This is a genomic window from Paraburkholderia ginsengisoli NBRC 100965, from assembly GCF_000739735.1.
In the GTDB taxonomy this organism is placed as follows: Bacteria; Pseudomonadota; Gammaproteobacteria; order Burkholderiales; family Burkholderiaceae; genus Paraburkholderia; species Paraburkholderia ginsengisoli.
The window spans coordinates 169,410-284,752 of sequence record NZ_BBJF01000011.1; the positions used below are offsets into that span (position 1 = coordinate 169,410).

Here is a 115,343-nt window from a genome sequence, read left to right on the forward strand (position 1 = left end):
AGCAGGCGGGCAAGCTGGTCCAGCAATGCGGCGTGGGACTCGTCGAACTCGAAGCACTGAGTGATGCGGCCGACACGGCCCACGGCGCGTGGGCATTCGCCGCGCCGCCCGCAAAGGTCACGCCGCTCGCCGCGGATCGTTACGCGGCGCTGTCTACGGCTTTACGTAGCGACGCGATCGATTTCAGCGCGACGCCCTGTGCGGTCGACAACGGCGCGCCGTGGCTCGTGGTGCGTCTGAATTCGGCGCACGACTGCCTCGCGCTCGATCCCGACGCAGCAGCACTCGCCGAACTCGTACATTCGGTCGACACGCACGGGCTCGCGGCCTACGGCCCGCACCACACCGACGGCCCCGCGACATTCGAGGTGCGCTGCCTGATGGCGGGCGGCGGCTTCGGCATTGGCGAAGACCCGGTGACCGGCAGCGCCAACGCCGCGCTCGCGGGCCTGCTGAGTGCGCAGCAGCGACGTCCCGGCACGCACTACACGGCGCGCCAGGGCACTGCGCTGGGCCGCGCCGGTCAGGTGTCCGTGCACTATGACGACGTACGCGGCAAAACGTGGATCGGCGGCCCGTCGGTGACCATCGTCGACGGCACGTTCCGGCTGCCGTGAGCGTTTCATGCCGAAACGGTTCGAACAGCGCGCCGCATCTCTCGGTGCCCGTTCACAAAAAACCGCATCGTTTTAACAATCGATGCGGCTTGCATTGCGAGCGGCCTGTCAGAGACCTGGCACACCTGAACACCGGCCCCGATGACATCTTCAGAACAACCAAAACAATCGCGAGCTACGGCGTCCGAAGCGCCGCGCCGATGGCTCATGCAGATGAACCGGACCCTTCGACGCGCCAGCGTATACCCGATGCGCGGACCCTTCCTTAATCCAGTGGCATTAAGTAATATCGAAACGTACCCTCTGACCTGTGATCGGTCAGGTCAGGCACGGCTCCACGCCTCCTCCTGCGCAGCAGTTCCGGCACCTTGGTCACCATGCAGCCATCCATGAAATCAGCGCAGTCGATGCTCGCGTGTTTGCAGTCGGACGGCACTCAGGCACGGGCCGCCCAATGAGCCAATCCCGCTTTTCAGAGCAACGCGACGCCAGGCCTCGCCGCGACCCCGCCGTGTCGCGCCGCAGAGCCTTGCTCGTCATTCCCGCGCTCGGCGTGCTGGTCCTGATCCTGCTTTGGACCGTGATTTTCGCGCGGCTGTCGGTCGAGAAGGAAGCGACGTACCGCGAAGCGATGGCCTCTGCTGCAATTCTCTCCGCGGCGCTGGAGCAGCATACGATCAAGGCGATTCACCAGGTCGATCAGATCACCCGCTTCGTCAAATACGAGTTCGAGAAAACGCCGAGTCATTTCGATCTCGCCAGCACCGTCGAAAAAGGCGTCGTGCAAAGCGAGACGCTCGTGCAGGTATCGTTGATCGATGAACACGGCAAGCTGATCGCCAATACGGCCGAACTCAATCCGAAGCACATCGATCTGTCGGACCGCGAGCACTTCAAGGTCCACGAGCATGAGAACGACGACCAGCTGTTTATCAGCAAGCCGGTGCTCGGCCGCATCTCCGGCCATTGGACCTTGCAGATGACGCGGCGCCTGAATCATCCGGACGGCTCGTTCGCGGGCGTCGTGGTGGTCTCCGAGGACCCCAGCTATTTCACCAGCGATTTCTACAACAACGCGGCGATCGGCCATGAAGGCGTGATCGCGGTGATCTCGGACAGCGGCACCGTGCTCGCGCGGCGCACCGGCAGCGTCGACAGCGCGAACGGCGCGTTCTCCGCGAGCGGCTCGTATCCGACCTCGGAACACGTGTCGGGCACCTACGTCGATTCGATCGACAACGTCACGCGCATCGTCTCGTACCGGCACATCGACGGTTATCCGCTCGGCGTGCTGGTGGGTCTTTCGCAAGCCGAAGAATTCGCCGACTACAACCACACGCGCAACGTCTATCTGCTGATGGCGGGCTTCATCTCGCTCGCGATGCTGAGCTTCTTCGCGGTCGCGACCGGACTGATCGGCAAACTGCTCGGCCGCGAACGCGAGATGACGCATCTGGTCGAATACGATCTGCTCACCGGCTTGCGCAACCGCTACGCGACGCTGCAGACGTTGCGGCACGACGTGGCGCAGCCGGCCAATCTCGGCCGCCTCGCGATCCTGTTCATCGACCTCGACAACTTCAAGACCGTCAACGACACGCTCGGCCACAACGCCGGCGACATCGTGCTGCAGATGACGGCCTCGCGCCTCGCCACCGCGGTCGGCGAGGACGGTGCGTTGAGCCGCATCGGCGGCGACGAGTTCGTCGTCGTGATCAAGGGCGAGGACGTCGAGAAGCGCGCGGTCGCCCTGGCCGAAGCCGCCGCCGACGCGTTCGCGAAGCCCTTCGAAGTGCGCGGCAGTTCGTTCGTACTGCATGCGAGCATCGGCATTGCGCTGTACTCCGTGGCCAACGAAAGCGAGATCGATCTGCTGAAGAAGGCCGACCTCGCGATGTACAGCGCGAAGGACGCGGGCAAGAACTGCTACCAGTTCTATTCGCCGCACCTGTCGCATCGCGCGGATCATTTGATGAAGTGGGAACAGCAATTGCGCGTGGCGCTCGCCGAAGGGCAACTATTTCTCGCCTATCAACCAAAGATCGATCTCACGCGCCGCTGCATTACCGGCTTCGAAGCGCTGGTGCGTTGGAATCATCCGCAGCACGGTTTGATTCCGGCCAACGAGTTCATTCCGGTCGCCGAATCGACCGGCCTGATCGTGCCGATCGGCGATTTCGTGATCGAGACCGCGTGCCGGCAACTCGCGCTCTGGCAGCAACAGGGCTACGACACGCTGTCGCTCGCGGTGAACATCTCGGCGGTGCAGTTCTGGCGCGGCGATCTGTACGAAACCATCTCGCACGCGATCGAGGAATCCGGCATTTCCGCGCGCCGCCTCGAACTCGAAATCACCGAGACCGCGATGATGGAATATCCGGAGCTGGTGTCGGAGAAAATCTTCGCGTTGAAGCGCCTCGGCGTGCGCATCGCACTCGACGATTTCGGCACCGGCTACTCGTCGCTGTCCTATCTGAACCGCTTCTCGGTGGACACGCTGAAAGTGGACCGTTCGTTCATCCAGGCGATTCCCGGCGACCGCAGCGTCTGCGTGATGGTCACCGCAATCGTCAACCTGGCGCGCTCGCTCGGGCTCACGGTGGTGGTCGAAGGCACCGAGACCGAAGAGCAGATTGCGTGGCTCGCCGCGCTCGGCCATATCGAGGCGCAAGGTTTCCTGTTCTCGCGCCCGGTACCGGTGGAGGCGATCCCCGCGCTGCTCGAACGCTTCGGCGTATGCGGTATGGGCGGACGCCACGCCGCGCGGGAAACCGACAGCGCGAGCAGCGTGTCGAGTACCAACCACTGAGCGTGGCTGGCGCGTGGGCATCACGCATCGCGGCGTCGGGAAACTGGCCATATTCACCTTGAGCCGCACGGCCCTGCCGCGTCGCCTCATACAACGATGCTCCACACGACGGGCGCCCGCATGGAAGGGCCCGTGGCGCCATGCAGACGATCATGAGCCAGGATGCTGCCAAACCAGAGGAACGCGAACCGCTGTGGACGCTGTTCAGGGTCGTGTTCGGCCTGTCGGCGTTGTCGTGGGGCGGCCTCGCGTTGATGGCGCAACTCGAGCACCACTACGTCGAACGCGAGGGGCGGCTTTCGCGCGTGGCCTTCTCCGATCTGATCGCGCTCGCGTGGATGGTGCCCGGGCCGGTGGGCTGCAACGTCGCCGTGCAACTCGGCCATGCGCTGCGCGGACGCGCCGGCGCATGGGTCGCGGGCATCGCCAGCGTGCTGCCCTTCTCCCTGCTGATGACGCTGTTCGCGATCTTCTACCGCACGCCGCTCGTGCGCGCCGCCGCGTCGCAAATGCTGCTCAATCACTTCAGCGTCGTGCTCGCCACGCTGATCGCGCTCACCTGGTACAAGCAGACGCGCGCGCTGGTGCGCGGCAAGCTCGAATGGATCGCGGCGCTGGTCGGTTGCGTGGCGCTTTTCTATGCGCGCAGTCCCGCCGCCTATGTCGTGATGCTCGCGGCAGCGTTCGGCGCGGGCTGGCTCGTGAGCCCGGTGCGCAGTGCGCGCCTCGTCGTGTCGCTCAGGCGTGGCGACTGGCAGATGCTGGCCGCTCTGTGCGTGTTGCTGATGGTGTTCGCGCTGCCGTTGCCGCATCGCTATGAACTGGCGCTGCTGTGGCCGCGGCTCGCCGGCGCCGGCATGACGCTATTCGGCGGCGGCTTTTCCGCGTTGCCGGTACTCAGGACGCTGTTCGTCACGCCGGCAATCGGCGTATCGGATAACGACTTCACGCTGGCGTTTTCGCTGTCGCCGTTATCGCCGGGGCCGCTGCTGAATGTCGTGCCGTTCTTCGGCTATCTGGTGGACGGTTGGGTCGGCGCGCTGATCGCGACGCTCGCGCTGTTCGTGCCGTCGGGCTGCCTCGTCGTGCTGGCGCAGCGGCATCTGCATCAGTTGAAGACGAACCCGCGCTTCGAACATGGGATGCGGATTCTGCGCGCGCTCACGACGGCGTTTCTCGCGGTGGCTGTGTTGCGCATTGCCGCGCATGTGCCGCTCAAACCGGCTTATCTGCTGACCGCACTTTTTTCCGGGATGTGCTTCGCGAAGCTGAAGGTGCCGGTGTACGCGGTGTATGCGACGGTGGCGGCGGTGTGCGGGTTGTGGCTGGCGTATGGCGCGCTGCCTTGATGAGGCGGGGCGCGGGCAGCGTCAGCGGTCGGCATGAAGGCAATGGCGGTCGGGGCGAATGCCCAGACCGTCCTTGCCCTGCATCGTCCAATCCCGTTATCAGAACCCGCGCGACAGCACCGCGACGCCGATCGTCACGACGCCCAGCACGATATTGATCAGCACCAGACGTCGGATCGTGCCCACGGCTCGCGCGCCGTCCGGCCATTTCTGCGCCTGCACCGCGCGGCGAATGCGCGGGAACACGGCAAAGCGGATGTGGCCGAAGATCAGCATCATCACGATGCCGAGGCCCGCCATTGCATGCAGCGGCCACGTGGCGTGACCGCCGCCGAATTGCATCAGCAGAAAACCGCCGGTGAGGAGAATCACCAGCACGGCGGCGGCGACCCAATTGAAGAAGCGGCCGAACACCGACTCCCACAGCGGCAGGCGCAGTTGCGGCGACAGATCGGCAATCGCCGGACGCAGACAGAAATGCGCGAAGATCATCCCGCCCACCCACACCGCGACCGCGAGCAGATGCAGAAAGAGTGCGAGTTCGATAGCCTTGTTCATGTTGTTTTCCTCTCCCGACGACGACGCCGCTCTGCTTGGACGATTGATATTGGCAGCGGCTACTGAGCGCGTTCGACCGCGTTCAGTGCACGCAGTTCCGGGCGCCCGCAGCTTTCCCGTCGATGTGTAGTTGTCATTGCAGCGCGCCTGATGCCGCGACGCCGCCATTCCCCGACTTATTGCTTCGCACGCGCGTTACTGCTCGCGGCGGGCGTCTGCATGCTAGCAGACGCCCGCCGCATTCAAACGTCAAACCTGGTTAAGCCAGCACCGGGCGCATACCGTCGAGCTTCATCTTGCTCTCCGGCGTCCGCCCCTTGCGCGCGCGCTTGCCGACATGCGGCGCGAGCGCGGCGGGCCCGAGCTTCTCTTCGTCCGTGCGGCCACCACGGCGCGTACCGATCAGCACCACACCCGCATGATTGATCGACAGCGCCTGCAGCAACGTCTCGTTGTCGTCGAGTGCCATCAGCGTGACGCCGCGGCCGCCGCCCGAGAGCGTCTTCATCTCGTCGAGAGCGAACACCAGCAGACGCCCGCCCGACGACAGACACGCGATATGCGTCGCGTCCGGCAGCATCGGCATCGGCGCGAGCGGCGCGGCGCCCGCGTCGATCGTCATGAACGACTTGCCCGCCTTCACTCGGCTCACCATGTCGCCGACCTTCGCGACAAAGCCGAAGCCGTTGCTCGATGCGAGCAGCAACGCCTGATCGGCGGAGGCCGCGTAGTAGTGCATCAGGTGGCTGCCCGACTCCAGTTCGATCAGCGACGTGACCGGCACACCATCGCCACGGCCGCCCGGCAGCAGGGCCACCGCGACCGAATAGACGCGCCCGTTGCTGCCCCACGCGATCAGCGTGTCCGGCGTGCGGCACTGGAACGCCGCGTACAGACCGTCGCCGGCCTTGAACGTGAAGCCGGCCACATCCAGCCCGTGGCCCTTCAACGCCCGCACCCAGCCCTTCTGCGAGACCACCACCGTGACCGGCTCATCGACCACGCGCGCTTCGAACGTCGCGCGCTTTTCCTGCTGGATCAGCGTGCGGCGCTCGTCGCCATACTGCTTCGCGTCGCCTTCGATTTCCTTGATGAGCAGGCGCTTCATCGCCGATTCGCTGCCGAGCAGTTCTTCGAGCTTGGCCTTCTCGTCGCGCAGTTCGGACAGTTCCTTCTCGATCTTGATCTTTTCGAGCCGCGCCAACTGACGCAAACGGATTTCGAGAATGTCCTCGGCTTGGCGGTCGGACAGGCCGAACGCGGCCATCAACGCGACCTTCGGTTCGTCCGACTCGCGAATGATGCGAATGACTTCGTCGATATTCAAGAAGACGATCATCCGGCCTTCGAGGATGTGGATCCGATCATCCACCTTCGACAGACGGTGACGCGTGCGGCGCGTGACCGTCGCGAAGCGGAACGCGATCCACTCGTGCAGGATTTCGCTCAAGCCCTTCTGACGCGGACGGCCATCGCCGCCGACCATCACCATGTTCAGCGACGCGTTCGATTCGAGGCTCGTATGCGCGAGCAGCGAATTGACGAACTCGGTCTGGTCGATACGGCTCGACTTCGGCTCGAACACGAGACGCACCGGCGCGTCCTTGCCTGACTCGTCGCGCACCGCGTCGAGCAGGCCGAGCATGGTCTGTTTGGTCTGAAGCTGTTCGGGCGTGAGCGTCTTCTTGCCGAGCTTGATCTTCGGGTTGGTCTGCTCTTCGATTTCTTCGAGCACCTTCTGCGCGGCCGTGTTCGGCGGCAGTTCGGTAATCACGAGTTGCCACTGACCCCGCGCGAGGTCTTCGATCTTCCAGCGGGCGCGCACTTTCAGACTGCCGCGCCCTGCTTCGTACGCGGCCGAGATTTCCGCTTCGCTCGAAATGATCTGGCCGCCGCCCGGGAAGTCCGGACCCGGAATGTGCTGCATCAACTCCGCGTGCGACAGCTTCGGATTGCGGATCAACGCCACCGCCGCGCCCGCGACTTCGCGCAGATTGTGCGACGGGATTTCCGTCGCGAGACCCACCGCGATGCCCGACGCGCCGTTCAGCAACACGAACGGCAAACGCGCCGGCAACGTCTTCGGCTCCTGGAACGAGCCGTCGTAGTTCGCCATGAAATCGACCGTGCCCTGGTCGATTTCGTTGAGCAGCAGTTTCGCGATCGGCGTGAGACGCGCTTCCGTGTATCGCATCGCCGCCGCGCCGTCGCCGTCGCGCGAGCCGAAGTTGCCCTGACCGTCGATCAGCGGATAGCGCATCGAAAAGTCCTGCGCGAGACGCACCAGCGCGTCGTACGCCGACTGGTCGCCGTGCGGGTGATACTTGCCCAGCACGTCGCCGACCACGCGCGCCGACTTGACCGGCTTCGCGTTGTCGGCGAGGCCCATCTCGTTCATCGCGAACAGGATGCGGCGCTGCACCGGCTTCTGGCCGTCGCACACGTCCGGCAGCGCGCGGCCCTTGACCACGCTCACCGCATACTCGAGGTACGCGCGCTCCGCATAGTTGCCGAGCGTGAGGAAGTCGCCTTCGGGGGGCGCCGGCTCGTTGAAAAGGTCGAGAGTGTTATCGTCGTCCATCTAGATTCCGTATCCGTGTTTGGCGTGAAGTTTTCGTTCGAATGCTGAGCGCTGTGCAGCTTAAAACCGCGCGCTCAGATGTCCGCTTCCACTTCGTTGCCCTTTTCTTCGAGCCAGCTGCGCCGCGACGCCGCTTCGCCCTTGCCCATCAGCATCGTCATTCGCGCGACCGTGGCGTCGTAGTCGAGGTCCCCGAGCGCGACCGGTTGCAGACGCCGCGTGTCGGGATTCATCGTCGTGTCCCACAGTTGTTCCGCGCTCATTTCGCCAAGGCCCTTGAAGCGGCTGATCGACCACTGCGATTCGCGCACGCCGTCCTTGGTCAGCTTGTCGAGGATCGCTTCGAGTTCGCCTTCGTCGAGCGCGTACAGCTTCTGCGCGGGCTTCTTGCCGCGTGCCGGAGCGTCCACGCGGAACAGCGGCGGACGCGCGACGCACACGTGCCCGCGCTCGATCAGCTGCGGGAAATGCTTGAAGAACAGCGTGAGCAGCAGCACCTGGATGTGCGAGCCGTCCACGTCCGCGTCCGACAGGATGCAGATCTTGCCGTAGCGCAGATTCGACAGATCGACCTTGTCGTCCGGGCTGTGCGGATCGACGCCGATCGCCACCGAGATGTCGTGCACCTCGTTGTTGGCAAACAGGCGGTCACGCTCGGTTTCCCACGTATTCAGCACCTTGCCGCGCAGCGGCAGGATCGCCTGGTACTCCTTGTCGCGGCCCATCTTCGCGGAGCCGCCCGCCGAGTCGCCCTCGACGAGGAACAGTTCGTTGCGGCCGATTTCCGTCGACTCGCAATCGGTCAGCTTGCCCGGCAACACGGCGACACCCGAGCTCTTGCGCTTCTCGACTTTCTGTCCCGCGCGCGTGCGCGCCTGCGCCTGTTTAATGACGAGGTCCGCGAGTTTCTTGCCGTGCTCGACGTGCTGATTGAGCCACAACTCCAGCGCCGGCCGCGCGAACGACGACACCAGCTTGACCGCGTCGCGGCTGTTCAGTCGCTCCTTGATCTGCCCTTGGAATTGCGGATCGAGCACCTTCGCCGAGAGCACGAACGACACGCGCGCGAACACGTCTTCCGCGAGCAGCTTCACGCCCTTCGGCTGCAGGTTGTGCAACTCGACGAAGCTCTTGACCGCCTGGTACAGACCGTCGCGCAAACCGGATTCGTGCGTGCCGCCCGCGGGCGTCGGAATCAGGTTGACGTAAGACTCGCGCATCAGCGTGCCTTCCTCGCTCCACGCGACGACCCATGCGGCGCCCTCGCCTTCGGCAAATGTCTCTTCGCTCGCACGCGAGTTCTCGACGTAACGCTCGCCTTCGAACAGCGGGATCAGCAGATCGCTGCCGTTCATCCCTTCGAGCAGATAGCCGCGCAGACCGTCTTCGTATTTCCAGCTTTGCTGTTCGCCGGTTTTCTCGTTGACGAGCGTGACTTCGACGCCCGGCAGCAGCACCGCCTTCGAGCGCAGCAGGCGTTGCAACTCACCAAGCGGCAGGTTCGGCGAGTCGAAGTATTTCGGATCGGCCCATGCGGTGACGCGCGTGCCGGATTTCTTGTCGCCCTTCGCGGCGGCCCGTACTTCGAGCTGCTTCGCGACGTCGCCGTGAGCGAAGCTCAGGTCGGCGACCTTGCCGTCGCGCCAAACGGTGACGTCGAGGCGCGTGGACAGCGCGTTCGTGACCGACACGCCGACGCCGTGCAGACCGCCCGAGAACGTGTACGCGCCGCCGGCGGCTTTGTCGAACTTGCCGCCCGCATGCAGGCGCGTGAAAACGATTTCGACGACCGGCACGCCTTCTTCCGGATGCAGGCCGAACGGAATGCCGCGGCCGTCGTCTTCGACCGACACCGAATGGTCCGCGTGCAGCGTGACCGTGATTTGCCGGCCGTGGCCGCCGAGGGCTTCGTCCGACGCGTTGTCGATGACTTCCTGAATGATGTGCAGCGGATTCTCGGTGCGGGTGTACATCCCGGGCCGTTGCTTGACCGGCTCGAGGCCCTTCAACACCTTGATCGACGCTTCGCTATACGCGGCGTTTGGCTTTTTCGTAGACATGGTTGACTCGGGTGCGTCGGTTCATCGTTGTCCACAGGTCCTGTGGACAGATCCGTGGACAATGCGTTGAGTTTTCAAAAAAAGCAAAACGAAACAACGGGGTTAGGTGGGGTGCCCGCAGTGCGGGCAAGCTGTTTTGTCGTGCTGCTTCCCGTTGGCGCTCGACTGCGCTCACTGGCACGACCAGGCCGAAGCGAACATGGGGGAAGCCTGTTCGCGGGGTATTTTACTGATTTCGATAACGGCGGCAATTGACCATTCGCGGGATTAGCCGTCTGGATAAGGCGTGGCGGGCCCGAGGGGCATGTGCGCGGCGCACCGTGCGGCAACTTCGCGGCCAGCGCGCGGCGTTGGTCGGCGTGTCGCGCATGCTGCGTTTCCTGCCGCGTTTTCCGCTGCGCCTCTGTCTCGCCTCTGTGTCACTGCCGCCGCGCTTGCTGTTTCGCTTTCTGTCGCGTGGCGTCACGCGTTGCACTGCCTCGCGTCGCTATCCGTCTCGCTCTCGCACTCGCTCTGCCGCATTCCGCCGCGCAGCCCCCCGGCCCGCGCGGCGTCCCTTTACTTGCGCCGGTTTTCCAGCTCGTCCCAGCGTTCGAGCGAGAGCAGCAGTTCTTCGTCGATCGCCGCATAACGCGCGGTCAGACGCGTGCCTTCCTGCGCGTCTTTCGCGAAGATCGAACCGTCTTCGAGTTGCGCGCCGATGGTCTTCTGCTCGGCTTCGAGCGCGGCGATCTTCTCGGGCAACGCCTCCAGTTCGCGCTGCTCCTTGAACGACAGCTTCGCCGCGCGCTGCGCATTGCGGCCCGACGCAGCGTCTTTAGCAGGCGTCGCGTCTTTGGCTGCATCCTTACCGGCCTCTTTCTGCGCGTCCAACGCCATCTGCTGCGAACGGTCGCGCTGGATCTGCCAGTCCGTGAAGCCGCCGACGTACTCGCGCCACTTGCCCCCGCCTTCCGCTGCGATCACCGAAGTCGCGACGTTGTCGAGAAACGCGCGATCGTGGCTGACCAGCAGCACGGTACCGTCGTATTCGGTGAGCAGTTCTTCGAGCAGTTCGAGCGTGGGGATGTCGAGGTCGTTGGTCGGTTCGTCGAGCACCAGCACGTTGGCCGGCCGCGCGAACAGACGCGCGAGCAGCAGCCGGTTGCGTTCGCCGCCCGACAGCGACTTGACCGGCGAACGCGCGCGCTCCGGCGCGAACAGGAAGTCGCCGAGATAGCTCATCACGTGCTTCTTCTGGCCGTTGACTTCGACCCACTCGCTGCCCGGGCTGATGGTGTCGGCAAGGCTCTTGTCCAGATCGAGTTGCGCGCGCATCTGGTCGAAATACGCGACCTGCAGATTGGTGCCGACGCGCACCGTGCCTTCGTCCGGCTGCAGTTCGCCGAGGATCATCTTCAGCAGCGTGGTCTTGCCTGCGCCGTTCGGACCGACGAAGCCGATCTTGTCGCCGCGCATGACGGTCGCCGTGAAGTTGTCGACCACGGTGCGCGAACCGTAGCGCTTGGTCACGTCGGTCAGTTCCGCGACAATCTTGCCGGACTTCTCGCCCTGGCCGACGTCGAGCTTCACGTTGCCCTGCACGTTGCGGCGCTCGGCGCGCTGCTCACGCATTTCCACCAGACGCGCGATCCGGCCGACGCTGCGCGTGCGGCGCGCTTCGACGCCCTTGCGAATCCACACTTCTTCCTGCGCGAGCAGCTTGTCGGCCTTGTCGTTTTCGACGCGCTCGATTTCCAGCTGCTGCGCCTTGCGCGTCTGGTACGCGGAGAAATTGCCCGGATACGACAGCAGACGCCCGCGATCCAGTTCGACGATGCGCGTGGCGACGCGGTCAAGAAACGCGCGGTCGTGGGTGATGAACAGCAGCCCCGCGCGCAGCGAAACCAGCAGATCTTCGAGCCAGCGGATGCCGTCGAAGTCGAGGTGATTGGTCGGCTCGTCGAGCAGCAGCACGTCCGGCTGCACGACCAGTGCGCGCGCCAGCGCGACGCGCTTCTGCATCCCGCCCGACAGCGAGCCGACCCGCGCCTCGCCGTTCAGGCCGATCTGCTGCAGCGTGGTGGCCACGCGGGTGCTCCAGTTCCATGCGTCCGCCGCGTCCAGCGACGATTGCAGCGTGTTCATGCGCGACATTAGCGCGTCATGCTCGGCGCCTTCCGGCTCGTCGGCGAGCTGGTTGGCGACCACGTCGTATTCGTCCAGCAGCGCGCGCGCGTGCGTGAGACCGGCGGCGACCGCGTCGAACACCGTGTCGTCAGTGTCGAACTCGGGCTCTTGCGGCACGTAGACGGTGGACAGATTCTGTTGACGCGAGACGAGGCCGTCGTCGGGCTTCGCGAGATCGGCGACGATCTTCAGCAGCGACGACTTGCCCGCGCCGTTGCGTCCGATCAGCCCAACGCGTTCGCCCGCTTCGAGAGAGAAATCCGCGTGATCGAGCAACGCGACGTGACCGAACGCCAATTGGGCGCCGGTAATGGAGTAAAGCGACATGGAGAATTGGAGAAGACAGCGATGAGTCGGAACTGCCCATTGTACCGGTCGCGCGGCCGGGTGCCTGTATGCCGGACCAGATAGGCCGAATGGGCGGCTTGCGGGGGACCGGCGAGCCTGCGCGCGCTCGTGGGGAATCGGCCGGAATGACGTTGCCGGTTTCGACTGGCTGACGTCGCCCTTGCGCAGATCGAAGCCGTCGGAATGCGGATTGGCGACGTCGGATGCGAGTCTCGGCGAAACGGCAGCCAACCTCGGGACGACGCGGTGCAAGCTGTGCGGGTGGCCGCTGGAGCGGCCGGCGGGGGTGGCCGGCCGGTTAGCTGACCGGCTACCGCGTCGCGCCGTCCGAAGCGGCAGCGCGGCTTACTTCACGTGCACCGTGATGGTCTTGCTCATTTCCGGCCCATACGAGCGATGCGCGCCGTCGCCGAATTGCAGCGTCAGCGTGTGATCGCCCGGCGGCAGCGTCAGATCCGTTTCCGTCTGGCCTTTGCCGAAGTGCAGCGACTTGTCGTTGGCGGGAATGACCTCACCCTTGGGCAGCGACTTGCCGTCAATCAGCAGATGATGATGGCCCGTGCCTTCCGTCGGTGTGCCGGCCGGCGCGATCTTCATGCCGGTCACACCGAACACGACGTGCACCGGATTGCTGACGGTCGCGCCGTCCGTCGGCTGTACGAACGAGACGCCCGCGGCCTGCGCGGCGCCCGATGCGGCGAGCAACCCGGCCAGCGCGGCGCCGGCCAACCACTTGTTTCTGAACATCGTTGTTCTCCTGTTGAGGAACGAAAGTCATGCGTCGGACCTGGCGCGCCCAGAGCGACGCGCGGTCGCCTGGGACGGATCGTCGCAATGTCTGCGAGACACGTCGCGCGCCTGTCCAACTGAGTAGCTGCGGATCAGAGCATACACGCTGTAGCTGGCGAGATCCGTTCAGTGGGGTCGGAGATGTCTCTGGCGCGTTGCGGCGCTGCCGCATCGGTAGTTCGCGGTCGGATTGACAAATTCCGGTAATATTGCTGGTCGCCGCGTTGCCCAAAAAAGGGGCAGACTAAGCGCGCCATTGCATTGAACTAGAGTGAACTAGAGAAGAGTACGTCGTGAGCGAAGTAATTGAGGTGATTGAATACAAGAGCTGGGTCTGCCTGATATGCGGCTGGATCTACAACGAGGAAGAAGGCTTGCCTGAAGAAGGCATCGCGCCGGGCACGCGCTTCGCCGCGATTCCGGAAGACTGGCGCTGCCCGCTGTGCGATGTCAGCAAGGCGGAATTCGCGGTGGTGGAGTTCTGAATCGGCTCGACTGAATCGGTGGGGCGGGTGGATCAAGCCCCTCTATTCAGGCCGCCTTTGGCGGTTCGTTCGGCCCAGCAGGCAATGCAATGCCGCTGGGCCGTTTCCTTTTCAGGCCAAGGCTTGCGGCCCTCCTCGCGTGCGAACGGGTTTGATATACTCTGCGCTCGCTGGCGAATTTGGACTCGCCCGGTCCTCGCGGACTTTGTCCACTGCGGGACTGCAGCGAGTATTCCGGTTCGGTCCTCTCCCTGTAGTTCAATGGATAGAACAAGTGCCTCCTAAGCGCTAGATACAGGTTCGATTCCTGTCAGGGGGACCAACTAGCATTCCAGCGTCTCCCAGGTTTGCCCAGAAAAGCCCCGCATGCCTTGCGCTGCGGGGCTTTTTGCTGTCAGCCGCATCAACACATGCCGACTACGCCGGCCGCTTCGGAATATTCAAACCCCGCTCCACCGCCGGCCGCGCGACGAACGCCGCCAGCACGCGCGTCACGTTCGTGAAGTCCTGAATGCCGACCAGTTCGCCCGCTTCGTAGAACCCAGCGAGATTGCGCACCCACGGAAACGTCGCGATATCCGCGATCGAGTACTGCTCGCCCAGAATCCAGTCGCGTCCTTCGAGCCGCTGGTTCAACACACCGAGCAGGCGTCGCGATTCGGCGACGTAACGGTCGCGCGGACGCTTGTCCTCGTATTCCTTGCCGGCGAATTTGTGGAAGAAACCGACCTGGCCGAACATCGGTCCGATACCGCCCATCTGGAACATCACCCACTGGATCGCTTCATAACGGCCGGCAGCGTCCTGCGGAATCAGTTGACCGCTCTTGTCCGCGAGATAGATCAGAATCGCGCCGGACTCGAACAGCGGCAGCGGCTTGCCGCCCGGTCCGTTCGGATCGAGGATCGCCGGGATCTTGTTGTTCGGATTGAGCGACAGAAACTCCGGCGTCATCTGATCGTCCGTATCGAAGCGCACAAGGTGCGGTTCGTACGGCAAGCCGATCTCTTCGAGCATGATCGAAATCTTCACGCCGTTCGGCGTCGGCAGCGAATAGAGCTGAATTCGCTCAGGATGCTCGGCGGGCCATTTCTTCGTGATCGGGAAAGCGGATAAATCGGTCATGAGACGGTATCAACCTTGTGCGAAAGTCGTGCGATGGGAAAGCCGAATCGGGCGCCGCGCAGCCGGTCACGTTCAACCTCCGGCTTCGCTGCCGCGGGCGCCGCGAACGCGGGACCGCCAAATATAAACCGACTCGGCGCAACGCGTGCGAGTGCGCTGCGGACCGATCGCGCGCCGCCGTCCCGTCACCACAAATCTTTGGTCGCCGTTCCCGCGCGCAGATTGAAGCCCTCCCGCCACAACGTCGCGCCGACCGTCAGCAGCAGCGTCTTCTGCTCGCCGTCGAGCAGCTCCCACGCCGTCGCCAGCCAGGTGGCGAAGCTCGCGCAGGTCGGTTCGAGATCGATGGGTGCTTTGCCTTCCAGGTACTGCCGCTCGAACATCGAAAGTATTTTTTCGGGTGTCATTGGCGCTATCTCCGGGTGGGTTGCGCCAAGTCTAAAGGCGTCGCCGCCCGCGCGGAATGCTCGCGACGCCGAACACGGGTTACTCCCAGGCGGCAGCACCGCGCCGATCCCGCAAGCGACCTTCAAGCTCTGACGCCAGCAGGTCAGGACGCCCGGCGAAAAAAACAACGCGAATACGACTCGTACAAACGCAAAAACGCAGGCAAGCGAAAAGAGGCGCCGAAGCGCCTCTTTCCACCGCCGGCGATCAGCCGGCGGCATTCAAAAGCCCCCGCAAGCCCGCCTTACGGCGCGTTGCGCTTTGCATTGTCCTTGGCGTCTTCCTTCGCGTCGCCATAGGCCTTCTGCACCTTGCCCGCGCCTTGCTGCAAGTCGCCCTTCAATTCCTTGCCGGGGTTGTCTGTGACCTTGCCAACGGCTTCGTTGACCTTGCCCTTGATCTGTTCACCCACGCCCTTCACCTGGTCCTTGTTCATGTTCGGCTCCACTATCTGGAATGCCGGCGCGACATTACGCCAGTATCCCTATCGAGCAACGGGTGTGCCCAGGCCGCTTATCGAGCCGATTCACCCGTGACCGCGCGCCAAAAAATATTTGCGGAAATCGCTAAAGTCCCGCCGCGGCGTGCCGTAAAGGTGCCATGGAGGAGCCATGGACCGCACACTCAATACGCTTTCGGGATCATCCCAGGCCGCGCTGGTCGATCGGGACATCGCGCATATTGCACGCGTGATGCGGACGTCTTTACACGGCGACCTGGCCGGTCCGATTCTGCCCGCCGCCTATTGGCGCAAGCGTCTGCACCAGTTGCTCGACACCGGCCATCTGTCCCATGCGCAACTGTGCACGGTCGACAGCCTCCTGCTGCAACTCGACCAGTTCGAAGCCGAACCGCAACCGGCATGGGACACGCTGGCCCCGGCCTCCGCGGCGCTGTTCCCACCGCCGTATCCGATGAGCGCCGGCGGCCAGGTTTGAACTAAAGCGAAGCGGCAACGCGGGCCGTTGCGCATCTGCCCGTCTGGCAAAAAGCCGCCCCGCCGCGGATAAAACAGGCCGCAAAAAAAGAAGGCCGCGAATCTCCTCGCGGCCCGAACACACGTCGCAACGCGGGGAATTCGCGTCACGTCGCAAGCCTACCCATCCAACTGTGACAACCTGATTTAGTCGGCGACGCGCGACGCATCGTCCGGAAAATTCCGCCTGTTCGTCGCAGAAATAGCGAAAACGGGACGACCTTAGGTCATAATGTCCGCAAAAATTCCCAGCAAGGACGCCTGTGACCCTCGCCGCACCGCTCAACCTGCTCCGGCAGGCGCGCGCCCGCTTTACTCAACGTGAAATCGCCACACATGTCGGCAAGGACATCAAGACGGTGCGTCGCTGGGAAAAAGGCGAGACGCCGTGCCCCTCGATGCTGGAGCCGGCTCTGCGCGATCTGCTGCAACAAGGTGCGCGGGCCACGAGCGGCGCGGCTGGCGACGCGCAGTTTCGCTTCATCGATCTGTTCGCCGGCATCGGCGGGATTCGCATGGGCTTTGAGGCGCACGGCGGCGATTGCGTGTTCACGAGCGAGTGGAACGATTTTTCGACCAAGACCTATCGCGAGAATTATCCCGGCGGCGGTGAGCCCGCATTGATCGGCGACATCGTCGCCTTCCCTGCAGAAGAGGTGCCGAGCCACGACGTGCTGTTGGGCGGCTTCCCCTGCCAGCCGTTTTCGATTGCCGGCGTCAGCAAGAAAAACGCACTGGGCCGTCCGCACGGTTTCGAGTGCACGACGCAAGGCACGCTCTTTTTCGACGTCGCTCGGATCATCGCGGCCAAGCGCCCCGCCGCGTTTCTGCTGGAAAACGTGAAGAATCTGCTGTCGCACGACAAGGGCCGCACCTTCGACGTGATCCTGCAAACCCTGCGCGACGAACTCGGCTACGAGGTGCACTACCGCGTGATCGACGGCCAGCATTTCACGCCGCAGCATCGCGAGCGCATCATCATCGTCGGCTTTCGCGGCGAAACCGGGTTCTCGTGGGACGATCTGCGACTGCCTGAACAGGGACCGCGGCTCGGCTCGATCCTGCATCGCACGGACGGCAGCGAGCCGGTGCTGCCGTGGGACCACGACCGCTTCTTCGATCACACCGCGCAACGCGTGCAGCCGAAGTACACGCTCACACCGAACCTCTGGACCTATCTGCAAAACTACGCGGCCAAGCACCGCGCGGCAGGCAATGGCTTCGGCTTCGGGATGGCCTACCCGGACAGCGTCACGCGCACGCTGTCGGCGCGTTATCACAAGGACGGCTCCGAGATTCTCGTCTATCAAGGCGAAGCGCTGCGCCCGCGCCGCCTGACGCCGCGCGAATGCGCGCGGCTGATGGGCTTTCCCGACACCTTCAGGATTCCGGTCAGCGATACGCAGGCCTACCGGCAATTCGGCAACAGCGTCGTCATGCCGGTGATGCGCGAAGTGGCGCGCATCATGCTGCCGCATGTACAAACCCTGCTCGCCGAGGAAACCCGCTATGGTTCGAAGCAAGCGCTTTCGCTGTACGCCTGAGCGACGCCACCGACGCGACCCGCGCGATCCACGCAACCGCGACGTGAACATCGCCCGGCGCCCGGTCGACGACCGCTCGTCCAGGCGCTGACACCATGGTCGATATCGTCGACAGCGCGACGCGCAGCCGGATGATGTCCGGCATTCGCGGACGCAATACCAAACCCGAAATCCTGATCCGCAGCCTGCTGCATCGTGAGGGCTTCCGCTTCCGTCTGGACGCGCGCGATCTGCCCGGTCGGCCCGACATCGTGTTGCCGCGTTATCGCGCGGTGGTGCTGGTGCACGGCTGTTTCTGGCACGGCCACGACTGCCATCTGTTCAAATGGCCGCAAACGCGGCCGGAGTTCTGGCGTGACAAGATCGGCCGCAATCGCAGCAACGACGACAAGGTTTGCAACGCTTTGCTCGCCGACGGCTGGCGCGTGGCCGTGGTGTGGGAATGCGCGTTGCGTGGCGCCAATCGCGATATCGCCGGCGTGTTGCAACGGCTCGTCGAATGGCTGAAGAGCGACGCGCCGAGCTTCGAGGAACGCGGCTGAAAACCGCTTCCGGTCTGGGCGCCCGAACGAATCGCGCAGCCGCTGGTGATACACTCGACTGGCTAACCCGGAGCGCTGCCGCGTGCCGTCGCGGGCCGCCCGTCGTGCGTCGTCCGCCGCGCAACCGCACGCTCCGACCATCCCAGAACCAATCAACAAGGGAGGCACATCATGGCTGATTTCCGTCTCTGGTCCGACGACTTTCCCACCAACGGCTTCATGCCGAAAGCCCACGAATATCACGACAAGGCGTTCGGCGTGGACGGCGAGAACATCTCGCCCGCGTTGCAGTGGGACGCGCCGCCCCCCGACACGCAAAGCTTCGCACTCACCGTGCACGACCCCGACGCCCCGACCGGCAGCGGCTTCTGGCACTGGGTCGTGGTGAACATTCCGGCCGACGCCCGCTCGCTGCCGCGCAATGCCGGCAAAGCGGACGGCTCGCTGCTTCCGCAAGGCGCGCTGCAGGTGCGCAACGACTACGGCACGGTCGGCTTCGGCGGCGCCGCGCCGCCGCGCGGCGACCGCGCGCATCGCTACATCTTCCGGCTGCATGCGCTGAAGGTGCCGCATCTGCCGATCAACGCCGACACCACCAACGCGGTGGCGCGCTTCATGACGCATCTCAACGAGCTCGACTCGACCACTCATACGGGCCTGTACGAACTCAAGTAACGCACACGACGCGCGGCCGCGTGGCCGACCACGGCAGGCCGCGCGCGTGGCTCCGGCGGAACGTCGAATCGTCCCACTACAAATCGAATAAACGATGCACGCACAATCCTCGCGCAACGACGGCCCGCCATCGCCTGCTGCCACCGACGCGCGCGCCGCGTCGTTCGGAAAAGGCGCCGAGTTCGGCCTGCCGGTACCGCAACGCTACTGGGCGATGCTGGTCATCGCCCTTGGACTCACGCTCGCGGTGCTCGACAGCGCGATCGCCAATGTCGCGCTGCCGACCATCGCGCGCAATCTGCACGCGAGCGCGGCCGGCTCGATCTGGGTCGTCAACGCCTACCAGCTCGCGATCACGATTTCGCTGCTGCCGCTCGCGTCGCTCGGTGACCGCATCGGCTACCGGCGCGTCTATCTGAGCGGGCTGGTGCTGTTCACGGTGTCGTCGTTCGGTTGCGCGTTGTCCACTTCGCTGCCGACTCTCGCGTTCGCGCGCGTGATCCAGGGCTTCGGCGCAGCGGGCATCATGAGCGTGAACACGGCGCTCGTGCGGATGATCTATCCGCCCACGCAGTTGGGACGCGGCGTCGCGGTCAATGCGATGGTGGTCGCGGTGTCGTCGGCGGTCGGCCCGACCGTGGCCTCCGGCGTGCTCGCGATCGCGTCGTGGCCCTGGCTGTTCGCGATCAACGTGCCGATCGGCATCGCGGCGATCGTCGGCGGCTTCAAGGCGTTGCCGCTGAACCCCGGTCACGAGTCGCCGTACGACTACCTGAGCGCGGTGATGAACGCGTTCGTATTCGGCCTGCTGATTTTCGCGGTCGACGGCCTCGGCCACGGCGAGCGCTTCGGCTATGTCGCGGTCGAAGCGATCGCCGCGCTGGTGATCGGCTACTTCTTCGTGCGGCGTCAGTTGACGCAATCCGCGCCGCTGCTGCCGATCGACCTGCTGAAGATTCCGGTGTTCGCGCTGTCGATCGGCACGTCGGTCTGCTCGTTCTGCGCGCAGATGCTGGCCTTCGTGTCGCTGCCGTTTCTGTTGCAGGAGACGTTGGGGCTGTCGCAAGTCGAAACCGGTCTGCTGATGACGCCGTGGCCGGCCGTCATCATTTTCGCGGCGCCGATCTCCGGCCTGCTGTCCGACAAGGTGTCGGCGGGCTGGCTCGGCGGTATCGGGCTCGCGGCGCTGACACTCGGGCTGCTGCTGCTCGCCACGCTCGGACCGCATCCGGAGCCGCTGCAGATCGCGTGGCGCATGGCGTTGTGCGGCGCGGGCTTCGGCATCTTCCAGTCGCCGAACAATCGCACGATGCTCGCGGCCGCGCCGCGCAATCGCAGCGGTGGCGCGAGCGGCATGCTGGGCACCGCACGCCTGACCGGCCAAACGCTCGGCGCGGCGCTGGTCGCGCTGATCTTCGGCGTTGCTCCGCAGAACGGGCCGATCGTCGCGCTGTACGTGGCGGCCGGCTTCGCGGCAGTCGCCGCGGTGGTCAGCACGATGCGCGTGAAGCACCACGTCAACGCGCAGGCTGTGTGACGGTGTCGATCCCGCGCGCACGTGTGCGCAAACAGAAACAGGAAGGGCGCGCATCGTGTGATGCGCGCCCTTCCTGTTTTAGTTCGTTCTCCGATCCTGCTCTAACGCCACTGCTGGACGTGACAGCCTGGGCGCCTGCCGCTCGATCATGGCAAGCGCCGCTCCGGCTACGACGATGAAGCCGTCACGTCAGCGAGCTTTACCGCTTTGGCCGTCACCGAAGAGGCGGTCGCGACGTTGCGCAAATCGTCGAGGAACGTGTCGCGCCACACCGAAAGGTTGTTCTCCCGCATCGGCGCCATCATGTCGGCGTGCCGCGCCTGACGCTCGGCGAGCGGCATCGACAGCGCGCGCTCCAGCGCTTCGGCCATTTGCGACAGATCGAACGGATTGACGACCAGCGCGCCCGGCAGCTGCTCGGCGGCGCCCGCGAATTGCGACAGCACCAGCACGCCGGGATCGGCCGGGTCCTGCGATGCGACGTATTCCTTCGCGACGAGATTCATGCCGTCGCGCAACGGCGTCACGTAGCCAACTTGCGACTGACGAAACAGCGCCATCAGCAGATTGCGTTCGTACTTGCGATTCAGGTACTGGATAGGAGTCCAGTCGAGCTGCGCGAAACGCCCGTTGATGCGGCCCGCTTCGCCCTCCAGTGTCTGACGGATGCGCTGATAGGTCTGCACGTCCGCGCGCGTCGGCGGCGCGATCTGCACGAGCGACACGCGGCCGTGCCATCCCGGCGCATTCAGCAGCAGCCGTTCGAACGCCTGGAAGCGCTCCACCAGCCCCTTCGAATAATCGAGACGGTCGACGCTCATGATCAGCTTGCGTCCGCGCATGCCGTCGCGCAGGCTACGCACCGGCTTGCGGTCGGTGAACTGCTCGGCGGCTTTCGCGATCGCGTCCGGATAGATGCCGATCGGATATGCGCCGACTTTCAGGAAGCGGTTATATGCGTGCACCATGCCGTCTTCGCTGGAGGTGCCGTGCTGGCCGCGCTCGACATAATCGACGAACGACTGGCGATCCGCCTCGGTCTGAAAGCCGATCACGTCGTAGCTGCACATCGCCTTGACCAGTTCTTCGTGCGGCGGGATCGTGCGTAGCACCTCCGGCACCGGAAATGGAATATGCAGGAAAAAGCCGATCGGATTCTTCACGCCGAGTTCGCGCAGGCACCGCGCGAACGGCAACAGATGGTAATCGTGCACCCAGATGATGTCATCGGGTTTGAGCAGCTCCTTGAGCTGCTTCGCGAGCGACGCATTCACGCGCTGATAGCCCGCGTATTCCTGCCGGTCGTAGCGCGACAGGTCGTTGCGATAGTGGAAGGTCGGCCACAGCGTCGCGTTGGAAAAGCCGCGATAGTACTGGTCGTAGTCGCGCTTGGTGAGGCCCACCGTCGCGTAGGTCACGTTGCCCTGCTTCTCGATCACCGGGGCGGACGGCTCGCTCACCGTCTCGCCGCTCCAGCCGAACCAGACTCCACCGGTTTCTTTCAGCGCGTCCAGCACGCCAATCGCGAGTCCGCCCGCAGCGGGGCGTCCTTCCTGGGTCGGCGCGACACGATTCGATACCACGATCAGTCTGCTCATTGGTGCTCCACCTAGTTCAGTGTTTCGTTGGATACGGATATGTGCCGCAAAGGTGCACGCAAGTCGCATGCCCTTTTTTGAGATATTGAAAACAAAAATGTATGCAAATGTGACGAACGAGCACAATCCCGCGACGCTGCTGCATCGCGAAGAATTTTTTTCTGCTTAATCCACCGAACCTGGAAAACCTTCTGCCGTCAAGGCGACGAACTGTCTTCGTGGACTCAGGCGTCCTGTTCCGAGCCGAGATCGCGCTGGTACTCCAGCCCTTCCTGGCGCACGCCGCCCTGGTTGTGCTCGCCGTCGGGCGGTGCATCGGGGGCAACGCGGTTTTGCGCGGCGGGGTCCGGCGACGCCGCCGGCTCGGCCTTGTTGCCGCCCGGCCTGGCATCGCGCTTCGAGTGGCGCGCGGAACGTCGCAATGCGGGATGTCTCATGATCGATGCCTCCAGGGGAAGCCCGCCGCCGAAGAGCGGCATCCATACAGTCTAGGGGTCGCGCAGGTAAATTGCCGGTAAAAAATGCGCCGCGCTTGTAACAAATACATAAATTTGCCGCGCCGATCGAGGGCGCGGCGGACGGGGCGTGTCAGAGTTGCATCCGCTGCGTGGGACGCTCGCGGGCTTGCGGCGTCTGTGTCGGTTGGGCCGGCGGATCACCGATCGGCGGGGCCACCGGCTCGACCGGTTCGATCGGTTCCGGCGACGGGCTGGGGATCGTGTCAGGCTCGCCGGGATTTGGCGGCGGTGACGGCGGTTCGATCGGTTCGGGACGGTGAGCGTGCTTCGGAAGGGGAAGCGCGGGAGCGGCAGCGTATTCCGGCATGTCGGTTATCCTCATTTTGCGTTCCAATGGATCGCAGCAAGGCCTATGCCGTTACGATGCCCTCCCGGCGGCAGAGGCTTGGCGCGCTTCAGGCGTCCGCTCCGCCCAGTGCGCGCGATTCGTCGGCATCGCTGTCTTCACGCGCATCGTTGCCGTACTCGACCAGACGGTTGTATAGCGTCTTCAGGCTGATGCCGAGGATCTCGGCGGCCCGCGTCTTCACGCCGCCGCATTGTTCGAGCGTCGCGAGGATCAATTGACGATCCGCTTCGGCGAGCGACGTGCCGAACGGAATCGTGATGGCCGTGCCGGCAGCGGGTTTCGACAACGTGATCTGCAACGGCACCGTCGCGGTACTGTCCGAATCCGTACCCGACATGATGTGCGCGCGCTGCACATAGTTCTTCAGCTCGCGCACGTTGCCCGGCCATGGATACGACATCAGCATTTCCTTAACGGCGGGCGGGAAATGCTTCTTCGTGCTGTGGCGCTCGTTGAGTTCGTCGAGGAAAGCCTGCGCGAGAAGCTCCACGTCCTTGCCGCGATCGCGCAGCGGCGGCAAGCTGATCGGAAACACGTTCAGCCGGTGGTAAAGGTCGAGCCGCAGCTTGCCTTCGAGCACCGCCTGCTCAGGATCGCGGTTGGTGGCCGCGATCAGGCGCACGTCCGTTTCGATTTCCTTGGTGGTACCGACCCGCATGAACATGCCGGTTTCCAGCACGCGCAGCAGTTTCACCTGCAACTCGATCGGCATTTCGGTGATTTCGTCGAGGAACAGCGTGCCGCCGTTTGCCCGCTCGAAATAGCCCTTGTGCTGCCGGTCCGCGCCGGTGAACGAGCCGCGCTCGTGGCCGAACATTTCCGATTCGATCAGGTTCGGCGAGATCGCCCCGCAGTTCACCGCGAGGAACGCATGCTTGCGGCGCAAGCTCAGCTCATGCAACGTCTGCGCGGCCACTTCCTTGCCGGTGCCCGACTCGCCGACCAGCATCACCGAAGCCGCCGTCGGCGCGACGCGGCCGATCTGGTCGTAGACCTCCTGCATCGCCGGCGAATTGCCGAGCATCAACCCAAAGCGGCCCATGCGGCGCAACTCGCCACGCAGCGTGCCGATTTCCGCCTTCAGGTCGCCGGCGCGCGGCAGGCGCGACAGGATCGCCTTCACGCGCTGCATGTTGATCGGCTTCACCAGGTAATCGGTGGCGCCCATCTTCAGCGCATTGACCGCCGACTCCACCGTCGCGTGGCCGGTAATCACGATCACTTCCACGCCGGAGCGCGGATCCAGATCTTCGAACAGATCGACCCCGCTGCCGTCCGGCAGCTTCAGGTCCGTAAAGACGACATCCGGCATCTGCCGGACCAGTTGAATGCGCGCTTCGCGCAAATCGCCCGCGGTGGCGGTGGTCAAGCCGTCTTCCCCGATGATGGCGGAAAGCGCCTCGCGGGTACCGGCATCGTCATCGACAATCAGTACATGTGGCATCGCGTCTCGAAAGCCTGCAAGCGTGGGTGGGGAGCATGCGAATGCGCATGCTGAAAAGTGAACCGGCGGCGGCGCGCCGTGCTGTGACGCGCTCCCGAAATGGGGCGCGCACTGACACTACGCGCACGCACCCGCCCGGTGACTTCATACAATATTGCAACAATAACCCGGGAATTCCGGATCGTCGGTGCGCCATTGTTGTGTATTTGCCTATTATACGGCTTTCTCAAGCCGAATTAACAATGTTGACGCGGCCCCATCCGCCAAAATTACACGGCAGCACGCGGCCCGCGTCCGGATGTCAACTACGCGGAAACGGCCACGCGCGGCCATCGCCGTTCGAGTGGGCAGAGCCATTCGCGCCGTGCTCGCCGGGGGCGGCGCTGGCCGCCGTCAGCGCGCCGGCCGGCGCAACCGGCGTGGCGACCGTGCCGCCCTCGCCTTCCCAACGGCTCAATTCCCGCGCGGACGGAAAGTCGCTCGCGCGCTTGCGCTGCACATAGCGGACCGCCAGAAAGCCGCCGAGCGCCATCAACGCACCGAAGATGCCAATTGGTCGTGCCATCGTGAACTCCTTGTGGTCGTGAAGGGTCGTGAAGCGGACAGGTGCCGCACTGCGCGCGCGGCTCAGCGCGCGGTCAGAACACCGAGCAGGAAGCCTACACCCGCCGCGATACTGATCGCGCGCCACGGATTGTGCCGCACGTAGCGTTCCGTGCTGACGGTGGCCGCCCGATAACGCCGCTGCGCGTTGTGTTGCGCATCGCCGAGCGCCGATTGCAGGGTTTCGACATGCGTGCCGAGCCGGTCGCGCAATGCGTCGACGCCCTCGCCCGGCACGTTGGCGGCAAGCCGCAGCATTTCTTCCGAGTCCTTCAGCAGCACCCGCAAATCCTCGACAATCTTCTGGCCGCCGAGTGCAAGTTGTTGCGTGGTGTCAGTCATCATTCACTCCTCGTCTAGGTTCGGCGTGCGCGCTGCTTCTCCCCGGCTTTGATCTCTTTCCTCGATTTCAGCCGACGCAAAAGCACACGCGTGTCGGGTCTTTGTCGCAAACGACGTGCCCGGTAAATTCGGCGCGCGTCCACAGCATAGTCCCATGAGCGACGCACATTCGACCGATTGCGCGCGAATGTCCTGCGCCACACGTCACTTCGATTGCCGGGACACGTCCCGAAGTGGTTAAATCGTCTTTTGTGAGATATTCGCTGTACCGCTCTGTCTCGCACCCCAAGGCCTGCGCGCCGCAACAACAACTTCATTTGCACAGGACCCCCGCTATGGCGTCAATCGATCTGGACTCGCCCGTGTCCGCTGGCGGTAATGCTTCGCCGTCCGCGAAGCAGCGCGTCGCGGACGGCGTCGCGGGACTGAAATCGTACGGCCTGCTGTACGGTTCGTCGCCGGTGATGCTGGATCTGTACGAGCAGATCGAGCGTGTCGCCGGCACCGACGCGACCGCGCTGATCATCGGCGAATCGGGCACGGGCAAGGAATTGATCGCCCGCACGATTCACGATCAAAGCAACCGCAAGGACGCCGCGTTCGTCGCCGTGAACTGCGGCGCGATCCCCGACGAACTCATCGAAGCCGAACTGTTCGGCCATGAAAAAGGCAGCTTCACTGGCGCGGTCCAAGGCCGCGTCGGCTACTTCGAACACGCGAACGGCGGCACGCTGTTCCTCGACGAAATTACCGAGATGGCGCCGGTGCGCCAGGTCAAATTGCTGCGCGCGCTCGAAACCGGCACCTTCTACCGGGTCGGCGGGAACGACCTGATCAGCGGCAACGTGCGCGTGATCGCTGCGACCAATCGCGATCCCGCCGTCGCCGTGAAAGAAAACGGTTTGCGCGAAGACCTGATGTACCGGCTTGCGGTGTTCCCGTTGCGCGCGCCGCCGCTGCGCGAGCGCGAAGGCGACCGCGAGCTGCTCGCGCAGCACTTCCTCGCGCAACTGAATTTGCAGGAAGGCACGAGCAAGAGCTTCAGCAAACGCTCGATCGAAACGCTGCGCACCTGGTCGTGGCCCGGCAACGTGCGCGAGTTGAAGAACGCGGTGTATCGCGCGTTCATTCTTGCGGAGAAGACGGTCGAGCTGCCGCATCCGCATCTCGCTTCGCGGGTCAAAAAGGCGGTCACGCAGGGCGATGCGATGAGCGTCTGGATCGGCACGCCGCTCGCCGACGCGCAGAAGCAGATCATCCTCGGCACGCTCAAGTATTGCGGCGGCGACAAACGGCGCGCGGCCAAGGCGCTCGGTGTGAGTCTCAAGACGCTGTACAACCGCCTGAGCGCATACGGCGACGAAGGCGCGGAAGAGGAAGCCGAGCAGTAAGCGCGAAGCGAACGGCGCTGCACCGCGACATCGCCACACGTTAAGGCGGCGCCATCCATTTTTGTTTCATGCTCACGCGATCCCCTCGCGTGAGCGCCTCTCCGCTATCTCAATAGCGCTTATTCCAAGATAAAATCGCCGCTTCACTTTGCTTCGCATTGCCAGGCAAATTCGCAGACTGTCCAGCAGAAACTCGTTTGCTCTGCATCATGTTTTGCAATTTCTTGCACTTTGCCACTGCCAATTACAAAACGCATCCTGCAAAATGCGGCAGCGTATTTGAGAGACGTGCCGCTCGTTCGCATGCTCGCTTGACGCGTGAATGAAAGGCACTTGCACGAGCAGAGACAGGGAAATGCAAAAAAACAGGATGTGGGCCGGCCGGGTAAAACAGGCGGCCAAACGCGGACGTCCCCATGCAACGACGCTCCTCGCATTGGCGTTGGTGGTCTCGTCGGGGTTGAGTGGTTGCAGTTCGCTGTACTCCGAAGGCGCTGTCGCCGGCGCCGGTGTCGCGGGCGCGGCAGTGGCGACGAAGGTCACCAGCAATGCGGCCGTCGCCACCGGCATCGGGCTTGGCGCAGTCGCCGCGGCCCGCGCCGGCGTGCAGTACTCGGAGCGCGTGGTCCATAGAAATACGCAGGACGGCATCGCTCGCGTGGCCGGGCCGCTCGACGTCGGCGCGGTGGCGCCGTGGAGCGTGACCCACTCGTTCCCGATCGAAGACGACGAACACGGCCGCGTCACCGTCAGCCGCGCGATCAGCACCGGCGCGCTCGACTGCAAGGAAATCGTCTTCTCGGTCGACCAGACCGCCACCAAGAACGTCCCGGCAAGCAGCGCGTTTTTCGTCGCGTCGATCTGCCGTGACGGTCAGAACTGGAAATGGGCGTCGGCTGAACCCGCCACCGAACGCTGGGGTGCGCTGCAATGAGCATGCTCCCGCATCGAGTGGCGCGTGCCGAGCGAGCCGCGCGACGCTCCGGCAACCGGTTGCGGCTCATCGCGGCCGGCGCGCTCTGCGTCGGCGCGAGCCTGCTGACGAGCGGCTGCGGCTCGATCGGCGCCGCGAGCGGCGCCGCGGCGGGCGTCGCCTCGGGTCTCGTGACCTCGAACCCGGCTGTTGCGATCGGCGTCGGCATCGCCGTGCAGGCTGCGACCGACGAAGCCGTCAACCGTTACCTGCGCAGCATGCACAAGGACCAGCAGGACCTGATCGCCGCGTTGGCGGGCGCGATGCCGGTCGGCGAAACGCGGCCGTGGTCGGTCAAGCACACGCTGCCCGTCGAGAACGGCCACGGCGAAGTGCGCGTGACGCGCGCGATCGGTTCGTCGCTCGCGCTGTGCAAGGAGTTCGTGTTTTCGGTGAAGGACGGCGACGCGCCGAATGCGCCGGAGGCCTGGTTCACGGCGAGTGCTTGCCAGCAGGACAAGGGCTGGAAGTGGGCATCGGCAGAACCGGCGGTCGAACGCTGGGGCAATCTGCAATAAAAAAGCGGCAGGTTTTATCCTGCCGCTTTTTGCTTGAATCGCTTTAAAACGTTTCGAGCGATTTTCTTTGAAGGCTCTCAAAGACGCTCAAAACGTCAGTCCGGCCTGCTTTAAGACTCCACGTCTTCCAGACTGAAGATTTCGGTCTGGTCGTTATACGAGAAAATCTCGCCATAACGGCCCCAGTTGATGACCGCGTCAAGCGTTTCTTCCGCGGCGCTGTCCGACAGAAAATCCTCCAGTTCCTGCTCGAAGCGCACGCGTGGCGCACGATGCCCCGGCCGCTCGTTCAACACTTTCTTGATCCGCGCGGCGAGCGGCACGTGCCGCAGCAGATGCTCGGCGAACATCATCTTACGTTCCTGCGTGCCGAATTCGGAGAACACGCGTGCGGGCGGCGTCAGGAAAATATCGCCTTCGCGCACGTCGGCGAAACCGAGGTGCTGCAGCACTTCGGCGACCGGGAACAGATCGTCCACCTCCAGATGCAGCGAGCGTGCGATTTCCGGCATGTCCGCGCGACCGTGGTACGGCGCGGCCGCCAGCGTCTCGATCAGACCGGCCATCAGGTTGGTCGATACATGCGGCAGCCAGCTATGCAGCTCCAGCCCCTTCTTGGTCTTTTCGTCGGTCTGACGCGCTGTCATCTTCGCGTAGATCTCGTCGACCAGACGGCGGAACGCCGGGTCCAGCCGGTTGCGCGGATGCTTGAACGGCACCTTGATCTCGGCGATCACGCGGCCCGGATTCGACGACAGCACCAGAATCCGGTCGCACATGAACACCGCTTCCTCGATGTTGTGCGTGACGATCAGCACCGCCTTGATCGGCATGCGGCCTTGCGTCCATAGATCGAGCAGGTCGGTACGCAGCGTTTCGGCGGTCAGCACGTCGAGCGCGGAGAACGGCTCGTCCATCAGCAGCAGCGTCGGGTCGACCACCAGCGCGCGCGCAAAGCCGACGCGCTGCCGCATACCGCCCGACAACTCGCGCGGATACGCGTTTTCGAAACCGTCGAGACCGATCAGGTCGATCGCGGCAAGCGCGCGCGTGCGCCGCTCGGCGGCGCCGACGCCTTGCGCTTCGAGACCCGCTTCCACGTTCTGCAACACGGTCAGCCACGGGAACAGCGCGAAAGTCTGGAACACCATCGCGACGCCCTTCGCGGGGCCGTCGAGCGGCTTGCCCATATACGTGACTTCGCCGTCGGTCGGCTCGATCAGACCGGCGATGATGCGCAACAGCGTCGACTTGCCCGAGCCCGAACGGCCGAGCAACCCGACAATCTCGCCTTCGCGCAACGACAGATTCGCATCGTCGAGCACGAGCAGTTCGCCCTGCGACTTGTTGAAACCGCGGCACACGTCCTTGACGCGCAGGATCTCTTCGCCGAGGCGCGGCGGCTTCGGCGGCGTCTGGATCGGCGCGGCGGTCATAGCAGCTTTAGGATTTTGCATCGCGTTATGCCTTCATATTTCAATCGAGCCGGAGCTTGGCTTCGGCGTAGGCGTACATCGGACGCCACAGCAGGCGGTTGAACAGGGTGACGAACAGGGACATCACGGCGATGCCCACGATGATCTTCGGATAGTCGCCCGCCGCGGTGGTCTGCGCGATGTACGCGCCCAGCCCGTGGGCGGCCACCCGCGTGTCGCCCCACTGCACGAATTCCGCGACGATACTCGCGTTCCACGCGCCGCCCGACGCGGTGATCGCGCCGGTCACGTAGTACGGGAAGATGCCCGGCAGCATCGCCTGACGCCACCATTGCCAGCCGCGGATGTGGAAATTCTTGGCCGCCTCGCGATAGTCGTTCGGATAGGAACTCGCGCCGGCGATCACGTTGAAAAGGATATACCACTGCGTGCCAAGCACGATCAGCGGCGACAACCAGATGTCCGGGTTCAGATGGAAGCGCACGATCGCGATCACGAACACCGGGAACAGCAGGTTCGCCGGGAACGCGGCGAGGAACTGCGCGAGCGGCTGGATCTTCTCGGCCAGCGCCGGCCGCAGCCCGATCAGCACGCCGACCGGCACCCAGATCACCGACGCGATCGCGATCAGCACCACCACGCGCAAGAGCGTGATGAGCCCGAGCACCAGCACGTGGCCGACCTCATCGAGCGTCACGCCGGTGCGCACGTAGAGGAACACGCGGTACACGACGTACACCGTGGCGATCAGCACGAACGCCGCCCACAACATGTCGCCGAGCTTCGAGGTTTTCTCGCGTTGCGGAATCTGGAAGCGCGGCGCGCTGAACGCCGGCAGCTGGAAACGCACCCGCGCGGCCTTCGCGAACATCCAGCCGATCGGCACCAGCAAACGGTGAATCAGGCGCGTGCGGCGAATCAGGTCGAGCAGCCAGGATTCCGGCGCATCGCCCGAGCTGGTGTTTTCCATGCGGAACTTGTCGGCCCATGCGACGAGCGGGCGGAACAGAAACTGGTCGTACGCGAGAATCACGACGGTCATCGCGAGGATCACCCAGCCGATCGCATGCAGGTTCTTGACCGCGATCGCCTGCGCCAGATACGCGCCGATGCCCGGCAGCGTGATCGTCCGGTTGCCGACCGTGATCGCTTCGGACGCGACCACGAAGAACCAGCCGCCCGACATCGACATCATCATGTTCCAGATGAGGCCCGGCATCGAGAACGGCACTTCGAGTTTCCAGAAGCGTTGCCACGAAGTCAGATGGAAACCGCGCGAGACTTCGTCCAGATCGCGCGGCACCGTGCGCAGCGACTGATAGAAGCTGAACGTCATGTTCCAGGCCTGGCTCGTGAAGATCGCGAAGATCGCCGCGAGTTCGGCGCCAAGCACGCGCCCCGGAAACAGCGCGAGGAAGAACGTGACCGTAAACGAAATGTAGCCGAGCACCGGCACCGATTGCAGGATGTCGAGAATCGGCACCAGCACGAGGCCGGCGCGGCGGCTCTTGGCCGCGAGCGTGCCGTACACCAGCGTGAAGATCAGCGAGGCCACCATCGCGGCGAGCATGCGCAGCGTGGTGCGCATCGCGTACTCGGGCAGGTTCGCCGGGTCGAGCGAGATCGCCTGGGTCTTGAGCGTCGACATCGGCGCGAGCGTTTCGTGAAAGCCGATCGCCGCCATCGCGATGATGCAGATGATCAGCGGAAACGCGACGAAGTCCCAGCGATTGGGCAGCACCCGCCATGCCGACGCATTGGCAGTGCGCTTCAGGTTAAAACTGAAATCCATCAGACGCCCTCCCCTTCGATGCAGGCATGGGTTCGCTCGAAGGAGGCCGCGGCTTCGGCGCGGCGGTCTGAAGATCGGTCCGGAAAGCGGAAATCAGGCATGGCAAAACGCGTGTGCGCGGTAAATCGTTAGCGTTGGAGACACGTGGAACCGGTGACGGACGAGTCGTGGACGAGCCGTCCAGGACCACCACCATCACGCCGGACTCCTGTCGCCGCAGGCGCCGCCCGAAGGCTGGCGAGCTTTCCTCGTTTTGGACGGCACGACACTACACCATCCTATGTTTCAGGCACAACCTTTCGCGGTAAATCGCGATAAATCGCTGCCGAGCTCGCCACGCGGGTCCTGGGCGGCGTCGTCGCAACTTGCCGGGGGCCGTCGATCGTGGCGCGCGAGCCACATCGGCAAAGAGCGCATCCGAGATCGCACCGGCCATTGCAGCAGCGTTCGCGAGCGCGACAAACCGTCCAGGCGACCCGTGCAACCATCAAGAAACCGGCTGGGTTGCCGTTAAGAACCCGATGGCATCGGCACATGCACTTCGCATTCCCGCAATAACGGTGGCGTCTGGCCCCATGCCGGTTAAAATCAGGAAACGACGCGCATGTTCGTCGGCGAGCGGTGTTTATCCCGGGCCACAGCGGCGGCGAATCGCCAGCCGCTTCCACAGGGTCGACACAGCGCCTGCGCGCTGCCACGAATGAGCTAGTTGCATGTCACAGCCAGACGGATCAGAGGGTCGATGAACAGGACAACCTTGCGCCAGGTAACCGGACCGATCAGCTTCGTGCTGATCGTACTGGTTTGCTGGTTCGTGGCCGGCATGGTCGCGGACCGGATGGTACAGCAAGAGCTGGACGCGGCGCTGCGCGCGCAGCGGCAAATGTCCGCGTCGATCGTCGACAACATGGCCGAGGTGATCGCCAGCGACCTCGCCATGTCCCGCGCCATCCCCGCGACCATGGCCGAAATGGACGTGGTCCAGCGCGCCCTGGTGCAATCCCAGAATTATGCCGCGAACAATGAAACGGCGGAACCCGCGCTGCGCGCCGCGTTGCTAAAAGATGCGCAGATGACCACGGTCAGCCACTTCCTGCACGACGCGCAAGGCTTCTCCGGGCTCGACCAGATCTGGCTCGTCAACGCCAACGGCATCTGCGTGGCGTCGAGCAACTCGATCAACAACCCGCTCGCGGCGGAGCGCTCCTTCGTCGGCGTCGACATGCGTACGCGTGGCTATCTGACCAGCGCGCTGCTCGGCGCGTTTGCGGAGGCCTACGGCGTCGGTCACGCGAGCGGCGAGCCGGGCATCTTCATCGCCGCGCCGGTGTATGCGGACGGCCTGCTGGTCGGCGCGGTCGTCGCCAAGGTGGGGATCGCGCGGCTGCGTCACTGGGTGGCGCATGCGGGCACCTTCGTCGCCGACGACAACGGCGTCATCATCATGGCGCACAACAGCGAGCTCGAAGGCCGCACGCTGCCGAACTCGCGCGTCACGCAGATGAGCCCCGCCGAACGCCGTCTCATCTACCACCGCGACGCCTTCCCCGACATGCGGATTCGCGTCGACACGCAGGTGCGCGAACAGGCGCCGTGGGTGCCTGCGGCGGTCGCCGGCCAGTTGTTCGGCATGACCGAGCAGCACATACCCGCGCTGTATCAGGACCGCGTCGGCCTGAATTCGGGACTGTCCGCGCATCTGGTCGATCCGCTCGCGGCCTGGCCGGAATTGCTGCGCAATCATAAGCGCGACCATCTGCTGGTGTTTCTGACGCTGGCCGGCACGGTCGCGCTGGCATGGGTGATCACCGTATCGTACGTGCGCGAGCGGCGCCACCATCGCGCGACCCGCGACCTCGCCGAACAATTGCAGGCCGCCAACACGCTGCTCTCGGCGGAGGCGCGCCACGACGCGCTGACCGGTGCGCTGTCGCGACGCTATTTCCTGGATCTGCTGCGCCATGAGATCGATCGCGCGCATGCGAACAACGAGCCGCTGTGCATGGCGATCGCCGACCTCGACCACTTCAAGCAGATCAACGACCGCTTCGGCCATGCGGCCGGCGACCGCGCGCTCGAACATTTCGTCGACACGTGTCGCGCCGAGCTGCGCGGCGCCGACGCGATCGGCCGGCTCGGCGGCGAGGAGTTCGGCCTGCTGCTGCCGGCCACCGATCTGGCCGGCGGCCGCGAAGTGGTCGAACGCTTGCGGCTGCGTCTGAAAGCAGTGCCGTCGCCGAAACTGCCGCCGTCGGTGGGGCTGAGCGTGAGCATCGGCATCACCGAGCTCTCGCCCGACGATCTGCCCGAGCGGATCGTGAGCCGCGCCGACACCGCGCTCTATGCGGCGAAGACCGGCGGCCGCGACCGCACCGAAGCGCTGCCGCCCGACGACACCGCGCCGCCCGCGCGCACGGTGGCGAACGTCTGGTAACGCGGCGCCTGCCGCTCTTCCCACCCGCGACGCTCGTGCGCCGGTGCGTGCGCAAGCTGACCTAACGCAAGCGCGCGACACGAGGCTTCCGTGAACTAAGCAGGTATGATCGATCCTGATATCGAGATTGACGGTACCGCTCTAACGGGAGATTCGCATGAAGGGAAATTTGATCATCGTCTGTCGCGATCAGGATGCTGATGCATTCGATCATCTGCTGGCCGAATACGGTGCGTTCCAGACGCGCCTGTCGTCCACCGCGTGGTATCTGAAGCTGGCGGTTGCGCCGGAACTGATTCAGGAAGAGATACTGGCGCGTCTCGGCAAATACACGACGCACTACATCTTCGAAGCCGAACGGTGACGTGGAATACGGTGGACAGCGACGCGGCGAATGCGTTGAACACGCTGTTCTCGGACTGACTCGCAGTTTTTTATCGGGCTTTGTCGGGCTTTATTGCCTCGCCTCCGAACCGCGCGTCCGGATGGCCGATCGGGTCATCTATCACGGTGCAGACGCATCGCGCCCGCACCGCCCCGACACCTACCACGCGCTTTCCGACGTTGCCGCCACACGCGGCAACACTTCGAACGGAAAGCTCATCAAGACCCGCAAGCCACGGCCGCCGTGGTTGCCGATCTCCCACTCGCCGCCCGCCCGCCGCACCAGCCGCTCGACGATCGCAAGCCCGAGTCCGCTATGGCCATTGCCGCCGCGCGCCGGATCGAGCCGCACGAACGGCCGGCTCGCGTTGATCAGATCCTGGGCGGCGATCCCGCTGCCGTTGTCGCTCACCGACAGCGTGAAGCCTTGCGCGGTGCGCGCGGTGGCGACGGTGACCGGCGGCGCGCCGTACGCATGCGCGTTATCCAGCAGGTTCGACAGGATGCGGTCGAGCGTGGCCGCGGGCAGCAGAAACGCCGGCCCCGCGTTCAGCTCGGTCTGCACGGTGGGCGCACCCGCGGCCACCGCGCGATAACTGCGCACGACCCGCTCGCACTGCGCGTCCACTTCGACGGCTTCGCTGCGATCGGCGCCGTCGTGTGCGAACACCAGGAACTGCTCGACGATATGCGTCATCGAATCGACGTCACGCACCACGCCGTCGCGCATCTTCACTTCGTCCATCATTTCCGCGCGCAACCGCAAACGTGCGAGCGGTGTTTTCAGATCATGCGCGACACCGGCCAGCATCACCGCGCGATCGTTCTCGGTGCGGGCCACTTCCTGCACCATCTGATTGAAGCCGTGTGTCAGTTGCCGCAACTCGCGCGGACCGCGCTCCGGCACCGGCGGCACCGGCAGGCCGCGGCCGAAACGCGCCACCGCCTGGGCCAGCGAGCGCAGCGGCTGCTGCAACGCCCACGCGGCGAACAGCGCCGCCATTACCGCGAACGAGAAAATGATGGCCAGCCACAGCACCGTGCGGTCGAGCGAGCGCGGCATGCGCAACGGCTGCATCGGCACGACGATCCAGCTGTGATCTGCAGCCGCGCGCACCCATAGCGTGGGCGGACGCCCGGGCAAACCGACCCGCACCTGGGTGTCGGACGGCATGCGCTCGCGAACGTCCTCGACGAAACGTTCGAGCGGGGGCGGCATTTCCTCGTTTTCGGGCGGCACGTCGGAACTCGCGGGGTCGACCAGTTTGACGCGCGACGGCAACGGCTGGTCCGGCGTACGGGCGACGTGCTGGCGCACCGCGTCGACGAGGAAGGTGGCTTCCTCGACCGCGTAGCGCGTTTGCAACTGGTTGCGTTCGAGCCGCATCAGCGCATACCACGCGAAGTGCGACAGCATCAACACCGCGACGACTAGCAGCGCTAGTCGCCCGAACAGCGAGTCAATGGGCCGGCGCATGTTGCTCGCCGTCGGGCACGAACACGTAGCCGCGCCCGCGCACGGTCTGAATGAAGCGCGGCGTGGACGGATCGGTTTCGAGGATGCGGCGCAGGCGCCACACCTGCACGTCGATGCCGCGGTCGGTGCCGTCGTATTCGGGACCGTGCAGCAGTTCGAGCAGGCGCTCGCGCGTGAGCGTGCGCATCGGATGGTTGACGAAGATCTTCAGCAACGCGAATTCGCTACCCGACAGCGTGAGCGGCTTGTCTTCCAGATGCAGCGTGCGCGATTGGAAGTCGAGCGTGAAGCGGCCGAAGTTGAACGGCTCGCGCTGCTCCGGCGCCGCCGCCGACGGCAGCGTGCGACGCCGCCGCAGCACCGCCTGCACGCGCGCGAGCAACTCGCGCGGATTGAACGGCTTGCCGAGGTAGTCGTCCGCGCCGAGCTCCAGCCCGACGATACGGTCGACGTCGTCCGCACGCGCGGTGAGCATGATCACCGGGATGTCGTCGCCCGATGCGCGCAGCTTGCGCAGCGCGGTGAGTCCATCGACGCCGGGCATCATCAGATCGAGCACGATCAGATCGGGACGCTCGCGTTCGAGCCTGCGTTCGAGCGAGCCCGCGTCGTGCAGTACCGACACTTCGATGCCCTGGCGGGCCAGATAGTCGCGCAGCAGGTCGCGCAATTCGACGTCGTCGTCGACAACAAGTATTTGAGTAGCCATGGAATGAAGTTTAACGCGCAGCTGGAAGGGTTTTCGTTAACCGATGCCCCTCAAGGGTTACCGGGTGTTACGGTGAAAGGCGCACGTAATGGTCAGTAATAGCCGCATCAAGCCGCGTAACACAGCAATCGGCGCGCTTCTCTACGCTGTGTCTTACCGAATGCAGGCAGTCCACATGACCGGTTGCATCGTCGGCTATTCCATTACAAGGAGCCTTATATGTCCACCAAAAAGATGTCGCGCGTTCTCGCCGTTGCCGCCACCGCCCTCGCCATCGGCACGGGTGCCGCCTTTGCCGCACAACCCGCCACGCATGACGGCCGCGGCGGTCCCGGCGGCATGCACGGTCACTTCATGAAGCAACTGACGCAGCTGCACGACCAGTTGAAGCTGAACGCGGATCAGGAAAAGCAGTGGCAAGCCGCGCTCGACACGATGAAGCAGGGTCACGAAGCAATGCGCGCCAATCACGAGCAGATGAAGAACCAGTTCAAGGCTGCGCAGCAACAGCCGATCCTGGATCTGAACGCAATGGCCGCCGCGCATCAGCAGGTCGAGCAGAAGGACGCGCAACTGCGTCAGCAAACCACCGACGCCTGGCTGAAGTTCTACAACGGCCTGAACGACCAGCAGAAGACCACCGTCAGTACGGCGCTGAAGCAGCGCTTCGCGAAGATGGAGTCGCGTCACGAGAAGATGCGCGAGCGCTGGGAGCATCACAAGGGCGCGGCATCGGCGCCGGCTGCCAGCCAATAAGCGGTATGTGATCGCGAGCAAGGCGGCGCTGCCCGGCCGCCTCGCCCACGATACAAACAAAAACGCCACGGAAATTTTCCGTGGCGTTTTTGCGTGGGGCTTTGGTTTTTAGCGGCGAGGTCGTCCCGCCGAACGAACTTCAATCAGCCATTCAGTTGCCCAAGATCAAACAACAGCACTTCTGCGTTGTCGCCATTGTCGAGCGTCACCGTATCGGTCTCGCTGAGCTTGGCGGCGTCGCCCGTCTTGAGCGCCTGGCCGTTCACCGTCACTGCGCCGCGCGCCACGTGCACGTACGCGAGCCGCCCTTTCGGCAGAGTGAACGTGACGGCCTCCGCGCCGTCGATCAACCCCGCGTAAATCGAGGCGTCCGCGTGAATCGTCACCGAGCCGTCGCGGCCGTCGGGCGACGCGACCACGCGCAGACGGCCGCGCTTGTCGGCGGCGTCGAAGCGCTTTTCCTCGTAGCCAGGCTGATCGCCCGCGCGCTTCGGAATCACCCAGATCTGCAGCAGATGCGCGGGTTCGTCCTGCGACGCGTTGAACTCGCTGTGCTGCACGCCGGTCCCCGCACTCATGCGCTGCACGTCGCCGGGACGGATGGTCGAGCCGTTGCCCATACTGTCGCGATGCGCGAGCGCGCCCTCGAGCACGTACGTGACGATCTCCATGTCGCGATGACCGTGCGTGCCGAAGCCCTCGCCGCCGGCGATGCGGTCTTCGTTGATGACGCGCAGCGGACCGAAGTGCACGTGCTGCGGGTCGCGGTAGTCGGCGAACGAGAAGCTGTGATACGAGTCGAGCCAGCCGTGGTTGGCATGGCCGCGTTCTTCGGAACGGCGAATCTCGATCATGGAAGCACTCCTGGTGAGTAAATAACGATGGCAAGAATGTATGGGCAGCGCGCTCGCGAAACAATCGGCACCGGCGCACCGTTTCGTTCCATAAATACGCGCAATCGGTTGGTAGTGTGCACCAGGTGTTCGGGCGTGGCGGACGAGTCATCCGCGCCAACCCAACTTGCACCGAAATGTCCGCCACACGGTCGCTCACACTTGCACAGCAACCGAACCAGCAGCACTAACCACCACCCCACAACGTCGCGCACGCACAACGCCCGCAGCCGCCAGAAAGCCCTCGTCGGCGTGCCGCACTGGCGCCTCGTCACTCTTCGGGTAAAATACCGCGCTTTTCAAGACGCGTGGGCGCCCAAGGCGCGCCGGCGGACCCGGCACGGTTGGCCGCGAACTGCTTGCGGCGGCCTTCAGGTCCGCGCCAGGCTTCCTCGACGCGTCGAAAAAGCCGCCCGCCGGAGCGCAGCAGCATCCCGCGCGGCGCAACAATTTTGACCGCCTAGAATAGCGACGGCCGGCCCAGCGCCGGCGGTCGCCGGTCGAATCACCACGACGATCAGTTTGATCCAGGAGAATCATGAAGAAGTTCGCACTGTGCGTGGCGCTTGCGCTCATGGCCACCGGCGCGATGGCGAAAGAGTGGAAGACCGTGCGCATCGGCGTGGACGCCAGCTACCCGCCGTTCGAATCGAAGGCGGCCAGCGGCGACATCGTCGGCTTCGACGTCGACCTGACCCGCGCGCTGTGCGCGAAGATGAACGTGAAGTGCGTGTGGGTCGAACAGGATCTCGACGGCATCATCCCGGCATTGAAGGCTCGCAAGTTCGACGCGATCGTGTCGTCGCTGACCGTCACCGACAAGCGCCGCGAGCAGATCGACTTCTCCGACAAGCTGTTCGACGCCCCCGCGCGCATGATCGCCAAGGCCGGTTCACCGCTGCTGCCCACGGTCGAATCGCTGAAGGGCAAACGCGTCGGCGTCGAGCAGGGTTCGACTCAGGAAGCCTATGCGAAAGTCTGGTGGGAGCCCAAGGGCGTGATCGTGGTGCCTTACCAGAATCAGGATCAGGTGTACGCCGACCTCGCGTCGGGCCGCCTCGACGCCGCGCTGCAGGATGAAATTCAGGCCGACGCTGGCTTCCTGAAGACGCCGCGCGGCAAGGGCTTCGGCTTCGCCGGCCCGGCGGTGAAGGACCCGAAGACGATCGGCGACGGCACCGCGATCGGCCTGCGCAAGAGCGACGCCGATCTGAAGGCGATGTTCAACAAGGCGCTGACCCAGGTCCACCAGGACGGCACGTTCAGGAAGCTGGAAAAGCAGTACTTCGACTTCGACATTTACCCGGCACGCTGAGCCGGGCGCCGAGCCGCTTGCCAGGCAGGCGGCCGCAACATGTAGCAACGCAGCACCGCGAAACTCGGGGCTCGCCCGCATGGGCTTTCCCGGGGCTTCGTAATAGAGTCGGAAGGTCGGCGGTAGAGTCAAAAGCAGTTTCGAGACAAGAGTCCCAAAAGCGCGCTGCACGGCCGGCAACGTCCATGCAGTCATGATTTGCACAGCGGTGCGCTGTGCGCCGCAGGTCACAGCGAGCATCACACTCGCGGCAAACGCGGCGCAGAGCTGGCCGCGTCTTTCGCGGTGCGTCGCAAACGCATCGTCAAGGACCCCATATGTTCCTTCAAGGCTACGGCCCGCTGCTTCTCAACGGCACCTGGCAAACCGTCAAACTGGCGGTGTTGTCGCTGGTGTTCGCCTTCGTGCTGGGTCTGCTCGGCGCGGCGGCGAAACTGTCGAAGAACCGTCTCTCGTACGGCGTCGGCACGCTCTACACCACGCTCGTGCGCGGCGTGCCCGACCTCGTGCTGATGCTGCTGCTGTTCTACAGCATCCAGATCTGGCTGAACAACCTGACCGACGTGCTCGGCTGGGAGCAGATCGACATCGACCCGTTCGTGGCCGGCGTCGCGGTGCTCGGCTTCATCTACGGCGCGTACTTCACCGAGACGTTCCGCGGCGCGTTTCTCGCGGTGCCACGCGGTCAGCTCGAAGCGGGCGCGGCCTACGGCATGACGAACTGGCAGGTATTCGCGCGCGTGATGTTCCCGCAGATGATGCGTTTCGCGCTGCCCGGCATCGGCAATAACTGGCAGGTGATGGTCAAGGCCACCGCGCTGGTGTCGATCATCGGTCTCGCGGACGTCGTGAAGGCTTCGCAGGATGCCGGCAAGGGCACGCTACGGTTCTTCTTCTTCACCCTGCTCGCCGGGGCGATCTATCTCGTCATCACCACAGTGTCCAACTTCGTGCTGATGTACCTCGAAAAGCGTTACTCGACCGGCGTGCGAAAGGCGGACCTATGATCGCGATCCTGCAGGAATACTGGCGCAACTACCTCTTCACCGATGGCTACCGCTTCACCGGCCTCGCGATCACGATGTGGCTGCTGGTCGTGTCGATCGGCCTCGGCTTCTGCCTGTCGATTCCGCTCGCGGTCGCGCGGGTGTCGAAGAAGAAGTGGCTCTCCCGCCTCGTGTGGCTGTATACGTACATCTTTCGCGGCACGCCGCTGTATGTGCAACTGCTGCTCTGCTACACCGGTTTGTACAGCCTCGAAATCATCCGCAACAACGAGCTGACCAACGCGTTCTTTCGCGACGGCATGCATTGCACGCTGCTCGCCTTCACGCTGAACACCTGCGCGTACACCACCGAGATTTTCGCCGGCGCGATCCGGGCGACGCCGTATGGCGAGATCGAAGCGGCGCGCGCGTACGGGATGTCGTCGTTCACGCTGTACCGGCGGGTGATTCTGCCGTCGGCGCTGCGCCGCGCGCTGCCCTACTACAGCAACGAAGTGATCCTGATGCTGCACGCCACGACCGTCGCCTTCACCGCGACCGTGCCGGACATTCTCAAGATCGCCCGCGACGTGAACTCGGCGACGTATCAGTCGTTCAACGCGTTCGGTATCGCGGCGCTGCTCTATCTGTGTATTTCTTTCGCGCTCGTGTGGCTGTTCCGCCGCGCCGAGCGCCGCTGGCTCGCTTACCTGCGGCCGCAAGGCAAGTAAAACCGGGCACCACCGTGCCTCTCGCAAGTAAGCTCGTCAAGGATCCTGATGAACACCAAGAAGCAAAAGCTCTTCGTCGACGAGCTTCACAAACAGTACGGCGATAACGAAGTTCTCAAGGGCGTGTCGCTGAAGGCTAACGCCGGCGACGTGATCAGCGTGATCGGTTCGTCCGGCTCGGGCAAGAGCACGATGCTCCGCTGCATCAACTTTCTCGAACAGCCGAACTCGGGGCGCATCTTCGTCGATGGCGAAGAAGTGCGCACGCAGATCGGTAAAGCCGGTGCGCTGCGCGTGTCCGACCCGAAGCAACTGCAGCGCGTGCGCACCAAGTTGTCGATGGTGTTCCAGCACTTCAACCTGTGGTCGCACATGAACGTGATCGAGAACATCATCGAGGCGCCGGTCAACGTGCTGGGGCTGAAACGCAAAGAAGCCGAAGAGCGCGCCCGCGAATATCTGGAGAAGGTTGGCCTCGCGCCGCGCCTGGAGAAACAGTATCCGTCGCATCTGTCGGGCGGTCAGCAGCAGCGTGTGGCGATCGCTCGCGCGCTGGCGATGCACCCCGACGTCATGCTGTTCGACGAGCCGACCTCCGCGCTCGACCCCGAACTGGTCGGCGAAGTGCTGAAGGTCATGCAGACGCTCGCCGAAGAAGGCCGCACGATGATCGTCGTCACGCACGAGATGGCGTTCGCGCGCAACGTGTCGAATCACGTGATGTTTTTGCATCAGGGCCGCGTCGAAGAAGAAGGCCATCCGGACGAGGTATTCAAAAACACGAAAAGCGAACGGCTTAAGCAGTTCCTTTCCGGAAGTCTCAAATAATCACGGCGCAAAGCCCGGTATTTGGGCTTTAAGCCGCATTGGCATTACAAGGCGCTTACGAGCGCCTTTTTTGTTTTTTGCCGGACATTCCCGCCGTAAGGGCTGCGAAACCCCCTTCGCACCGGCTTCCCCCGTCGCCGATCCGCCCTACTCTGCCACTTTCAAAGCGTCAATAGTGGCAATCCTTAATCTTGCCCGCGCCGAGCCGTGATTCCCTTGCTGGGTAAGGCTTTGCACGCTTTTTCGGGTTGTTGCAACGGGTCATTGCACACATTCCTATTGCAATTTGGAGACACCACCAAATGCCGGTACTAATTTCTTCTCCCAGTCCAGGGTATTTTTGATAAATTAGTAACCAAAGTAGCAAAACAAAGTTGATTAAAAGTAGTTTCACTTCAAAGCACAGAGGAGAACCGGTCGGCGAGGGATCGGCATGACGAGCAGATAGCCCGAAGGCTACGCGTCAAGGCAGGAGACCCAATCCACCCGCTAATCTCCCTGGTACCACCGATTTCTGTTCGGCACGGCTCGTGTCCGAACACCATTCGCAGTACTGGGTTTCATTTTTTGACAGGGTATGGAGGAGAAGATGAAGAAAGCTTTGCTCGCCGCTGCGCTGATGTCGGCCGGGGTTGTTGCACACGCTCAAAGCAGCGTCACACTGTACGGCCGCCTCGATGCGGGCATCGAATACATGTCGGGTGTTCCGACCGGTGCCAACGCCAATGGCGCGGCCAACGGCAGCACGAACCGTTGGAAAGCTGAAAGCGGCGACTGGGGCACCAGCCTGTGGGGTTTGAAGGGCGTTGAGGACATCGGTGGCGGCAACAAGGTCCTGTTCCAGTTGGAAGGTTCGTTCAATACGATGACGGGCTCGGGCCCTGGCGGCGGCGGTCTCTTCAATCGTTGGGCAACTGTCGGTCTGTCGAACGACCAGTACGGCACGTTCACGATGGGCCGCATGCTCTTCATCTCGAACGGCGTGTGGGACTTCGACCCGTTCGGTCAATCGAACTGGTCGTCGGCATCGCTGGTACGTGGCCGCAACTGGCCGCAATCGAGCAACAACTTCGCGTACCAGTCGCCGAAGATCGCAGGCTTTGACTTCTACGGTCAATACGCTCTGTCGAACGCAACGAGCTGGAACGGCAATGGCACGACGGCGCAAGGCCGCGAAGCTGGCGCGCAGATCACGTACACGAACTCGCTGTTCCAGATCCGCGGTATGTACGACGAAATCCGCAACCCGGCTAACGGCGCGTTGTACGGTCCGCAAGTCGGCATCATCAACCCGGCGGGTCCGAACGGTACGGCTGACGGCGGCGTGTTCTCCGCATCGCGCGAATACTCGGCGATGTTCAACATCTTCCTCGGTCAGTTCAAGATTCAGGGTGCTTACCAGGCAGTCCGTTCAGCAGGTGCAACTGGCGTTCTGCCGGGCCAACCGACCACCCTCGATCACGAATGGGGCGGGGTGACGTGGCAAGCAACGCCGGCTGCGGCGCTGATCGCTGCGGTCTACCACGTGAACGGCAACAATGGTGCAGGAAATGCGACGATCTACACGGTCGGCGGTTCGTACAACCTGTCCAAGCGCACGCTGTTCGACCTCCAGGTTGCATCGGTGCGTAACAGCCGCAACGCGAACTTCGGTTTGAATGCGAACAACCCTGGTCTGTCGACCGCAACGGATAACCCGCTGCCGGGTCGCGCACAAACCGGCGTGTACGCAGGTATTCAACACTCGTTCTAATCGAACGAAGCGCCCCGACGGAATTCCCTTAGGGGCGCATTCAAGAGTTCTTCAAGAGAATCTTTTTCACGCTGCTGCGAGAGGCGCGTATCGGTGCAATATCCGCAAGGGTATTGCACCGTTTTTTATTTGTGCGCGCGGTTTTGCCATTGCCCCAGCGCACCGGGCGGGTGCGTGATTGGGAGAGAGAGGGGCAATGCCAGCGCTTGCTACCTGTTGTCAGTACTTGATTTGCGAAGCCGGACGCTTGCTTCAGACCGCCGCTTCGTTTTCTTCGCCGGTACGGATGCGGATCACACGCTCCACGTCCGCGACAAAAATCTTGCCGTCGCCGATCTTGCCCGTGCGCGCCGCGCCGATGATCGCGTCGATCACCTGATCGCACTGGTTGTCCGCGACCACGACTTCGATCTTCACCTTCGGCAGAAAGTCGACCACATACTCTGCACCACGATAGAGCTCGGTGTGCCCTTTCTGCCGGCCGAAGCCTTTGACCTCGGTCACGGTCAGCCCGGTGAGGCCGACTTCAGCGAGCGCCTCGCGCACTTCGTCGAGTTTGAACGGTTTGATAACTGCAGTGATGCGCTTCATGGCGAACCTCGTCTCGTGATGGGAAGAGTGAAAGGAAAATGGATGATTTTTATTCTACGCCGCGCCGGATGCGTTGCGGCATTCCGGCGCGTGCTTCGGATTTGCTTCGAGTGCGGGAGCAGTGCTTCGCCGCGTCTCACTCCACCGGCTCGGTGTAGCGCGACGTGATCGGATAGCGCCAGTCGCGGCCGAACGCGCGATGCGTGACGCGAATGCCGATCGGCGCCTGACGACGCTTGTACTCGTTGATCTTGATGAGGCGCGTGACACGTTTCACGTCGTCGACCGCATAGCCTGCGGCGATGATCTCGGCGAGCGAGCGGTCCTCTTCCATGTACATGCGCATGATTGCGTCGAGTACTTCGTATTCGGGCAAGCTGTCCTGATCGGTCTGGTTCTCGCGCAGTTCCGCCGACGGCGCGCGCGTCAGAATCCGCTCGGGGATCACGTCGCGCTTGTCGAACGTGGTGGCCTGATTGCGGTAATGACACAGCCGGTAGACCAGCGTCTTCGCGATGTCCTTGATGACCGCGAAGCCGCCCGCCATGTCGCCGTACAACGTGCAATAGCCGACCGCCATCTCGCTCTTGTTGCCGGTGGTCAGCACGATCGAGCCGAACTTGTTCGACAGCGCCATCAGCAACGTGCCGCGAATACGGGCCTGAATGTTCTCTTCGGTCGCGTCTTCGGCGCGGCCCGCGAACTCCTCGGCGAGCGAGCCGCGGAACGCGTCGAACATCGGCGCGATCGCAATTTCGTCATAGCGCACGCCGACGCGGCGCGCCATCTCGGCGGCGTCGGTGGTGGAAATGTCGGCGGTGTAGCGCGACGGCATCATCACCGCGCGCACGCGATCCGCGCCGAGCGCGTCGCACGCGACGGCCAGCACCAGCGCCGAATCCACGCCGCCCGACAGGCCGATCAACGCGCCGGGGAAGCCGTTCTTGTTGATGTAGTCACGCACGCCCATCACGAGCGCCGCATACACCTGCGCTTCGAGCGACTGCTCCGGCGCGATCGCGCCAGGCACCGGCACGCCGTTGTCGAATTCGACGATCGCGGTGGCTTCTTCGAACTGCGCCATCTTCGCGATCAATTCGCCTTGCGCGTCGAGCACGAACGAGCCGCCGTCGAACACCAGCTCGTCTTGCGCGCCGACCATGTTCACGTAGACCATCGGCAAACCGGTTTCGCGAATCCGCGCGCGCAGAATGTCGAAGCGCACCGCTTCCTTGTTCAGGTGATACGGCGAGCCGTTCGGAATCAGCAGCACTTGCGCGCCCGCCGCCTTCGCCATCTGCGCGGCCGACGCATGCCACGCGTCCTCGCAGATCACCACGCCGTACTTCACGCCGTCGAGTTCGAACACGAACGGCTGCGGGTCGGACGCGAAGTAGCGCTTCTCGTCGAACACTTCGGTATTGGGCAAATCCTGCTTGCGGTAGGTGCCCTTCACTTCCCCGTCGACGATCAGCGACGCCGCGTTGAACGTATCGACCGGCGGCACGCCGCGCTCGATCGGCGCGTTTGCATTACCATGGCCGTGCGCTGCGTCGCGTGAAGGATGGCCGACGATCACATGCAAGCCGCTGAACGGCTTCAGTTGCACGGCGAGATCGGCCAACGCCGCCGCGCTCGCGGTATAAAACGCGGGACGCAGCAGCAGATCTTCGGGCGGATAGCCGGACAGCGCGAGTTCAGGCGCGATCAGCAGCTTCGCACCGTCGTTGTGCGCCGCGCGTGCGGCGGCTACGATCTTCGCGACGTTGCCGGCGAAGTCGCCGACAGTGACATTGATTTGAGCAAGAGCGATTCGGGTCTTCATGGCAGGATCGACAGGCAAGCCGGGTGGCTTGCGAGTACCGCGGCTGGTTGGCTCGACGGAACGGACAAATCGGATAAACAAACGACGCGGTCATCACGACACCGCGCCGCTCATTGGGAACAGTCACACAGATTGAACCAGGAACGCTTCGATTATCGCACGGGCATTCTGGCGTCGCCGTCCGAGGTGGACGCCGCCGAATGGAATGCCCTCCTCGCGCAGCAGTCGCAACCCACGCCGTTTTTACGGCATGAGTTCCTGAGCGCATTGCATGCGACCCAATGCGCGGTCGCGGATACCGGCTGGGCGCCGCAATTCGTCACGCTCACCGACGCGCGCACGGGCAAGCTCGCGGCGGCCGCGCCTGTCTATTTGAAGGGGCACTCGTACGGCGAGTACGTGTTCGATTGGGCATGGGCCGATGCGTACAAGCGCAACGGCTTGCCGTATTACCCGAAACTGTTATGCGCGGTGCCGTTCACGCCGGTGCAGGGCAACCGGTTGCTATCGACGGATGCGCATGCTTTGCGGCATCTCGCGGCCACGTTGATGGCGTTCGCGGAACAAGCGGACGTGTCGTCGCTGCACGTGCTGTTTCCGACTGAAACCGAGGCGAACGCGCTCACCGGCATGGGCATGATGCAGCGCGAAGGCGTGCAATTTCATTGGCTCAACGACGGCTATCGCGACTTCGACGATTTCCTGTCGACGCTCGAACAGAAGAAGCGCAAGAACATTCGCGCCGAGCGTCGCAAGGTCCACGAAGCCGGCGTGACGATGCGCAGGATTCGCGGCGAGGACATTCAGGACGCGGACTGGCGCTTCTTCAGCAAGTGCTATCGGCAGACTTACCGTGAACACTTTTCGAGTCCGTATCTGAACCTCGATTTCTTCCGGATGATCGGCGCGACGATGCCGGAGAATCTGCTTCTGGTGATCGCTGAATATGAAGGCAAGCCGATTGCGAGTTCGCTCGTCGTGTATCAGCGTGATGAGAAAACCGGCGGCACGCTGTATGGTCGCTACTGGGGCGCGTTGGAGCATGTGCCGTGTCTGCACTTCGAAACTGCTTACTACCAGCCGCTCGAATTCTGCATCGAGGAAAAGCTCGGCGCGTTCGAAGGCGGCGCGCAAGGCGAACATAAAATGGCGCGCGGTTTCCTGCCGACGGTAACGCGCTCCGCACATTGGCTCGCGCATCCCGCGTTCGCCGATGCGGTCGGCCATTTCCTCGACAACGAAAAGAACAGCATCCACGCTTACGTGGACGAGCTGCGCGAACACAATCCGTTCAAAGGCTGAAGCGCATTTATGGCGTGGTTTCTTTATCTGCTCGAATGCTCGGACGGCAGTGTCTATACCGGCATCGCCGTCGACGTGCAGGCACGTTTCGACAAACACGTGAGCGGCATGGGCGCGCGTTATACGCGCTCGCGCAAGCCGGTACGGGTACTCGCGTCGTTCGAACTCGCGGACCGGGCGAGCGCGTCGCGGGCGGAGTATTGGGTCAAGCGTTTGCCGGCGGTCGATAAGCGCGCGCTGGCGGCGGGATTGCGGACGATTGAATCGGTGATGCCGGTGGCGGAGCCGGTCGCTGCAGAGACTGAAGAAACGCGCGAGGAAAGCGACGCCGCATGATGCCGCGGTGATCTACCCCCTCGCCTCCCGCATCCGCTCGGTCAGCAAGCGCTGCATCCGCGCAAGCTCACCCACCGCATCGGCTTCCAGCGACGTCAACGTGTCCCGCGCCGGAAGCTCATGCCGAACCGGCCGCAAGGTCCGATTCAACGCCGCGTCGATATCAGCACTCACCTGCTCGACCCATGCGCCGAGTTCATCGTGCTGCCCGCGCCGGTTCGTACTCAGACGCAACTGCGTCGCGGTGCCGGCCATCCTGCGCAGCAGACTAAGCACCGTCAGCGTCACGGTATCGACCATCGTGTCCTCGAGTTTCTCCAGGCGAATCCGGCCGATCGCTTCTTCCGCGTTATTGCTGTCGAGACCCGCCGCGCGGCGCAAACGCTCCATGTCCTCCACGCTGCGACGCGGCGACTCCAACGCGGCGCGCAAATACGCGACGTTCGCGCGCACCGCATCGCTCAGATAAGCGCGGTAGTCGGCCTTCTCGCGCGTCGGCCATAGATAGAAAGTCGCGACCAACGCGAGCACGCAGCCGAGCACGTTGTTGCCGAGCCGCGTGAGCGCGAACGAAAATTCGTTGGCGCCCGGCGTCGCGAAGTCGGCGACGAGCACGAAGGTCGGCGTGAGAAACAGTACGAACAGGCTGTAGCTGACCGGCCGCAGCGCCATCGTCGCGATCACCAGCGGAAACACCGCGAGCGAAATGCCGAGAGGCGAATGAATCGCGTAGCCGATTCCCGCCGCCAGCACGCCACCGACAATGCTGCCCGCCGCGCGCTCGATGCTGCGCGGCCAGGTCGCGGCAATCGACGGCTGCAGGATCAGCAGCGTCGCCATCGTGGCCCAGTAGCCGAACGGCAGCCCGAGCGCGCGAATCACGAGGAAGCCCGTGGTGGTCGTCACGCCGACGCGCGCCGCGTGGCGCAAGCCAACGGACTGCGTGGACAGATTGGCCTTCAGCGTCGCCCATGTGCGCGCCGCGAAACGGGCCACGCTGTCGCTCCACGATTCGTGTTGTTGATAGCGCGGCGCGAAATCGACCAACTCGAAATCGGCTTGCAACTTCACCGGCTCCATCAACTCGCTTTCGAGCCGCGTCGCGAGACGGCGCAAGCGCTGCTGCAAATCCGCGATTCGGTCCCAACGCGCGTCGCTGGTCGCCGCGCCGATGCCGCGCAGCACTTCGCCGACTGCGCTCAGCAATCGCGCCGCACGCTTCGCGCGCCATGCATCGGCGGGGACTTTTTCGCTCGCGCCCGACACCGCGATCAGATACGCGAACAGCGCTTCGCCATCGGTCAACAAACCGAGCAGCGTGTCGTAGGCCTCGCGGCCGTTCGTGCGCGACGCGGGCACCTTTGCCAACGCATCGCGCGAACGCTCCAGCGCGGCACGCGCATCGGCGCGGAACTTCACCGCATGCGCGGCCCACTCGCGCGACGGTGCGCGCTGCTCCAGCAAACGCGCGCTGTCCAATGCGATATCGGCGAGCCGCAGATAGACGGCGCGCAGCGTCGAGCGGCTCGCGCCGAACGGATGAATGCGCCACACGCTCAAACTCAGCGCAATAGCGAACAGGCAACCGACCAGATACACGCCGAGAAACGCGAGGCCCGCGCGCGCGTCGTGCATCGGCCGGTCGACCATCACGACGCACGCGGTCGCCGCGAGTATCGTCACCTGCGAGGTTGCCGCGCCCCAGATGCGGCCGAACGCGCCGAGCGTCGTGAACACGAGCACTGCGAGCGCGGCGAAGCCGGTCCCGGCGCTGGACGCGAACGACGTGAGCCCGCCGCACAGCGTCGACAGCAACGCGAAGCCCATCATCGATGCAAAGCGCGCGCGGTTGGAACCGGCGGCGTCGGCGAGGCAGGTCCAGAACGCGCCGATTGCGGCCCACGCGAAGATCGGATCGTGCAGCACGTTGCCGACCGCGAGCATCGCCGTGGACGCGCACGCCGCCCTCAAGCCTTCCGACAGGCTCGCCTCGCTCGCCGCGAACGACACCATCCACACCGGCCGCTTGCGATAGATCGCCGTGACGAGCGCGTACAGACGGCTCGACCAGCGGGGCGATGGCGATGGGTGGGGCTTGCGGTTCATCATGCGGACGGCGGGTTCCTGGGATTGAGAATGCGTGTGGGGATTTGCATTACGCACTACGTCGCGCGCGGAATCAGCACGCCGCTACGGCTTGCGGCTTGCGGCTTGCGGCTTGCGGCTTGCGGCTTGCGGCTTGCGGCTTGCGGCTTGCGGCTTGCGGCTTGCGGCGATAATAAGGGTTAACACCTAAACATAAAGATGCCTTTGCTTCATCCACGCGATGCACTGCGTCTATGCGCGTCTATTTGCGTCCGCGCACGCAGACCCCAAGCCTACGCAGAGTCGCCGCCGTTGCCTATCGCGCAGCAAGCGAACGCTTCGACAAGCGCAAAGCGGGCGCGCATGAAAAAACCGCGCGGCCCTTCCGGGCTCGCGCGGTTTTCCGCAAACAGAACAGCAGCCGGCTTTTCAACCGGCATCAAGCGCGCTTACTTGCCGAAGTTCGCGACGCCTTCAGTGATTTCCTTGTGCGCGGCTTCGATGCCTGCCCAGCCGTCGACCTTCACCCACTTGCCCTTCTCCAGCGCCTTGTATTGCTCGAAGAAGTGCTTGATCTGGTCTTTCAGGTAAGCCGGGACGTCGTCGATCGACTTGAGGTCGGCGGTCATCGGGCAGACCTTGTCGTGCGCGACGGCGACCAGCTTAGCGTCCACGCCCGACTCGTCGGTCATCTGCAGCATGCCGAGCGCACGTGCGCGCACCACCGAGCCAGCCAGCAGCGGGAACGGCGTGATGACGAGCACGTCGACCGGGTCGCCGTCGCCCGACAGCGTTTGCGGGATGTAACCGTAGTTCGCCGGATAGCGCATGCCGGTGCCGATGAAACGGTCAACGTGAAGCAGGCCCGTTTCCTTGTCGGCCTCGTACTTCACCGGATCGCTTTGCGCCGGGATTTCGATGATGACGTTGAAATCGTGCGGAAGGTCTTTGCCTGCGGGGACGTGATTGAAGCTCATGAGCGCTCTCTGATCAGGATGGAAGTCGGGACACGGCGTGCGGCGCGCTGGCTCGAGTTTGCGGGTCCTGCGTGAATCTCGTGTGGACCTTGCATCGAGCGGCATTGCGCACCGAACAGTGCGGAATGCGCCATTATAGCCGCTCGGCCGTTGGCACCTGGCCGGGGATCGGCGCGATAATCGTTCTGCGTCTCTCGCCCGCTTCAATCACTGCGTCACCGGTTAGCGTCACCCGTTTGCGTCTCTGCTTGTGCGTCGCTTGTGCGTTACTTGTATCTCTCGTTTGTGAACACCGCGTCGCCGGACACGGCTCGCGCGAAACATCAAGGAGCATGCATGGAAGAAGCCCGACACTTCATCGGCGGCGAGTGGTCCGCCGCATCCGGCGGCGACACGATCGCCGTGCTCGATCCGTCGGACGGCCAGCCGTTCACGCGCATCGCACGCGGCACCGCGGCCGATATCGACACCGCCGTCCAGGCCGCGCGCCGCGCGTTCGAAGGCGCGTGGGGCGCGGCGAGCGCGGCCGAACGCGGACGCGTGCTGTACCGGCTGTCGATGCTGGTGGCCGCACGCCAGGAAGAACTGGCGCAGCTCGAAGCACGCGACACCGGCAAGCCGCTCAAGCAGGCACGCGCCGATTCCGCCGCCCTCGTCCGCTATTTCGAGTTCTACGCAGGCGCCGCCGACAAGCTGCACGGCGAAACACTGCCCTACCAAAATGGCTACACGGTGCTGACGATCCGCGAGCCGCACGGCGTGACCGGCCACATCGTGCCGTGGAATTATCCGATGCAAATCTTCGGGCGCAGCGTCGGCGCGGCGCTCGCGACCGGCAACGCGTGCGTCGTCAAACCCGCCGAAGATGCGTGCCTCTCCGTGCTGCGCGTCGCCGAACTGGCCGCCGAGGCGGGCTTGCCGGCCGGCGCGCTGAACATCGTCACCGGCTATGGATACGAAGCGGGCGCGGCGCTCGCGAGCCATGCGGGCATCGATCACATTTCGTTCACCGGGTCGCCGGAAACCGGCAAGGCGGTCGCGCAAATGGCCGCCGAAAACCACGTGCCCGTCACGCTGGAACTGGGCGGCAAGTCGCCGCAAATCGTTTTCGCCGATGCCGACCTCGACGCGGCGCTGCCCGTGCTGGTCGCGGCGATCGTGCAGAACGCCGGGCAAACCTGTTCGGCGGGCAGCCGCGTGCTGATCGACCGCGCGATTTACGAACCGTTGCTCGACCGCTTGAGCAGCGCATTCAACGCGCTGCGCGTTGGCCCTTCGCAGGCCGATCTCGACTGCGGTCCGCTGATCAACGCGAAACAGCAGCAGCGCGTGTGGGACTTCCTCTCCGATGCGCAGCACGACGGCATCGCGATGGCCGCGCACGGCGAAGTGATTCCCGAGGCGCCGGAAAGCGGCTTCTATCAGGCGCCGACGCTGCTGCGCGACGTGCCCGCAAGCCACCGCCTCGCGCGCGACGAAGTGTTCGGCCCGGTGCTCGCCGCGATGTCCTTCGCCGACGAAGACGAAGCGCTCGCCTTAGCCAACGGCACGCAATACGGGCTGGTCGCCGGTATCTGGACACGCGATGGCGCACGCCAGATGCGTCTCGCGCGACGCGTGCGCTCCGGCCAGGTGTTCATCAACAACTATGGCGCGGGCGGCGGCGTCGAATTGCCGTTCGGCGGCGTCAGGCATTCGGGCCACGGACGCGAGAAAGGCTTCGAAGCGCTGTACGGCTTCACCGTGCTGAAGACCATCGCGATCCGGCACGGCTAGCGCGGCGGGCATCCCGCTTCGATTCACGCAGACAGGCATCACCCTCTACAACAAGCAACGGAGACATCATGCGGTTGACAGGTAAAACGGCCATCGTCACGGGTGGCGGCTCGGGTTTCGGCGAAGGCATCGCGAAGACCTACGCGCGCGAAGGCGCGAACGTGGTGGTCAACGATCTGAACGGCGCGGCCGCCGAACGTGTGGCGAGCGAAATCGCGCTGGCTGGCGGCAAGGCCATCGCGGTGGCGGGCAACGTCGCGCAGCAGGACGACTGGCGCAAACTGCGCGAGGCCGCGCTCGAAGACTTCGGCAGCGTGCAGATCGTCGTCAACAATGCGGGGACCACACATCGCAACAAGCCGGTGCTCGAAGTGACCGAAGCCGAGTTCGATCGCGTGTACGCGGTGAACGTCAAAAGCATCTACTGGAGCGTGCAGGAGTTCGTGCCGTATTTCCGCGAGCAAGGCGGCGGCGGCTTCATCAACATCGCGTCGACGGCGGGTGTGCGGCCGAGGCCGGGGCTCGTCTGGTACAACGGCAGCAAGGGCGCGGTGATTATCGCGAGCAAGTCGCTGGCGGTCGAACTCGGCCCGGACCGGATTCGCGTGAACTGCGTGAATCCGGTGATCGGCGAAACGGCGCTGCTCTCCGAGTTCATGGGCGTCGAAGATACGCCGCAAAACCGGCAGCGTTTTCTGGCGGGCATTCCGCTTGGACGCTTCTCGACGCCGCAGGATATCGCCAATGCCGCGCTGTATCTGGCGTCGGATGAGGCGGAGTTCATCACCGGCGTGTGCCTCGAAGTGGACGGCGGGCGCTGCGTATAACGGCGCGGCTGGCTCGACGTAACGGGCGCAACGACCACACCCGGTAACCGCGCCCACCCGCGCAGCCTGCTCACGCGCGGCTGCGCGGGCGTCAGTGTTTTCCCCCGGTATTGATTCGTCATGCAAAGCACCGGGCGCGGCTAGAATCGGTTCCAGTTGTCAGCACTTCAATTCCACAAGAAAAGAGGAGACATCATGGCTAGTCCCGCAAATCCGCTTCAGCACCCCGGCGCAGGGGCGCCGTCCACCTTCGAAGAGGCCACCTACCGGAAGGTCACCTGGCGGCTCGCGCCGCTTCTGATGCTGTGCTACGTGGTCGCGTATCTGGACCGCGTGAACGTCGGCTTCGCCAAGTTACAGATGACGAGCGACCTCGGCCTGAGCGATGCGGTGTACGGCTTCGGCGCGGGGATTTTCTTCCTCGGCTATTTCATCTTCGAAATTCCGAGCAACGTGATCCTGCACAAGGTGGGCGCGCGCGTGTGGATTGCGCGGATCATGGTGTCGTGGGGCATCATTTCGATGCTGACGATGTTCGTCACCACGCCGACCATGTTCTACGTGATGCGCTTTCTGCTCGGGCTCGCCGAGGCGGGGTTCTTTCCTGGGATCATCCTGTACCTCACCTACTGGTATCCGTCGCATCGGCGCGGGCGCATGACCACCTGGTTCATGACGGCGATCGCGCTGTCGGGGGTGATCGGCGGGCCGGTGTCGGGTTATATCCTGAAGACCTTTAACGGCATGAACGGCTGGCATGGCTGGCAGTGGCTGTTTCTGCTCGAAGGGATTCCGTCGGTGATCGTCGGGGTCATGGTGTTTGTGATGCTGGACGATCGCATCTCGAAGGCCAAGTGGCTGACGAAGGAAGAACAGCAGTTGCTCGAGCGGCAAGTGTCGGCGGAAGAAGCGACCAAGCATGACATGCCGATTCGTCAGGTGCTCACGAATGGGCGTGTGTTGATGTTCAGCCTCACGTACTTTTCGTTCGTGATGGGCTTGTATGGGGTGAGCTTCTGGTTGCCGACGATTATTAAGGCGACCGGCGTGACTGATGCGTTCATGATCGGGTTGTTGTCGGCGATTCCGTTTGCGGCGGCTGTTGTCGCGATGGTCTTTGTTGCGCGCAGTGCGGACAAGCAACGCGAGCGGAGGTGGCATATTGCGTTGCCGGCGTTTGCGGGGGCTGTTGGACTGGTGCTTTCTGTTGTTTGGGCGCATAACACCGTGCTGGCGATGGCGTCGCTTACTCTCGCTACGATGGGGATTCTTACTACCCTGCCGCTGTTCTGGAGTTTGCCTACGGCGATTCTTGCGGGGACCGGGGCGGCGGCTGGGATTGCGATGATTAATTCGATTGGCAACCTCGCCGGGTTTCTTAGCCCTTATGCGGTGGGGTGGTTGAAGCAGGCTACTCAGGCTAATGATTCGGGGATGTATATGCTGGCGGCGTTTATGATTCTTGGGGGGCTGTTGGCGATTAGTGTGCCGGCGAGGATGGTTAATAAGTGAGGACAGCTCTCTGACGCGAGGCCTTGGCGGAGAGTTGCCGCCTGGGCCTTGCGTTGATGCGGGGGTGAATTCGCATGGAGTTTAGTGCTGATCGTCAACGATGACGAAATCAGCCAAGCGTGACGGTTCATAGAATCGCCGCAAGCGAAATGCTCACATTCAACCAATACGTCGCTAAAGCGTCAGACACTTGACCCAAGACGTATTCAGTACAAACACTGGAAAGGTCACACTCATTTCAGAAACATCCGATTTTCCGGAGCAGGACGTCTGCGTACGCTGAATCGCCAAATTTCTGATATCGAGCGGAGACTTGAATGCCAACCAGTAGCCATTCTGAATATCTGTTCGCCACGGTCGGCTCACTTACCGGGGGTGGTGGACGCGTTACCCGCGTTTCTAGCTGCGCAGCCTTTGACAACAAGAACCTTGCCGTCGTCGGCGATATCGTGACGTATGAAGATGGGACAGAAGCGACGATCATCGACGGCGCTGGCTTCGCGGCGATGTGGAGCAACAAGCCATTCGCACTCGTTGGCTCGCGCTTGAGTAACGGCGACAGAATCATCTCCTCACCTCAGGATTCTTTCGGCATCACAGTCCGGACCGGGGAGGATATTCCCGGCCTTTTCGATCCCTCGTATGTACCGCCGCAGCAGATTGACGACAACTGCGGGGATGACGGACGTGCGTAAGGCAGCGATACGACATGGCGATCCGACTACAACACACGGATTTGTCCTCGCCTATTCCTCGACGATCTATGACGACAACAAGAACGTTGCACTAAGCGGAGACGAGGCGACGTGCGGCAACTGCAAGGGCACGTTTCAGATATTCGGCACAGGGGAAGGAATGTCCGAAAAGGGGCGAGTCGTCGTAGTCGACGGCGATCTTGTACTTTGCCCTTGCAACCAGAATCGCGTGATCGTCGGCAACAATCCCGGCATCTTTCTCCAGTGCGACGATGGCCAATCTAGCAGTACACCCATTCGCGCAGCCGTCATGGTCGCCGCCTCATCGTCAACGGTTTCAGCGTATGACGAACAGGTATGCGCCACCGCGCTGGACACCCTACTCGCTGGTTACCCGTATTACATTGAAACCGCAGATGGGCGTATCGAGTCCGGCCGGATCGACGCATGCGGCCAGTTGCCACGTATTTTCACTGGCAACAACTCGGACAGCTACACCGTCTTTTGGGGCGACGAAGCCCTCGCAAAACAGTTTGGAGTTTGAGTTGTGCCGAACGCAAAAACCGTGGTTAGAACCAACTCGACGCCGAACTCCATCAAACAGGTTCAGTTAAGTGCAGTGACATTCCAGCAACTGTGGAACGACTACCCATCACGCGACCCTTACGACAATCCAGACTACCCAGATCAATGCGCTATTCGTATGAGCGTGACCTTCCATCGTGCTGGCGTTGAGATGAAGTCGTTTTCGTCAAAGCTGGTCAAGCCGCTCGGAGGACAGGCCAGCATCGGGCGTATCCTTCTCGAAGGAAACGTAACGGCGACGCGAGCCAATGAGCTTGGCGAGTGGCTGAAGCTACAGCCTATCGCCGGCATCGGCAAACCCGAGAACATTTCCGGGACCAACTGGGTATCCATGGTCAAAGGTCGCACTGGCATCATAATGTTTGACGGCTATTGGGCGCGCGACGGCGAGACAAGTGGCAACACGAGCGGCGGCCACATCGATCTATGGAACGGCGAGAAGCTGACGGGCCTGGGCACAGGGTTGAGAGTTACCTGGAACATTGTGATCCCCGGTATCTGGTCAGATTTCCGAAAATCAAAAACGATTCTTTTCTTTCCCGTGAAATGAAACTAATGAGGATCGTCGTTGGAATCATAGCTGGGGCAGTCTTGGGTACTGCCGTTGCGTGGTTTGGCCTGTATCTGTTCGGTGTAATCGTGTTGCATGGCAAAGGGAGTTTATTCGACGCGTCCCGCTCGGCAGAAACCACCTTCTTTGTTATCTGGGTTGCATTGACTGTTGCCTTCGCAATTTTGGGCGGATATGCAGGGTACGCGAATGACGGCCGGAAAGCGAACTAGACGGTAAGGATGATCGGATTGCGAACGCGAAGTGGCTGACGAAGGAAGAGCAGCAGTTGCTCGAGCGGCAAGTGTCGGCGGAAGAAGCGACCAAGCATGACATGCCGATTCGTCAGGTGCTCACGAATGGGCGTGTGTTGATGTTCAGTCTCACCTACTTTTCGTTCGTGATGGGCTTGTATGGGGTGAGCTTCTGGTTGCCAACGATTATTAAGGCGACCGGCGTGACCGATGCGTTCATGATCGGGCTGTTGTCGGCGATTCCGTTTGCGGCGGCGGTGGTGGCGATCAATCCATCGACAATTGGACTGATATGATCACGTTTATACGGGCAAGCGATCAAACTACATTTCACCCCACCTTTTTTGTCAGCCACAATGCCAACAATGTTGTCTGCATTTTATAGTCCCGCCAGCAAATGGTTAAACGACAACCAAGGCGTTGTCAGCGTAGCAATCTTTGCAATAACTGTTGCTTTCGCTTGGGCAAGCGGAATTTTTTCAGCGTTGCGCAGAAGACCTCAGTTCAAGCTACATCTACTTGAAGGTCCGACATTTTGCTGCACATACCCCGTTGGTAAAAAACACGGGAATTTTGATGTTCACCGGACAGGGATCGCCCTATATCTGTCGTTGTCCAACGTGGGCTCAGCGCCATCGAGTTTGGCGAATATCTCAGTTGCGTATCATTGGCATCTTCACCCGTTTAGCGTTCAATGGTTGAAGTATTCAGTGGGCTGGTTCTGGCTAACGAGTCAGACGGCTGCGCTCGATGCTTTTCAAGTAAAAATTGGTGAGAACATCAAGGTCTACCCTTTTCTCACGCAGAGGAATTTTCTTTCCCCCGCAAATCCTGAGACATACCTCGAAGTAGGACAGGCATCAAACGGTGTGGTCTATTTTGAGCAGACTGATAGTTGGGGTGGATGCTTGCCCTCCGTGCGTAATGGGCTTGTTCGTATCAAGGTGAGCATTCAGGACGTCTTTGGCGGGCGGCATACGAAAAGATTTGTCATTCCGGCGGTAACCGTAGCAGCGGCCCGCAAATACAATCCTTCTTTCGGCAAGACTCTGGCGGAGCTACGCAGCGAAAAACTGCCTTTTGACACGGAGGCGATTCCCGAAGACCTGCCCCTCGCTAACGACTGTACACGTTCGTAGGATCTTGGAAGCAGTCATTGCCACTGTGAGCTCAGCAGAATGGAAGTTGACGATCGCCGATCTCCGCTCGCAATTCTTGGTGACCAAGCATTCGCCGTGAGCATAGCTCTGGACCCGATTCATTACTGCAACGTTCGTACATCCGAATCGCTTTTACGGTCGCGTTGCTACTCCACCATCCAATACCTTACCGTAGTAACAGCATTGCCGCCTAATTGCTGAGGTTAGGAACGTTGGCTATTTTGGCACGGCGGGCGGACCAGAAATCGCCCGTCACGTGCTAGTCCTCACCTTAACTTCATCCGGCGAATCTGCACGCGAAGCGTTCCACCAGGACAGGAAGACCAAGCGAAATCCGAACCACCACGCATAAATTGAGTAGGCTGACTGACACGCATTCTCGTCAAGCAGTCCATGCGCGAGTTCATTCCGGAGATTAGGACCAAAAGCATCACAAAACAGTGCTCGCAACTCAAAAGCAAGATCCTTCCCAAAAACTTTCGCAGCGTCATCCATCTCCATCAAGGTGCTCATCCCGTTCTCGTGCTCGATGCCGTCCCTGTCCAAGTTTGTCGTTTTTGCTCCGGCCTGCTTGAGGTGCACACGAACCATGTGCTCAATCTGCGGTATCAGGATGTGCAGAGCCGACACAAAGTCCCCATCGTAGCCGGCAACGAGAGCCTTTCCGAACAGGTGTGCACGGTCTTTCGGGACGATAGGAGATCCGCTCGCAACGCCAACGAAATCGACTTCTTGAAGACGATGCTCCAAAAGCAGAATTTCGCGTGCGGGCAGGATGCTTCCCTGAACCAAGAGGCCAACTATAGTGCTGTAGCGCTGCACCATTTCGGCCCGGATTGCGATTTCGTCACTCTCCGTCGGATCCCCGTTCGAACTCATGGGCGGCCGTTTGGCGATCACGCGCCCGTCAGGACTCACCATTGAGGAACTCGCTAAACGACGAAATAGAGACTGCTGCATCGTCTCTATGGCATTTTTTCGCAGATGATCCACATTCGCGCCACGGTGCAGGCTCGCAAATGCTATCAGCGCATCGACTACTGACTTGCCCTTGACGGAATTCCGCGCACTTTCCACTATCTCTGAGATGTCTATACTGGGGCTGCTGATGACGCTCATCTCACCCATCGCCAATTCACCAGAGTAGTTCAGAAGCGAGCGAAGCTCAACAATGCGCTCGTCTACATTGAGTGCCTGCCGATCTGATCTCGGAATCGTTCGATAGATCTGGATGGCGTTCTCATAGAAGCTTGATGCCACTATATGACTCCGACTCTCGGATGCGAGTCTGGCTGTGGCTTCCTTCACCCAACTCTCAGCCGAAAACGCGGTCATTTCGGCAGCTTTTGCGCGGTTCGAAATCGCTTTGTACCATTCTGCAGCGCTTTTGAAGTAGTCGCGGGCCCGATGCAAATTACCTTCACCGTCGGAATCTCGCGCAAGAACCTCCAACCTTTCAGCAATTTCAGCCCGACGCGTCCGCGCCAAGCCATTCGACTTCAACAGTTCTGCCAGCCATAGCGCAAAAAAACCTTTCTCCAGCGTCGCTGCCGTGAATGCTTTCAGGATAGCGGTCTCCATTTCCGCCAGTTCCCTTTCTGCCCCTCCTTTCAGTAGTTGTGCGAGACTCAGCGCGCGCTGCCATCCCTCTCGGCCGCCAAGCAACCATGTATCGACATTCAGTGACACGGCGCGATAGGCATTAATGGCTAAGAAAGCGATAGCCGAATTTTTCGGGCGCTGCCGCAACCAGACAAGATCGGCTAGACGCGCTTTCAGCCAGACATCATCTACCGTCGCCAGATTCTCCGCGAACAGGGCAATGTCTGCATCTGTCAGGTCATCCGGGATTGCTGACCGTCGGTCGGGCATCACCATGAAAGGCTTGAATGGTTCATTGTGACTCCGCGGGGACAGCATCATGGAGCAAGCGTCTGCCAGCAACCACAGCACCTTGCCGTGGGCTTTACGCCCGTCTTCGATAGCCGCACGCGCCGCTGTCGAGAATGCGGTCCAGATGCCCTGATATCCCTTACCCGAACAATCGACCAACACCTCCTTCCACCCGGAATTTTCAAAATCGCCGCTCGTCACAACGAGATCTACATCGTAGCGTTGATTTGTCATTGATTCGTTCACTTGTTATCTAACTGATAGGTCTGACTTCGTCGTTTTTTAGTGAGATGCAGCCTTTTCCGGCGGCAAGCCCCGCCTCAGTGGCGCTGTTTCGAGACTCCGAACGAGATTCAAACGCCTCCGTAATGTCAGCCTCGTTTGGATCGTAGCGGCTCGTGCAAACCAACTTGATGTCACCAAATGTGAATCTCACCCATTCTTTAAATATCAGTGAATCTTTGCTAACTGGGTGAATCCCGACCGACGCTAACTGTTGCGTTAGTTCAGGCTTCGTTACCATAAAGAGAGTCGGAACTGATTGAACCACACCAACCATGCTCAATGCCTTAGTTGACATCCCGGGCGTGAAGGTGGCCAGCCAAAAAAATAGCGCGTAAGCCGGAACTCCGAAACCGATCAGCATCGACTTGATCGTGTGCGATAACGCCTGCTTTCTGCTCGTTGAAAAAGCAATCAGGCCCGGTATGTAGCCTACAAGCGCAAGCGGTACCAAAACCGCCAAGCCGTAGGTTGCCTTCCTATCGGTATCGAGTGGACCGACTAACCCCGCCAAGGTTAGAAAAGGGATGCAGATGGCTAGTGACGCCAACGTAACGACCACGGAAAAGACTACTGAACCGCCGAGCTTTTTCCAAAACTTCTGAGACTTCAGTCGTTCACTACGAATTCGAGCCCACCAAGACAACAACATGCAGCAGACAAAGGTGAATCCCACCAAGCAAAGCACCCAGAGTTCGGTCCCGAAAGAGCTGACGATGATTGCGGCCAACCATCCGACGACGGTAAAAACAATAATCCTGCGCGCCCACGGCTGCGCACCGTTGCTTTGCCCCCAAACTACCGCTGCGAAGAGGAACAAAGAAGGGGCGCAAAGTAAAAAAAGAAGCAGAGAGAAGAACAACAACGCCGCGAGCAGAAGCGCGATGAGCCCCTGCACGGACAGGAGTGCCGGCAGAAAGAGAGAAGTCCAGCCAATATGCTTTAGGAACACCCAGAGAAACCCGGCGGGTATGAATAGAAAAACGAATGCGGCCTTTAGGCACATGTCAAACGCATCTTTCGCCAAAGATACGCCTTCCTTAAACATCTTGTAGTATTTGACGAATTCTGTTCGTCCTAAATCATGGTCTGGCAAGATTGGCCTTTTTTGATATTCGTAGTTGTCAAAAATACGCTCAAAACCAAGCTACCAAGCACCGTGTGCAAGGCGCCATCTTTTTAAACGTTCGGAACGTGTAGTTTGTGAGGATGGTCATCCGCCAGTGAATGATCGACGCGCTGGTGTTGCCCGAAAATCCGGAACAGATGGAGACATCCACAACCTTGGCACTTTTAATGTCCTGAGTATAAAGCTTAACCGCCATTTCGGTCCCGCATTCAGCATGGCGGGGACACGTCTGAAGTACGCCTCCCGTTCCCATGCGACCGGACATTCGAGTCTGCCAGAGCACTTTTTGTCGGGAAGACCTGCATAAGATGCGCTTCGCATGACTACTAGCACGAAAAACGAAGAAATTCATTGAAATCTCTTACGTATGACGGTGTAATCGATCAATAACAACCGGAGGGATGAATGCATCACATTTCAGATGTTCTAGTTAGAAATTTTAAATCCATATCTGACGGATCATTCCCACTTTCACACTACACGCCTTTGGTTGGCTACAACAATGCTGGTAAGACGAACATTATTCGGGCCGTTGGCTGGATCATAAAGAGATCCAGCCTTCCCGCAGAAGATTTTCATCTGCTAGACCAGGCAGTCGTTGTTGAAGCGGAAATATCCGGAATAACGGTTGAGGTCCTAGACGCGATCGGCAACGCTCATCGGGGGCGCATCGAGCCGTTGGTAGTGGATGGTCTTATACGCATTAGGCGTACTCAAACGACGCCCGGTCAGCCGGTTGCGGCAATACGCTTCGAGGTGCTTAGGCGGGAAAACGGCCAAGACGAATGGGTAGTGAATCCGGCAGGTATCGACGCGGCAATCAGCGCCCTATTTCCTGATCCCATCTTCATCGGCGCGATGGAGAACGCGACTGAGGATGTAGCAAAGTTCGGCACCGGCACGACAATCGGCAAACTCTTAAAAGAGATCATGACGCCCGTCATCGACAGGCACTCGCCCGCCGTTGCTGAGGCACTACATGAGATTGGAAGAAGACTATCCGCCAATGCTGCGGAGAAAGATGAAACTCTGGTTGATCTTGATGGACGTATCCGGGGCGAACTGTCAAAGCTATTCCCGGGAGTCTCGGCAAAGACTCACATACCGGTGCCGGAGTTCGCTGATTTTATGAAATCAGCCACGATCAGGATTTTCGAAGAAGGATACGATAATCCAGAAGGTCGTGATGTCTCGTCATTCGGGCACGGCACGCAGCGCTCAATCCAGATAGCACTCATCAAGTGCCTAGCTGAGGTTCGAAGGGCGGGAGGAGGAAATCCAGGTAGAACAACTCTTCTCCTCATTGATGAGCCAGAGCTCTACCTGCACCCTCAGGCAATAGAAGTTGTGCGTGTAGCCTTGCGTCGCTTAGCCGGGGACGGCTATCAAGTAATCTTCACGACGCATTCGGCGAATATGATTTCGCGCTCAGATGCGCCGAACACTCTCCTGATCCGCAAAAGCGCTGCGGGTGGGACGAAATGTTATCCCCGAATCAAGGACGTTGTGATGGAGGCTATCGATGGTGCAGATCATCAATCGGAAGCGCTCTTCGCCCTCTCCAATTCCAGCAAAATCTTATTTTCTGAGCGTGTTGTGATCACGGAGGGCAAGACCGAACGTACCATCCTACCCGCAACGTTTCTTGACGCGTTTGGGGTTACGCCCGACGAGGACAAAATTGGCTTAGTGGATATAGGAGGCACACCCAATATCCCCGATACGATGAAAGTTCTCAAGGCAATGGGAGTGCCCTGCAAGTCGATCGTCGATTTAGATTTTGCATTCAGAATAGCTCCAATCAAAGGTCTCCTCGATCCGGCACACGCCGACCTTGCCGCCTGCAAGGCGATTCTCGTTGAATTGAAGGACGTCGGTGAAATTGCGTTAGATCAGGATGGGCTTCCCACTAAACACAATGGAGTCCCGGCTGCCACTGCATTTGAGATACTTGCGAGGCATGCCAACGCGATTCCCTGCATCGCAAGGCTCCATGAGGAATTGAAAGCCGTCGGCGTATGGATATGGACAAAGGGCGCAATTGAGGCTCACCTTGGGATAGCAAAGACTAGTACAGCCCAAAGAGCTTTTTTGGCTGGTCTTGAAGATGAAGTATATAGAGCAGCTATTCCAGACTACCAGTCAGTATGTGATGCAATGGCATGGCTGCGCGCCTGATCAAAGAGTGGAGATTGAGGCGCCCAATGGACCCCGCTCGTCCGCATACGCTAAAGGATGCGGAGTCGATGTCGAAGCGGTCAGCTAGCGAAGCGGCGGAGCGGAGGTTTATTGGGGCTAGTGCTCATCGCGTGTGTAGTATTCGAATGGCCACGACGCAAGTCACTCCTTCGGTTCCGCACGTTGCTGAATGCCCTGAATTACATAAGCCAGCAGTAAGCAATAGCCGTTGTTCTCCACAGCAAGCTTGCGCCGGGGGTCCACGGCATTCGCGATCCGTTGCCACTCTTCGACCAATTCTTTTCGATCCGCCGCCGTCAGCATGCTGAGATCGATCCGTTCAACGTTGCGTTTCAGGTATTCGAAGATAGTTCCGGCTTCTATCTGGCTGTAGATTTCTTCAAAGCTAGTCTGCTTGCCTGCATCCACTGCGCCGTTCAGGTAGAACGCAAGTACTGTGAGAGAGCTAAGGTGCATAGATCATATTCCAATCGTTGATTGCTGTTGTACCGCGCTTTGTTCGTCTGTCGGAGCTTATGCTCAAACGCTTCGATCTTTCACACAAAATGAAAGACGTGCCGTCCAAAGTTTATAAGGTACAGACGTTTGCCCCGACACGCGTTAGTTTGCCAGCTTATCGATACAGACACGAAGCTGTGCGGCGGCGGGGTGCAACTACTGCACTATTTTCGCAACGGAAAACTTGTCATACGCGAATATTCGATGTAGTGCGGTTCACGCTCGAACGATGGCTAGTGAAGGCTCACAAACCCGGAGTCACCATGAATTTCAGCGAAACTCCATTCGCTGATGAGTTAGCGAGCGACCTCGCCGTAGAGGTGGCCTTGAAAACGTCCCATAGGTATAACGCTGGTTGTCTCTTGTGAGTAGGTTTCAGTCCTCCGCCTTGTCCGATCGGCCAACTCTAACATTTAGCCTCCAAGATTAAATCCGAGATAGACCTACTCCCTTATAATTACCAAGTCGTCGGGAAACACCCAGCGACCAGGTTTGACAGCCTGACGTTCCAACCGCACACCCGCCCAGGCGGGTCGTGCGTCTATCGCTGCACGTCTATATTTCAATGGGCGGGCTGTGGTGGGGGAGCCGCAAGGCTCGCCGGGATGTTGGAACGCCGGTCTGTCAACCTCATCATGTGCCCGCTCACCCCTTCCCAAGCGAAGCAGGTGTCCGGGCTCCCCAGCATGCAACAGGGAGATCGCATCCATGCCCAGGTCCATCAAAAATCAACCGGCTTCACGTCCGCCAGTCGACGCACTCCAGTACGAAAAGCTTGCCCTATCCGCGTTCGATTTATGCGACCGGCAGGTGGGTCAACTGAACACCTTGATTACACTCGCGTCCTCAATAGTTAGAAATCCTGCTTTTACGAGCGACGAAAGAAAGCGCCGTCAAACGCTACTCGAATTGCTGCTGGACACCACCGAGCAGTATCAGCAGGAACTCGAATGCGACCGCGAGTTGTTCCAGGTGATTGCACTCGACGCGAAGGGCGTCCCGCGCAGCCACCTCACCGCGCAGCACGCGGCGAACTTGCTGGCTGAAGCATCGCAGAGCGCCAAAGCGACCTCGACCGCTGTGCAGCAGCACCCGTCCCCTGCCCCGCACTAAGCGATCCAATCAGCCCCATCCGCAACAGCCACCCGCCAGCACAAATGAAAATGGCCGCAGCAAAAGCTGCGGCCATCGAGTAACGCTTCGAGAGGCTCAAAGCAGTACGCCAACAATCACAAACGCCCGACGCACCACCACCCACCCCTCAAACAATATTCATAGCCAACGCACTCTCCCGATAATGCTGACTAGCCTTATCGCTATCCCCAAGCTGCTCATGCAACCTGGCCAACGCCCGATGCGAGCGAATCCGCAACGTCTCGTTATCCGCCAGCTTCAACGCACGCTCAAGGAACGACTGCGCCTTCCCCCACAACTGCTGATGCAGGCACAACCGCCCCAACGCAAACATCAAATCCGCATCTTCCGGCCGATCCTTCTGCCACCCCTCAGCCTTCTGAATCAGCGGCAACGCATCCCCCGCCGTCGTATCCGGATAACGCCGCAACAACCGCGCGTCCCAATTCTGCGCGAGCGCTTCCTCGACAATCTTGCGCGCTTCCTGTGGCCGATTCAGCGCCACCAGCAATTCAGCCGCGAGATCCGCAAGACGCGGCGAATGACGCTCGGTCGCCGACAGCGAATTCCACAACTCCAGCAACGCATCCGCGTTATGACGCCGGTCGCGCAACAGGTTCTCCGCCGCCAGTTGACGCAGACGCACCGCCACCGCCGGATGAATCGCCTCGCGCTTTTCCAGCGTCTTGACGAGCTTGAGCACTTCGCCCCAGTTCTTCAATTGCTGCTGCGCGCGCAACATGATCTGCTGCGCGTGAATGCGCCGCGCGCCCTGCGACTGCATTTCGGTCAGCGCGGTCAACGCGCCGTCCGCGTCGCGGCCGTCGGCGCGCATGTCGGCGGTGGCCATCAGGCGCGCGTCCTGCCAGTCGGCTTCGTCGATCTTCGCGAGCCATTCGTCGCGCCGCGCATATTCATGCATCCGATGCGCGGCCGTGGCCGCGATCAAACCGGCCGCGCCCTTGTTGTCGCCGTTCGCGAGCGCATCCTTCGCGGCTTTTTCGGCGCGCGAAAAACGTCCCGCGTACAGGTTGCCGATCGCGTCACGCAGCGCGGCGTGCGCCTTCGCGACACGCGAGCGCGCACGGTACGCGGCCACGCGCTGCGGCATGCGCCAGATATTGCGGATGATGCGCAACAGCGCATACAGCAGGATGAACAGCACCACCAGCCCGACCACGAACAGATTCAACGAAATGTCCACGCGGTACGGCGGATAGATCAGCAGCACCTGCCCGGTGTCGAAGCGCCCCGCCACCGCCAGCACCACCGCGATCGCGAACAGAAACGCGAGCCATAGAAGTCCCCGGATCGCCATGATTAACCTCGGCTCCGGTATTGATTGACGGCTTGCAGGCTCGTGTCCAGATTCGGCAATTCAACCGCGGCCGAACCCGCATCCACCTGCTTGACCAGATCGATCACGGTCTGCGTTTGCTTCGACGAGCTGTCGAAGTAGCGCGTGAGCGCGTTTTGCGCCGCCTGCAGGTCGGACTTCAGCGTGGTCTGGTTGCGCGAGAGCAGCGCGAGTCGCGCGGACAGCAAGCGCAGCTTCACGTTCTGACGCACGAAGTAGCCTTGATCGGGCGTGGTCAGCATCGCGTCGGCGTTATCGATACGGCGCACCTGCACGAGGCTCGTCAACTGATCGCCGATGCCGGTCGTCACTTCCTTCAACCACACTTCCCAGCGCGGCTTGCCGGTGGCCGCGGCCACCTTCTCGGTGTCGGCCCACGTGGCCGCGCGCGGCGTCGCGTGCGGGATCGGCGCGTCGCCGGAGAGCGGCAGGTCGTCGATGTGGTCGATCGCGTTGTCGAGCTTGATCGCGAGACCGGTGAGGTCGGTGGACGGCGCGGCCTTCAGCTTGTCGATGTCCAGCGCGATGGCCTTGCGCACCGCGACCGCCTGCGTGCTGTCCGACGCGGCGAGGCGCGTGTCCGCGCTTTGCAGCGCGAACAGCGCGAGCTGCGTGTTGCCGGTGAGCCGCAACTGCTGGCTTGCGGCCGACAGCATCTGCGCGACTTCGGCGAGCGTCCAGTCGTCGCGATTGCGCGCGAGGTCCGTGTATTGCTGTTCGAGCGCTTGCTGCGCGGCTTGCGTATCGGCGAGCTTGCCGGTCACCTGCGCGACCTGCGAATCCGCCTGATGCACGGTCGCGAGCGCCTGCTCGATCTTGATGCGCAGTTCGTTCGCCTGGGTGTCGTTCGCTTGCTGGCGCTGCGCGAGTTGCTGCTCGGTGCGCTCCAGCTTGCGGTTCAGCGCAAAGCCCGCCACGCCCACCGCGCAAGCGAGGATCACCACCACGAACCACAACAGCGGCATGCTCGCGTTGCGGCGCTTTTGCGCTTCGTAGGGCGTGAAGGGTTGGTTCGGCGGCAACGGGGTGCTCGCGGCCGGCTGGGGAGAAGCGTTCTTGGATTCGTTCGTTTCAGTCATGCGTGATTTAGCCGGTGATTGAGCCGGGTTGGACGGTACCGGTTGAACTACGGGCGGAACGGCGGCAAGCAGCGCGCGGACAATGCGCTCGTCGCCCGCACCGGACACCGTAATCCTATCAAAACCCAATGCCCGCGCGGTCTGCGCAATTCTTGGATGCGGCGTGACGAGCGTCGCGCGTTTGAGCTGCACGATTTCGTCGGCGGTCAGATGCTCCTGCGCGAGTTCGTGCAGGTTGCGCACGCCTTCGGAACTGGTCAGCAGCCACGCATGCGGCGCGCCCGCGAGCAACGCGTGCACGCGCGCCCAGCCGCCGATCGACGGCTCCGGCACGAGGCGGCGATACGCGGCGACTGCTTCGACTTCAGCGCCCGCTTCGCGCAGACGGTCGGCGAGCCATTCGCGGCCGCCGTCGCCGCGCACGATCAGCACGCGCTTGCCGTCGAGACCCGTCGCGCCGAGCGACGCTTCGATGGCCGCGAAGAGGCCTTCGGAGTCGAAGCTCGTCGCTTCGTCGTCGTTGGCGGAGGCGGGGCTGATGACCTGATGCGCCGGGGCCGCGACGCCGTGGCGCGCGAGCGCCTGCACGCTGCCCGGCCCAACCACGCCGACCGGCAACGCATGCGGCCAGATGCCGTCGCGGAGCGCGAACGCGTGATCGACGGCGTTCGGCGAGACGAACACCACCAGTGCGTAGCGTTCGAGCGACGCGAGCGCTGCGCGCAACGGGGCATCGTCTGCCACAGGCGCAATGTCGATCAGCGGGAATTCGAGCGTGTCGAAGCGAGCGGCGTCGAGTTGCCGGATCAGTTCGCTCGACTGACCGGCCGGTCGCGTAATCACGACCGTGAACGCCACCATGACGGCGGAGGAAGTCGCGTTGCCTGGGATGTCGGCTGCCATCACGCGCCGGTCGCCGCGCTGTCCGCTGCATCGCCGGCATGGGATGCGGCGGCGGGACCGCTGGCGGTGCTGAGCGCACGCACGATGTCCATCGCGCCTTGCTGTTCGAGCGCGCTCGCCACTTCCTGGCCGAGCGCCAGCGCACGTTCGACGGTCGGCGCGGGCGCCGACGCCTGCGCGCTCAACACGCGTTGACCATCGGGCGTAGCGACGATGCCGCGCAGATGCAGCGCGCCGTCATGCCAGCTAGCGTAGGCGGCGAGCGGCACTTCGCAACTGCCGCCGAGCGCACGCGACACCATGCGCTCCGCTTCGACCGCAGCCGCCGTGTGTTCGTGATGCAACGGCGCGAGCCACGCGACCATATCCGCGCGATCGGCGCGAATCTCGATGCCGAGCGCGCCCTGCCCCGCTGCGGGCAAGCTGTCCTCAGGATCGAGCAGCGCACGGATGCGATCGCCGAGACCCAGGCGCTTCAGGCCAGCCGCAGCCAGAATGATCGCCGCGTAATCGCCGCGATCGAGTTTCGACAGACGCGTATCCAGATTGCCGCGCAAAGGCCGCACTTCGAGATGCGGATAACGCATGCGCAGCATTGCCTCGCGACGCAGGCTCGATGTGCCGACCACCGCGCCCTCCGGCAACGCGGCGAGCGTGTCGTACTCGTTCGAGACAAACGCGTCGCGCGGATCTTCGCGCTCCATGATGGTGGACAGCGCGAAGCCCTCGGGCAATTCCATCGGCACGTCTTTGAGCGAGTGCACCGCGAGATCGGCGCGGCCATCGGCGAGCGCGGCTTCGAGCTCCTTCACGAACAGACCCTTACCACCGACTTTCGACAAAGTGCGATCGAGAATTTGATCGCCGCGTGTCGTCATTCCGAGGATTTTTACGTCACAAGATGGATATAATTTGTGCAGCGCACATCGCACATGCTCCGCTTGCCACATGGCAAGTCGGCTTTCTCGCGACGCAATCACAAGCGTGTGGGGTGGCGTGGAAAACGTCTCGGTGTTCATTAGCTTGCTGATCGAATGACGGGATGTAATAACAATCAATGTTAGCACGCGCTTCCGCGTCTTCCTTGCATCGCAAGGCACACCGGAGCGCCGTGCCGGCGCGGTATCGATGGAGGAGACGGGCTTCGCGCAACACGCGCGTGCCCTGTCCCGTCATGTTCACGCACGGTCGTTCGCGCACCGTGCCTCCGCATGCGGGATGATGCAGTGCGGCGCAACGTGCGTCGTCTGCATGCGTGCATGGCTGTGCGTTGTGCGTGACGGACTCGGCGGCCGCGTCCCGTGCGGTTCGCGCAGTGCGTTGCGCGCAGTACGTCGCGATTCACGCGGCCCCCTCTCCGGCGTTGCGCCATCGGCTTCTACCGTTCGTCCAGGTTTCGTGCAGTTCACGTTGCAGTTCCAAGTGCAGTTCCGCAGTAGCAGTTCATCACTTAACAGACCCTGGCTTCCCTGAGGAAACCCATCGTGACGTCTTCCGGATCGGCGCGCCCTGCCCGCCGCAACACCGCATCGCCCAACGCTCAAGCGGCCGACGCCGCTGCGCCCTCGGCTTCCGCCACCATCGACGCTGCATCGACGACAGCCGTCGAACCCGCCGACCACGCTCAACGCGCTCAACGTGCCAGCAAGAAAGCCCAGCCCGCTCAGGCTGCGAAAGCCTCCAAGGCCTCGAAGACTTCCACGTCCGTCAAGGCCGACAAGGCAGTGAAGACGAGTAAAGCCGATAAGGAGGCAGAGGCCGCAAGCTCCGCTTCTGCTTCGAAGCCGGCCAAGGCCGCACAAGCGGCACGCTCGGCGCAAGCCGTGAAAGCCAAGGCTGCGTCGCCGAAGATCAAGGTCGTCGCTACAGCCGAAGCCGAAGCCGCGCCGCAAGTTGCGAAGACGCCGAAGCTGCAAGCCGTGTCCGCAGACACCGCCACGCCCGCGCCGAAAACCAACGGTCGCACGCGCGAAGACAAAGACCATCCGCTGTTCCAGGACATCCGCTATCTCGGACGCCTGCTCGGCGACGTACTGCGCGAGCAGGAAGGCGACGAGGTATTCGACGTCGTCGAAACGATCCGTCAGACCGCCGTGCGTTTCCGTCGCGAGGACGACAGCGCCGCCGCGCAAACGCTCGACAAGAAGCTGCGCTCGCTGAGCCCCGAGCAAACCGTCAGCGTGGTGCGCGCGTTCAGCTACTTCTCGCATCTCGCGAATATCGCCGAAGACCGTCACCGCAACCGGCGTCACCGCATTCACGCGCTGGCCGGCTCGACCTCACAGCCGGGCACGATCGCCCATGCGCTGGAGCGGCTCGTCGAAGCGGGCGCAGCCGCCACGCCCGTGTTGCAACAGTTCTTCAACGACGCGCTGATCGTCCCCGTGCTGACCGCGCACCCGACCGAAGTGCAGCGCAAGAGCATTCTCGACGCGCAGCACGACGTCGCGCGTCTGCTCGCCGAGCGCGACCAGCAGTTGACCAACCGCGAACGCGCGCATAACGAAGCGATGCTGCGCGCGCGCGTCACGTCGCTATGGCAAACGCGGATGCTGCGCGACTCGCGCCTGACCGTCGCCGATGAAATCGAAAACGCGCTGTCGTTCTATCGCGCGACGTTCCTTGAAGAAATCCCGGCGTTGTACGCGGACATCGAGGAAGCGCTGAAGGAACACGGCCTCGAAGCGCGCCTGCCGCCGTTCTTCCAGATGGGTAGCTGGATTGGCGGCGACCGCGACGGCAATCCGAACGTGACCGCCGAAACTCTGGAAAACGCGATCACGCGCCAGGCCGCGGTGATTTTCGAGCACTACCTGGAGCAGGTGCACAAGCTCGGCGCGGAGTTGTCGGTGTCGAACCTGCTGGCCGGCGCGAGCGACGAGCTGAAGGCACTCGCGGCGGCGTCGCCCGACCAGTCGCCGCACCGCACCGACGAACCGTATCGCCGCGCGTTGATCGGCATCTACACGCGACTCGCCGCGAGCGCGCGCGTGCGTCTGGGCGAAGGCACGGTGCCGTTGCGCAGCGCGGGCCGTGGCGCGGCACCGATCCGCGCGACGCCGTACAACGACTCATCCGAATTCGAACGCGATCTGCACGTGCTGATCGATTCGCTCGCCGAGCATCATGGCGCCCCGCTCGCCGCACCGCGTCTGTCGCCGCTCGCGCGCGCCGCCGAAGTGTTCGGCTTCCATCTCGCGAGCATCGACTTGCGGCAAAGCTCGGACATCCACGAAGCGGTGATCGCCGAACTGCTCAAGCGTGCGGGCGTCGAGGAAGACTACGCGGCGCTCTCCGAAGAAGACAAGCTCAAGGTGCTGCTCGCCGAACTCGCGCAGCCGCGCATGCTGCGTCTGCCGTACGGCGAATACTCGGACCTCGTGAAGAGCGAACTCGGCGTGCTCGAAGAAGCGCGCGTGACGCGCGAAAAATTCGGCGCGCGCGCGGTGCGCAACTACATCATTTCGCACACGGAGACCGTCAGCGATCTGGTCGAAGTGATGCTGCTGCAAAAGGAAACCGGCCTGCTGCGCGGCCGCTTGGGCGATGCGAACGATCCGGCTCGCGCGGGCCTGATGGTGATCCCGCTGTTCGAAACGATTCCCGACCTGCGCAACGCGCCGCACATCATGCGCGATCTGATCGCGCTGCCGGGCGTCGATGGGTTGATCGAACATCAGGGCAACGAGCAGGAAGTGATGCTCGGCTATTCGGACAGCAACAAGGACGGCGGCTTCCTCACGTCGAACTGGGAGCTGTATCGCGCGGAACTTGCGCTGGTGTCGCTGTTCAACGAACGCGGCGTGACGCTGCGCCTGTTCCATGGACGTGGAGGCACGGTCGGCCGTGGCGGCGGTCCGACCTATCAGGCGATTCTGTCGCAGCCGCCGGGCACCGTCGACGGACAGATCCGCCTGACCGAGCAAGGCGAAGTGATCGCCAGCAAGTTCGGCAATCCGGACATCGGCCGACGCAATCTGGAAACGGTGGTGGCCGCGACGCTCGAAGCGTCGCTGCTGCCGCACGGCAACGCGCCCGAGCAACTGCCCGCCTTCGAGGAAACGATGCAGCAGTTGTCCGATGCGGCGATGGCTTCGTATCGCGCGCTGGTCTACGAAACGCCCGGCTTCAAGGAGTATTTCTTCGAGTCGACGCCGATCGCGGAGATCGCCGAGCTGAACATCGGCAGCCGGCCTGCGTCGCGCAAGCTGCAAGACCCGAAGCAGCGCAAGATCGAAGATTTGCGCGCGATTCCGTGGGGCTTCTCATGGGGCCAATGCCGTTTGCTGCTGACCGGCTGGTACGGTTTCGGCAGCGCGGTGGCCGCGCATCTGGACAGCGCGCCGAGCGACGCCGAACGCACGCGCCGTCTCGCGCTGCTGAAGAAAATGCACAAGACGTGGCCGTTCTTTTCGAACCTGCTGTCGAACATGGACATGGTGCTCGCGAAGACCGATCTCGCTGTTGCGTCGCGCTACGCGGCGCTTGTGTCGGACAAGAAGCTGCGCAAGCATGTGTTCGAGCGGATCGTCGCCGAATGGGAGCGCACGTCGAAGGTGTTGTCGGAGATCACCGGCAAGAGCGAGCGGCTCGCGGAAAATCCGCTGCTCGCGCGCTCGATCAAGAACCGCTTCCCGTATCTCGATCCGTTGAATCACCTGCAAGTGGAGCTGCTCAAGCGTTATCGCGCGGGCGATACCAATGCGCGCGTGCGGCGCGGGATTCATTTGAGTATCAACGGGATTGCGGCGGGGTTGCGCAATACGGGTTGATGTTCGACTGAGTGCGGGTTCGATGTGAAGACCGGGCGTGGCCTCAATGGCCGCGCCCGGTTTTTTTATTGCGCGACTATTGCGCGTCGATCATCAACGCGTCGAGCTTGAACGAGTGATCCGCCTGCACGTCGAAATACTGCCGCACTTCATCGGGCGCGTTGTCCCACAGCGAGCGGATCGCCACCACGCGCGGCTCCGGCGTGCGCATGCGCGCCACCCACGAACTGAACTCCAGATCGATGCGCCAGCGCTCGCGAATCGACGCGTTGAAGCCTGCTGCCGCAAACAGCGCAACCCACTCGTCGGCGCGGTAATCGCGGATATGCGAACCGTCGCGCAGCAACTCGATCGCCTGGATATGCGTGTCGAGCAACGGATGATCGATGCCCGCGATGTCGATGAACAACACCTTGCCGCCCGGCTTCAGCACGCGCCGCACTTCGGCGAGCGCGAGCGGCACGTCGTGCCAATGATGCGCGCTCATGCGGCTGATCACCCAGTCGAACGAATGGTCGTCGAACGGCAGCGTTTCGGCTGCGCCCTGCTGCGTGCGTATGTTGGCGAGGCCGCGCTCTTTCGCGGCGCCCGCGACCGTCGCGAGCATTTGCGGCGCGATGTCGTAGGCGACCACGTCCTTCGCATGCGGCGCGACCGCGAAACTCGCGTGGCCCGCGCCGCAGCCCATGTCGAGCACCGTCGCGTCCGGCGTCGCGGCGATCGACTCGGCCAGCATCCGCAGATCGGCGCCGGTTGCATGGGTTTGGCTCGTCAAATACGCGGCGGCGGTCGAGCCGAAGGCGTCGGCGACCTGATCGTGATGCTTCATGGGGAGGCTCCGGTTATGGGTTGGGAACAGCGGATTCGCGACAGCGCCGCAACAGCGTTGGCAGGCGTTTCGCCGTTCCAGCCGCTACAATAGGGCCCGCCGGGTACCGGTACAAGTTAAGCAATTATTCTGGTATCTCCATTACCCCCCGAAATTAACACCCCACACGCAAAGCCAATCAGCATGACCACGCCGTCTTCCGCCGATAACCCACCGCCGCTCGACGCCACCCCGGCCCGCGCGCTCGGCGACTTCATCCGCGCGCACCGCGAGCGGCTTTCGCCGCAAGCGGTCGGCCTGCCGCCCGGGCCGCGCCGCCGCACGCCCGGCTTGCGGCGCGAGGAAGTCGCGCAGTTGTGCGGCGTGAGTCCGACCTGGTACACGTGGATCGAACAGGGACGGCCCGTCTCCGCATCCGCCGACGCGCTCGCACGCATCGCCGTCGCGTTGCAGCTGTCGCGCGCCGAGCGGGCTTATCTGTTCGAACTGGCCGCGCAGCGCGACCCCACCGAACCCGATCCGGCCGCCGCCGACGCGCCCGTCACGTTGCTGGAAACGGTGCGGCTCGTGAGCGCGCCGGCCTACGTGCTCGACCGGCAGTGGAATGCGCTCGCGTGGAACGAGCGCGCGGCGGATCTGTTCGTCGGCTGGCTGGATGGCGCGCATGACCGCAATCTTTTGCGCTACACGTTCACCGAGCCGGCCGCGCGTGAGTTGATCGTCGACTGGGAAACGCGCGCTAGGCGGCTCGCCGCCGAATTTCGCGCCGACTCGATCCGTCATCTGAACGATGCGCCCACGCGCGCGCTGATCGATTCGCTGAGCGCGGCGAGCGACGCGTTCACGCGCTTCTGGGCGTCGCAGGATGTCGGCGGTCGTGAAGGTGGGCGGCGCGAGTTCAATCATCCGCGCGATGGCCGCCTCGTCTATGACCAGATCACCTTCAAGCCCGCGCATCGCGAGGATCTGAAGCTGGTGGTGCTGGTGCGCGAATAGCACGTGGCCGCTGGCGTCTTTAACGCCCACGGCCAGTGTTAAAATCCCCGTCTTTCCCCGCTTCGGCCGCACCCTTGCACGGTACGTGACGTGCATGACGCGCCGTCAGCCTCTCACCGCTCGCTCAACTGCCGCTTAACTGCCCAACACCATGACGTCCCAACTGCACAAAAAAGGCGAAGCCTGGTCGGCTCGCTTCTCGGAGCCGATGTCGGAGCTTGTCAAACGCTACACGTCGTCGGTTTTCTTCGACAAGCGTCTGGCGCTCGTCGACATCGAAGGGTCGCTCGCGCACGCCTCGATGCTGGCCGCGCAGAAGATCATCGCCGCCGACGACCTCGCCGCCATCCAGCGCGGCATGGCGCAGATCAAGGGTGAAATCGAACGCGGCGAGTTCGAGTGGCAACTCGATCTGGAAGACGTCCACCTGAACATCGAAGCGCGCCTGACCGCGCTGATCGGCGATGCGGGCAAGCGCCTGCACACCGGCCGCTCGCGCAACGACCAGGTCGCGACCGACATCCGCTTGTGGCTGCGCGGCGAGATCGACCGGATCGGCGGCCTGCTGACCGAGCTGCGCACCGCGCTGCTCGACATGGCCGAGAAGAACGCGTCGACCATCATGCCGGGCTTCACGCATCTGCAAGTCGCACAGCCGGTCACGTTCGGCCATCACCTGATGGCCTACGTCGAAATGTTTTCGCGCGACGCGGAACGCATGATCGATTGCCGCAAGCGCGTGAATCGTCTGCCGCTGGGCGCGGCGGCGCTCGCGGGCACCAGCTATCCGATCGACCGTCATGCCGTGGCGAAGACGCTCGGCTTCGACGGCATCTGCGCGAACTCGCTGGACGCCGTCTCCGACCGCGACTTCGCGATCGAATTCACGGCCGCGTCGGCGCTCGTCATGACGCACGTGTCGCGCTTCTCCGAAGAACTCGTGCTGTGGATGAGCCCGCGCGTCGGCTTCATCGACCTGGCTGACCGCTTCTGCACCGGCTCGTCGATCATGCCGCAGAAGAAGAACCCGGACGTGCCCGAACTCGCGCGCGGCAAGACCGGTCGCGTGAACGGCCACCTGATCGCGCTGCTCACGCTGATGAAGGGCCAGCCGCTCGCGTACAACAAGGACAATCAGGAAGACAAGGAGCCGCTGTTCGACACCGTCGATACGGTCGCCGACACGCTGCGCATCTTCGCTGAAATGGTCGCCGGTATTTCGGTGAAGCCTCAAGCGATGCGCGACGCCGCGTTGCAAGGCTTCTCGACGGCCACCGATCTGGCCGACTACCTGGTCAAGCGCGGCCTGCCGTTCCGCGACGCGCACGAAGCGGTCGCGCTGGCCGTGCGTATCTGCGCGGATCGCGGCTGCGATCTGGCGGACCTGACGCTCGAAGAAATGCGCGCTGAGCTGCCGAACGTCGCACATCTGATCGGCGAGGACGTGTTCTCGTATCTGACGCTCGAAGGCTCGGTCGCGAGCCGCAATCATCCGGGCGGCACCGCGCCGGAGCAGGTGCTCGCGGCAGTGAAGGCGGCACGTGAGGCGTTGAAGTAGCAGCAGTCGCGTCGCAAGTGGCCGGGCTTCGCTCGGCGCCTGCAGCGCACTCGCAAGACAAAGGCGGACCCGCCAGCGGGTTCGCCTTTTTTATTGGTCGATCCGCAGTCGCAATGTGGGCGAACGCGCCGCACAAAAAATAAAGCCCGCACGAAGCGGGCTAAAAAAGACTTCCACCGATGCCTCCCGAAAGAGGCCATCGAAGTGTAGGCGTGTTTTCGCCGCCGTCCAATCGCCGCATATTTCCGGCCATTACACGGGGCGCATCAAGACGCGCTTGCGCGGCAGCAATGGCGCGGGCGAACGCCAATTGCATCCTGGCCGTTTTTGACTACCATCAAATCAAGTCCTCTCCGTGGTCCTCGTCGACGATGCTCATCTGCTCGCGTCACCTTCTCCGCATGACCGGACGCTTCGCAACGGGCATGGGCACGGGGTCGTTGCGCACGCCTCGCGCGCTGCTCATTGCGGCTTGCGCCGGCGTACTGGCCGGCTGCACGATCACGCTGCCGCAGCACGAACCCGCCGTCAGTACGCCGGTCGCGGCGATCAACAGCGCGACGCTCGATCAGTATCGCGTGGCGGTCGCGAAGCGCATCACCGAACGCAATCCGTCCTACGTGCTGCGCGGCACGCCGCAGGCGATGCTGCGCTCGCTGGTGGTGGTGTCGTTCACGGTGGATCGCAACGGACACATCGTGCAGTCGGCGGTCTATCGCACCAACGGCGACGACGAAACCGAGAGCACCGCGCTCGCGACGTTGCGGCGCGCCGCGCCTTTGCCGCTGCCGCCCGGCAAGCTGCTCAATGGTCGTGGCCAGCTCGAACTGTTCGAAGACTGGCTGTTCAACGACGACGGCAAGTTCCAGCTGCGCGAGTTGGCGTCGCCGCAAGCGCAGACGATCGACTGAAGCGGGTCGGCCCGTAGACGAATACGTGGCGCACGTCGCAACCGCAGGCGTCCGCCAGAGCTCGTCACGAACGACCGCATCGCGGCTTCGCAACCGCGTCGCTACGAGCGCACCACCCATGCAGGCCGTTACGCCGCCCATTGCTGCACCACGTCCCCGCTCGCTATAATTTTCGGATTCCCTGCGCCGGAGTCTTCCGGCATGGCTCACGCCGCCCGCCTACCCGCCGGCGCGACGCGACGCCCGATTGCAGCGCCGCCGCGTCATCCGCGAGCGTCGTCTGCTTGATGCACGATGTATACGACGCCTGATGCTCAAGCTCCGCGCCGCACGCGCGACAGCCGGCAGTCAACGCGCCGCACCGCATCGGCCGCCTCGCAATCCGCACGCGTCACGCAATCCACCTGGTTATTCCCCTGGTATGGCCACTGTCGCGCGCGACCTGCGCTCGCTGCCGTTGTAAGCTGTCGCTTCATCGCCCGGGCCGCACGTGGTGTCAATGCGGCTTCACCAGCCGCGCACCGCACCGGGCGAGCGAACCCAAACAAAAATGCCGCCAGGGCACGCGCCGCCAGGCTTCAACCCGCGACGCCCCGGCAGCCCTACGAAACATGGAGACCCTGCATGTCCACTTCGCCGATTTCCGCGGCTCAGCCCAATGCAAGCGGGCAGAACAGTAGCGCGCGGATCATCTTCGCGAGCTTCATCGGCACCGCGATCGAGTTCTACGATTTCTACGTCTATGCGACCGCCGCGGCGCTCGTCATCGGACCGGTGTTTTTCCCGCACAGCTCGGCGACCGCGCAAGCGTTGTCGGCGTTCGTCACGTTCGGCATCGCGTTCATCGCGCGGCCGATCGGCTCGTTCCTGTTCGGCCACTTCGGCGACCGCATCGGCCGTAAATCGACACTGGTCGCGTCGCTGCTGGTGATGGGCCTGTCGACCACGCTGATCGGCTTCGTGCCGGGCTACGACTCGATCGGCAGCCTCGCGCCGATCCTGCTGTGCGTGCTGCGCTTCGGCCAGGGTATCGGCCTCGGCGGCGAATGGGGCGGCGCGGCATTGCTCGCCACCGAAAACGCGCCGGCCGGCAAGCGCGGCTGGTTCGGCATGTTCCCGCAGCTCGGGCCGTCGATCGGCTTTCTCGCGTCGAACGGCCTGTTCTTCGCACTGGCCATGTCGTTGAGTGACGAGCAGTTCCGCAGCTGGGGGTGGCGCGTGCCGTTCATCGTCAGTGCGGTGCTGGTCGTGCTCGGCCTGTACGTTCGTCTGAAAATCGCGGAAACGCCGGCATTCCAGGCCGCGATCGAACGCAAGGAGCGCGTCAAGGTGCCGATCGCCACGCTGCTGTCGCAGCACTGGGTGCCCACGGTGCTCGGCGCGCTCGCGATGGTGGTCTGCTACACGCTGTTCTACAACGCGACCACGTTCTCGCTGTCGTACGGCGTGTCCGTGCTGCATATTCCGCGTCAGACGTTTCTCGGCCTGTTGTGCATCGCAGTGGTGTTCATGGCGCTGGCTACGCCGCTGTCCGCACGCGCAAGCGACCGCTTCGGGCGCAAGCCGGTGCTGGTCGTCGGCATCATCGCGGCGATCCTGTCGGGCTTCACGATGGCGCCGCTGCTCGGAAGCGGAGAAACGCCGCTGGTACTGCTGTTTCTCGTGATCCAGCTGTTCCTGATGGGTGTGACCTTCGCGCCGATGGGCGCACTGCTGCCGGAACTGTTTCCGACCAACGTGCGCTATACCGGCGCGGGCGTCGCGTACAACCTCGGCGGGATTCTCGGCGCATCGGTCGCGCCATATATCGCGCAGGTGCTCTCCGCGCACGGCGGCTTGCCGTGGGTCGGCATGTATGTGTCGGTGGCCGCGGCGGTGAGCCTGATCGGCGTGCTGTGCATGCGCGAAACGCGCGACACGCGCTTGATGTAACCACGCAGCAGTGACGCATAGGGCAGCGAGCGGTTGACCGCTGTCGATCGTCCTTCGATGCCGCCAACTCGATGCCGCCCGGCGCGTGATCCACGCGCCGGGCGGCATCCCCAACGCCCCGCCTTACGCGCCGCTTACCGCGACGTGCCCGCGTAAATCCCCTGCCTTGCGCGCCTTTTTGACTTGCCTATACTCAGCTCTAATAACCCTATGGCAAGCAGGGAGGTTCAGATGAGCATTCATCTCCACAACGCGGACATTGTGATGATCATCGCGCTGGCGCTGCTGGGCGCCCTGCTGCTGGCGCTACGTTTTCGTCCGGCGACATGGAAGGGCATCGTCGTCGAGGCAGTGGCCGCGAACGCGGCTGCCATCGCCGCAGTAGTCGCGTTCGAAATGCTGCTGGCCTGAACAGATCAACGGTAGTAGTAACCGCCGTGATGGTAGTAACCGCCACCGCCGTAGTAATAGCCCGGCGCCGGTGCGACGACGCAGCCGCCGAGTGCGGTTGCGAGGAGCGTGCCGGCGGCCAGAGTCAGGATCAAGCGTTTCATGTTGTTCTCCATCGAGTCGAGATTCATTCGAGCCAAATCCCCGAATGACCCGATTGGACACGACATGGACCCGCGCGAACGTTGCGAGTTGTAAGGGAAAATCACGAAGGCGTTACAGGATCGTTGCGTGAAAATCGCCCATGCCGAAGCACGGCGATCACGGCTTCACGTCAGCGGAAAACAGCGCCTATACTGCGTTGAACATGCTCGCGCGACGCAAGCCCGGCCGGCATGGCGTACGAGGCTCGATGCAGCGCGAACAGACGTGGGGTTTGTGCAGCGGCGCGTAGCGGACCGAGGGTCGCGCCCCGGCGAGTGCGGTGCGCGGGAGCCATCAAGCACTCAACGAAAAGCGACAGATTTAACAGGCGTGTAATGCGCGCGTTGCATGGCGAATCTTGCGCGGCACAGTCGGGCGATTCATCAGCGCGGCACGGAGCGGCGCAACCAGGCAGCCGCATCGGATGCGCGGCAGCCAGAAAGACGCCAGGCCGCCGACCCGTCAGTACTGCTGTTTCAATCGGCCGATGCGAGCCCGGCCGGGTCTTTGCAACGATTTCCTCTCCGCCCGCTGTTCCCCGACACGGGCGTTTTCCGGAGGCGTTACGTGGCAGCACCCATTGGATCGGGTGATGCGCGTGACGCCTCTTTTCTTTTTGAGCAAACGATTGCGGCGCCACCAGGACGCCGCCGCACCCGCTCAGGCGACGGCCTTGTGCGGCTGCGCGGCGAGCTCTTGCGCCGTGCCATGCACGTAGTCGATCGCGGCGAGCGCGGCGCTGACGGGCGGCACCGAATGGCCGTCGCCGATCGAAGTCGAGCGGTTCGGCGCTTCGACGCCGCAATGCGACGGCGACGTCGCCACGAAGATCATCACGGTGCGCTTCTGCAGCGCGTGGGCGAGATGCACGAAGCCGGTATCGGTGCCGACCACCAGCGCGCATGCGTCGATCATCTGCGCGATTTCGGTCACGCTCATCTTCGGCAGTACGGTCGCGCCCGGCACCCGCGCGGCGATCTGCTCGGCCTCGGCGCGCTCGCCGGCCGAACCCCACGGCAAGACCACGCGAAAGCCGCGTCCGACGAGTTCGCCGCCCACTTCCACCCAATGATCGACGGGCCACTTCTTGTCGTCTTTCGAGGTCGCGTGAAAGAACGCCGCGACCGGTGCGCTGTCGGATGCGAAGGGCGGGCTCGCCGGTTCGGGCAGGCGCAGATTGTAGAGCGGCGGGCCCTCCACTTCGTAGCCCAGCGCCTCGCCAGCGCTGATACGCATGCCGTGCCACGCATTGCCTTGAGGGCGCGGGCCGAAGCGGCCGGTGTACGCGAATGCGGCGCCCCGCTCGCCCAGATCCTGGGACTGATAGCCAATGCGCCGCGACGAGCGCGCGAGGAACGCGATGATCGCGCTCTTGTAGACGCCGTGAATGTCGATGATGAAATCGTAGCGATACGCGCGCAGCTCGGCGATGGACGCCCAGATCGCCTTGAAGTCGCTCCAGCGGCGCGCCTTCTTGAAGCGGCGCAACGGCGCGCACAGCACGCGGTCCACGCTTTCGCTCCAGTGCACGAGTTCGGCGAAGGCCTCGTCAGCCGCCCAATCCACCTGAACGCCAGGAAATGCGCGTTTGATATCGGCGACGACCGGCAAGGCCTGCACGATATCGCCGAGTGAGGTGACCTTGACGATGAGGACTCGCTTCATGGAAGACCTGTTAGTTGTTCGAAAATCACACCATTTTAGCCGACGATTCAAATTTTCCTGCGCGAGCGCAAAACATACCTATCTTATTCCCAATACCGCGCGTTACGTCGCGCACCTTGCAGCGATGATTCGGCGGCATTTCAAAAATCTTTCATGCGCGTTTGACGGCGCGCCGCGCTTTATACTTTTCCCTTTGCGCCTACGTCCGTCATGCCCCAGCCCTTCTCCCTGCGTTCATCCACGATCGTGCGTCAGGCGAGACGCCTGTGGCGGCAATACGGCATCTTCTGGCTCGGCGCGATCGCGGTCGGCCTGATCGCGGTGCTGTATGCGAGGCTGATCGACTGGGGCTACGCCGAATTCCGCACGTTGCAACAGCGGCATGTTTGGGCGCCGCTGCTGGTCACACCGGCAATCGCGGCGCTCGCCGTATGGCTCACGCGCACCTTCTTTCGCGGCGCCGAGGGCAGCGGCATTCCGCAAGTGATCGCCACGCTGCATGCGAAGCCCGGTCCGTACGGCGAGCGGCTGCTGTCATGGCGGATCCTGTTCGGCAAGATCGCCGTGTCGTTTCTGGGGATATTGGGCGGCTTCACGATCGGCCGCGAAGGACCGACCGTGCAGGTCGGCGCGGCGCTGATGTTCAATCTGCGGCGGCTCTATCCGCGCTCGAATGCGCAGATAGAGCGGCAACTGGTGCTGGCCGGCGCGGCGGCCGGTTTGTCCGCCGCCTTCAATACACCGCTCGCCGGCATCGTGTTCGCGATCGAGGAACTGACGCGCAGCTTCGAGTCGCGCGCAAGCGGCGTGCTGATTACCGCGATCATCATCGCCGGCGTGGTCGCGCTTGGGCTCAACGGCAACTACACATACTTCGGCACCATCCAGATTGGCGTGCACTTCCCCGATCTGCTCGCGCTCGCGGTGCTGCTCACGGCGGTCGTCACCGGCATCGCGGGCGGCGCGTTCGGCTGGCTGCTGCTGAACACGGCGCGCTGGATTCCGGCGCCGCTGCGTCAACTGCATGGCGAGCGGCCGGTCGTCTTCGCTGCATTGTGCGGTTTCACGATCGCGCTGGTCGGACTGATTTCGGGCGGCACCACGTTCGGCAGCGGCTATGCGGAAGCGCGTGGCCTGCTCGACGGACATGAGCACCTGTCCGTGTTCTACCCGTTCCTGAAGATGATCGCGATGATCGGCTCGTACCTGCCCGGCATTCCGGGCGGCATCTTCGCGCCGTCGCTGTCGATCGGCGCGGGCTTTGGCAATCTGCTGCACATGGTGTTCGACTCGATGCAATTGCCGATGCTGATCGCGCTCGCGATGGTCGGCTATCTGGCCGCCGTCACGCAATCGCCGATCACGTCGTTCGTGATCGTGATGGAGATGATCGACGGCCACGCCCTGGTGATTTCGCTGATGGCCACCGCGTTGATCGCGAGCCGCGTGTCGCGGCTGTTCGCGCCGCCGTTGTATGAGTCGTTGGCGCAGCGTTATAGGGTTCCGGTGGCCCAGGCGTCGGTTGCGGCGGAGTCTCCTGCGTCTGCGACGCCCGAGGTGCCGGACGTGCCCGAAGTACTCGACGTGCCCGAAGCCTCAGCATCCGAGCCGGCAGCGCAACCTGCCGACGGTGAATCGCCCGCTGAGGACGGCGGCGTCAGGCCGCGTCAGTAGACGACGACGCGCGGCGCATGCACGTACATCGGCCGCGCCGGCACGACGACACAGCCCGCCAGCATCATCGCCAGCGCGGCGAGTAGAAGCAGATTCTTTTTCATCACGTGTTTCCCTGAAGGACACCGGCGTGCGCTACGCGATGCGCACGCGCGAAGCCGGTGTTATCGAAGTGATCGAAGCGGCGCGAGCGGTATCGAACGCGCCGACCTTGCCGACCGCTGCCGCGTTAGGCCCAATGCCCCCGAACCCAGTGGTAGTTCGAGCCGTGCGCGACCCAGTGACCCGGCGTCCAGTGATAGCCGACGCGCTCGGCCTGCCAGTGCCCTGCGACCCACACGTAGCGGCCGTGATCCCAGCGCCAGTGGCCGTGATCCCACACGTAGCCGACGCGCGCTGCAGGCACCGCTTCATAGCGCGCGGGCGGCGGCGCGGACGGCGCGATCACCACCACTTCCGCAGCCGACGCGGACGCAACAGCGGCGGCGCCAGCCGCGATCAGTACAGTGTTGGCAAGCAGCAAGCGAAAGGTTCTGTTCATGATTTCCCTCTGTGGTTGAACACCGCGTACGGCGTTACCCGTTTAATGCGCGAGGGATGCGAGCGGCTGACGATGCGCGTGTAACGGCACCCGCTGAAGTGCAACGGTATATTTCGACGCGAGGACCGCGCGCGTGGAGGGGACGTGACAGGCGTGCGCAACGCAGCGAGGCGGCGATCGCTCGAAGAAAACGAAGGAGGGAGATGAAACGGCAAGGAACGACAAAGAAGCTGCGAACGACGTCATGTACAGCAGACACCGCGCGGCAAAGACAACGGCGCCAACCGCACGCCACGCGCTCACAACATCACAACACAGCCCCGCTCAAAGCACCGAGGCTTGCACACCACACCACACGGCGTCGCATCGCGTATCCCAACGCGACGCCGCGCGGCGCACATCGACTGGAAGCAGCCGGTCGTAGAACAGACCCACTTCAGACCCCACGTCCAAACGCTCAGGCCTGCGGTATTTCGATCTTCACCTCGAGCACTTCGAGATCGTCCTGACGCTCGAGACTCACGCGAATATCGTCATCGGAAATCTTCACGTACTTCGAAATCACGGCCACCAGTTCACGTTGCAACGCAGGCAGATAATCAGCGGGCGCGTGGCCGCCGGCGCGCTCGTGCGCGATGATCAACTGCAGGCGTTCCTTCGCTACCGACGCGGACTTCTTCTTCTCGCCCAGCAAAAACGAAAGAATCGACATTACGTGCGCTCCCCTTACTTGGTGCCGAAGAGGCGCTGCAGCAGCCCGGGCTTCTGGTAATCGGTAAAGCGAAGCGACTTCTGCTCGCCGAGGAAACGCGACACGACATCCTTATAGGCTTCGGCCACATCGGTGCCGTCCAGATGCACGGCGGGCAGACCCTGGTTCGACGCGTGCAGCACCGCTTCCGACTCCGGAATCACGCCGATCAGATCGATGCGCAAGATTTCCTGGATGTCGGTGAGCGACAGCATTTCGCCTTCGCTGACGCGCTTCGGGTTGTAGCGGGTGATCAGCAGGTGTTCCTTGATCGGCTCCTTGCCTTCGATCGCGCGCTTGGTCTTCGACGACAGAATGCCGAGGATGCGGTCCGAGTCGCGCACCGACGACACTTCCGGATTGGTCACGATCAGCGCTTCGTCGGCGAAGTGCATCGCGAGCAATGCGCCCGACTCGATGCCGGCCGGCGAATCGCAGACGATGTATTCGAAGTCCATCGCGATCAGGTCGTTGATGACCTTCTCGACGCCTTCCATCGTCAGCGCGTCTTTATCGCGCGTTTGCGAGGCCGGCAGGATGAACAGGTTCTCGCACTTCTTGTCCTTGATCAGCGCCTGGTTCAGGTTGGCTTCGCCCTGGATCACGTTGATCAGGTCGTACACCACCCGGCGTTCGCAGCCCATGATGAGGTCGAGGTTACGCAGGCCGACGTCGAAGTCGATCACGGCGGTTTTGCTGCCACGCAGTGCGAGGGCCGATGCAAAACTCGCGCTCGTGGTCGTCTTGCCCACGCCGCCCTTGCCCGAAGTCACCACAATGATTTTTGCCATTACCCTTACCTTGTGTTCGTCAAATTCGTCAATTATGTGCGGCCATATTTGCCGTGAAACGTCGCGTGCCGCTATTGCCCGGCACAGCGCGCGCTTCCCGTCGATTACGTGAGCCGCAGTGGTTCGATCATCAGCTTTTCTTCTTCGAGCCAGATCTGCACCGGCTTGCCGAGCACGTCGGACGGCAGCGGGTTCTCGGTCGTTCGATAGATGCCCGCGATCGAGATGAGTTCCGGTTCGAGACACGTGCAGAAAATGCGCGCGTCGTGATTGCCCTGCACGCCGGCCAGCGCCCGGCCGCGCAACGGCGCGTAAATGTGGATGTTGCCTTCCGCGATCACTTCCGCGCCGTAGCTCACGAGACCGAGTACGACCAGGTCGCCCTTCGCGTAGATGCGCTGACCCGAGCGCAGCGGCTTGTCGACCACCATCGTTTGCGACGACGTGGCGAGACGCACGGGTTCGGCGGCGGGCGCCGGCTCGACTGCCGCGCCGGCACCGGCGCCGGGGAGCTCGGGGGGCAGCAGGCTCGCCTGAGCCGACGTGGCAACGGGCGTCGCGCTGGCGCTCGTGCTGGCCGCCTTGTCGCCGCTTTCTTCGTCGACTGATTTCGAGACAGCGCCGCGACGGTCGCGGGCTTCGAGCAGCGGCAACGCCGCCTCGCCCGCCCACTTCTGCTGTGCATTGGCGACCACGCCGACCGGACGCATCCGCACGCTGTCGAGCAGCTGCGCGATGTCCGCGAGCGGCACACGTTCGTTGTCGGCGAGACGCCGCACGTCGATCGCGACGACGTCGTTAGCGAAAAACTCGGGGGTCGCCTCGAAGCGCCGCGTCAGCTCGGCACGCATCGCGTCGAGGTCGGTTGTCTTGACCACGAACAGGAGCGTATCAACCGAGCCGCTGCGGAGTTCGAAAAAGGGCGATTTCTTGGGCGACATAGCGTTCGGCAAAAAATTTTGCGTATTTTACAGGCGTCCACGCGCACGGCCAGCTTTTTTGCCGGGGATAACGAGCCACCTCAATTGCGGCACGGCCACACGCGGACCACCCAGGCCGCGCCATGACCGATGACCGGGCCGCTCGCGAGACTCACGAGCCGGCCACAATGGCGGAACGGACGCGGAAGGGAATCGAGCGGCAGACTGTTGCGCCGCTCGCGAGATCACTGCTGAAACACCTGCGACGTGCTCGGCACGTGGCGCACCAGCAGACTTTCGACCTGCTCGGGCGCGCGCTCGACACGCCGGTGTTCGCCGGTCGGACCGAAACCGAGCGCTTCATAGAAGCGCATTGCATTGCGGTTGGCGTCGGCGACCCACGCATAGATTTCCGTCGCGCCTTCGCCGGCGAGCCAATCGCCGGCCGTATCGACCAGCAACTCGCCGCCGCGCAGATGACGCACGGCAGGCGCCACCCACAACTCGCAGACGAACGCGCGGCGCGCCGCGCTGTCGTCGAAATGCGCTTCGATCAGGCCGGCCGGATGGCCTTCGGTGTAGAGGATGAAGGTGGCAACGGACAACGAAACCGCGCGATCCGCGGCGGTGGTGTCGAAACTGGCGGCATCGGCCGACAACGCGTCCTCGAGCGTCGCGCCGAAGGCATAGGGCGCCTCCCGCAACGACGCAGTACGGAGTTCGCGGAAAACGGCGCCCTGATCAGCGGCGATACGGCGAACGGTCAATGACGGACTCATGCAGACGAAAACCCCTTGAAACCCTAAGGCGTAGCTTTAACCGAACCGGCGCGCGAGTCAAATCATTATTGACCCGATCGCGCCGCCGCTCGACGTGTTCGCACGCGGCCTGCACAACGAAGCGGCAACGCATGCCAATGACATGGACTGCAAGCTCCTCGTGCCGCGCGCACGGCGCAGTCACGGCGCTGCGTAGCTGCCGGTGCCGTCCGGCCACGGCGTGAGCAGCTCATAACCGTCGTCGGTGACGGCGATCATGTGCTCCCATTGCGCGGACAGCGAGCGGTCTTTCGTGACCACGGTCCAACCGTCGCGCTGCACGCTGGTGCCGGCGCGGCCCGCGTTGATCATCGGCTCGATCGTGAAGACCATGCCCGGCTTCAGACGCACGCCCTGGCCCGGTTGGCCGTAATGCAGCACTTGCGGGTCTTCGTGATAAACCTTGCCGATGCCGTGCCCGCAGTAGTCGCGCACGATCGAGAAGCCGTCGCGCTGGGCCACTTTCTGAATTGCGTAGCCAACGTCGCCGAGCGTCGCGCCCGGCTTCACTTCACGGATGCCGGCGAGCATCGCCTCGTAGGTCGTGTCGACCAGCTGGCGCGCGACCGTGCTCGGCTGGCCGACGCAATACATGCGGCTGGTGTCGCCGAAGTAGCCGTCCTTGATGATCGCGACGTCGATGTTGATGATGTCGCCGTCCTTCAGGATCTCGCCGCGATTCGGGATGCCGTGGCACACCACCTGGTTGACCGACGTGCAGATGGTCTTGGGAAACCCCAGATAGCCGACGTTGGCCGGAATCGACTTTTGCGTGTTGACGATGAAGTCATTGCACAGCGCGTCGAGTTCTTCGGTGGAGACGCCGGCCTTGACGTGCTCGCCGATCATGGCCAGCACGTCGGCTGCGAGGCGGCCGGAAATGCGTAGTTTGGCGATGTCGTCGGGAGTCTTGTAGGTAATGGCCATGAATTCAATCGATGTGGGTCGGGTGGGGTTCGAGGTTCAGCGGATGCCGGGCCGCGCCGCACGCGGCAGGGAGAATCAGGGCTCACGCCGGCGATCGATCGGCCAATTGTACAGAGGATCGCTGCGCAGGCCCGGCAAAATGGCCCGAATGGGCGAGCTTGCTGATTTTATTGAGATGGTGGCGCGGCATCGGAAATGCCGTCGCGCGCTTTGTGCCTTCGTGCACGCTTCGCATGAGGCAACACGTGGGCGACACACGACCGCCGGTTGCACGAACCGCGGCACACACCGGCCATCGCCTCGCGACGGGTCAGCAAACGACTCGCCCCACTACTGCGCAATGCCGAGCAACTGCCTGCGCAAGTCCGGCGCACGCGTCGCCGGATCGAGCCAGATGCCGAAGAATGCCCGCGCGAAAACGGGATCGTCGAACTCGGCGGTCATGCGCTCGCCCGAATAAAAACGCACGCCCTTATCCGGTAGATACACGGCGCTGAGTTGGTCGCCGGCGACGACATCGGCGAACGCCCGCAGCATGTCCGCGCGCCAGCGCGCCAACGTCTCGGCCGGAATGGGCGCGGCGGCCAGCCGCCTGATCTCGCCGAGGCCTGTCTGCGCCAGGCGCTCGCGCGTGATGCTGCGGGTATAGACGATGTGCAGCGCGAAGCGCGCGTCGTAATCGACCGGCGTGCGTTCGCTCCACAATTGCGCGCGATACAGCGTGAAGCCGAACACGCTGAAGTCGCCTTCGCCGACGAGCCGCGCTGGCTGCACGTCACCACGCCAATCGGCGCACGCGGCGCTCGCCCACAACGCCAACTTCAGCGCCAACGCCAGCGCCGCGAACGCGCGCATGTCAGTCGGCCTTCGCGAGCACGAACTGCATCACGTCGGTGCGGCCTTCGTCGAAGCCCGCTTCGCAATACGCGAGATACAGCCGCCACGTGCGCACGAAAACGTCGTCGAAGCCCTGCGTGCGGATCGTGTCGAGTTGCGCTTCGAACGCGCTGCGCCAGCGGCGCAAGGTCTCCGCATAATCGCGCCCGAAGGCGAGCGACGTGCACGCCACCAGCCGCGCGCGCCACGCCGCGTCGACGAAACGCTGCGGGCTCGGCAGCATGCCGCCCGGAAAAATGAACTCGCGGATGAAGTCGCTCGTCGCGCGATAAGCGGCGAAGTGCGAGTCGTCGATCGTGATGGTTTGCACCAGCGCGCGGGCGCCCGGCCGCAGACGTCCGCGCAGCATGCCGAAGTACGTCGGCCAGAATGACTCGCCGACCGCCTCGAACATTTCGATCGACACGATGCCGTCGTACTGTCCCGTCAGGCTCCGGTAGTCGCGCAATTCGAGTTGCACGCGGTCGCCGAGTGCCGCTTCGCGCGCCCGCGCCTGCGCGAATTCGAGTTGCGCCGGCGAGATCGTCACGCCATGCACGTCGATACCCTGGCGCGCCGCGTGCAGCGCAAAGCCGCCCCATCCGCAGCCGATTTCGAGAATCCGCATGCCCGCGCGCAAACCGAGCGTATCGATGATGCGTTGATACTTCGCCTGCTGTGCGTCTTCGAGCGAGCGACCGGCATCGCCGTCGAACACCGCGCTCGAATAGGTGAAAGTCGGATCGAGCCACTGCGCGTAGAACGCGTTGCCGATGTCGTAATGCGCGTGGATATTGCGCCGGCTGCCCGAGCGCGTATTCGGCCTCAAGCGGTGACGCAGCCCGTACCAGAGTTGCGCGAGCCAGCCGCCGTACACCGTGCGTTGCAGCGCGCGCTCGTTGCGGATCGCGACGCGCAGCAGCGCCGCGAGATCGGGCGTGTCGACCCAGCACGCGCGCCACGCGTCGGCGAAACCGATATCGCCCTTGCGCAGGATCGCGCCGCACGCGCGCCAGTCACGCAACTCCAGACGCGCACCCGGTGCCGCGTGCGAATCGCCGAACATGCGCTGCTGACCGTCGGGCGTGACGAGCACCAGATGCCCGCCGCGAATCCGTTCGAGCAAGGATAGGAACAGACGGCCCGATGCAGGCACGCTTTGCTGCCCGCTCAGGGTTCTTGAAAGCGCCATGGCTGAAGCTCCTCAATCGGACGGGATGGACTGCGCGGCAGCGGACGAACGGCCGGCTGCGGTGTGGTCGGTGGATGAATCGGCGCCGCGGGCGGGCGCCGGATGTTTGCCGTAGAACGGCGTCTTCTTCAACGCGAGGCGCAGCGCCTGCCAGTGAATTCTCACCACCACGCCAATCGTCAGCAGCGGCTGACGGAGCAGCGCGGCGCAGGCGTTCGCGCGTGTCAGCGGCTGCAGGCGGCCAGTCAACGCCGTGCGGATCAGCAGGCCGTCGGCGTCGTGGTAGTCGATCGCAATCGATGCGCGCCTGACGGCCTCGTTCGCGCGTTCGTCGACGCGGAACGTGTAGCCCCCTTCCACGCGACAAAACGGCGACACGTGCAGCACTTTTCGACAGGTGAGCGCAGTGTCGGCGGTGATCGGCGCGTTGTGTCGCGCGCCAAGCAGATAGCTGTGGCGCTCGCCGAACGTGTTGCGCACTTCGGCGAGCAATGCGCGCAGGCGACCGTCGCGGTCGTGGCAAAACCACACGCTGACCGGGTTGAACGCATAGCCGAACACGCGCGGAAACGCTTGCAGCCAGATCGTGCCGTTCGCTTCTTCGATGCCCGCCGCCGCCAGTTGCGCGCGCATCCACACGGCAAGCTCGCTGCCGTCGCGCGGACCGTGATCGCGCCGATGGAGACTGAGCGGCCGCCAGCGATCGATGCCGAACCAGCCGCTGTCGAGCGACGCGAGACGGTCCAGATCGCAACGCACGTAGAACACGGGATAGGTGAAGCGATGACGCTTCGGCCGCAGGCGCTCGTGCATCACGCGGCCGGTCAGCAGCCAGGCAGCGGGCGCGAGGTCGGCGACGTTGCCTGCGACGTTGTTCGCGTCGTCGCTTGCGGGCCCGGTGCGAGCGGGCTTCATAGCGTGGCCCACGCTGGCGACACATTGAAATCGGCGGCGATGCGCAGCGCCGACTTCAGACCGTCCTCGTGAAAGCCGTAGCCCGTCCACGCGCCCGCGAACCACGTGCGGCGTTTGCCCTGCAGCGATGGCAAGCGATGCTGCGCATCGATCGCGGCGAGATCGAATAGCGGATGGTCGTAGTGGAAGCGGCGCAATTCGGTGCCGGGCGCGGCCGGCGTCACCGGATTGAGCGTGACGACGAGCGGCGTGCTGAACGGCAACGGCTGCAATTGGTTGACCAGATAGCTGACGCACACCGGATGCGCGCCGTCGACACCTCGCCTGCCCAGATAATTCCACGCTGACCACACGCGCTGACGACGCGGCAGCAGCGTCGTATCGGTATGCAGCACGGCGACGTTCGGCTGATAGCGCACGGCGCTCAGTACGCCGCGCTCGTCCGGATCGGCGTCTTCGAGCAGGCGCAGCGTGGTCGGCGCGTGCGTGGCGAGCACCAGCGCGTCGAAGCGCTCGGTGCCGCCGTCACTGTGAACGTCGACGCCATCGGCATCGCGTCGCACGCCCCGCACCGCGGTGCCGATACGCACATCATCGAGCTTGCTCGTGATGCGCGTCACGTACTCGCGACCGCCGCCGATCACCGTGCGCCACTGCGGCCGCCGATTCATCTGCAGCAGCGCGTGATTCAGGCAGAAGCGCAGGAACGTGGTGGCCGGGAACGCGAGGATGTCGGCGGTGGCGCTCGACCAGATCGCAGCGGCCATCGGCAGCAGGTAGTGGCGCTGGAACGCGCCGCCGTAGCCGCCGGCCGCCAGCAGTTCGCCCATCGACGCGCGCGTTTGCAGCGCGAGTGCGAGGTTCTGCTCGGCCCCGCTGTTGAACCGCATGATGTCGCGCAGCATGCCGATGAAGGTCGGCGAAAACAGATTGCGGCGCTGCGCGAAGACGGTGTTCAGGCTGGTGCCGGCCCATTCGAGACGACCTTCATCGAGCGACACCGAGAAGGTCATGTCGCTCGGATGCGACTGCACGCCGAGTTCGTTGAAGAGCGCGATCAGATTCGGGTAGGTGCGGTCGTTGAACACCAGGAAGCCGGTGTCGACGGGATGCGTGTGGCCGTCGAGCGTGACGTCGACGGTGTTGGTGTGGCCGCCCGCGTAGCCGGCCGCTTCGAACAGCGTGACCTGGTAGTGCCGCGCCAGCAGATACGCACTGGCCAAACCCGAGATGCCCGCGCCGATGACCGCGATCCGCGAGCCGCGCGGCGGTGGGGAGGTCGGTACGAGGCTGGGCATGGCGCATCTCCTTGAGGGACGCGCGGTGATTAGCCAATCGGGTGTGGCGGGGTCGTGCGTCCTTGAGGGGATTTACGCAGCGGGGGCGGGAATGGATGCAGGAGGTAACTTGTGCGTCCGCGTCGCGCCGCTCGACAACATGCGCGAGCAATGGCCGAACCCCTTGGCCGAACTAAAAGCAAAACCCCCGCAGAACTTTCGCTCTGCGGGGGTTTTTAATTTGGCGGAAAGGGTGGGATTCGAACCCACGGTACGGGAAAACCGTACGCCTGATTTCGAGTCAGGTACATTCGACCACTCTGCCACCTTTCCGGGTATTCCGACTCGCAGCCCTCAACTACTTGCTACTGCTTCGTCAGATCCAAGCGGGTCGTTTGCTTGGGAGAGCAAGATTATAGAACAGGTCGAATCGCTTTTCCAAGCCCATCGTCGAAAAAATTTTTAGAAATTTTCGAGGGGCCTGGAAGCACACCGCCGCAGCGGCGATCACGCCACCGGCACTTCCAGCCGTTCCACACCGCCGAGGTAAGGTCGCAGCGCCGCCGGCACCGTCACCGAACCATCGGCGTTCTGGAAATTCTCCAGCACCGCGACGAGCGTCCGGCCCACCGCCAGCCCCGAGCCGTTCAACGTGTGCACCAGCTCTGGCTTGCCCTGCGCATTGCGATAACGCGCCTGCATCCGACGAGCCTGGAACGCCTCCGTGTTCGAGCAGCTCGAAATCTCGCGATAGGTGTTCTGCGCCGGCACCCACACTTCGAGGTCATAAGTCTTCGCCGCCGAAAAGCCCATGTCGCCCGTGCACAACGTGATCACGCGATACGGCAGTTCCAGCTTCTGCAGAATCGCCTCGGCGTGGCCGACCATCTGCTCCAACGCGTCATACGACGCGTCCGGCGCGACGATCTGCACCATCTCGACCTTGTCGAACTGATGCTGGCGAATCAGCCCGCGCGTGTCGCGTCCATACGAGCCCGCTTCCGAACGGAAGCACGGGGAATGCGCGGTCAGCTTGATCGGCAACGCGTCCGCTTCGACGATGCTCTCGCGCACCGTGTTAGTCAGCGAAATTTCCGACGTCGAAATCAGATACTGCGTAACCGTGTTCTCTTCCCCGCCCTTCTCGACGCGGAACATGTCGTCGGCGAACTTCGGCAGTTGGCCGGTGCCGTACAGAATCTCCGGATTCACGATGTACGGCGTGTACACCTCGGTATAGCCGTGCTGTTGCGTGTGCGTGTCGATCATGAACTGCGCGAGCGCGCGATGCAGCCGCGCAATCTGTCCGCGCAGCAGCGTGAAGCGCGCGCCCGACAGCTTCGCGCCGGTCTCGAAGTCGAGCCCGAGCGGCGTGCCGACATCGACGTGATCCTTCACCTCGAAATCGAACTGGCGCGGCGTGCCCCAGCGGCGCACCTCGACGTTGCCGGCTTCGTCGTTGCCGACCGGCACGCTTTCGTGCGCGATGTTCGGCACGCCGAGCAGCAGGTCCGACAGACGCTTCTGGATATCGTCGAGCTTCGCTGCCGACGCCTTCATCTCGTCGCCGATACCGCCGACTTCGGCCATCACCGCCGAGGTGTCCTCGCCCTTGCCTTTCATCGCGCCGATCTGTTTCGACAGACTGTTGCGGCGCGCCTGCATTTCTTCGGTACGGGTCTGGGTGTCGCGGCGTTCCGCTTCGAGCGCGGTGAACGCCGCCACGTCGAAGGTATAGCCGCGGTCGGCGAGGCGTTTGGCGACGCCGTCGAGGTCTTTGCGCAGCAGCTGAATGTCGAGCATGGGATGGGACGGGTATTCGTTGTATGAAGGGGGGATTTTAGCGCACCGGCGCGCGCGGCCGGTGCCTTAGATGGTCGGCGCGTGGTCGGCGCGTCCGGATTGCCGGCAAGGCGAACACCGCAGCGACCGCATCGGCGCGACGGGCCGTATGGGAAAACCGCAAAGCCTCAGCCCTTCTTGCGCTTGTTCTCGCTGCGCCATTGCGCATCGAGTTCGGCCAGACGCGCCATCTTGTCGCCGATCTTGCCTTCGAGCCCGCGCGGCGTCGGCTCGTACCAGTGCGGCTCGCGCATGTTCTCCGGCAGATAGGTCTCGCCGGCCGCGTACGCGTCGGGCTCGTCGTGCGCGTAGCGATACTCGTGACCGTAGCCGAGTTCCTTCATCAGCTTGGTCGGCGCGTTGCGCAAGTGCACCGGCACGCCGCGCGACTGATCCTTGCCGACAAAGCGCCGCGCTTCGTTGTACGCGTTGTACCCCGCGTTCGACTTCGGCGCGACCGCGAGATAGATGATCGCCTGCGCCAGCGCCAACTCGCCTTCGGGCGTGCCGAGGCGCTCGTAGGTTTCGGCGGCGTCGAGCGCGATGCGCGCGGCGCGTGGATCGGCGAGTCCGATGTCCTCCCAGGCCATGCGCACGATGCGGCGCGCCAGATAACGCGGGTCCGCGCCGCCGTCGAGCATCCGGCAGAACCAGTACAGCGCGCCGTCCGGGCTGCTGCCGCGCACCGATTTATGCAGCGCGCTGATCTGGTCGTAGAATGCGTCGCCGCCTTTGTCGAAGCGGCGCAGATTTTCCGCGAGCGCGCTGCCGAGCAACGCGCCGTCGATCTCCGTAGTCTTTTGCTGCGCAGCCGCGCGCGCGACGATTTCGAGGTTGTTCAGCAGTTTGCGGCCATCGCCGTCGGCGGAACCGATCAGCGCATCGCGCGCTTCGTCGGTGAACGTGAGGCCGCCGAGTTCCTGCTGCGCACGGTCGAGCAGTTCGCGCTGCTCGTCGTCGGTCAGGCTCTTGAGCACGTAGACGGCTGCCCGTGAGAGCAACGCGCTGTTCACCTCGAACGACGGATTCTCGGTCGTCGCGCCGACGAACACGAACAGTCCCGATTCGACGTGCGGCAAGAACGCATCCTGCTGGCTCTTGTTGAAGCGATGCACTTCGTCGACGAACACCAGCGTCTGATGGCCGTTCGCGCGATGAATCTGCGCGGTCTCGACGGCTTCGCGGATATCCTTCACGCCCGAGAGCACCGCCGACAACGCGATGAACTCGGCGTGAAACGCATCGGCCATAAGCCGCGCGAGCGTGGTCTTGCCGACGCCGGGCGGGCCCCACAGGATCATCGAATGGGCTTCGCCGGATTCGAACGCGACCCTGAGCGGCTTGTTCGGGCCGAGCAGATGCTTCTGGCCGATCACTTCGTCGATATTGCGGGGCCGCAGGCGTTCGGCGAGCGGAACATTGGCACGGGTTTCTTCAAACATGACGTTTTGGGGATAATCTCGGCTTTTCCGGACGCGGTCCGTGGGAAGGCGGCGTGCTGCCGGATGAGCGCAAAGCCGGCACGCGAGGGTGCGGGCAACGTCCTGCATTATGACAGTGACGGCGTCCGGACGAGGGTCGAGCGGCGCGGGCGGATGATCTGGGCGGAAACGCCCTCAATCAGTTCGGCCATGACGGCCGCAGCCGCGAACGGAACCACCGCGCAACCGCGGCCCGAAAGGCAACCGCAAACTTTGAAGACTCGATTAACCGCATAGCAGTATCAACCGCACAAGCCGCCCGGCACACACCGCGCCGGCTGTATGGCAAGCAACATCGCAACACAACAGGGACAAGACCACAGATGGCACAAGATCCAATCGCCGGCGACGCCGGTTCCACCTACGCGCCGCTCACGCCGGTGCCCGATGCGCGTCGCGCATTCCGTACCGGCGACGCGTTCGCGCTCTGGTTCTCGCTCGGCATCGGCCTGCTGGTCGCGCAGGCCGGCGCGCTGCTGGTGCCGGGGCTGTCGCTGCCGCATGCGTTGCTCGCGATCGTGATCGGCAGCGTGATCGGCGTGGTGCTGCTCGCGCTGGCCGGCGTGATCGGCACGGACACGGGACTCGCGGCGATGTCGTCGCTGCGCCCCACGCTCGGCGTGCGCGGCGCGTCAGTGCCGGCGGTGCTGAACGCGGTGCAGCTGGTCGGCTGGGGTTCGTTCGAAGTGATCGTGATGCGCGATTCCGCCGACGCCCTCGCCAAGCAGGCATTCGGCCTCTCGATGCCGCTGATCTGGACAGTCGTGTTCGGCCTGCTCGCGACGCTGCTCGCGATCAGCGGTCCGCTGTCGTTCGTGCGGCGCTTTCTGCGCAAGTGGGGCATCTGGCTGCTGCTCGCGGGCGCGGTATGGCTCACGTGGAATCTGCTCGCGCGGCATAACCTGGCCGAGCTGATGCGCCGTCCGGGCACCGGCGAGATGTCGTTCGGCGGCGCGATCGACCTGGTGGTGGCGATGCCGCTGTCGTGGCTACCGCTGATCGCCGACTACACCCGCTTCGGCCGACGCCCCGGCGAAACCTTCCGCGGCACGCTGCTCGGCTATGGCATCGCGAACATCTGGTTTTACGCGCTCGGCGCGGTCTACGGTCTCGCGGCCGGCGGCGGCGATGCGTTGTTGACCGGCGCGCTGGCTCAAGCCGGCGGCGGCCTCGCGCTGCTGCTGATCCTGATCGACGAAATCGACAACGCGTTCGCCGACATCCACTCAGCCGCGGTTTCGACGGGCACGTTCTGGACGCGCGGCAGCGTGCCGTTGCTGTCGGCGGCGTTCGGCGCGCTGTGCACGCTGATCGCGCTGCTCGTGCCGATGGCGAAGTATCAGAACTTCCTGCTGCTGATCGGCTCGGTATTCGCGCCGCTGTTCGGCGTCGTGCTGATGGATCACTTCATCGTGCGCAAGCGCCGCATAGAAGCGGCCGTGCTCGCCGACGTGCGCGGTCGTTACGGCTTTTCGGGCGGCTGGCATCTGAGCGCGTTCATCGCGTGGGCGATTGGCATCGCGTCGTATCAGGTGATCAATCAATGGCTGCCGAATCTCGGCGCGACCTTGCCGTCGCTCGCGATCGGCGCGCTGTGCTACTACGTGTTCGTGTCCGCTCGCAAGACGGCGTACGCGTAATGTTCTAGCGATACCGCCAGTCGGAAGAAAACGCGAAAAGGCCTGCAAATGCAGGCCTTTCCTTATTGAGCGTCAGCTCACCGCGTGGAAGTCCGATACTCGACACCCGGCAGCACGCACAGCAACTCGAACGCGAGATTTGCGCCGAGCAACGCGGTCGTGCCGAACGGATCGTACGGCGGCGCAACCTCGACCAGATCGCAGCCGACGATGTTCAACCCGCGTGCGCCGCGAATGATCTCCAGCGCCTGCGGCACCGTCAGCCCCGCGATCTCCGGCGTGCCCGTGCCCGGCGCGAAGGCCGGATCGATCCCGTCGATATCGAACGTGATGTACACCGGGCCGTCGCCCATACGCTCGCGCACGCGCGCCATCAGCGGCGCGAGCGACTGGTTCCAGCACGCCTCGGCCTGCACGACTTCGAAGCCCTGATCGCGGCACCAGTCGAAGTCTTCCGCCGCGTAGCCGGTGCCGCGCAGACCAATCTGCACGACCCGCTCGCAATCGAGCAAGCCCTCTTCCACCGCGCGGCGAAACGGTGTGCCGTGCGCGATCTTCTCGCCCATCATCGTGTCGTTGACGTCGGCGTGCGCGTCGACGTGAATCAGCCCGACCTTGCCGTGCTTGCGATGAATCGCACGCAGAATCGGCAGCGCGATCGTGTGATCGCCGCCGAGCGTGATGGGCTTGCAATCGTGCTGCAGGATTTCGTCGTACGCGGTTTCGATCCGGGCGATCGAATCGTGCAGGTTGTACGGATTGATCGCGACGTCGCCGAGATCGGCGACGCGCAGCGAGTCGAACGGCGCCGCGCGGGTCGCCATGTTGTACGGGCGCAGCAGCACCGATTCGCTGCGGATCTGGCGCGGCCCAAAACGCGCGCCGGTGCGGTTCGACGTGCCGAGATCGAATGGCACGCCGACGAAGCACGCGTCGAAGCCCGCGGCCGAACCGACGTTCGGCAGCCGCATCATCGTCGCGATGCCGCCGCAGCGGGGCATCGCGTTGCCGGACAACGGCTGCGGCCGTTCGCCGGCTTCGGGGGAAATGAAGGAGGAAGTATTCATCGTGGCTCGGCAATGAAAAGGCTACTGCGGGACGCAGCGCTCGAAATCTGCGCAAACCGGCTGAAGACAAGCCTCGAAGCGACCCGCCTCGCCGGGAGAACTACGATTCTTGAGCCGATTCCACACAACTTAAATAGCGCCGCCGCACCCTTCACATCGAGTTCTATCGATGTATGCTGAAGCATGTTCTCCCAACTCACCGACCTCGACCTGCGGCTGATCCGCGTGTTTCTCGCCATCGTCGACGCGGGCGGCGTGTCGCCGGCCCAGGCGACGCTCAATATCGGCCAGTCGACCATCAGCACGCAGTTGGCGACGCTCGAAACGCGCCTCGGCTACCGGCTGTGCGAGCGCGGCCGCAGCGGCTTCAGCCTGACCGCGCGCGGCGAGCAGTTCATCGACGCCGCCCGCGCGCTGTTGTCGGCCGTCGATACGTTCGGCATGCAGGCGCGCAACGTGGGCCGCAAGCTGGTCGGCACGCTCGCGATCGGCATGATCGGCCACACGCCGGTATCGGCCAGCGCGCGCGTCAGCGACGCGATCGGCCGCTTTCGCGCGCGCGATCAGTCGGTGCGCTTTTCGATCCTCGTGCGCTCGCCGGGCGAGCTGGAAGAGTTGCTGCTCAATGGGCGGATTCAGGTGGGCATCGGCTATTTCTGGCACCGCGTGCCGTCGCTCGATTACACCGAGGTGTTCGCCGAGGACCAGTTCGCCTATTGCGCGAAAGGCCACCCGCTGTTCGCGCAAGCCGGCGGCGTGTCGCCCGACGAGGCCGCGCAGCATGAATGGGCGTGGCGCAGTTATCCGTTGCCCGAAGCCGGGAGTTCGACCACGCCGCAGAACGTCACGGCGGTGGCGGACAACATGGAAGCGGTCGCGATGCTGGTGCTGTCCGGGCATCACCTCGGCTATCTGCCGGGGCATTTCGCGGCGCCGTTCGTCGAGCAGGGACTGCTCGCCGCGTTGAATCCGGCCGCGATGCGCTACCGCGTCGCGTTTCATATGGTCACGCGGGCGCGCGAGCATCGAACGGAAATCGTCGACGCGTTTATCGACGATATGAAGGCCGCGCATGCAGTGCAGGTCCCGCAAGGGGACGCGTAGCGCGCTACCACGCGCTTTCGACAAGCGCCTTTTTGCGCAGGCACCCGGCCACAAAAAAGCCGCGCTCGAAGCGCGGCTTTTTCGTCGACTGCTGCCTGCAGAGCTACGGCAACCAGCAGGCTTACCCGTTGATCACATCCGCGCCCTTCGGCACCGTGAACTTGAACGCATCGGCGGGCAGCGACGGGTTCTTCTGGATGTTCGAGAACGTCAGCAGCGTCACGTTGCCGAATACGTCGTGCAATTCCATCGCTTCGAGATTGCCGTCCTTGAAGCCGATACCGACGCGTTGAAACTGCGTGTCCTTCGCCTTCGGCGTCAGTTCGAGCCAGTCGATCCCGGCCTTCACGCCCGCGTCGCGCAGCGTGAAGTTCTTGTCGAGATCGTTGCTGCCGAACAGGATCGCCGCCGGGCTCGCGCCGAGCGCGCCGCCGAGCGCGCGCACCGTCACCTGATTCAAGTCCTTGTCGTACACGTAGAGCTTGTCGCCGTCCGCCTGCAATAGTTGCGCATAGGGCTTCTCGTATTGCCAGATGAACTTGCCCGGACGCGCGAACGTAAAGGTGCCGCTCGACGTGCCGGTCTTGCCCGCGCCGCCGGTGGACAGCGCGCCGCTCGCGCCCTGGGCCTTGCTCGGCGCGCGGACTTCCTGCTGAACGAAGGTGCCGCGCGCCGAATGCACTTGCGCGACGAACGCCTTCAGTTGCTCGGTGCCGCTCGCGAACGCGTGCGTCGCGACGAGCATCGACGCGCCGATCGCCACACTGCCGACGCTACGCACGACGGTCCGCGCGAGTTGGCCGAAGCGGCTGGCTTGAGCACTCTGTCGAGCGCGCTGCTGCGCGAATAGCTGCATGTGTTTTTCTCCCTTGATTGAATTCGATGGGCGCGGCGGCCGATGCGCAGACGGCGCCCAGGACCGCGCGCCGGATAGCGACCGCGCCTCGTGGCGCGACGAACGCGACGGCTTACTCCGCTTCCCGCGCCGGCGCGAGAATCTCGCGATTCCCGTTCGACGACATCGCCGACACCACGCCCGAGTTCTCCATCTGCTCGAGCAAACGCGCGGCCCGGTTATAGCCGATGCGCAAATGCCGCTGCACCAGCGAGATCGACGCGCGGCGGTTCTTCAGCACCACGTCGACCGCCTGGTCGTACAGCGGGTCCGACTCGCCGTCGGCCGATCCGGTTCCCCCCGCCGAGCCTTCGTCGCCCTCGCCGGTCACGCCGCCTTCGAGGATGCCCTCGATGTAGTTCGGCTCGCCCTGCTCCTTGAGTTTGTCGACGACGCGATGCACCTCTTCGTCCGACACGAACGCGCCGTGCACCCGCACCGGCAAGCCGCTGCCAGGCGGCAGATAGAGCATGTCGCCCATGCCGAGCAGCGATTCCGCGCCCTGCTGGTCGAGAATCGTGCGCGAGTCGATCTTCGACGACACCTGGAAGGCCATCCGCGTCGGCACGTTGGCCTTGATCAGGCCGGTGATCACGTCCACCGACGGACGCTGAGTCGCGAGAATCAGATGGATGCCGGCCGCGCGCGCCTTCTGCGCGATCCGCGCGATCAGCTCTTCGACTTTCTTGCCGACTACCATCATCAGGTCGGCCAGCTCGTCGATCACGACGACGATGTTCGGCAGACGCGTGAGCGGCTCCGGCTCATCCGGCGTGAGGCTGAACGGATTCGGCAGCTTCTCTTCGCGCTTGGCCGCTTCGTCGATCTTGTTGTTGTAGCCGGCGAGATTGCGCACGCCGAGCTTGCTCATCAGCTTGTAGCGGCGCTCCATTTCGGCGACCGCCCAGTTCAGCGCGTGGCCCGCCTGGCGCATGTCCGTGACGACCGGACACAGCAGATGCGGAATGCCTTCATAGACGCTCATTTCGAGCATCTTCGGATCGATCAGGATCATGCGGACCTGCTCGGCGCTCGCCTTGTAGAGCAGCGACAGGATCATCGCGTTGATGCCGACCGACTTGCCCGAACCGGTCGTACCCGCGACCAGCAAGTGAGGCATCTTCGCGAGGTCGGCGCACACCGGCTTGCCGCCGATATCCTTGCCCAGACCCATGGTCAGCGGCGACGCGGCGTCCGCATAGACCGCCGAGCCGAGAATCTCCGACAGGCTCACCGTCTGGCGGCGCTGGTTCGGCAACTCCAGCGCCATGAAATTCTTGCCCGGAATCGTTTCGACCACGCGGATCGACACGAGCGACAGCGAACGCGCGAGGTCCTTCGCCAGATTGACGATCTGGCTGCCCTTCACGCCCGTGGCCGGCTCGATTTCATAGCGCGTGACGACCGGCCCCGGATAAGCCGCGACCACGCTCACTTCGACGCCGAAGTCCTTGAGCTTTTTCTCGATCAGGCGCGACGTGAATTCAAGCGTATCGGCGGAGATGGATTCCTGCGCGGCGGGCGCGGGGTCGAGCAAAGAGATGGGCGGCAACGTGGAGTCGCCGGGCAGGTCGGTGAAGAGCGGCACTTGCCGTTCCTTCTCGACGCGCTCCGATTTGGCCGGCGTGACGACCGGCGGCACGATCATCACCGGCTCGTGTTCCTCGATCCGCACGCGGCCTTTCTCGACCTTGCCTTCGCGCTTGACCGCCGCCGCTTCGCCGAGCTTGCGGTCGCGGCCGGCCTCGCGGCGCAGCTTCGCGAACGTCACCGCGGAAATGATCGACTCGCCGACCTTCTCCGACACCGACAGCCACGAAAACCGGAAGTACAGCGACAAGCCGATCGCAAGCGCGATCAGCAGCGCGAGCGTGCCGCCCGTGAAGCCCAGCGCATGCGACACGCCGCGCGCGACCGCCTCGCCGACCACCCCGCCCGGCGCGCGCGGCAACTGCACCTTGAGCGACCACATGCGCAGCGCCTCGATGCCGTTGCACGTGAGCAGCACGAGCATGAACGCGAACGCGTCCGCGAGCCAGCTCACGCCGCGCGGCTCGTCGTCCTCCCCGTCTTCGTGTCGGGTGATGCGCTTGTAGTTGCGGGAAATGTGGCGGCCGAGCAGCACGATCCACCAGTACGCGGACAGCCCGAACAGCAGCAGCAGGATGTCCGAAGTCCACGCGCCGACGCGGCCCGCCCAGTTGGAAATATGGTCTACCTGCGCGGCATGGGTCCAGCTCGGGTCGTGTCTGCTGTAGCTGACGAGCGCCATGAGCAGGAATACGCCGAGCGCCACCTGCAGGATCCAGCGGATTTCGGTGAAAAGGCGCGACATGCGGTGCGGCAACGCCTGCGCGCTCGCGGAATAGGGAGCTTTTGCCATTGATCCTGTTGCGTGGGTAGCCGGTTGCCGACCGGAACGCGGCCAGAGCCTCGCCCAGCGTGGCTTCGGGTCCGATCCCGGCGACCGGCAACTTCGATCGGGCCTATTGTAAACGCAGTGCCCCGCGCAAGGCTGTAAATGACGGTAACTTGGCCGATTGGCCACAGAGCGGCGGTCCCGGCGGCGTCCCGCGAGCGCGCGCCGCACACCTATCGCGGCGATCGGAAAGCTTCATGGAGCAGCCGCGCGCCCCGCCCTTTATAATGCCGGACTGGCACCCATCTACAGTTTCAGCTTAAGTCGCACGGCCTCGCATGGGCGAGCCCGGCGCCGTATAAGGATTCAATCATGCCCGCAACTTCAACGAAACACGCCAAGGTTCTGATTCTCGGTTCCGGTCCCGCCGGCTACACGGCAGCGGTCTACGCGGCGCGCGCCAATCTGCAGCCGGTGCTCGTCACGGGTCTCGCCCAAGGCGGCCAACTGATGACCACGACCGACGTCGAGAACTGGCCCGCCGACGCCAACGGCGTGCAAGGACCGGAACTGATGGCGCGCTTCCTGGAGCACGCCGAGCGCTTCAACACCGAAATCATCTTCGACCACATCCACACGGCCAAGCTGGATGAGAAGCCGATTCGCCTGATCGGCGATTCGGGCGAATACACCTGCGACTCGCTGATCATCTCGACTGGCGCATCGGCGCAATACCTCGGCCTGCCGTCCGAAGAAGCATTCATGGGCAAAGGCGTGTCGGCCTGCGCGACCTGCGACGGCTTCTTCTACAAGCAGCAGCACGTGGCCGTGATCGGCGGCGGCAATACCGCGGTCGAAGAAGCGCTGTACCTGTCGGGCATCGCGAAGAAAGTGACCGTGATCCATCGCCGCGACAAGTTCCGCGCGGAGCCGATCCTGATCGACCGTCTGCTCGCGAAGGAAAAGGAAGGCCTCGTCGAGATCAAGTGGAACCACACGCTCGACGAAGTGACCGGCGATCAATCCGGCGTGACCGGCCTGCGCGTCAAGCACACGCAGACCGGCGAAACCACCGACATCGCGTTGCAGGGCCTGTTCGTCGCGATCGGCCACAAGCCGAACACGGATATTTTTGCGGGTCAACTGGAGATGAAGAACGGCTACATCATCACCAAGGGCGGCCTGAACGGCTTCGCGACCGCCACCAGCGTGCCGGGCGTGTTCGCCGCGGGCGACGTGCAGGACCACGTGTACCGTCAGGCGATCACCAGCGCGGGCACCGGCTGTATGGCCGCCCTGGACGCGCAGCGCTATCTGGAAACCATCAACGAGATGGCCGGCGAGCATGCGATGAGCCAGGAAGCCGAGCGTTGATCGGCGGCGCTGGACGGCGACGTTTGGCGCGACGGTAAAATGGCGGCTGGGTTTGACCCGGCCGCTTGCTTGAGAGAAGGCCGCGGCTGAAAAGCCGGCGGCCTTTTTTGTGTTCCGGCGCGGGAGGTTGCGTTGCGGGTTGCCTTTGCGCGGTTGCCTTTACGCGGTTGCCTTGTAGTCGCGCCACGCGTCTTTGCATCACGCCCTGCGCAGCGTTTGCGCTGCACGTGTTTTGCATTGGCCGTGTTTGCGTTGCGCATTTGACGCCCACTTGCAACGCATCCGCCGCTCACTCGCTGCCGCGCACACCACCGCACCGTCAACCTCACTGCCCGTTTCGAAGCCGCTAAAAAACCGTCGCGCGACCGACCCACATTTCTGCGTGTACTACCGATATGCCGAAGAATCAGCCCCATCCCAGCGAACCGAAACGCGCACGCGCCGTCGCCAAGGCCGCCTCCGCGCCCGAACCGGCCGCGGCCGCCGTCAAACCGAAGCTCGATCCCGCAGCCGGTCTCGCCGGTCTCGGCGCGTTGCGCGACGCGTTGAAGGTCGATACGCAACGCCGCGAGCGGGAACGCGCCGCGGCGGCCGCCGCGCAGCGCGAAGCCTCGGCGGACGCCGACCTGTTTCGCCGCGAGATCGGCTCGGTCGCACCACTCGCGGTGCCGCCGCGCGCCACCTTGCCGCGCAATCCCCCACCGCCGCTGCCGGTGCAAACGCTGCTCGACGAAGAAGCCGTGCTGCACGAAGCGATCTCCGACGAGTTCGACCCCGAGGTGCTGCTCGAAACCGATGAAACGCTGTCCTACTGCCGCCCCGGCGTGAGCCGGGAAGTCGTGCGCAAACTGCGGCGCGGCGACTGGATCGTGCAGTCGCAAATCGACCTGCACGGGATGCGCCGCGACGAAGCGCGCGAGGCGCTCGCCGAGTTCATCCGCGAATCGGTGAAGCGCGGGCTGCGCTGTTTGCGCGTGATCCACGGCAAGGGCTTGGGATCGATCGGCAAGGAACCGGTGCTGAAGGGCAAAGTGCGCGCGTGGCTGGTGCAGAAGTCCGAGGTCATCGCGTTCTGTCAGGCGCGTCCGCACGACGGCGGCGCCGGCGCGGTGGTCGTGCTGCTGCAGCCGGGCGCGGTGCCGCCTTCCGCCAAGCCTTGACGGAGTCACCGTGATCCATCCAAGGCTGACGCTTGCGCTGACCATCATGGAAGCGCTGGCGATTTTCGCGTACGCCATTTCCGGCTTCATCGAAGCCCGCAGCCGCCGGCTCGACGCGGTGGGCACCTTTCTCGTGGCGATCGCCACGGCCTTCGGCGGCGGCACGCTGCGCGACGTGCTGCTGGAGCGGCGGCCGTTCTATTGGGTCGAGCATCAGGGCTATCTGATCGCGATCTTCGTGATGTCGCTGTTCGCGCCGACGCTGCTGAAGATGACCTCGCGCCTGCTCTCCGAGCGGGTACTGCTGGTGGCCGACGCGGTGGGCCTCGGCCTCTTCAGCATAGCGGGCACGTCGATCGCGCACGACGCGCAGATGCCGTGGTTCACGTCGGTGATGATGGGCGTGTTGACCGGTGTGTTCGGCGGCGTGATCCGCGACGTGCTGTGCAACGAGGTACCGCTGATCCTGCGCGACTCGCGGCCTTACGCGACCTGCGCGTTCGTCGGCTGCTGGCTGTACGTGCTGCTCGACTACGTGAATTTCGACACCGTGTATAGCGTGCTGATCGCGACCGCGTTTATCCTGCTGGCACGGCTGGTGACGTTCCGGTTCGACGTGCGTCTGCCGCATTGAGCGCGCGCGCCGTCCGCACTTCAGCGCGTCGGCGACGTTCGCGGCAAGCGGCACGCAGTAAGCGGCGGACATGACTGTCGATTTTCACCGCCGCCGTTCGTCGTGAGATAAACGGCCCCCGCGGCCGTCGTTGCGCCACGCGCGCCCCCGCAACCGCCCTAGGTGACCACGATGACCCCGAAGCTCTATGCCCACCCGTTCTCGTCGTACTGCCAGAAGGTCCTGACCGCGCTCTACGAAAACGGCACGCCGTTCGAGCTGCGCCTGCTGGCGCACGACGACCCGCACGTCATGGCGGAATTCGCCGCGCTCTGGCCGATCAAGCGTTTTCCGGTGCTGGTCGACGGAGACCGGACCGTGGTCGAGGCGAGCATCATCATCGAATATCTCGGTCTTTATCATCCGGGGCCGACAGCGCTGTTACCCGCCGACGCCCGCGCCGCACTGGAAGTGCGCAGCATGGACCGCTTCTTCGACAACTACGTGTCGACGCCGCAGCAGAAGATCGTCTACGACAGCATGCGCCCCGAGGCGGAGCGCGATCCGCAGGCGGTCGCCAACGCGCGCGCGATGCTCGACACCGCGTACGGCTGGCTCGACCAGGTGATGGCCGGGCGCGAATGGGCCGCCGGCGACATCTTCAGCCTGGCCGACTGCGGCGCCGCGCCGTTCCTCTTCTACGCCGACTGGACCCATCCGATCGGCCCGGCCTTCGCAAACGTGCGGGCGTACCGTCAGCGATTGCTGGCGCGGCCGTCGTTCGCGCGCGCGGTCGACGAAGCGCGGCCGTATCGACCGCTGTTTCCGCTCGGCGCGCCGGACCGCGACTGAGCAGCGCTCATCGGCGAGCCGCCGCGCCGACTCCACCCTTTCGCGACAACATGATTTCCACCCGGTAAACTTCCACCCGAAAGCCACTTCCGGCCGTCACTCATAAGGCACACCATGGACCGTTTCGAAGCGATGGAGATATTTACGCGTGTGGTCGAGGCGAACAGCTTCACCAAAGTATCCGAATCGCTCGACCTGCCCCGCGCCAAAGTCAGCCGCACGATCCAGGCGCTTGAGGAACACGTCGGCGTGCGTCTGCTGAACCGCTCGACGCGCCAGGTGAGCGTGACCGAAGACGGCGCGTCGTTCTACGAGCGCTGCGTGCAGATTCTCGCCGAAGTCGCCGACGCCGAATCGTCGCTGTCGAACAAGCGCGAGAGTCCGGCCGGCACGATCCGCGTCGATACGTCCGGCACGCTTGCCCGCGCGCTGCTGCTGCCCGCGCTCGACGATTTCTACCGGCAATACCCGCAGATCGACGTGCGTCTCGGCCTCGCGGATCGCAACATCGATCTGATCCAGGATGGTGTGGATTGTGTGATCCGCATGGGCACGCCGGAGGAGTCGAGCCTCGTCGCGAAACGCATCGGCGAAGCGCGCATCGTTACGTGCGCGTCCCCCGCGTATCTGCAGAAATACGGCACGCCGACCACGCTCGAAGAACTCGCGCAGCATCGCGCCGTCAACTACGTGTCGGCGCGTACCGGCCGCACCTTCCCGTTCGAATACGAAGTGGACGGCGAGATCGCGAAAGTAGCGATGAAAAGCGTGCTCGCCGTGAACGACGGGTCGGTATACATCGGCGCGGGCGCGCTCGGCCACGGGATCATCCAGCCGTCGCGCTTCATGGTCGCCGAGCTGATCGAACAAGGCGCGCTGAAGGAAATCCTCACGAACTACACGAGCCCCGGCACGCCGCTGTCGATCCTATACGCGCATCGCCGCAATCTGAGTTCGCGGCTGCGCGCGTTCATCGACTGGGTGAGCGAGCTGACGCACAACAATCCGGATCTGCGCATTCCGGACGCGTAAGGCCGCCAATACGCGGGCGTCAAGACAAAGCCCCATGCGTTGCGAAACAACGCATGGGGCTTTTTTACTGAAGCATCAAACCGCCAACTGGCGCAACGCTCGCGCTCAGGCAATCCGTTCTTCGTTGCTCGGATCGAACAGCACCGCCTTCGACGTATCGAACAGCAGCGTCGTGTTCGTCAGCGGCTGCGGATTCGACGCCGGGTGCACGCGGCTCACGATGCGCTTGCCGTTGACCTGCGCGAACACCAGCGTGTCCGGGCCGGTCGGCTCGATCACGTCGACCTTCACTTCGATCGGCTGCAGTTGCGCGTTGTCGCCATGCGCGCCGCGCGCGTCGGTGATGCGCTCCGGGCGCAAGCCGAGAATCACTTCGCGACCGACGTGCGACTTCACCTTCGCCGAGTCGAACGGCAGGTTCAGCACCTTGCGCGCGACGCCCGTGTCCAGTTCGAGGCCGACGCCCGCGCCCTGCTCGACCAGTTTGCCCTGGATGAAGTTCATCGGCGGCGCGCCGATGAAGCCGGCCACGAACAGGTTCGACGGCGAGTCGTAGATTTCCTGCGGCGCGCCGAACTGCTGGACGATACCGTCCTTCATCACCGCGATGCGATCGCCGAGCGTCATCGCTTCGATCTGATCGTGCGTCACGTAGACGATCGTCGTGCCGAGGCGTTGATGCAGCAGCTTGATTTCCGAACGCATCTCGATACGCAGCTTCGCGTCGAGGTTCGACAGCGGTTCGTCGAACAGGAACATCACCGGGTCGCGCGCCAATGCACGGCCCATTGCCACGCGCTGGCGCTGGCCGCCGGACAGTTGCCCCGGCTTGCGGTCGAGCAGGTGCGTGATCTGCAGCGTGTTCGACACGCGATCGACGATCTGCGCCTGCTCCTGCTTCGGCACCTTGCGGATATTCAGGCCGAACGAGATGTTCTCGCGCACCGTCATCGACGGATACAGCGCGTACGACTGGAACACCATCGCGATGTCGCGATCTTTCGGCGACAGGTTGTTCACCGTCTTGCCGTCGATCTGGATCTCGCCCTTGGTCACGGTTTCGAGGCCGGCGATCATGTTGAGCAGCGTCGACTTACCGCAGCCCGAGCCGCCGACCAGAATCAGGAACTGGCCGTCTTCGATGTCGATGTTGACACCCTTCAGAACCGGCACCCCGTTCGGGTAGGTCTTGTACACGTCACGGATGGAAAGGCTTGCCATGCTGTGAATCCTCTTGTCTCTGTACTGCCTGAAAACGTCTTGTCGGGTGACGGCGGCGCCAGTTTATTGAAGCGCCGCCGCGCTCGGATGGTTTGGCTCGCAGCCCGGGTTTAGCCCTTCACTGCGCCGGCCGTCAGGCCCCGCACGAAATAGCGTCCGGCGATGATGTACACCAGCAGCGTCGGCAACGCGGCGATGATCGCGCCGGCCATGTCCACGTTGTATTCCTTCACGCCGGTCGAGGTGTTCACGAGGTTGTTCAGCGCCACCGTGATCGGCATCGAATCGACGCCGGAGAACACAATCCCGAACAGGAAGTCATTCCAGATCTGCGTGAATTGCCAGATCAGGCACACCATGAAAATCGGCAGCGACACCGGCAGCAGGATCTTCGTGAAGATCGTGAAAAAACCCGCGCCGTCGATGCGCGCCGCTTTCACGAGTTCAGCCGGAATGCTCACGTAGAAGTTGCGGAAGAACATCGTGGTGAACGCGATACCGTAGATCACGTGCACCAGCACCAGACCGGTCGTCGTGTTCGACAGGCCCATCATGCCTTCGAAGCGCGCCATTGGCAGCAGGATCGCCTGGAACGGAATGAAGCAGCCGACCAGCAGCATCGTGAAGATCGGATCCGCGCCACGGAAACGCCAGTGCGTGAGCACATAGCCGTTGAACGCGCCGATGATCGACGAGATCAGCACGGCGGGAATCACCATGCGCACCGAGTTCATGAAGAACGGCTGCATGCCGTCGCAACGCACGCCCGTACAGGCGCCGCTCCATGCCTTGATCCACGGATCGATACTCCAGCGAGTCGGCGGCGTGAGCAGGTTGCCGGTGCGCAGCTGGTCGATGTCCTTGAACGACGTGGACAGCATCACGTACAGCGGGAACAGGAAATACAGGGCGAACAGAATCAGGGCCGCGTAAATGACGGCACGGCTGATCGTCATTTTAGGCTGCATTGCGGGTGCTCCTCGATTCCAGATACATCAGCGGCACGAGCACGGCCACAACGGTGGCGAGCATCATCATCGACGATGCCGCGCCGACGCCGAGCTGCCCGCGATTGAACGAAAACGTGTACATGAAGATAGCCGGCAACGAAGACGACGTGCCCGGACCGCCCGCGGTCAACGCGACGACCAGGTCGAAGGTCTTGATGGTGATGTGGCAAAGAATCAGCAGCACGGAGAAGAACACCGGCCGCATGCTCGGAATCACGATCTTGCGGTAGATGGTGGGCAGGTTCGCGCCGTCCATCTGCGCGGCCTTGAAGATCTCACCGTCGACACCGCGCAGGCCCGCGAGGAACAGTGCCATCACGAAGCCGGTGGATTGCCAGACCGCCGCGATCACGACGCAGAAGATCGCCTTGTCCGGATCGCCCAGCCAGCCGAACGAAAAGCTCGTCCAGCCCCAGTCGTGGAACACCTTTTCGAGGCCGACGCTCGGCGTCATGATCCACTGCCACGCCGTACCCGTGACGATGAACGAGAGCGCCATCGGGTAAAGGAACACGGCGCGCAGTGCGCCTTCGTTGCGGATCTGCTGATCGAGCAGGATCGCGAGAAACAGACCTAGGCCGATACAGATGGCGATGAACGGAATGCCGAACCAGCCGAGGTTGGCCGCCGAAGTCCAGAACACGTCGTTATCGAACAGTTCGCGATAGCGGTCGAGACCGGCGAATTCATACCGGGGCATCAGCCGCGAAGTGGACAGCGACAGAAAGCCGGTAATTGCGATGAAGCCGTACACGAAGATCAGGCTGATCACGACGCTGGGTGCGAGCACCAGCTTCGGAACCCAGCGATCGGCAAGGGCCGCCATGGGCGACGCGCGGCGGGCGGCGCTGGCCGTTTTCCCGTTTCCGCTGATAGAAGCAGTCACTACTCGACTCCTGCTGAAACTGTACTGCCGGGTGTTCACGCATGAATGACGCGAGTCCGCGACAGCATAGGTGTGACTCTATGAAACCAGGGTGAAGCCGCCTGCAAGCCGCGCACGCGCTGCGCGCATCACACACGTTGCACGCATTCGCGAATCGCCGTCGGCGACCTGAAGAACACGCCCGGCGCTTCGTCGTGAAGCCACCGGGCGCGCCGCTTCGCTTACTTCACTTACTTGGTCTTCGCTGCCTTCGCGAGCGCGGTGACGGCGCTCTTCGAATCCTGCTGCGAGTTCATGAACTTCGTGACCACGTCGGAGATCGCGCCGGCTGCTGCATCCGGTTGCGCCATGCCGTGTGCCAGCGACGGCACATAGCCACCCGCCTTGATCGCGATCTGTTCATCCGCGTACGACTTCTTCGCGCAGTCGTCGAACTTGTCCATCGGCACGCCCAGACGAACCGGGATCGACCCCTTGTTCAGGCTGAACTGCTCCTGGAACTGCGGCGTCATGATCGTCTTGGCGAGCGCCAGTTGACCCGGCGTGGCCGCCTTCTGGCCCTTCTGCTGGAAGAACACGAACGAGTCGACGTTGAACGTGTAGGCCTTTTCCGTGCCCGGCACAGCGGCGCACACGTAGTCCGAGCCCGACTTCTTGCCGGCGTTGGCGAATTCGCCCTTCGCCCAGTCGCCCATGAACTGCATGCCAGCCTTGCCGTTGATGACCATCGCGGTGGCGAGGTTCCAGTCACGGCCCGTGCGGCCCGTGTCGAAGTAACCCTGGATCTTGCGGACCGTGTCGAACACGCCGACCATCTTGTCCGAAGTCAGCGTCTTTTCGTCGAGGTCGACCAGCGCCTTCTTGTAGAAGTCCGCGCCTTGCGACAGCACAACGTCTTCCCACAGCGTCAGGTCTTGCCACGGCTGACCGCCCATCGCGATCGGCTGGATGCCGGCGGCCTTCATCTTGTCGGCCACGGCGAAGAACTCGGGCCACGTGGTCGGCGCCTTGCCGCCCGCCTTGTCGAGTGCCGCCTTGTTGATGTACAGCCAGTTCACGCGGTGCACCGAGAACGGCGCCGCCACGTAGTGACCGTCCGCGTGCATGATCTTGTCGATTTCCGGCGGGAGGTTCTTCTTCCAGTCGCCCGCGATCGAGTCGATCGGCACCAGCACGCCCTGCGAAGCCCAGTCCTGGATCAGCGGACCCTTGATCTGCGCGGCGCTCGGCGCATTGCCCGAGATCACCTGCGTCTTCAGAGCCGTCATGGCTGCCGCGCCGGCGCCACCCGCAACCGCGAAGTCCTTCCACGTGTAACCCTGCTTCGTCATGTCGTCCTTGAGGACGCCGACGGCTTTCGATTCACCGCCCGAGGTCCACCAGTGCAACACTTCGACCGACTCGGCAGCCTGCACCGCCGAGACGCCACACATCAGACCCGCAGCGCACAAAGCGCCCATGATCGCGCGAAATTTCATTGCTTATCTCCTCCAGACACCTGAACAAAAAACAAATGGCCCCTGATGTCGCCAGGGTGCTGTGGTTGGTTCAAACAGGCAAAACACTGGGCGATCGAGCACGGTCGGGCGCATGCGCGAGGCATGTGCCGGCGGACCGTTGTCCGGCCGCTAGAAGCTCAAGAGATGAGTGGTTTGGGATGCAACTGTTTGTCTCCTCTTTTGATTTTTGCCTGCCCGCGTCGCGCGCGGCAGACTCGAGGTGCCTTGCAAGTCAACCCGGGCAACCGCCTTGCCAGCCGCTCCGCCGCCCGGATTTCCGTAAGGGGCGCCGGGGCATGCTGGCACGTGCCGACAGGCAATGTCCGTTAACATGCAGGGACGCCCGCCGATTCGAAAAACCGCGCAACCTGCCGAACAGCGCACGCTTTTTTCATCGAATTAGCGCTACCTCTTGATTTGGATTGTAGTTAAACTACAATTCAGTGTCAAAAAATATTTTATCGGACTACGGTCGCCTTTTCCGAACAGTGCGCGGTCAGCGCGGCGGCCCCAGGACATCGACGGAGACTCATGCAAACCGATTCAAGCTTCACCTTCGTTCTCTTCGGCGGAACCGGCGATCTGTCGATGCGCAAGATTCTGCCGGCACTGTTTGAAGCACACCGTGCAGGCGGCATGCTCCACGACAGCGGCAAGATCGTCGCGGTGGCACGGCATGCGGCGGATCGCGGCGAGTACCTGCAGTGGGTGAACGAACACGTCAAACCGCATGTGTCGAAGAACGGTGTGGACGAAGCGGCGTGGACCAGCTTCCTCGCGCGCATCGAGTTCGTGAAAATCGATCTCGGCAACCCCGAAGACTTCGTGCACTTGCGCGATGCGATCCAGGACCTGCCCGGTATTCGCGTGTTCTACCTGGCCACGGGCCCGTCGCTGTTCGTGCCGATCTGCCACGCGCTCGCGTCGGTGGGGCTCAACGAAAACGCGCGCATCGTGCTGGAGAAGCCGCTCGGCTACGACCTGAAATCGTCGAATGCGATCAACGACGCGGTCGGCGAAATCTTCGCGGAAGAACAGATCTACCGGATCGACCACTACCTCGGTAAAGAGCCGGTGCAGAACCTGCTCGCGCTGCGCTTCGGCAATGCGCTGTTTGAACCGCTGTGGCGTCGCGAGTGGGTCGAGAGCATTCAGATCACGATCGCCGAAGAACTCGGGGTCGAAGCGCGCGGCGACTTCTACGACAACACCGGCGCATTGCGCGACATGGTGCAAAACCATTTGCTGCAGTTGCTGTCGATCGTCGCAATGGAGCCGCCCCACTCGATGGACTCCGACTCGGTGCGCGACGAAAAGCTGCGAGTGCTGCGCGCATTGAAGCCGATCGATCCGAACGAAATCGGCAAGGTCGCGGTGCGCGGCCAGTATCATGCTGGCGGCATTCGCGGCACCGCGGTGCCGGGCTATGCGACCGAAGCCGGCGTGAAGCCGGATAGCACGACCGAAACTTTCGTCGCGTTGAAAGTCGAGATCGAGAACTGGCGCTGGTCGGGCGTGCCGTTTTTCCTGCGCACCGGCAAGCGGCTCGCCGATCGCGTCGCCGAGATCGTGGTGAATTTCCGTCCTGTACCGCATTCGGCGCTGGGCGCCTCCGCGCTGCGCGCCGGCGCGAACCGTCTGGTGATCCGCCTGCAGCCGAACGAAACCATCCGCCTCTACTGTCTCGCGAAGCAGCCCGGCGAGGGCATGAACCTGGCGAGCGTGCATCTCGACCTCGCGTTCGACAAGTTCTTCCGCGAAGGGCAGATGGAGGCCTATCAGCGGCTGTTGCTCGACGTGATCCGCGGCCGCCTCGCGCTGTTCGTGCGGCGCGACGAGCAGGAAGCCGCGTGGCGCTGGGTCGAACCGATCCTGAACGAATGGAAGACCTCGACCAGGCCGCCCAAGCCGTACGCGGCGGGCACGTGGGGACCGGCCGCGGCGAGCGCGATGCTCGCACAGCACGGCACCTGCTGGCTCGAAGAAGAGAATTGATGCACGGCGGCGCGCGCGCCGCCCGAGTAAGACCCACCGACGAACTGAACGGAATGGCGCCGGTATCGCGAAGGCGCCTGCAAGTCATCCACCTTGCAGGCGTCGCGCGACAGCAGTACGGCAGATTCCGCAGATCTAACAAAAAAGCAGCACGGAGGAGAAGTGATCGAGCTTCACGCTTTCGACGATCAACGCGCCCAATCCGACGCGTTGGCGAAGGCGGTCGGCGACGCGTTACATGCGTCGCTCGCCGCACAGGCAGCCGCCACCAGCGCGGCCGCCACTGGCACGCGCCCCGCCATGCTTGCAGTGTCCGGCGGCAGCAGTCCGCGTCCGTTCCTGCAAACGTTATCTACGCAAGCCTTCGACTGGGCGCGCATTGCCGTGACGCTGGTCGACGACCGCTGGGTACCGGAAACGGACAGCGCCAGCAATTCGCAGTTGGTGCACGCGACGCTCTTGCAGAACGCCGCACAGAACGCGACCTTCTGGCCGCTCGTCGACACCACGCAGGATCTGCATGCGCACGTCGCCGCGCTGAACGCCGACCCGCGCTTTAGCAGCGTGCCCGACGTCGCGATTCT

98 protein-coding genes, 2 tRNA genes and 2 pseudogenes (2 of these 102 cut by a window edge) are annotated in these 115,343 nt (G+C 63.4%); 50 read left to right on the forward strand and 52 right to left on the reverse strand.

The genetic code is table 11. The features are described 5' to 3' along the window. The 3 genes from BGI01S_RS19360 to BGI01S_RS19370 form a co-directional block, all read left to right on the forward strand. Nucleotides 1-617 carry the 3' portion of a PhzF family phenazine biosynthesis protein gene (locus BGI01S_RS19360; protein ID WP_042327603.1) on the forward strand. The gene continues 286 nt to the left of window position 1, outside the view, so the window shows 617 of its 903 coding nt (coding positions 287-903); its start codon lies beyond the left edge, outside the window; it ends in the stop codon at nt 615-617. 454 nt (nt 618-1,071) lie between these two features. After that, entirely contained in the window at nt 1,072-3,426 is a 2,355-nt protein-coding gene (locus BGI01S_RS19365; RefSeq protein WP_042327604.1) for a bifunctional diguanylate cyclase/phosphodiesterase, read from the forward strand. Between the two features lie 140 nt (nt 3,427-3,566). Continuing rightward, complete coding sequence (locus BGI01S_RS19370; protein WP_042327605.1) at nt 3,567-4,775, forward strand: chromate transporter; 1,209 nt, start codon at nt 3,567-3,569, stop codon at nt 4,773-4,775. Nucleotides 4,776-4,874: 99 nt separating this feature from the next. On the opposite strand, the gene BGI01S_RS19375 is transcribed toward BGI01S_RS19370, so the two are convergent. The 5 genes from BGI01S_RS19375 to BGI01S_RS19395 form a co-directional block, all read right to left on the reverse strand. Then, on the reverse strand, nt 4,875-5,333 hold the full coding sequence (locus tag BGI01S_RS19375; protein ID WP_042327606.1) for a CopD family protein: 459 nt from the start codon (nt 5,331-5,333) through the stop codon (nt 4,875-4,877). Between the two features lie 259 nt (nt 5,334-5,592). Continuing rightward, nucleotides 5,593-7,914: a DNA topoisomerase IV subunit A gene (gene parC / locus BGI01S_RS19380; RefSeq protein WP_042327607.1), complete on the reverse strand. Its 2,322-nt coding sequence runs from the start codon at nt 7,912-7,914 to the stop codon at nt 5,593-5,595. Between the two features lie 74 nt (nt 7,915-7,988). Then, nucleotides 7,989-9,974: a DNA topoisomerase IV subunit B gene (locus BGI01S_RS19385; RefSeq protein ID WP_042327608.1), complete on the reverse strand. Its 1,986-nt coding sequence runs from the start codon at nt 9,972-9,974 to the stop codon at nt 7,989-7,991. Between the two features lie 558 nt (nt 9,975-10,532). Then, nucleotides 10,533-12,470, reverse strand: a complete 1,938-nt coding sequence (locus BGI01S_RS19390; protein ID WP_042327609.1) for an ATP-binding cassette domain-containing protein — start codon at nt 12,468-12,470, stop codon at nt 10,533-10,535. A gap of 366 nt (nt 12,471-12,836) precedes the next feature. Next, nucleotides 12,837-13,238 (reverse strand): DUF4399 domain-containing protein, encoded by a 402-nt coding sequence (locus BGI01S_RS19395; protein WP_042327610.1) that lies wholly within the window; start codon nt 13,236-13,238, stop codon nt 12,837-12,839. Nucleotides 13,239-13,573: 335 nt separating this feature from the next. On the opposite strand from BGI01S_RS19395, the gene BGI01S_RS19400 reads away from it, so the two are divergent. Beyond that, entirely contained in the window at nt 13,574-13,765 is a 192-nt protein-coding gene (locus BGI01S_RS19400) for a rubredoxin (protein WP_042327611.1), read from the forward strand. 247 nt (nt 13,766-14,012) lie between these two features. Next, nucleotides 14,013-14,087, forward strand: a tRNA-Arg gene (locus BGI01S_RS19405). Between the two features lie 95 nt (nt 14,088-14,182). On the opposite strand, the gene BGI01S_RS19410 is transcribed toward BGI01S_RS19405, so the two are convergent. From BGI01S_RS19410 to BGI01S_RS19420, 3 genes are all read right to left on the reverse strand, one after another. Next, complete coding sequence (locus tag BGI01S_RS19410) at nt 14,183-14,890, reverse strand: glutathione binding-like protein (RefSeq protein WP_042327612.1); 708 nt, start codon at nt 14,888-14,890, stop codon at nt 14,183-14,185. A 185-nt stretch (nt 14,891-15,075) separates the two neighbouring features. Further along, nucleotides 15,076-15,297, reverse strand: coding sequence for a hypothetical protein (locus BGI01S_RS19415; RefSeq protein ID WP_042327613.1), 222 nt, complete (start codon nt 15,295-15,297; stop codon nt 15,076-15,078). A gap of 284 nt (nt 15,298-15,581) precedes the next feature. Further along, a complete protein-coding gene (locus tag BGI01S_RS19420) occupies nt 15,582-15,773 on the reverse strand; it encodes a CsbD family protein (RefSeq protein WP_042327614.1) in 192 nt (63 codons plus the stop codon). 175 nt (nt 15,774-15,948) lie between these two features. On the opposite strand from BGI01S_RS19420, the gene BGI01S_RS19425 reads away from it, so the two are divergent. The 5 genes from BGI01S_RS19425 (at nt 15,949) to BGI01S_RS19445 (ending at nt 20,611) form a co-directional block, all read left to right on the forward strand. Further along, entirely contained in the window at nt 15,949-16,275 is a 327-nt protein-coding gene (locus BGI01S_RS19425; RefSeq protein ID WP_042327615.1) for a hypothetical protein, read from the forward strand. A 301-nt stretch (nt 16,276-16,576) separates the two neighbouring features. Continuing rightward, complete coding sequence (dcm, locus tag BGI01S_RS19430; RefSeq protein WP_042327616.1) at nt 16,577-17,857, forward strand: DNA (cytosine-5-)-methyltransferase; 1,281 nt, start codon at nt 16,577-16,579, stop codon at nt 17,855-17,857. 95 nt (nt 17,858-17,952) lie between these two features. After that, nucleotides 17,953-18,399: a very short patch repair endonuclease gene (locus BGI01S_RS19435; RefSeq protein WP_042327617.1), complete on the forward strand. Its 447-nt coding sequence runs from the start codon at nt 17,953-17,955 to the stop codon at nt 18,397-18,399. A 171-nt stretch (nt 18,400-18,570) separates the two neighbouring features. Continuing rightward, nucleotides 18,571-19,074 (forward strand): YbhB/YbcL family Raf kinase inhibitor-like protein, encoded by a 504-nt coding sequence (locus BGI01S_RS19440; RefSeq protein WP_042327618.1) that lies wholly within the window; start codon nt 18,571-18,573, stop codon nt 19,072-19,074. A gap of 94 nt (nt 19,075-19,168) precedes the next feature. Next, nucleotides 19,169-20,611: an MFS transporter gene (locus BGI01S_RS19445; RefSeq protein WP_084585425.1), complete on the forward strand. Its 1,443-nt coding sequence runs from the start codon at nt 19,169-19,171 to the stop codon at nt 20,609-20,611. Between the two features lie 167 nt (nt 20,612-20,778). On the opposite strand, the gene otsA is transcribed toward BGI01S_RS19445, so the two are convergent. The 6 genes from otsA to BGI01S_RS19475 form a co-directional block, all read right to left on the reverse strand. Beyond that, nucleotides 20,779-22,209 (reverse strand): alpha,alpha-trehalose-phosphate synthase (UDP-forming), encoded by a 1,431-nt coding sequence (gene otsA, locus BGI01S_RS19450; protein ID WP_042327619.1) that lies wholly within the window; start codon nt 22,207-22,209, stop codon nt 20,779-20,781. A gap of 224 nt (nt 22,210-22,433) precedes the next feature. Beyond that, nucleotides 22,434-22,646, reverse strand: a complete 213-nt coding sequence (locus tag BGI01S_RS19455) for a hypothetical protein (protein ID WP_042327751.1) — start codon at nt 22,644-22,646, stop codon at nt 22,434-22,436. A 151-nt stretch (nt 22,647-22,797) separates the two neighbouring features. Then, complete coding sequence (locus BGI01S_RS31160; protein WP_042327620.1) at nt 22,798-23,034, reverse strand: hypothetical protein; 237 nt, start codon at nt 23,032-23,034, stop codon at nt 22,798-22,800. Nucleotides 23,035-23,122: 88 nt separating this feature from the next. Next, nucleotides 23,123-24,520 (reverse strand): sigma-54-dependent transcriptional regulator, encoded by a 1,398-nt coding sequence (locus tag BGI01S_RS19465; protein ID WP_042327621.1) that lies wholly within the window; start codon nt 24,518-24,520, stop codon nt 23,123-23,125. Nucleotides 24,521-24,821: 301 nt separating this feature from the next. Next, nucleotides 24,822-25,085 (reverse strand): hypothetical protein, encoded by a 264-nt coding sequence (locus tag BGI01S_RS19470; RefSeq protein ID WP_042327622.1) that lies wholly within the window; start codon nt 25,083-25,085, stop codon nt 24,822-24,824. A gap of 62 nt (nt 25,086-25,147) precedes the next feature. Then, the gene (locus BGI01S_RS19475) at nt 25,148-25,465 is read right to left on the reverse strand and encodes a DUF883 family protein (RefSeq protein ID WP_042327752.1); all 318 of its coding nucleotides are present in this window, start codon (nt 25,463-25,465) and stop codon (nt 25,148-25,150) included. Between the two features lie 335 nt (nt 25,466-25,800). Between BGI01S_RS19475 and BGI01S_RS19480 the strand changes: the two genes are divergently transcribed. From BGI01S_RS19480 to BGI01S_RS19490, 3 genes are all read left to right on the forward strand, one after another. Continuing rightward, complete coding sequence (locus BGI01S_RS19480; protein ID WP_042327623.1) at nt 25,801-26,856, forward strand: sigma-54 interaction domain-containing protein; 1,056 nt, start codon at nt 25,801-25,803, stop codon at nt 26,854-26,856. A gap of 355 nt (nt 26,857-27,211) precedes the next feature. Next, complete coding sequence (locus BGI01S_RS19485; RefSeq protein WP_042327624.1) at nt 27,212-27,790, forward strand: hypothetical protein; 579 nt, start codon at nt 27,212-27,214, stop codon at nt 27,788-27,790. A gap of 2 nt (nt 27,791-27,792) precedes the next feature. Next, nucleotides 27,793-28,347, forward strand: coding sequence for a hypothetical protein (locus BGI01S_RS19490; protein ID WP_042327753.1), 555 nt, complete (start codon nt 27,793-27,795; stop codon nt 28,345-28,347). Between the two features lie 110 nt (nt 28,348-28,457). Here the strand turns inward: BGI01S_RS19490 and BGI01S_RS19495 are convergent, their stop codons facing one another. Beyond that, nucleotides 28,458-29,804 carry an ABC transporter ATP-binding protein gene (locus tag BGI01S_RS19495; protein WP_042327625.1) on the reverse strand — a complete coding sequence of 449 codons (1,347 nt, stop codon included), beginning with the start codon at nt 29,802-29,804 and terminating at the stop codon, nt 28,458-28,460. A gap of 19 nt (nt 29,805-29,823) precedes the next feature. Further along, on the reverse strand, nt 29,824-31,575 hold the full coding sequence (locus BGI01S_RS19500; protein WP_042327626.1) for an ABC transporter permease: 1,752 nt from the start codon (nt 31,573-31,575) through the stop codon (nt 29,824-29,826). A gap of 742 nt (nt 31,576-32,317) precedes the next feature. On the opposite strand from BGI01S_RS19500, the gene BGI01S_RS19505 reads away from it, so the two are divergent. Continuing rightward, nucleotides 32,318-34,009 carry a sensor domain-containing diguanylate cyclase gene (locus BGI01S_RS19505; RefSeq protein WP_042327627.1) on the forward strand — a complete coding sequence of 564 codons (1,692 nt, stop codon included), beginning with the start codon at nt 32,318-32,320 and terminating at the stop codon, nt 34,007-34,009. A gap of 157 nt (nt 34,010-34,166) precedes the next feature. Then, nucleotides 34,167-34,432, forward strand: a pseudogene (locus BGI01S_RS19510) (hypothetical protein). Between the two features lie 121 nt (nt 34,433-34,553). Here BGI01S_RS19510 and BGI01S_RS19515 read toward each other — a convergent pair. Together BGI01S_RS19515 and BGI01S_RS19520 are read right to left on the reverse strand one after the other, a co-directional pair. Next, a complete protein-coding gene (locus BGI01S_RS19515; RefSeq protein WP_042327628.1) occupies nt 34,554-35,870 on the reverse strand; it encodes an ATP-binding protein in 1,317 nt (438 codons plus the stop codon). Continuing rightward, on the reverse strand, nt 35,854-36,579 hold the full coding sequence (locus BGI01S_RS19520) for a response regulator (protein WP_012432166.1): 726 nt from the start codon (nt 36,577-36,579) through the stop codon (nt 35,854-35,856). The genes BGI01S_RS19515 and BGI01S_RS19520 overlap by 17 nt, the downstream gene beginning before the upstream one ends. Before the next feature lie 219 nt (nt 36,580-36,798). On the opposite strand from BGI01S_RS19520, the gene BGI01S_RS19525 reads away from it, so the two are divergent. After that, the gene (locus tag BGI01S_RS19525) at nt 36,799-37,335 is read left to right on the forward strand and encodes a periplasmic heavy metal sensor (RefSeq protein ID WP_042327629.1); all 537 of its coding nucleotides are present in this window, start codon (nt 36,799-36,801) and stop codon (nt 37,333-37,335) included. 143 nt (nt 37,336-37,478) lie between these two features. Here BGI01S_RS19525 and BGI01S_RS19530 read toward each other — a convergent pair whose 3' ends face one another. Beyond that, nucleotides 37,479-38,189, reverse strand: a complete 711-nt coding sequence (locus BGI01S_RS19530) for a pirin family protein (RefSeq protein ID WP_042327630.1) — start codon at nt 38,187-38,189, stop codon at nt 37,479-37,481. Between the two features lie 577 nt (nt 38,190-38,766). On the opposite strand from BGI01S_RS19530, the gene BGI01S_RS19535 reads away from it, so the two are divergent. The 5 genes from BGI01S_RS19535 to BGI01S_RS19555 all read left to right on the forward strand — a co-directional run bounded on the left by BGI01S_RS19535 (nt 38,767) and on the right by BGI01S_RS19555 (nt 43,841). Then, complete coding sequence (locus BGI01S_RS19535) at nt 38,767-39,543, forward strand: ABC transporter substrate-binding protein (protein ID WP_042327631.1); 777 nt, start codon at nt 38,767-38,769, stop codon at nt 39,541-39,543. Nucleotides 39,544-39,860: 317 nt separating this feature from the next. Further along, a complete protein-coding gene (locus BGI01S_RS19540) occupies nt 39,861-40,550 on the forward strand; it encodes an ABC transporter permease (protein WP_042327632.1) in 690 nt (229 codons plus the stop codon). Beyond that, a complete protein-coding gene (locus BGI01S_RS19545; RefSeq protein WP_042327633.1) occupies nt 40,547-41,260 on the forward strand; it encodes an ABC transporter permease in 714 nt (237 codons plus the stop codon). Before BGI01S_RS19540 ends, BGI01S_RS19545 begins: the two co-directional genes overlap by 4 nt. Before the next feature lie 48 nt (nt 41,261-41,308). After that, nucleotides 41,309-42,088, forward strand: coding sequence for an ABC transporter ATP-binding protein (locus BGI01S_RS19550; protein WP_042327634.1), 780 nt, complete (start codon nt 41,309-41,311; stop codon nt 42,086-42,088). 589 nt (nt 42,089-42,677) lie between these two features. Further along, nucleotides 42,678-43,841 carry a porin gene (locus BGI01S_RS19555; RefSeq protein ID WP_042327635.1) on the forward strand — a complete coding sequence of 388 codons (1,164 nt, stop codon included), beginning with the start codon at nt 42,678-42,680 and terminating at the stop codon, nt 43,839-43,841. 252 nt (nt 43,842-44,093) lie between these two features. Here the strand turns inward: BGI01S_RS19555 and glnK are convergent, their stop codons facing one another. Beyond that, nucleotides 44,094-44,432 (reverse strand): P-II family nitrogen regulator, encoded by a 339-nt coding sequence (gene glnK, locus BGI01S_RS19560; RefSeq protein ID WP_006048444.1) that lies wholly within the window; start codon nt 44,430-44,432, stop codon nt 44,094-44,096. A gap of 136 nt (nt 44,433-44,568) precedes the next feature. Next, nucleotides 44,569-46,257: an NAD+ synthase gene (locus BGI01S_RS19565; protein WP_042327636.1), complete on the reverse strand. Its 1,689-nt coding sequence runs from the start codon at nt 46,255-46,257 to the stop codon at nt 44,569-44,571. A gap of 132 nt (nt 46,258-46,389) precedes the next feature. Here BGI01S_RS19565 and BGI01S_RS19570 point away from each other — a divergent pair, with 132 nt between their 5' ends. After that, on the forward strand, nt 46,390-47,559 hold the full coding sequence (locus tag BGI01S_RS19570; protein WP_042327637.1) for a GNAT family N-acetyltransferase: 1,170 nt from the start codon (nt 46,390-46,392) through the stop codon (nt 47,557-47,559). Between the two features lie 9 nt (nt 47,560-47,568). Further along, on the forward strand, nt 47,569-47,895 hold the full coding sequence (locus tag BGI01S_RS19575; RefSeq protein ID WP_042327638.1) for a GIY-YIG nuclease family protein: 327 nt from the start codon (nt 47,569-47,571) through the stop codon (nt 47,893-47,895). A 12-nt stretch (nt 47,896-47,907) separates the two neighbouring features. Here BGI01S_RS19575 and BGI01S_RS19580 read toward each other — a convergent pair whose 3' ends face one another. Together BGI01S_RS19580 and ppa are read right to left on the reverse strand one after the other, a co-directional pair. Beyond that, nucleotides 47,908-50,004, reverse strand: coding sequence for an FUSC family protein (locus tag BGI01S_RS19580; protein WP_042327639.1), 2,097 nt, complete (start codon nt 50,002-50,004; stop codon nt 47,908-47,910). A gap of 425 nt (nt 50,005-50,429) precedes the next feature. Then, nucleotides 50,430-50,957 carry an inorganic diphosphatase gene (gene ppa, locus BGI01S_RS19585; RefSeq protein ID WP_042327640.1) on the reverse strand — a complete coding sequence of 176 codons (528 nt, stop codon included), beginning with the start codon at nt 50,955-50,957 and terminating at the stop codon, nt 50,430-50,432. Nucleotides 50,958-51,293: 336 nt separating this feature from the next. Between ppa and BGI01S_RS19590 the strand changes: the two genes are divergently transcribed. The 8 genes and pseudogenes from BGI01S_RS19590 (at nt 51,294) to BGI01S_RS29720 (ending at nt 58,295) form a co-directional block, all read left to right on the forward strand. Then, entirely contained in the window at nt 51,294-52,733 is a 1,440-nt protein-coding gene (locus tag BGI01S_RS19590) for an aldehyde dehydrogenase family protein (RefSeq protein ID WP_042327641.1), read from the forward strand. Nucleotides 52,734-52,801: 68 nt separating this feature from the next. After that, nucleotides 52,802-53,560, forward strand: a complete 759-nt coding sequence (locus BGI01S_RS19595) for an SDR family oxidoreductase (RefSeq protein ID WP_042327642.1) — start codon at nt 52,802-52,804, stop codon at nt 53,558-53,560. 195 nt (nt 53,561-53,755) lie between these two features. Further along, nucleotides 53,756-55,072 carry an MFS transporter gene (locus BGI01S_RS19600; RefSeq protein WP_042327643.1) on the forward strand — a complete coding sequence of 439 codons (1,317 nt, stop codon included), beginning with the start codon at nt 53,756-53,758 and terminating at the stop codon, nt 55,070-55,072. Nucleotides 55,073-55,389: 317 nt separating this feature from the next. Beyond that, a complete protein-coding gene (locus BGI01S_RS19605; RefSeq protein ID WP_042327644.1) occupies nt 55,390-55,767 on the forward strand; it encodes a PAAR domain-containing protein in 378 nt (125 codons plus the stop codon). Next, nucleotides 55,751-56,311, forward strand: coding sequence for a PAAR domain-containing protein (locus tag BGI01S_RS19610; RefSeq protein WP_042327645.1), 561 nt, complete (start codon nt 55,751-55,753; stop codon nt 56,309-56,311). Before BGI01S_RS19605 ends, BGI01S_RS19610 begins: the two co-directional genes overlap by 17 nt. A gap of 3 nt (nt 56,312-56,314) precedes the next feature. Further along, a complete protein-coding gene (locus BGI01S_RS19615; protein WP_042327646.1) occupies nt 56,315-56,902 on the forward strand; it encodes a type VI secretion system amidase effector protein Tae4 in 588 nt (195 codons plus the stop codon). A gap of 241 nt (nt 56,903-57,143) precedes the next feature. Further along, nucleotides 57,144-57,425: pseudogene (locus tag BGI01S_RS19625) on the forward strand (MFS transporter); the annotation flags it as partial. A 96-nt stretch (nt 57,426-57,521) separates the two neighbouring features. Next, nucleotides 57,522-58,295, forward strand: a complete 774-nt coding sequence (locus BGI01S_RS29720) for a hypothetical protein (RefSeq protein ID WP_084585427.1) — start codon at nt 57,522-57,524, stop codon at nt 58,293-58,295. 273 nt (nt 58,296-58,568) lie between these two features. On the opposite strand, the gene BGI01S_RS19630 is transcribed toward BGI01S_RS29720, so the two are convergent. Both BGI01S_RS19630 and BGI01S_RS19635 read right to left on the reverse strand, forming a co-directional pair. After that, the gene (locus tag BGI01S_RS19630) at nt 58,569-60,443 is read right to left on the reverse strand and encodes a DUF4209 domain-containing protein (protein WP_042327650.1); all 1,875 of its coding nucleotides are present in this window, start codon (nt 60,441-60,443) and stop codon (nt 58,569-58,571) included. Nucleotides 60,444-60,462: 19 nt separating this feature from the next. Further along, nucleotides 60,463-61,587, reverse strand: a complete 1,125-nt coding sequence (locus BGI01S_RS19635; RefSeq protein WP_157004232.1) for a hypothetical protein — start codon at nt 61,585-61,587, stop codon at nt 60,463-60,465. 438 nt (nt 61,588-62,025) lie between these two features. On the opposite strand from BGI01S_RS19635, the gene BGI01S_RS19640 reads away from it, so the two are divergent. Continuing rightward, nucleotides 62,026-63,798, forward strand: coding sequence for an ATP-dependent nuclease (locus BGI01S_RS19640; protein WP_042327654.1), 1,773 nt, complete (start codon nt 62,026-62,028; stop codon nt 63,796-63,798). Nucleotides 63,799-63,960: 162 nt separating this feature from the next. On the opposite strand, the gene BGI01S_RS19645 is transcribed toward BGI01S_RS19640, so the two are convergent. Continuing rightward, complete coding sequence (locus BGI01S_RS19645; protein ID WP_042327655.1) at nt 63,961-64,275, reverse strand: hypothetical protein; 315 nt, start codon at nt 64,273-64,275, stop codon at nt 63,961-63,963. Nucleotides 64,276-65,025: 750 nt separating this feature from the next. Between BGI01S_RS19645 and BGI01S_RS19650 the strand changes: the two genes are divergently transcribed. Continuing rightward, nucleotides 65,026-65,430 (forward strand): hypothetical protein, encoded by a 405-nt coding sequence (locus tag BGI01S_RS19650; protein WP_042327656.1) that lies wholly within the window; start codon nt 65,026-65,028, stop codon nt 65,428-65,430. A 148-nt stretch (nt 65,431-65,578) separates the two neighbouring features. On the opposite strand, the gene BGI01S_RS19655 is transcribed toward BGI01S_RS19650, so the two are convergent. Genes BGI01S_RS19655 through hemC form a run of 3 tightly spaced genes read right to left on the reverse strand, consistent with a single transcriptional unit; the run spans nt 65,579 to nt 69,809 of the window. Further along, complete coding sequence (locus BGI01S_RS19655; RefSeq protein ID WP_042327658.1) at nt 65,579-66,769, reverse strand: heme biosynthesis protein HemY; 1,191 nt, start codon at nt 66,767-66,769, stop codon at nt 65,579-65,581. A 2-nt stretch (nt 66,770-66,771) separates the two neighbouring features. After that, entirely contained in the window at nt 66,772-68,790 is a 2,019-nt protein-coding gene (gene hemDX / locus BGI01S_RS19660) for a fused uroporphyrinogen-III synthase HemD/membrane protein HemX (RefSeq protein ID WP_042327659.1), read from the reverse strand. Then, a complete protein-coding gene (gene hemC / locus BGI01S_RS19665; protein ID WP_042327660.1) occupies nt 68,790-69,809 on the reverse strand; it encodes a hydroxymethylbilane synthase in 1,020 nt (339 codons plus the stop codon). The genes hemDX and hemC overlap by 1 nt, the downstream gene beginning before the upstream one ends. A 465-nt stretch (nt 69,810-70,274) precedes the next feature. Here hemC and ppc point away from each other — a divergent pair, with 465 nt between their 5' ends. Then, nucleotides 70,275-73,562 carry a phosphoenolpyruvate carboxylase gene (ppc, locus tag BGI01S_RS19670; protein ID WP_042327661.1) on the forward strand — a complete coding sequence of 1,096 codons (3,288 nt, stop codon included), beginning with the start codon at nt 70,275-70,277 and terminating at the stop codon, nt 73,560-73,562. A 76-nt stretch (nt 73,563-73,638) separates the two neighbouring features. On the opposite strand, the gene BGI01S_RS19675 is transcribed toward ppc, so the two are convergent. Continuing rightward, the gene (locus BGI01S_RS19675) at nt 73,639-74,391 is read right to left on the reverse strand and encodes a class I SAM-dependent methyltransferase (RefSeq protein ID WP_042327662.1); all 753 of its coding nucleotides are present in this window, start codon (nt 74,389-74,391) and stop codon (nt 73,639-73,641) included. 183 nt (nt 74,392-74,574) lie between these two features. On the opposite strand from BGI01S_RS19675, the gene BGI01S_RS19680 reads away from it, so the two are divergent. The 5 genes from BGI01S_RS19680 to BGI01S_RS19700 all read left to right on the forward strand — a co-directional run bounded on the left by BGI01S_RS19680 (nt 74,575) and on the right by BGI01S_RS19700 (nt 80,199). After that, nucleotides 74,575-75,387: a helix-turn-helix transcriptional regulator gene (locus BGI01S_RS19680; protein WP_042327663.1), complete on the forward strand. Its 813-nt coding sequence runs from the start codon at nt 74,575-74,577 to the stop codon at nt 75,385-75,387. A gap of 151 nt (nt 75,388-75,538) precedes the next feature. Beyond that, on the forward strand, nt 75,539-76,945 hold the full coding sequence (gene argH / locus BGI01S_RS19685) for an argininosuccinate lyase (protein WP_042327664.1): 1,407 nt from the start codon (nt 75,539-75,541) through the stop codon (nt 76,943-76,945). A 425-nt stretch (nt 76,946-77,370) separates the two neighbouring features. After that, the gene (locus BGI01S_RS19690) at nt 77,371-77,856 is read left to right on the forward strand and encodes an energy transducer TonB (RefSeq protein ID WP_042327754.1); all 486 of its coding nucleotides are present in this window, start codon (nt 77,371-77,373) and stop codon (nt 77,854-77,856) included. 624 nt (nt 77,857-78,480) lie between these two features. After that, the gene (locus BGI01S_RS19695; RefSeq protein WP_042327665.1) at nt 78,481-79,788 is read left to right on the forward strand and encodes an MFS transporter; all 1,308 of its coding nucleotides are present in this window, start codon (nt 78,481-78,483) and stop codon (nt 79,786-79,788) included. Nucleotides 79,789-80,019: 231 nt separating this feature from the next. Continuing rightward, nucleotides 80,020-80,199 carry a hypothetical protein gene (locus BGI01S_RS19700; RefSeq protein ID WP_042327666.1) on the forward strand — a complete coding sequence of 60 codons (180 nt, stop codon included), beginning with the start codon at nt 80,020-80,022 and terminating at the stop codon, nt 80,197-80,199. A gap of 5 nt (nt 80,200-80,204) precedes the next feature. Here BGI01S_RS19700 and BGI01S_RS30615 read toward each other — a convergent pair whose 3' ends face one another. Next, a complete protein-coding gene (locus BGI01S_RS30615) occupies nt 80,205-80,342 on the reverse strand; it encodes a hypothetical protein (protein ID WP_167335665.1) in 138 nt (45 codons plus the stop codon). 140 nt (nt 80,343-80,482) lie between these two features. Between BGI01S_RS30615 and BGI01S_RS30320 the strand changes: the two genes are divergently transcribed. Next, entirely contained in the window at nt 80,483-80,632 is a 150-nt protein-coding gene (locus BGI01S_RS30320) for a hypothetical protein (protein WP_157004233.1), read from the forward strand. A 410-nt stretch (nt 80,633-81,042) separates the two neighbouring features. Here the strand turns inward: BGI01S_RS30320 and waaC are convergent, their stop codons facing one another. Beyond that, the gene (waaC, locus tag BGI01S_RS19705) at nt 81,043-82,047 is read right to left on the reverse strand and encodes a lipopolysaccharide heptosyltransferase I (protein WP_042327667.1); all 1,005 of its coding nucleotides are present in this window, start codon (nt 82,045-82,047) and stop codon (nt 81,043-81,045) included. Between the two features lie 210 nt (nt 82,048-82,257). Between waaC and BGI01S_RS19710 the strand changes: the two genes are divergently transcribed. Beyond that, on the forward strand, nt 82,258-83,721 hold the full coding sequence (locus BGI01S_RS19710) for a chloride channel protein (RefSeq protein WP_042327668.1): 1,464 nt from the start codon (nt 82,258-82,260) through the stop codon (nt 83,719-83,721). A gap of 229 nt (nt 83,722-83,950) precedes the next feature. Here BGI01S_RS19710 and BGI01S_RS19720 read toward each other — a convergent pair whose 3' ends face one another. From BGI01S_RS19720 to BGI01S_RS19780, 13 genes are all read right to left on the reverse strand, one after another. Further along, nucleotides 83,951-84,262, reverse strand: a complete 312-nt coding sequence (locus BGI01S_RS19720) for a YXWGXW repeat-containing protein (RefSeq protein ID WP_042327670.1) — start codon at nt 84,260-84,262, stop codon at nt 83,951-83,953. 457 nt (nt 84,263-84,719) lie between these two features. Next, the gene (gene minE / locus BGI01S_RS19725; protein ID WP_008922443.1) at nt 84,720-84,974 is read right to left on the reverse strand and encodes a cell division topological specificity factor MinE; all 255 of its coding nucleotides are present in this window, start codon (nt 84,972-84,974) and stop codon (nt 84,720-84,722) included. A 14-nt stretch (nt 84,975-84,988) separates the two neighbouring features. Continuing rightward, nucleotides 84,989-85,804, reverse strand: coding sequence for a septum site-determining protein MinD (gene minD / locus BGI01S_RS19730; protein ID WP_007175863.1), 816 nt, complete (start codon nt 85,802-85,804; stop codon nt 84,989-84,991). A gap of 104 nt (nt 85,805-85,908) precedes the next feature. Next, entirely contained in the window at nt 85,909-86,745 is an 837-nt protein-coding gene (gene minC / locus BGI01S_RS19735) for a septum site-determining protein MinC (RefSeq protein WP_042327671.1), read from the reverse strand. A gap of 224 nt (nt 86,746-86,969) precedes the next feature. Beyond that, on the reverse strand, nt 86,970-87,503 hold the full coding sequence (locus BGI01S_RS19740; RefSeq protein WP_042327672.1) for a GNAT family N-acetyltransferase: 534 nt from the start codon (nt 87,501-87,503) through the stop codon (nt 86,970-86,972). A gap of 180 nt (nt 87,504-87,683) precedes the next feature. After that, nucleotides 87,684-88,469 carry a type I methionyl aminopeptidase gene (gene map, locus BGI01S_RS19745; RefSeq protein ID WP_042327673.1) on the reverse strand — a complete coding sequence of 262 codons (786 nt, stop codon included), beginning with the start codon at nt 88,467-88,469 and terminating at the stop codon, nt 87,684-87,686. A 330-nt stretch (nt 88,470-88,799) separates the two neighbouring features. Continuing rightward, complete coding sequence (locus BGI01S_RS19750; protein WP_042327674.1) at nt 88,800-89,324, reverse strand: chalcone isomerase family protein; 525 nt, start codon at nt 89,322-89,324, stop codon at nt 88,800-88,802. Between the two features lies 1 nt (nt 89,325). Next, nucleotides 89,326-90,537 carry an SAM-dependent methyltransferase gene (locus BGI01S_RS19755; protein WP_042327675.1) on the reverse strand — a complete coding sequence of 404 codons (1,212 nt, stop codon included), beginning with the start codon at nt 90,535-90,537 and terminating at the stop codon, nt 89,326-89,328. Between the two features lie 12 nt (nt 90,538-90,549). Further along, nucleotides 90,550-91,350 (reverse strand): DUF1365 domain-containing protein, encoded by an 801-nt coding sequence (locus tag BGI01S_RS19760; RefSeq protein WP_042327755.1) that lies wholly within the window; start codon nt 91,348-91,350, stop codon nt 90,550-90,552. A 98-nt stretch (nt 91,351-91,448) separates the two neighbouring features. Next, the gene (locus BGI01S_RS19765; protein WP_042327676.1) at nt 91,449-92,750 is read right to left on the reverse strand and encodes an NAD(P)/FAD-dependent oxidoreductase; all 1,302 of its coding nucleotides are present in this window, start codon (nt 92,748-92,750) and stop codon (nt 91,449-91,451) included. A gap of 221 nt (nt 92,751-92,971) precedes the next feature. Beyond that, a tRNA-Ser gene (locus BGI01S_RS19770) sits at nt 92,972-93,062 on the reverse strand. Between the two features lie 174 nt (nt 93,063-93,236). Further along, nucleotides 93,237-94,532, reverse strand: a complete 1,296-nt coding sequence (gene serS / locus BGI01S_RS19775; RefSeq protein ID WP_042327677.1) for a serine--tRNA ligase — start codon at nt 94,530-94,532, stop codon at nt 93,237-93,239. A gap of 167 nt (nt 94,533-94,699) precedes the next feature. After that, entirely contained in the window at nt 94,700-96,013 is a 1,314-nt protein-coding gene (locus tag BGI01S_RS19780; protein WP_042327678.1) for a replication-associated recombination protein A, read from the reverse strand. Between the two features lie 362 nt (nt 96,014-96,375). On the opposite strand from BGI01S_RS19780, the gene cytX reads away from it, so the two are divergent. Next, the gene (gene cytX / locus BGI01S_RS19785) at nt 96,376-97,692 is read left to right on the forward strand and encodes a putative hydroxymethylpyrimidine transporter CytX (RefSeq protein WP_042327679.1); all 1,317 of its coding nucleotides are present in this window, start codon (nt 96,376-96,378) and stop codon (nt 97,690-97,692) included. Nucleotides 97,693-97,769: 77 nt separating this feature from the next. On the opposite strand, the gene speB is transcribed toward cytX, so the two are convergent. Beyond that, nucleotides 97,770-98,759 carry an agmatinase gene (speB, locus tag BGI01S_RS19790; protein WP_042327680.1) on the reverse strand — a complete coding sequence of 330 codons (990 nt, stop codon included), beginning with the start codon at nt 98,757-98,759 and terminating at the stop codon, nt 97,770-97,772. A 183-nt stretch (nt 98,760-98,942) separates the two neighbouring features. On the opposite strand from speB, the gene BGI01S_RS19795 reads away from it, so the two are divergent. Beyond that, entirely contained in the window at nt 98,943-99,863 is a 921-nt protein-coding gene (locus BGI01S_RS19795) for a LysR family transcriptional regulator (RefSeq protein WP_042327681.1), read from the forward strand. Nucleotides 99,864-99,984: 121 nt separating this feature from the next. On the opposite strand, the gene lolA is transcribed toward BGI01S_RS19795, so the two are convergent. Continuing rightward, nucleotides 99,985-100,719 (reverse strand): outer membrane lipoprotein chaperone LolA, encoded by a 735-nt coding sequence (gene lolA, locus BGI01S_RS19800; protein ID WP_042327682.1) that lies wholly within the window; start codon nt 100,717-100,719, stop codon nt 99,985-99,987. A gap of 112 nt (nt 100,720-100,831) precedes the next feature. After that, complete coding sequence (locus BGI01S_RS19805; RefSeq protein WP_042327683.1) at nt 100,832-103,141, reverse strand: DNA translocase FtsK; 2,310 nt, start codon at nt 103,139-103,141, stop codon at nt 100,832-100,834. A gap of 348 nt (nt 103,142-103,489) precedes the next feature. Here BGI01S_RS19805 and trxB point away from each other — a divergent pair, with 348 nt between their 5' ends. The 5 genes from trxB to BGI01S_RS19830 all read left to right on the forward strand — a co-directional run bounded on the left by trxB (nt 103,490) and on the right by BGI01S_RS19830 (nt 108,148). Further along, nucleotides 103,490-104,491: a thioredoxin-disulfide reductase gene (gene trxB, locus BGI01S_RS19810; protein WP_042327684.1), complete on the forward strand. Its 1,002-nt coding sequence runs from the start codon at nt 103,490-103,492 to the stop codon at nt 104,489-104,491. 395 nt (nt 104,492-104,886) lie between these two features. Next, nucleotides 104,887-105,651, forward strand: coding sequence for a Smr/MutS family protein (locus BGI01S_RS19815; protein WP_042327685.1), 765 nt, complete (start codon nt 104,887-104,889; stop codon nt 105,649-105,651). A gap of 13 nt (nt 105,652-105,664) precedes the next feature. Continuing rightward, nucleotides 105,665-106,285 (forward strand): trimeric intracellular cation channel family protein, encoded by a 621-nt coding sequence (locus tag BGI01S_RS19820; protein WP_042327756.1) that lies wholly within the window; start codon nt 105,665-105,667, stop codon nt 106,283-106,285. Nucleotides 106,286-106,456: 171 nt separating this feature from the next. Continuing rightward, nucleotides 106,457-107,116, forward strand: coding sequence for a glutathione S-transferase family protein (locus BGI01S_RS19825; RefSeq protein WP_042327686.1), 660 nt, complete (start codon nt 106,457-106,459; stop codon nt 107,114-107,116). A gap of 114 nt (nt 107,117-107,230) precedes the next feature. After that, nucleotides 107,231-108,148 carry a LysR family transcriptional regulator gene (locus BGI01S_RS19830; protein WP_042327687.1) on the forward strand — a complete coding sequence of 306 codons (918 nt, stop codon included), beginning with the start codon at nt 107,231-107,233 and terminating at the stop codon, nt 108,146-108,148. Nucleotides 108,149-108,253: 105 nt separating this feature from the next. Here the strand turns inward: BGI01S_RS19830 and BGI01S_RS19835 are convergent, their stop codons facing one another. From BGI01S_RS19835 to BGI01S_RS19850, 4 genes are all read right to left on the reverse strand, one after another. Further along, a complete protein-coding gene (locus tag BGI01S_RS19835) occupies nt 108,254-109,369 on the reverse strand; it encodes an ABC transporter ATP-binding protein (protein WP_042327688.1) in 1,116 nt (371 codons plus the stop codon). Between the two features lie 110 nt (nt 109,370-109,479). Continuing rightward, nucleotides 109,480-110,337, reverse strand: a complete 858-nt coding sequence (locus BGI01S_RS19840; RefSeq protein ID WP_157004234.1) for a carbohydrate ABC transporter permease — start codon at nt 110,335-110,337, stop codon at nt 109,480-109,482. Next, the gene (locus tag BGI01S_RS19845; protein WP_042327693.1) at nt 110,327-111,265 is read right to left on the reverse strand and encodes a carbohydrate ABC transporter permease; all 939 of its coding nucleotides are present in this window, start codon (nt 111,263-111,265) and stop codon (nt 110,327-110,329) included. The genes BGI01S_RS19840 and BGI01S_RS19845 overlap by 11 nt, the downstream gene beginning before the upstream one ends. A gap of 230 nt (nt 111,266-111,495) precedes the next feature. Continuing rightward, the gene (locus BGI01S_RS19850; protein ID WP_042327694.1) at nt 111,496-112,743 is read right to left on the reverse strand and encodes an ABC transporter substrate-binding protein; all 1,248 of its coding nucleotides are present in this window, start codon (nt 112,741-112,743) and stop codon (nt 111,496-111,498) included. Nucleotides 112,744-113,295: 552 nt separating this feature from the next. Here BGI01S_RS19850 and zwf point away from each other — a divergent pair. Continuing rightward, entirely contained in the window at nt 113,296-114,759 is a 1,464-nt protein-coding gene (gene zwf / locus BGI01S_RS19855) for a glucose-6-phosphate dehydrogenase (protein WP_042327695.1), read from the forward strand. 162 nt (nt 114,760-114,921) lie between these two features. Continuing rightward, nucleotides 114,922-115,343 carry the 5' portion of a 6-phosphogluconolactonase gene (gene pgl, locus BGI01S_RS19860; RefSeq protein WP_042327696.1) on the forward strand. It continues 295 nt past the right edge of the window, so the window shows 422 of its 717 coding nt (coding positions 1-422); its start codon is at nt 114,922-114,924; its stop codon lies off the right edge, out of view.

Bases quoted from the DNA above. Each gene is read 5' to 3' on its own strand.
- BGI01S_RS19365 (WP_042327604.1), top strand. From the start codon at position 1,072: ATGAGCCAATCCCGCTTTTCAGAGCAACGCGACGCCAGGCCTCGCCGC.
- BGI01S_RS19370 (WP_042327605.1), top strand. From the start codon at position 3,567: ATGCAGACGATCATGAGCCAGGATGCTGCCAAACCAGAGGAACGCGAA.
- BGI01S_RS19375 (WP_042327606.1), bottom strand. From the start codon at position 5,333: ATGAACAAGGCTATCGAACTCGCACTCTTTCTGCATCTGCTCGCGGTC.
- parC (WP_042327607.1), bottom strand. From the start codon at position 7,914: ATGGACGACGATAACACTCTCGACCTTTTCAACGAGCCGGCGCCCCCC.
- BGI01S_RS19385 (WP_042327608.1), bottom strand. From the start codon at position 9,974: ATGTCTACGAAAAAGCCAAACGCCGCGTATAGCGAAGCGTCGATCAAG.
- BGI01S_RS19390 (WP_042327609.1), bottom strand. From the start codon at position 12,470: ATGTCGCTTTACTCCATTACCGGCGCCCAATTGGCGTTCGGTCACGTC.
- BGI01S_RS19395 (WP_042327610.1), bottom strand. From the start codon at position 13,238: ATGTTCAGAAACAAGTGGTTGGCCGGCGCCGCGCTGGCCGGGTTGCTC.
- BGI01S_RS19410 (WP_042327612.1), bottom strand. From the start codon at position 14,890: ATGACCGATTTATCCGCTTTCCCGATCACGAAGAAATGGCCCGCCGAG.
- BGI01S_RS19415 (WP_042327613.1), bottom strand. From the start codon at position 15,297: ATGACACCCGAAAAAATACTTTCGATGTTCGAGCGGCAGTACCTGGAA.
- BGI01S_RS19420 (WP_042327614.1), bottom strand. From the start codon at position 15,773: ATGAACAAGGACCAGGTGAAGGGCGTGGGTGAACAGATCAAGGGCAAG.
- BGI01S_RS19425 (WP_042327615.1), top strand. From the start codon at position 15,949: ATGGACCGCACACTCAATACGCTTTCGGGATCATCCCAGGCCGCGCTG.
- BGI01S_RS19435 (WP_042327617.1), top strand. From the start codon at position 17,953: ATGGTCGATATCGTCGACAGCGCGACGCGCAGCCGGATGATGTCCGGC.
- BGI01S_RS19440 (WP_042327618.1), top strand. From the start codon at position 18,571: ATGGCTGATTTCCGTCTCTGGTCCGACGACTTTCCCACCAACGGCTTC.
- BGI01S_RS19445 (WP_084585425.1), top strand. From the start codon at position 19,169: ATGCACGCACAATCCTCGCGCAACGACGGCCCGCCATCGCCTGCTGCC.
- otsA (WP_042327619.1), bottom strand. From the start codon at position 22,209: ATGAGCAGACTGATCGTGGTATCGAATCGTGTCGCGCCGACCCAGGAA.
- BGI01S_RS19455 (WP_042327751.1), bottom strand. From the start codon at position 22,646: ATGAGACATCCCGCATTGCGACGTTCCGCGCGCCACTCGAAGCGCGAT.
- BGI01S_RS31160 (WP_042327620.1), bottom strand. From the start codon at position 23,034: ATGCCGGAATACGCTGCCGCTCCCGCGCTTCCCCTTCCGAAGCACGCT.
- BGI01S_RS19465 (WP_042327621.1), bottom strand. From the start codon at position 24,520: ATGCCACATGTACTGATTGTCGATGACGATGCCGGTACCCGCGAGGCG.
- BGI01S_RS19470 (WP_042327622.1), bottom strand. From the start codon at position 25,085: ATGGCACGACCAATTGGCATCTTCGGTGCGTTGATGGCGCTCGGCGGC.
- BGI01S_RS19475 (WP_042327752.1), bottom strand. From the start codon at position 25,465: ATGACTGACACCACGCAACAACTTGCACTCGGCGGCCAGAAGATTGTC.
- BGI01S_RS19480 (WP_042327623.1), top strand. From the start codon at position 25,801: ATGGCGTCAATCGATCTGGACTCGCCCGTGTCCGCTGGCGGTAATGCT.
- BGI01S_RS19485 (WP_042327624.1), top strand. From the start codon at position 27,212: ATGCAAAAAAACAGGATGTGGGCCGGCCGGGTAAAACAGGCGGCCAAA.
- BGI01S_RS19490 (WP_042327753.1), top strand. From the start codon at position 27,793: ATGCTCCCGCATCGAGTGGCGCGTGCCGAGCGAGCCGCGCGACGCTCC.
- BGI01S_RS19495 (WP_042327625.1), bottom strand. From the start codon at position 29,804: ATGCAAAATCCTAAAGCTGCTATGACCGCCGCGCCGATCCAGACGCCG.
- BGI01S_RS19500 (WP_042327626.1), bottom strand. From the start codon at position 31,575: ATGGATTTCAGTTTTAACCTGAAGCGCACTGCCAATGCGTCGGCATGG.
- BGI01S_RS19505 (WP_042327627.1), top strand. From the start codon at position 32,318: ATGAACAGGACAACCTTGCGCCAGGTAACCGGACCGATCAGCTTCGTG.
- BGI01S_RS19515 (WP_042327628.1), bottom strand. From the start codon at position 35,870: ATGCGCCGGCCCATTGACTCGCTGTTCGGGCGACTAGCGCTGCTAGTC.
- BGI01S_RS19520 (WP_012432166.1), bottom strand. From the start codon at position 36,579: ATGGCTACTCAAATACTTGTTGTCGACGACGACGTCGAATTGCGCGAC.
- BGI01S_RS19525 (WP_042327629.1), top strand. From the start codon at position 36,799: ATGTCCACCAAAAAGATGTCGCGCGTTCTCGCCGTTGCCGCCACCGCC.
- BGI01S_RS19530 (WP_042327630.1), bottom strand. From the start codon at position 38,189: ATGATCGAGATTCGCCGTTCCGAAGAACGCGGCCATGCCAACCACGGC.
- BGI01S_RS19535 (WP_042327631.1), top strand. From the start codon at position 38,767: ATGAAGAAGTTCGCACTGTGCGTGGCGCTTGCGCTCATGGCCACCGGC.
- BGI01S_RS19540 (WP_042327632.1), top strand. From the start codon at position 39,861: ATGTTCCTTCAAGGCTACGGCCCGCTGCTTCTCAACGGCACCTGGCAA.
- BGI01S_RS19545 (WP_042327633.1), top strand. From the start codon at position 40,547: ATGATCGCGATCCTGCAGGAATACTGGCGCAACTACCTCTTCACCGAT.
- BGI01S_RS19550 (WP_042327634.1), top strand. From the start codon at position 41,309: ATGAACACCAAGAAGCAAAAGCTCTTCGTCGACGAGCTTCACAAACAG.
- BGI01S_RS19555 (WP_042327635.1), top strand. From the start codon at position 42,678: ATGAAGAAAGCTTTGCTCGCCGCTGCGCTGATGTCGGCCGGGGTTGTT.
- glnK (WP_006048444.1), bottom strand. From the start codon at position 44,432: ATGAAGCGCATCACTGCAGTTATCAAACCGTTCAAACTCGACGAAGTG.
- BGI01S_RS19565 (WP_042327636.1), bottom strand. From the start codon at position 46,257: ATGAAGACCCGAATCGCTCTTGCTCAAATCAATGTCACTGTCGGCGAC.
- BGI01S_RS19575 (WP_042327638.1), top strand. From the start codon at position 47,569: ATGGCGTGGTTTCTTTATCTGCTCGAATGCTCGGACGGCAGTGTCTAT.
- BGI01S_RS19580 (WP_042327639.1), bottom strand. From the start codon at position 50,004: ATGATGAACCGCAAGCCCCACCCATCGCCATCGCCCCGCTGGTCGAGC.
- ppa (WP_042327640.1), bottom strand. From the start codon at position 50,957: ATGAGCTTCAATCACGTCCCCGCAGGCAAAGACCTTCCGCACGATTTC.
- BGI01S_RS19590 (WP_042327641.1), top strand. From the start codon at position 51,294: ATGGAAGAAGCCCGACACTTCATCGGCGGCGAGTGGTCCGCCGCATCC.
- BGI01S_RS19595 (WP_042327642.1), top strand. From the start codon at position 52,802: ATGCGGTTGACAGGTAAAACGGCCATCGTCACGGGTGGCGGCTCGGGT.
- BGI01S_RS19600 (WP_042327643.1), top strand. From the start codon at position 53,756: ATGGCTAGTCCCGCAAATCCGCTTCAGCACCCCGGCGCAGGGGCGCCG.
- BGI01S_RS19605 (WP_042327644.1), top strand. From the start codon at position 55,390: ATGCCAACCAGTAGCCATTCTGAATATCTGTTCGCCACGGTCGGCTCA.
- BGI01S_RS19610 (WP_042327645.1), top strand. From the start codon at position 55,751: ATGACGGACGTGCGTAAGGCAGCGATACGACATGGCGATCCGACTACA.
- BGI01S_RS29720 (WP_084585427.1), top strand. From the start codon at position 57,522: ATGTTGTCTGCATTTTATAGTCCCGCCAGCAAATGGTTAAACGACAAC.
- BGI01S_RS19630 (WP_042327650.1), bottom strand. From the start codon at position 60,443: ATGACAAATCAACGCTACGATGTAGATCTCGTTGTGACGAGCGGCGAT.
- BGI01S_RS19640 (WP_042327654.1), top strand. From the start codon at position 62,026: ATGCATCACATTTCAGATGTTCTAGTTAGAAATTTTAAATCCATATCT.
- BGI01S_RS19645 (WP_042327655.1), bottom strand. From the start codon at position 64,275: ATGCACCTTAGCTCTCTCACAGTACTTGCGTTCTACCTGAACGGCGCA.
- BGI01S_RS19650 (WP_042327656.1), top strand. From the start codon at position 65,026: ATGCCCAGGTCCATCAAAAATCAACCGGCTTCACGTCCGCCAGTCGAC.
- BGI01S_RS19655 (WP_042327658.1), bottom strand. From the start codon at position 66,769: ATGGCGATCCGGGGACTTCTATGGCTCGCGTTTCTGTTCGCGATCGCG.
- hemDX (WP_042327659.1), bottom strand. From the start codon at position 68,790: ATGGCAGCCGACATCCCAGGCAACGCGACTTCCTCCGCCGTCATGGTG.
- hemC (WP_042327660.1), bottom strand. From the start codon at position 69,809: ATGAACACCGAGACGTTTTCCACGCCACCCCACACGCTTGTGATTGCG.
- BGI01S_RS19675 (WP_042327662.1), bottom strand. From the start codon at position 74,391: ATGAAGCATCACGATCAGGTCGCCGACGCCTTCGGCTCGACCGCCGCC.
- BGI01S_RS19680 (WP_042327663.1), top strand. From the start codon at position 74,575: ATGACCACGCCGTCTTCCGCCGATAACCCACCGCCGCTCGACGCCACC.
- argH (WP_042327664.1), top strand. From the start codon at position 75,539: ATGACGTCCCAACTGCACAAAAAAGGCGAAGCCTGGTCGGCTCGCTTC.
- BGI01S_RS19690 (WP_042327754.1), top strand. From the start codon at position 77,371: ATGGGCACGGGGTCGTTGCGCACGCCTCGCGCGCTGCTCATTGCGGCT.
- BGI01S_RS19695 (WP_042327665.1), top strand. From the start codon at position 78,481: ATGTCCACTTCGCCGATTTCCGCGGCTCAGCCCAATGCAAGCGGGCAG.
- BGI01S_RS19700 (WP_042327666.1), top strand. From the start codon at position 80,020: ATGAGCATTCATCTCCACAACGCGGACATTGTGATGATCATCGCGCTG.
- BGI01S_RS30615 (WP_167335665.1), bottom strand. From the start codon at position 80,342: ATGAAACGCTTGATCCTGACTCTGGCCGCCGGCACGCTCCTCGCAACC.
- BGI01S_RS30320 (WP_157004233.1), top strand. From the start codon at position 80,483: ATGCCGAAGCACGGCGATCACGGCTTCACGTCAGCGGAAAACAGCGCC.
- waaC (WP_042327667.1), bottom strand. From the start codon at position 82,047: ATGAAGCGAGTCCTCATCGTCAAGGTCACCTCACTCGGCGATATCGTG.
- BGI01S_RS19710 (WP_042327668.1), top strand. From the start codon at position 82,258: ATGCCCCAGCCCTTCTCCCTGCGTTCATCCACGATCGTGCGTCAGGCG.
- BGI01S_RS19720 (WP_042327670.1), bottom strand. From the start codon at position 84,262: ATGAACAGAACCTTTCGCTTGCTGCTTGCCAACACTGTACTGATCGCG.
- minE (WP_008922443.1), bottom strand. From the start codon at position 84,974: ATGTCGATTCTTTCGTTTTTGCTGGGCGAGAAGAAGAAGTCCGCGTCG.
- minD (WP_007175863.1), bottom strand. From the start codon at position 85,804: ATGGCAAAAATCATTGTGGTGACTTCGGGCAAGGGCGGCGTGGGCAAG.
- minC (WP_042327671.1), bottom strand. From the start codon at position 86,745: ATGTCGCCCAAGAAATCGCCCTTTTTCGAACTCCGCAGCGGCTCGGTT.
- BGI01S_RS19740 (WP_042327672.1), bottom strand. From the start codon at position 87,503: ATGAGTCCGTCATTGACCGTTCGCCGTATCGCCGCTGATCAGGGCGCC.
- map (WP_042327673.1), bottom strand. From the start codon at position 88,469: ATGGCCATTACCTACAAGACTCCCGACGACATCGCCAAACTACGCATT.
- BGI01S_RS19750 (WP_042327674.1), bottom strand. From the start codon at position 89,324: ATGCGCGCGTTCGCGGCGCTGGCGTTGGCGCTGAAGTTGGCGTTGTGG.
- BGI01S_RS19755 (WP_042327675.1), bottom strand. From the start codon at position 90,537: ATGGCGCTTTCAAGAACCCTGAGCGGGCAGCAAAGCGTGCCTGCATCG.
- BGI01S_RS19760 (WP_042327755.1), bottom strand. From the start codon at position 91,350: ATGCACGAGCGCCTGCGGCCGAAGCGTCATCGCTTCACCTATCCCGTG.
- BGI01S_RS19765 (WP_042327676.1), bottom strand. From the start codon at position 92,750: ATGCCCAGCCTCGTACCGACCTCCCCACCGCCGCGCGGCTCGCGGATC.
- serS (WP_042327677.1), bottom strand. From the start codon at position 94,532: ATGCTCGACATTCAGCTGCTGCGCAAAGACCTCGACGGCGTCGCCAAA.
- BGI01S_RS19780 (WP_042327678.1), bottom strand. From the start codon at position 96,013: ATGTTTGAAGAAACCCGTGCCAATGTTCCGCTCGCCGAACGCCTGCGG.
- cytX (WP_042327679.1), top strand. From the start codon at position 96,376: ATGGCACAAGATCCAATCGCCGGCGACGCCGGTTCCACCTACGCGCCG.
- speB (WP_042327680.1), bottom strand. From the start codon at position 98,759: ATGAATACTTCCTCCTTCATTTCCCCCGAAGCCGGCGAACGGCCGCAG.
- BGI01S_RS19795 (WP_042327681.1), top strand. From the start codon at position 98,943: ATGTTCTCCCAACTCACCGACCTCGACCTGCGGCTGATCCGCGTGTTT.
- lolA (WP_042327682.1), bottom strand. From the start codon at position 100,719: ATGCAGCTATTCGCGCAGCAGCGCGCTCGACAGAGTGCTCAAGCCAGC.
- BGI01S_RS19805 (WP_042327683.1), bottom strand. From the start codon at position 103,141: ATGGCAAAAGCTCCCTATTCCGCGAGCGCGCAGGCGTTGCCGCACCGC.
- trxB (WP_042327684.1), top strand. From the start codon at position 103,490: ATGCCCGCAACTTCAACGAAACACGCCAAGGTTCTGATTCTCGGTTCC.
- BGI01S_RS19815 (WP_042327685.1), top strand. From the start codon at position 104,887: ATGCCGAAGAATCAGCCCCATCCCAGCGAACCGAAACGCGCACGCGCC.
- BGI01S_RS19825 (WP_042327686.1), top strand. From the start codon at position 106,457: ATGACCCCGAAGCTCTATGCCCACCCGTTCTCGTCGTACTGCCAGAAG.
- BGI01S_RS19830 (WP_042327687.1), top strand. From the start codon at position 107,231: ATGGACCGTTTCGAAGCGATGGAGATATTTACGCGTGTGGTCGAGGCG.
- BGI01S_RS19835 (WP_042327688.1), bottom strand. From the start codon at position 109,369: ATGGCAAGCCTTTCCATCCGTGACGTGTACAAGACCTACCCGAACGGG.
- BGI01S_RS19840 (WP_157004234.1), bottom strand. From the start codon at position 110,337: ATGCAGCCTAAAATGACGATCAGCCGTGCCGTCATTTACGCGGCCCTG.
- BGI01S_RS19850 (WP_042327694.1), bottom strand. From the start codon at position 112,743: ATGAAATTTCGCGCGATCATGGGCGCTTTGTGCGCTGCGGGTCTGATG.
- zwf (WP_042327695.1), top strand. From the start codon at position 113,296: ATGCAAACCGATTCAAGCTTCACCTTCGTTCTCTTCGGCGGAACCGGC.